The 115,343-nt window shown below is 74.6% G+C and carries 104 protein-coding genes and 1 riboswitch (2 of these 105 running past the window's edge); of the genes, 41 read left to right on the top strand and 63 right to left on the bottom strand.

Annotated elements, in window-relative coordinates; genetic code table 11:
- On the top strand, nucleotides 1-342 hold the final stretch of the coding sequence (locus HL054_RS16425) for an AAA family ATPase (RefSeq protein WP_369140104.1). It extends 849 nt beyond the left edge of the window; the window shows 342 of its 1,191 coding nt (coding positions 850-1,191); the start codon falls outside the window, past its left edge; the stop codon is at nucleotides 340-342.
- A gap of 19 nt (nucleotides 343-361) precedes the next feature.
- Here the strand turns inward: HL054_RS16425 and HL054_RS16430 are convergent, their stop codons facing one another.
- The 4 genes from HL054_RS16430 to HL054_RS16445 form a co-directional block, all read right to left on the bottom strand.
- Entirely contained in the window at nucleotides 362-1,681 is a 1,320-nt protein-coding gene (locus HL054_RS16430) for an ABC transporter substrate-binding protein (protein ID WP_369140105.1), read from the bottom strand.
- 46 nt (nucleotides 1,682-1,727) lie between these two features.
- Complete coding sequence (locus HL054_RS16435; protein ID WP_369140106.1) at nucleotides 1,728-2,444, bottom strand: SDR family NAD(P)-dependent oxidoreductase; 717 nt, start codon at nucleotides 2,442-2,444, stop codon at nucleotides 1,728-1,730.
- Nucleotides 2,441-3,727: a flavin-containing monooxygenase gene (locus HL054_RS16440; protein WP_369140107.1), complete on the bottom strand. Its 1,287-nt coding sequence runs from the start codon at nucleotides 3,725-3,727 to the stop codon at nucleotides 2,441-2,443. Before HL054_RS16440 ends, HL054_RS16435 begins: the two co-directional genes overlap by 4 nt.
- Nucleotides 3,728-3,878: 151 nt before the next feature.
- Nucleotides 3,879-4,850, bottom strand: coding sequence for a LysR family transcriptional regulator (locus HL054_RS16445; RefSeq protein ID WP_369140108.1), 972 nt, complete (start codon nucleotides 4,848-4,850; stop codon nucleotides 3,879-3,881).
- Between the two features lie 91 nt (nucleotides 4,851-4,941).
- On the opposite strand from HL054_RS16445, the gene HL054_RS16450 reads away from it, so the two are divergent.
- On the top strand, nucleotides 4,942-5,865 hold the full coding sequence (locus HL054_RS16450; protein WP_369140109.1) for an alpha/beta fold hydrolase: 924 nt from the start codon (nucleotides 4,942-4,944) through the stop codon (nucleotides 5,863-5,865).
- 4 nt (nucleotides 5,866-5,869) lie between these two features.
- Here the strand turns inward: HL054_RS16450 and HL054_RS16455 are convergent, their stop codons facing one another.
- The 21 genes from HL054_RS16455 to HL054_RS16555 form a co-directional block, all read right to left on the bottom strand.
- Entirely contained in the window at nucleotides 5,870-7,633 is a 1,764-nt protein-coding gene (locus HL054_RS16455; protein WP_369140110.1) for a SpoIIE family protein phosphatase, read from the bottom strand.
- Nucleotides 7,634-7,752: 119 nt separating this feature from the next.
- Entirely contained in the window at nucleotides 7,753-8,238 is a 486-nt protein-coding gene (locus HL054_RS16460) for a hypothetical protein (protein WP_369140111.1), read from the bottom strand.
- Complete coding sequence (locus HL054_RS16465) at nucleotides 8,235-8,597, bottom strand: response regulator (protein WP_369140112.1); 363 nt, start codon at nucleotides 8,595-8,597, stop codon at nucleotides 8,235-8,237. Before HL054_RS16465 ends, HL054_RS16460 begins: the two co-directional genes overlap by 4 nt.
- Nucleotides 8,594-9,109 carry a chemotaxis protein CheX gene (locus HL054_RS16470; RefSeq protein ID WP_369140114.1) on the bottom strand — a complete coding sequence of 172 codons (516 nt, stop codon included), beginning with the start codon at nucleotides 9,107-9,109 and terminating at the stop codon, nucleotides 8,594-8,596. Before HL054_RS16470 ends, HL054_RS16465 begins: the two co-directional genes overlap by 4 nt.
- A complete protein-coding gene (locus HL054_RS16475) occupies nucleotides 9,106-9,501 on the bottom strand; it encodes a response regulator (RefSeq protein WP_369140115.1) in 396 nt (131 codons plus the stop codon). Before HL054_RS16475 ends, HL054_RS16470 begins: the two co-directional genes overlap by 4 nt.
- A 1-nt stretch (nucleotide 9,502) precedes the next feature.
- Complete coding sequence (locus tag HL054_RS16480; protein WP_369140116.1) at nucleotides 9,503-10,327, bottom strand: CheR family methyltransferase; 825 nt, start codon at nucleotides 10,325-10,327, stop codon at nucleotides 9,503-9,505.
- Nucleotides 10,324-11,454 (bottom strand): protein-glutamate methylesterase/protein-glutamine glutaminase, encoded by a 1,131-nt coding sequence (locus HL054_RS16485; protein WP_369140117.1) that lies wholly within the window; start codon nucleotides 11,452-11,454, stop codon nucleotides 10,324-10,326. Before HL054_RS16485 ends, HL054_RS16480 begins: the two co-directional genes overlap by 4 nt.
- Nucleotides 11,455-11,555: 101 nt before the next feature.
- Nucleotides 11,556-12,470 carry a hypothetical protein gene (locus tag HL054_RS16490; RefSeq protein WP_369140119.1) on the bottom strand — a complete coding sequence of 305 codons (915 nt, stop codon included), beginning with the start codon at nucleotides 12,468-12,470 and terminating at the stop codon, nucleotides 11,556-11,558.
- 240 nt (nucleotides 12,471-12,710) lie between these two features.
- Entirely contained in the window at nucleotides 12,711-14,321 is a 1,611-nt protein-coding gene (locus HL054_RS16495; protein ID WP_369140120.1) for a methyl-accepting chemotaxis protein, read from the bottom strand.
- Nucleotides 14,322-14,746: 425 nt separating this feature from the next.
- Nucleotides 14,747-16,339 (bottom strand): methyl-accepting chemotaxis protein, encoded by a 1,593-nt coding sequence (locus tag HL054_RS16500; protein ID WP_369140121.1) that lies wholly within the window; start codon nucleotides 16,337-16,339, stop codon nucleotides 14,747-14,749.
- Between the two features lie 292 nt (nucleotides 16,340-16,631).
- The gene (locus tag HL054_RS16505) at nucleotides 16,632-18,239 is read right to left on the bottom strand and encodes a methyl-accepting chemotaxis protein (RefSeq protein ID WP_369140122.1); all 1,608 of its coding nucleotides are present in this window, start codon (nucleotides 18,237-18,239) and stop codon (nucleotides 16,632-16,634) included.
- A 58-nt stretch (nucleotides 18,240-18,297) separates the two neighbouring features.
- On the bottom strand, nucleotides 18,298-18,750 hold the full coding sequence (locus tag HL054_RS16510; RefSeq protein ID WP_369140123.1) for a chemotaxis protein CheW: 453 nt from the start codon (nucleotides 18,748-18,750) through the stop codon (nucleotides 18,298-18,300).
- 1 nt (nucleotide 18,751) lies between these two features.
- On the bottom strand, nucleotides 18,752-21,256 hold the full coding sequence (locus HL054_RS16515) for a chemotaxis protein CheA (protein ID WP_369140124.1): 2,505 nt from the start codon (nucleotides 21,254-21,256) through the stop codon (nucleotides 18,752-18,754).
- A gap of 381 nt (nucleotides 21,257-21,637) precedes the next feature.
- Nucleotides 21,638-22,378, bottom strand: coding sequence for a trehalose-phosphatase (otsB, locus tag HL054_RS16520; protein WP_369140125.1), 741 nt, complete (start codon nucleotides 22,376-22,378; stop codon nucleotides 21,638-21,640).
- A 2-nt stretch (nucleotides 22,379-22,380) separates the two neighbouring features.
- Nucleotides 22,381-23,772 carry an alpha,alpha-trehalose-phosphate synthase (UDP-forming) gene (locus tag HL054_RS16525; protein WP_369140126.1) on the bottom strand — a complete coding sequence of 464 codons (1,392 nt, stop codon included), beginning with the start codon at nucleotides 23,770-23,772 and terminating at the stop codon, nucleotides 22,381-22,383.
- 80 nt (nucleotides 23,773-23,852) lie between these two features.
- Nucleotides 23,853-24,206 (bottom strand): fluoride efflux transporter FluC, encoded by a 354-nt coding sequence (locus tag HL054_RS16530; RefSeq protein ID WP_369140127.1) that lies wholly within the window; start codon nucleotides 24,204-24,206, stop codon nucleotides 23,853-23,855.
- On the bottom strand, nucleotides 24,203-24,616 hold the full coding sequence (gene crcB, locus HL054_RS16535) for a fluoride efflux transporter CrcB (protein WP_369140128.1): 414 nt from the start codon (nucleotides 24,614-24,616) through the stop codon (nucleotides 24,203-24,205). The genes HL054_RS16530 and crcB overlap by 4 nt, the downstream gene beginning before the upstream one ends.
- A 48-nt stretch (nucleotides 24,617-24,664) precedes the next feature.
- Nucleotides 24,665-25,423 carry an iron ABC transporter ATP-binding protein gene (locus tag HL054_RS16540; RefSeq protein ID WP_369140129.1) on the bottom strand — a complete coding sequence of 253 codons (759 nt, stop codon included), beginning with the start codon at nucleotides 25,421-25,423 and terminating at the stop codon, nucleotides 24,665-24,667.
- Nucleotides 25,420-26,436 carry an iron chelate uptake ABC transporter family permease subunit gene (locus HL054_RS16545; protein WP_369140130.1) on the bottom strand — a complete coding sequence of 339 codons (1,017 nt, stop codon included), beginning with the start codon at nucleotides 26,434-26,436 and terminating at the stop codon, nucleotides 25,420-25,422. Before HL054_RS16545 ends, HL054_RS16540 begins: the two co-directional genes overlap by 4 nt.
- Nucleotides 26,426-27,445: an ABC transporter permease gene (locus HL054_RS16550; protein ID WP_369140131.1), complete on the bottom strand. Its 1,020-nt coding sequence runs from the start codon at nucleotides 27,443-27,445 to the stop codon at nucleotides 26,426-26,428. The genes HL054_RS16545 and HL054_RS16550 overlap by 11 nt, the downstream gene beginning before the upstream one ends.
- 37 nt (nucleotides 27,446-27,482) lie before the next feature.
- Complete coding sequence (locus HL054_RS16555) at nucleotides 27,483-28,502, bottom strand: siderophore ABC transporter substrate-binding protein (RefSeq protein ID WP_369140132.1); 1,020 nt, start codon at nucleotides 28,500-28,502, stop codon at nucleotides 27,483-27,485.
- Nucleotides 28,503-28,626: 124 nt separating this feature from the next.
- Between HL054_RS16555 and HL054_RS16560 the strand changes: the two genes are divergently transcribed.
- From HL054_RS16560 to HL054_RS16570, 3 genes are read left to right on the top strand one after another with little or no spacing between them, the layout of a single operon-like run.
- Nucleotides 28,627-29,619 carry an aldo/keto reductase gene (locus HL054_RS16560; protein ID WP_369140133.1) on the top strand — a complete coding sequence of 331 codons (993 nt, stop codon included), beginning with the start codon at nucleotides 28,627-28,629 and terminating at the stop codon, nucleotides 29,617-29,619.
- A gap of 21 nt (nucleotides 29,620-29,640) precedes the next feature.
- Nucleotides 29,641-30,006: a hypothetical protein gene (locus HL054_RS16565; RefSeq protein WP_369140134.1), complete on the top strand. Its 366-nt coding sequence runs from the start codon at nucleotides 29,641-29,643 to the stop codon at nucleotides 30,004-30,006.
- The gene (locus HL054_RS16570) at nucleotides 29,999-30,400 is read left to right on the top strand and encodes a hypothetical protein (RefSeq protein WP_369140135.1); all 402 of its coding nucleotides are present in this window, start codon (nucleotides 29,999-30,001) and stop codon (nucleotides 30,398-30,400) included. The genes HL054_RS16565 and HL054_RS16570 overlap by 8 nt, the downstream gene beginning before the upstream one ends.
- Here HL054_RS16570 and HL054_RS16575 read toward each other — a convergent pair.
- Nucleotides 30,397-31,167 (bottom strand): hypothetical protein, encoded by a 771-nt coding sequence (locus HL054_RS16575; RefSeq protein WP_369140136.1) that lies wholly within the window; start codon nucleotides 31,165-31,167, stop codon nucleotides 30,397-30,399. The two genes, HL054_RS16570 and HL054_RS16575, sit on opposite strands and share 4 nt — an antisense overlap.
- Before the next feature lie 199 nt (nucleotides 31,168-31,366).
- Here HL054_RS16575 and HL054_RS16580 point away from each other — a divergent pair, with 199 nt between their 5' ends.
- On the top strand, nucleotides 31,367-33,619 hold the full coding sequence (locus HL054_RS16580; protein WP_369140137.1) for a PP2C family protein-serine/threonine phosphatase: 2,253 nt from the start codon (nucleotides 31,367-31,369) through the stop codon (nucleotides 33,617-33,619).
- Here the strand turns inward: HL054_RS16580 and HL054_RS16585 are convergent.
- From HL054_RS16585 to HL054_RS16605, 5 genes are all read right to left on the bottom strand, one after another.
- Nucleotides 33,616-34,140 (bottom strand): flavin reductase family protein, encoded by a 525-nt coding sequence (locus tag HL054_RS16585; RefSeq protein WP_369140138.1) that lies wholly within the window; start codon nucleotides 34,138-34,140, stop codon nucleotides 33,616-33,618. The two genes, HL054_RS16580 and HL054_RS16585, sit on opposite strands and share 4 nt — an antisense overlap.
- A complete protein-coding gene (locus tag HL054_RS16590) occupies nucleotides 34,137-35,081 on the bottom strand; it encodes a hydroxymethylglutaryl-CoA lyase (RefSeq protein WP_369140140.1) in 945 nt (314 codons plus the stop codon). The genes HL054_RS16585 and HL054_RS16590 overlap by 4 nt, the downstream gene beginning before the upstream one ends.
- Before the next feature lie 39 nt (nucleotides 35,082-35,120).
- The gene (locus tag HL054_RS16595; protein WP_369140141.1) at nucleotides 35,121-37,331 is read right to left on the bottom strand and encodes an MMPL family transporter; all 2,211 of its coding nucleotides are present in this window, start codon (nucleotides 37,329-37,331) and stop codon (nucleotides 35,121-35,123) included.
- Complete coding sequence (locus tag HL054_RS16600; protein WP_369140348.1) at nucleotides 37,331-37,951, bottom strand: TetR/AcrR family transcriptional regulator; 621 nt, start codon at nucleotides 37,949-37,951, stop codon at nucleotides 37,331-37,333. The genes HL054_RS16595 and HL054_RS16600 overlap by 1 nt, the downstream gene beginning before the upstream one ends.
- Nucleotides 37,952-38,107: 156 nt before the next feature.
- On the bottom strand, nucleotides 38,108-39,835 hold the full coding sequence (locus HL054_RS16605) for a glycerol-3-phosphate dehydrogenase/oxidase (protein WP_369140143.1): 1,728 nt from the start codon (nucleotides 39,833-39,835) through the stop codon (nucleotides 38,108-38,110).
- A gap of 153 nt (nucleotides 39,836-39,988) precedes the next feature.
- Here HL054_RS16605 and HL054_RS16610 point away from each other — a divergent pair, with 153 nt between their 5' ends.
- The 4 genes from HL054_RS16610 to glpK (HL054_RS16625) all read left to right on the top strand — a co-directional run bounded on the left by HL054_RS16610 (nucleotide 39,989) and on the right by glpK (HL054_RS16625) (nucleotide 44,608).
- Complete coding sequence (locus HL054_RS16610; RefSeq protein ID WP_369140144.1) at nucleotides 39,989-40,717, top strand: IclR family transcriptional regulator; 729 nt, start codon at nucleotides 39,989-39,991, stop codon at nucleotides 40,715-40,717.
- Nucleotides 40,710-42,218, top strand: a complete 1,509-nt coding sequence (gene glpK / locus HL054_RS16615) for a glycerol kinase GlpK (RefSeq protein WP_369140145.1) — start codon at nucleotides 40,710-40,712, stop codon at nucleotides 42,216-42,218. The genes HL054_RS16610 and glpK (HL054_RS16615) overlap by 8 nt, the downstream gene beginning before the upstream one ends.
- 109 nt (nucleotides 42,219-42,327) lie before the next feature.
- Nucleotides 42,328-43,065 (top strand): MIP/aquaporin family protein, encoded by a 738-nt coding sequence (locus tag HL054_RS16620; protein ID WP_369140146.1) that lies wholly within the window; start codon nucleotides 42,328-42,330, stop codon nucleotides 43,063-43,065.
- A gap of 25 nt (nucleotides 43,066-43,090) precedes the next feature.
- Nucleotides 43,091-44,608, top strand: a complete 1,518-nt coding sequence (gene glpK, locus HL054_RS16625; RefSeq protein ID WP_369140147.1) for a glycerol kinase GlpK — start codon at nucleotides 43,091-43,093, stop codon at nucleotides 44,606-44,608.
- 69 nt (nucleotides 44,609-44,677) lie between these two features.
- On the opposite strand, the gene HL054_RS16630 is transcribed toward glpK (HL054_RS16625), so the two are convergent.
- Both HL054_RS16630 and pgm read right to left on the bottom strand, forming a co-directional pair.
- A complete protein-coding gene (locus HL054_RS16630; RefSeq protein ID WP_369140148.1) occupies nucleotides 44,678-45,271 on the bottom strand; it encodes a hypothetical protein in 594 nt (197 codons plus the stop codon).
- A gap of 55 nt (nucleotides 45,272-45,326) precedes the next feature.
- Nucleotides 45,327-46,961: a phosphoglucomutase (alpha-D-glucose-1,6-bisphosphate-dependent) gene (gene pgm / locus HL054_RS16635; RefSeq protein ID WP_369140149.1), complete on the bottom strand. Its 1,635-nt coding sequence runs from the start codon at nucleotides 46,959-46,961 to the stop codon at nucleotides 45,327-45,329.
- Nucleotides 46,962-47,037: 76 nt separating this feature from the next.
- Here pgm and HL054_RS16640 point away from each other — a divergent pair, with 76 nt between their 5' ends.
- Complete coding sequence (locus tag HL054_RS16640) at nucleotides 47,038-50,313, top strand: DEAD/DEAH box helicase (RefSeq protein ID WP_369140150.1); 3,276 nt, start codon at nucleotides 47,038-47,040, stop codon at nucleotides 50,311-50,313.
- Here the strand turns inward: HL054_RS16640 and HL054_RS16645 are convergent.
- The 4 genes from HL054_RS16645 to HL054_RS16660 are packed head-to-tail and all read right to left on the bottom strand — an operon-like array spanning nucleotide 50,306 to nucleotide 53,765.
- Nucleotides 50,306-50,722 carry a VOC family protein gene (locus HL054_RS16645; RefSeq protein ID WP_369140151.1) on the bottom strand — a complete coding sequence of 139 codons (417 nt, stop codon included), beginning with the start codon at nucleotides 50,720-50,722 and terminating at the stop codon, nucleotides 50,306-50,308. The two genes, HL054_RS16640 and HL054_RS16645, sit on opposite strands and share 8 nt — an antisense overlap.
- A complete protein-coding gene (locus HL054_RS16650) occupies nucleotides 50,709-51,572 on the bottom strand; it encodes an AraC family transcriptional regulator (RefSeq protein WP_369140152.1) in 864 nt (287 codons plus the stop codon). The genes HL054_RS16645 and HL054_RS16650 overlap by 14 nt, the downstream gene beginning before the upstream one ends.
- A gap of 4 nt (nucleotides 51,573-51,576) precedes the next feature.
- Nucleotides 51,577-52,872: a PP2C family protein-serine/threonine phosphatase gene (locus tag HL054_RS16655; RefSeq protein WP_369140153.1), complete on the bottom strand. Its 1,296-nt coding sequence runs from the start codon at nucleotides 52,870-52,872 to the stop codon at nucleotides 51,577-51,579.
- Nucleotides 52,873-52,925: 53 nt separating this feature from the next.
- On the bottom strand, nucleotides 52,926-53,765 hold the full coding sequence (locus HL054_RS16660) for an alpha/beta fold hydrolase (RefSeq protein ID WP_369140154.1): 840 nt from the start codon (nucleotides 53,763-53,765) through the stop codon (nucleotides 52,926-52,928).
- A 103-nt stretch (nucleotides 53,766-53,868) separates the two neighbouring features.
- Between HL054_RS16660 and HL054_RS16665 the strand changes: the two genes are divergently transcribed.
- Nucleotides 53,869-55,647, top strand: coding sequence for a helicase (locus HL054_RS16665; protein ID WP_369140155.1), 1,779 nt, complete (start codon nucleotides 53,869-53,871; stop codon nucleotides 55,645-55,647).
- A 64-nt stretch (nucleotides 55,648-55,711) separates the two neighbouring features.
- Here HL054_RS16665 and HL054_RS16670 read toward each other — a convergent pair whose 3' ends face one another.
- The 5 genes from HL054_RS16670 to HL054_RS16690 all read right to left on the bottom strand — a co-directional run bounded on the left by HL054_RS16670 (nucleotide 55,712) and on the right by HL054_RS16690 (nucleotide 60,465).
- Entirely contained in the window at nucleotides 55,712-56,158 is a 447-nt protein-coding gene (locus HL054_RS16670; RefSeq protein WP_369140156.1) for a GNAT family N-acetyltransferase, read from the bottom strand.
- A 125-nt stretch (nucleotides 56,159-56,283) separates the two neighbouring features.
- Nucleotides 56,284-57,819: an SPFH domain-containing protein gene (locus HL054_RS16675; RefSeq protein WP_369140157.1), complete on the bottom strand. Its 1,536-nt coding sequence runs from the start codon at nucleotides 57,817-57,819 to the stop codon at nucleotides 56,284-56,286.
- Nucleotides 57,816-58,382 carry an NfeD family protein gene (locus HL054_RS16680; RefSeq protein WP_369140158.1) on the bottom strand — a complete coding sequence of 189 codons (567 nt, stop codon included), beginning with the start codon at nucleotides 58,380-58,382 and terminating at the stop codon, nucleotides 57,816-57,818. The genes HL054_RS16675 and HL054_RS16680 overlap by 4 nt, the downstream gene beginning before the upstream one ends.
- A gap of 86 nt (nucleotides 58,383-58,468) precedes the next feature.
- Nucleotides 58,469-59,860 carry a LamG-like jellyroll fold domain-containing protein gene (locus HL054_RS16685; RefSeq protein WP_369140159.1) on the bottom strand — a complete coding sequence of 464 codons (1,392 nt, stop codon included), beginning with the start codon at nucleotides 59,858-59,860 and terminating at the stop codon, nucleotides 58,469-58,471.
- Nucleotides 59,857-60,465, bottom strand: coding sequence for a hypothetical protein (locus tag HL054_RS16690; protein WP_369140160.1), 609 nt, complete (start codon nucleotides 60,463-60,465; stop codon nucleotides 59,857-59,859). The genes HL054_RS16685 and HL054_RS16690 overlap by 4 nt, the downstream gene beginning before the upstream one ends.
- A gap of 80 nt (nucleotides 60,466-60,545) precedes the next feature.
- Nucleotides 60,546-60,639: riboswitch (TPP riboswitch) on the top strand.
- Here HL054_RS16690 and thiM point away from each other — a divergent pair.
- The 3 genes from thiM (at nucleotide 60,635) to thiD (ending at nucleotide 62,915) form a co-directional block, all read left to right on the top strand.
- Entirely contained in the window at nucleotides 60,635-61,423 is a 789-nt protein-coding gene (gene thiM, locus HL054_RS16695; protein WP_369140161.1) for a hydroxyethylthiazole kinase, read from the top strand. (Overlaps the previous riboswitch by 5 nt.)
- Nucleotides 61,423-62,088, top strand: coding sequence for a thiamine phosphate synthase (thiE, locus tag HL054_RS16700; protein WP_369140162.1), 666 nt, complete (start codon nucleotides 61,423-61,425; stop codon nucleotides 62,086-62,088). The genes thiM and thiE overlap by 1 nt, the downstream gene beginning before the upstream one ends.
- Nucleotides 62,085-62,915, top strand: a complete 831-nt coding sequence (thiD, locus tag HL054_RS16705) for a bifunctional hydroxymethylpyrimidine kinase/phosphomethylpyrimidine kinase (RefSeq protein WP_369140163.1) — start codon at nucleotides 62,085-62,087, stop codon at nucleotides 62,913-62,915. Before thiE ends, thiD begins: the two co-directional genes overlap by 4 nt.
- 34 nt (nucleotides 62,916-62,949) lie before the next feature.
- Here the strand turns inward: thiD and HL054_RS16710 are convergent, their stop codons facing one another.
- A complete protein-coding gene (locus tag HL054_RS16710; protein ID WP_369140164.1) occupies nucleotides 62,950-63,894 on the bottom strand; it encodes a tetratricopeptide repeat protein in 945 nt (314 codons plus the stop codon).
- A gap of 50 nt (nucleotides 63,895-63,944) precedes the next feature.
- Nucleotides 63,945-65,303 (bottom strand): DNA polymerase IV, encoded by a 1,359-nt coding sequence (locus HL054_RS16715; protein WP_369140165.1) that lies wholly within the window; start codon nucleotides 65,301-65,303, stop codon nucleotides 63,945-63,947.
- A gap of 18 nt (nucleotides 65,304-65,321) precedes the next feature.
- Here HL054_RS16715 and HL054_RS16720 point away from each other — a divergent pair, with 18 nt between their 5' ends.
- Complete coding sequence (locus tag HL054_RS16720) at nucleotides 65,322-65,912, top strand: class I SAM-dependent methyltransferase (protein WP_369140166.1); 591 nt, start codon at nucleotides 65,322-65,324, stop codon at nucleotides 65,910-65,912.
- A 9-nt stretch (nucleotides 65,913-65,921) separates the two neighbouring features.
- Nucleotides 65,922-66,380 carry a cupin domain-containing protein gene (locus HL054_RS16725; protein ID WP_369140167.1) on the top strand — a complete coding sequence of 153 codons (459 nt, stop codon included), beginning with the start codon at nucleotides 65,922-65,924 and terminating at the stop codon, nucleotides 66,378-66,380.
- 21 nt (nucleotides 66,381-66,401) lie between these two features.
- On the opposite strand, the gene HL054_RS16730 is transcribed toward HL054_RS16725, so the two are convergent.
- The 6 genes from HL054_RS16730 to rpsF all read right to left on the bottom strand — a co-directional run bounded on the left by HL054_RS16730 (nucleotide 66,402) and on the right by rpsF (nucleotide 70,862).
- The gene (locus tag HL054_RS16730) at nucleotides 66,402-67,289 is read right to left on the bottom strand and encodes a GmrSD restriction endonuclease domain-containing protein (protein ID WP_369140169.1); all 888 of its coding nucleotides are present in this window, start codon (nucleotides 67,287-67,289) and stop codon (nucleotides 66,402-66,404) included.
- A 97-nt stretch (nucleotides 67,290-67,386) separates the two neighbouring features.
- Entirely contained in the window at nucleotides 67,387-68,757 is a 1,371-nt protein-coding gene (gene dnaB, locus HL054_RS16735) for a replicative DNA helicase (protein ID WP_369140170.1), read from the bottom strand.
- Nucleotides 68,758-69,277: 520 nt separating this feature from the next.
- Complete coding sequence (rplI, locus tag HL054_RS16740; RefSeq protein ID WP_369140171.1) at nucleotides 69,278-69,733, bottom strand: 50S ribosomal protein L9; 456 nt, start codon at nucleotides 69,731-69,733, stop codon at nucleotides 69,278-69,280.
- 1 nt (nucleotide 69,734) lies between these two features.
- The gene (rpsR, locus tag HL054_RS16745) at nucleotides 69,735-69,971 is read right to left on the bottom strand and encodes a 30S ribosomal protein S18 (RefSeq protein ID WP_110552524.1); all 237 of its coding nucleotides are present in this window, start codon (nucleotides 69,969-69,971) and stop codon (nucleotides 69,735-69,737) included.
- 91 nt (nucleotides 69,972-70,062) lie between these two features.
- Nucleotides 70,063-70,572 carry a single-stranded DNA-binding protein gene (locus tag HL054_RS16750; protein ID WP_369140172.1) on the bottom strand — a complete coding sequence of 170 codons (510 nt, stop codon included), beginning with the start codon at nucleotides 70,570-70,572 and terminating at the stop codon, nucleotides 70,063-70,065.
- A 2-nt stretch (nucleotides 70,573-70,574) separates the two neighbouring features.
- A complete protein-coding gene (gene rpsF / locus HL054_RS16755) occupies nucleotides 70,575-70,862 on the bottom strand; it encodes a 30S ribosomal protein S6 (protein WP_369140173.1) in 288 nt (95 codons plus the stop codon).
- A gap of 155 nt (nucleotides 70,863-71,017) precedes the next feature.
- Here rpsF and HL054_RS16760 point away from each other — a divergent pair, with 155 nt between their 5' ends.
- Nucleotides 71,018-71,833, top strand: coding sequence for a deoxyribonuclease IV (locus HL054_RS16760; protein WP_369140174.1), 816 nt, complete (start codon nucleotides 71,018-71,020; stop codon nucleotides 71,831-71,833).
- On the opposite strand, the gene HL054_RS16765 is transcribed toward HL054_RS16760, so the two are convergent.
- The 3 genes from HL054_RS16765 to HL054_RS16775 all read right to left on the bottom strand — a co-directional run bounded on the left by HL054_RS16765 (nucleotide 71,788) and on the right by HL054_RS16775 (nucleotide 76,365).
- Nucleotides 71,788-73,254, bottom strand: a complete 1,467-nt coding sequence (locus HL054_RS16765; protein WP_369140175.1) for a glycosyltransferase family 87 protein — start codon at nucleotides 73,252-73,254, stop codon at nucleotides 71,788-71,790. The genes HL054_RS16760 and HL054_RS16765 overlap by 46 nt on opposite strands.
- Before the next feature lie 82 nt (nucleotides 73,255-73,336).
- The gene (locus HL054_RS16770) at nucleotides 73,337-75,817 is read right to left on the bottom strand and encodes a transglycosylase domain-containing protein (RefSeq protein ID WP_369140176.1); all 2,481 of its coding nucleotides are present in this window, start codon (nucleotides 75,815-75,817) and stop codon (nucleotides 73,337-73,339) included.
- A 134-nt stretch (nucleotides 75,818-75,951) separates the two neighbouring features.
- A complete protein-coding gene (locus HL054_RS16775; protein ID WP_369140177.1) occupies nucleotides 75,952-76,365 on the bottom strand; it encodes a DUF5318 family protein in 414 nt (137 codons plus the stop codon).
- A gap of 124 nt (nucleotides 76,366-76,489) precedes the next feature.
- Between HL054_RS16775 and HL054_RS16780 the strand changes: the two genes are divergently transcribed.
- The 3 genes from HL054_RS16780 to HL054_RS16790 all read left to right on the top strand — a co-directional run bounded on the left by HL054_RS16780 (nucleotide 76,490) and on the right by HL054_RS16790 (nucleotide 79,197).
- Entirely contained in the window at nucleotides 76,490-77,116 is a 627-nt protein-coding gene (locus HL054_RS16780; RefSeq protein WP_369140178.1) for a PadR family transcriptional regulator, read from the top strand.
- A gap of 96 nt (nucleotides 77,117-77,212) precedes the next feature.
- The gene (locus tag HL054_RS16785; RefSeq protein ID WP_369140179.1) at nucleotides 77,213-78,292 is read left to right on the top strand and encodes an inositol-3-phosphate synthase; all 1,080 of its coding nucleotides are present in this window, start codon (nucleotides 77,213-77,215) and stop codon (nucleotides 78,290-78,292) included.
- 128 nt (nucleotides 78,293-78,420) lie between these two features.
- Nucleotides 78,421-79,197: a hypothetical protein gene (locus HL054_RS16790; RefSeq protein WP_369140180.1), complete on the top strand. Its 777-nt coding sequence runs from the start codon at nucleotides 78,421-78,423 to the stop codon at nucleotides 79,195-79,197.
- A 92-nt stretch (nucleotides 79,198-79,289) separates the two neighbouring features.
- On the opposite strand, the gene HL054_RS16795 is transcribed toward HL054_RS16790, so the two are convergent.
- The gene (locus tag HL054_RS16795; RefSeq protein ID WP_369140181.1) at nucleotides 79,290-79,961 is read right to left on the bottom strand and encodes a YqgE/AlgH family protein; all 672 of its coding nucleotides are present in this window, start codon (nucleotides 79,959-79,961) and stop codon (nucleotides 79,290-79,292) included.
- A gap of 69 nt (nucleotides 79,962-80,030) precedes the next feature.
- On the opposite strand from HL054_RS16795, the gene HL054_RS16800 reads away from it, so the two are divergent.
- A complete protein-coding gene (locus tag HL054_RS16800) occupies nucleotides 80,031-81,446 on the top strand; it encodes an MFS transporter (protein ID WP_369140182.1) in 1,416 nt (471 codons plus the stop codon).
- On the opposite strand, the gene HL054_RS16805 is transcribed toward HL054_RS16800, so the two are convergent.
- On the bottom strand, nucleotides 81,344-82,837 hold the full coding sequence (locus tag HL054_RS16805; RefSeq protein WP_369140183.1) for a CCA tRNA nucleotidyltransferase: 1,494 nt from the start codon (nucleotides 82,835-82,837) through the stop codon (nucleotides 81,344-81,346). The genes HL054_RS16800 and HL054_RS16805 overlap by 103 nt on opposite strands.
- A 77-nt stretch (nucleotides 82,838-82,914) precedes the next feature.
- On the opposite strand from HL054_RS16805, the gene HL054_RS16810 reads away from it, so the two are divergent.
- From HL054_RS16810 to HL054_RS16850, 9 genes are all read left to right on the top strand, one after another.
- The gene (locus HL054_RS16810) at nucleotides 82,915-83,391 is read left to right on the top strand and encodes an NUDIX hydrolase (protein WP_369140184.1); all 477 of its coding nucleotides are present in this window, start codon (nucleotides 82,915-82,917) and stop codon (nucleotides 83,389-83,391) included.
- Nucleotides 83,388-85,712 (top strand): DUF6049 family protein, encoded by a 2,325-nt coding sequence (locus tag HL054_RS16815; RefSeq protein WP_369140185.1) that lies wholly within the window; start codon nucleotides 83,388-83,390, stop codon nucleotides 85,710-85,712. The genes HL054_RS16810 and HL054_RS16815 overlap by 4 nt, the downstream gene beginning before the upstream one ends.
- Before the next feature lie 362 nt (nucleotides 85,713-86,074).
- Nucleotides 86,075-87,826 carry a murein biosynthesis integral membrane protein MurJ gene (gene murJ, locus HL054_RS16820; protein WP_369140186.1) on the top strand — a complete coding sequence of 584 codons (1,752 nt, stop codon included), beginning with the start codon at nucleotides 86,075-86,077 and terminating at the stop codon, nucleotides 87,824-87,826.
- Between the two features lie 73 nt (nucleotides 87,827-87,899).
- Nucleotides 87,900-89,540: a hypothetical protein gene (locus tag HL054_RS16825; RefSeq protein WP_369140187.1), complete on the top strand. Its 1,641-nt coding sequence runs from the start codon at nucleotides 87,900-87,902 to the stop codon at nucleotides 89,538-89,540.
- Nucleotides 89,541-89,605: 65 nt separating this feature from the next.
- The gene (gene trxB, locus HL054_RS16830) at nucleotides 89,606-90,622 is read left to right on the top strand and encodes a thioredoxin-disulfide reductase (RefSeq protein ID WP_440347950.1); all 1,017 of its coding nucleotides are present in this window, start codon (nucleotides 89,606-89,608) and stop codon (nucleotides 90,620-90,622) included.
- Between the two features lie 76 nt (nucleotides 90,623-90,698).
- Nucleotides 90,699-91,025 carry a thioredoxin gene (trxA, locus tag HL054_RS16835; RefSeq protein WP_369140189.1) on the top strand — a complete coding sequence of 109 codons (327 nt, stop codon included), beginning with the start codon at nucleotides 90,699-90,701 and terminating at the stop codon, nucleotides 91,023-91,025.
- Between the two features lie 183 nt (nucleotides 91,026-91,208).
- On the top strand, nucleotides 91,209-92,345 hold the full coding sequence (locus HL054_RS16840) for an N-acetylmuramoyl-L-alanine amidase (RefSeq protein ID WP_369140190.1): 1,137 nt from the start codon (nucleotides 91,209-91,211) through the stop codon (nucleotides 92,343-92,345).
- A 46-nt stretch (nucleotides 92,346-92,391) separates the two neighbouring features.
- Nucleotides 92,392-93,798: an aminotransferase-like domain-containing protein gene (locus tag HL054_RS16845; RefSeq protein WP_369140192.1), complete on the top strand. Its 1,407-nt coding sequence runs from the start codon at nucleotides 92,392-92,394 to the stop codon at nucleotides 93,796-93,798.
- On the top strand, nucleotides 93,795-94,784 hold the full coding sequence (locus tag HL054_RS16850; RefSeq protein ID WP_369140193.1) for a D-alanine--D-alanine ligase family protein: 990 nt from the start codon (nucleotides 93,795-93,797) through the stop codon (nucleotides 94,782-94,784). Before HL054_RS16845 ends, HL054_RS16850 begins: the two co-directional genes overlap by 4 nt.
- 39 nt (nucleotides 94,785-94,823) lie before the next feature.
- Here HL054_RS16850 and HL054_RS16855 read toward each other — a convergent pair whose 3' ends face one another.
- The 8 genes from HL054_RS16855 to rpmH form a co-directional block, all read right to left on the bottom strand.
- Nucleotides 94,824-95,792, bottom strand: a complete 969-nt coding sequence (locus HL054_RS16855; protein WP_369140194.1) for a ParB/RepB/Spo0J family partition protein — start codon at nucleotides 95,790-95,792, stop codon at nucleotides 94,824-94,826.
- Between the two features lie 157 nt (nucleotides 95,793-95,949).
- Nucleotides 95,950-97,023: a ParA family protein gene (locus tag HL054_RS16860; RefSeq protein ID WP_369140195.1), complete on the bottom strand. Its 1,074-nt coding sequence runs from the start codon at nucleotides 97,021-97,023 to the stop codon at nucleotides 95,950-95,952.
- A gap of 68 nt (nucleotides 97,024-97,091) precedes the next feature.
- Nucleotides 97,092-97,805, bottom strand: a complete 714-nt coding sequence (gene rsmG / locus HL054_RS16865) for a 16S rRNA (guanine(527)-N(7))-methyltransferase RsmG (RefSeq protein WP_369140196.1) — start codon at nucleotides 97,803-97,805, stop codon at nucleotides 97,092-97,094.
- A complete protein-coding gene (locus HL054_RS16870) occupies nucleotides 97,802-98,491 on the bottom strand; it encodes a Jag family protein (protein WP_369140197.1) in 690 nt (229 codons plus the stop codon). The genes rsmG and HL054_RS16870 overlap by 4 nt, the downstream gene beginning before the upstream one ends.
- A 93-nt stretch (nucleotides 98,492-98,584) precedes the next feature.
- A complete protein-coding gene (yidC, locus tag HL054_RS16875; RefSeq protein ID WP_369140198.1) occupies nucleotides 98,585-99,667 on the bottom strand; it encodes a membrane protein insertase YidC in 1,083 nt (360 codons plus the stop codon).
- Between the two features lie 4 nt (nucleotides 99,668-99,671).
- Nucleotides 99,672-100,067 carry a membrane protein insertion efficiency factor YidD gene (gene yidD, locus HL054_RS16880; RefSeq protein WP_369140199.1) on the bottom strand — a complete coding sequence of 132 codons (396 nt, stop codon included), beginning with the start codon at nucleotides 100,065-100,067 and terminating at the stop codon, nucleotides 99,672-99,674.
- Nucleotides 100,064-100,456 carry a ribonuclease P protein component gene (gene rnpA / locus HL054_RS16885; protein ID WP_369140200.1) on the bottom strand — a complete coding sequence of 131 codons (393 nt, stop codon included), beginning with the start codon at nucleotides 100,454-100,456 and terminating at the stop codon, nucleotides 100,064-100,066. Before rnpA ends, yidD begins: the two co-directional genes overlap by 4 nt.
- Nucleotide 100,457: 1 nt before the next feature.
- Nucleotides 100,458-100,595 carry a 50S ribosomal protein L34 gene (gene rpmH / locus HL054_RS16890; RefSeq protein WP_222048395.1) on the bottom strand — a complete coding sequence of 46 codons (138 nt, stop codon included), beginning with the start codon at nucleotides 100,593-100,595 and terminating at the stop codon, nucleotides 100,458-100,460.
- 691 nt (nucleotides 100,596-101,286) lie between these two features.
- Here rpmH and dnaA point away from each other — a divergent pair.
- The 10 genes from dnaA to gyrA all read left to right on the top strand — a co-directional run.
- Nucleotides 101,287-103,143, top strand: coding sequence for a chromosomal replication initiator protein DnaA (gene dnaA, locus HL054_RS16895; protein WP_369140201.1), 1,857 nt, complete (start codon nucleotides 101,287-101,289; stop codon nucleotides 103,141-103,143).
- 671 nt (nucleotides 103,144-103,814) lie between these two features.
- Nucleotides 103,815-104,975 (top strand): DNA polymerase III subunit beta, encoded by a 1,161-nt coding sequence (gene dnaN / locus HL054_RS16900; RefSeq protein WP_369140202.1) that lies wholly within the window; start codon nucleotides 103,815-103,817, stop codon nucleotides 104,973-104,975.
- Nucleotides 104,976-105,041: 66 nt separating this feature from the next.
- Nucleotides 105,042-106,070 (top strand): phosphogluconate dehydrogenase (NAD(+)-dependent, decarboxylating), encoded by a 1,029-nt coding sequence (gene gnd, locus HL054_RS16905; protein ID WP_440347952.1) that lies wholly within the window; start codon nucleotides 105,042-105,044, stop codon nucleotides 106,068-106,070.
- 89 nt (nucleotides 106,071-106,159) lie between these two features.
- Nucleotides 106,160-107,374 (top strand): DNA replication/repair protein RecF, encoded by a 1,215-nt coding sequence (recF, locus tag HL054_RS16910; RefSeq protein ID WP_369140204.1) that lies wholly within the window; start codon nucleotides 106,160-106,162, stop codon nucleotides 107,372-107,374.
- Nucleotides 107,367-107,867 carry a DUF721 domain-containing protein gene (locus tag HL054_RS16915; protein WP_369140205.1) on the top strand — a complete coding sequence of 167 codons (501 nt, stop codon included), beginning with the start codon at nucleotides 107,367-107,369 and terminating at the stop codon, nucleotides 107,865-107,867. Before recF ends, HL054_RS16915 begins: the two co-directional genes overlap by 8 nt.
- A gap of 34 nt (nucleotides 107,868-107,901) precedes the next feature.
- Nucleotides 107,902-108,966 (top strand): hypothetical protein, encoded by a 1,065-nt coding sequence (locus HL054_RS16920; RefSeq protein WP_369140206.1) that lies wholly within the window; start codon nucleotides 107,902-107,904, stop codon nucleotides 108,964-108,966.
- Nucleotides 108,967-109,087: 121 nt separating this feature from the next.
- Complete coding sequence (locus HL054_RS16925; RefSeq protein WP_369140350.1) at nucleotides 109,088-110,758, top strand: ABC transporter ATP-binding protein; 1,671 nt, start codon at nucleotides 109,088-109,090, stop codon at nucleotides 110,756-110,758.
- A gap of 110 nt (nucleotides 110,759-110,868) precedes the next feature.
- Entirely contained in the window at nucleotides 110,869-112,284 is a 1,416-nt protein-coding gene (locus HL054_RS16930; RefSeq protein ID WP_369140207.1) for an APC family permease, read from the top strand.
- Between the two features lie 376 nt (nucleotides 112,285-112,660).
- Entirely contained in the window at nucleotides 112,661-114,694 is a 2,034-nt protein-coding gene (gene gyrB, locus HL054_RS16935) for a DNA topoisomerase (ATP-hydrolyzing) subunit B (RefSeq protein WP_369140208.1), read from the top strand.
- A 123-nt stretch (nucleotides 114,695-114,817) separates the two neighbouring features.
- Nucleotides 114,818-115,343: the 5' end (the start) of a DNA gyrase subunit A gene (gene gyrA, locus HL054_RS16940; protein ID WP_369140209.1), read on the top strand. Its footprint extends 1,943 nt past the window's final position; the window shows 526 of its 2,469 coding nt (coding positions 1-526); it begins with the start codon at nucleotides 114,818-114,820; its stop codon lies off the right edge, out of view.

Consider the following 115,343-nt stretch of genomic DNA (forward strand, 5'->3'; position numbering starts at 1 on the left):
TGGGACGTCGCCGCCTCCTCCCCCATCACCGCCGCCGACGTGGCGATGGCCGCGCCGGCCGCGGAGGCCGAGCTGGCGGTGGGCTTCTTCGGCTCCCGCTACGACCGGGCCACCCCGGCCGAGCGGGAGTACATGCACGCCATGGCCGACCTCGGCGGCCCGGCCGGGGCAGCCGTGGGCACCTCCGACGTCGCGGTCGCGCTCGGCCGCAAGCCCGCGTCGCTCTCCCCCGCGCGGGACTCGCTGATCAAGAAGGGCCTGGTCTACTCGGCGGAGCGCGGCCAGATCGCCTTCACCGTGCCGCACTTCGGCCGCTACCTGCTCACCCACACGACCGACTGACGCCGGACCCCGTCGCCGGTCAGCGCTGCGGACCGATCCCCTGCGCGTTGAGGCCCGCGACGATCTTGCTGGCCTCCTCGAAGCCGATGACCAGGATGCCGTCGGGGTTGAGCTCCACCATCTGCTGCACCTCGGCGTCGAAGTTCGCCGCCTGCGGGTCGTAGACCACCTGGACGACGCTGTCCTCGTCCAGGCCGTCCTCGATCAGGGCTGCCCGGGTGTTCTCCGCCAACCCCACGCCGTAGGGGTCGTTGAGGGCCAGGATGCCCACGCTGTTGTTCCCGTCGCCCCCGATCAGGTCGGCCAGCGCCCGGGCCTGCAGGGTGTCCGGCGGGACCGTCCGGAAGAACAGCCCGCCGTCGGGGTACTCGGTCAGCTCGTCCGAGGTGCTGGCCGGGCTGATCATCATCACGCCGGCCCCGGTCAGCTTGTCGATGACCGTCAGGCTGACGCCGGACGACGAGGCGCCGACGACCGCGTTCACCCCCGCCGCCAGCAGCCGGTCCGCCGTCTGCGTGGCGATGTCGGTCGACGCGTCGCCGGAGTCACCGGTGACCAGCTGCACCGGCTGGCCCAGCACGCCGCCGGCGGCGTTGACGTCGTCCACCGCCAGCTGCAGCGCCGCGAGCTGCTGCAGGCCCTGGTAGGACAGGCTGCCGGTCTGCGGCGTCAGGCTCCCGATCACCAGCGGCGCCCCGGTGGTGCCCGGTGCGGCCGGCGCCGGCCCCTCGTCGGAGCTCGCGTCCGCCGCGTCGCCGACCAGCTGGAAGGTGCGGGCCTCGGTGTCGATCTGGTTGTCGTCGGTGAAGCTCTCGATCGCGTAGCTGCCCTGCGACGGCTCCCCCGCGTCGGTGAAGCCCAGCGGACCGGCGAGGCCGTCGTAGTCGGGGTTCCCACCGGCGGCCACGATGTCCAGGCACGCGCCCGGGTCCGTGCACACCTCACCGCCGAACGTGACGCCGTTGACGTAGGGCGCGAACACCGTCGCCGCGTTGCTGCCGGCCACCTGGGCGGCCAGGGCGGTCACCACCACGGCGTCGTAGGTCTCGCCCGCGGTGTTGAAGTCGGTCAGGTCCGGGTCGATCTCCAGCAGCCGGTCCCGGAAGTCCTGGCCGAGGTCGGTGAGCAGGACGGTGCCCCGCATCCCGGCGAGGGCACCCGGCTCGGTGAAGTCCTCGCCGAGGCCGTTGTTCATGTCGCCGTCGGCCCCGTAGACGTTGACCTGCTTCTCGGCGTCGGCACCCCCGCCGGCACCGTCGTCGTCGGAACCGCACGCGGCGGTGGCGAGCAGGGCGGTCAGGGCCAGGGCGGTGGCCCGCAGGGTCGAGGCGCTGCGCATCGCGGGTGCTCCAGTTCGGTCGGGGGTGGAGGGAGAGGGGTGGGACTCAGCGCATGGCGCTGCCGCCGGCGATCACGACGGTCTCGCCGGTGACGTAACCGGGTTCGGTCAGCCGCTGGACCCAGAGCGCGACCTCGTCGGGCTGGGCGACCCGGCCGAGCGGGATGCCGGCCGCGGCCTCGGCCATCCGGCCGGTGGCGGCGTTGCCCGGCGTGTCCACCCAGCCGGGTGCCACGGCGTTCACCACGATCCGGTCCGGGGCGAGCTCCACGGCCAGCGAGCGGGTGAGCGCCAGGACCGCGGCCTTGGAGGCGCTGTAGAGGAGCTGCCCGGGCGAGACGGCGAAGGCGTCCACCGACGCGAAGTTGACGACCGCCCCGCCGCCGGCGGCCTGCAGGTGCGGGACGACGGCAGCGGTGACGAGCAGCGTGCCGAGCACGTTGACGCCGAAGACCCGGTCGTGGAGCTCGCGGGTGACGTCGGCCAGCGTGGTCGGTGGGTAGATGCCGGCAGCGTTGACCACGGCCCGCACCGTGGCGCCGGAGAGCACGGCGTCGAGTCCGCCGGTGACGGCGTCCCGGTCGGCGACGTCCACCGCGAGCGGGACGAACGACCTCCCGAGGGCGCTGTCGAGGTCGGCCAGCACGTCGGCGTCACGGTCCAGTCCGACCACCCGGTCACCAGCCGCGAGCAGCCGGTCCACGACCGCGCGACCCATGCCGCTGGCCGCCCCGGTGACGACCACGGTCTGCTGGCCGCTCATCGGGCTGCCCCCGACCGCGCCGGCACGGGCGGTCGCTCGGGCGCCGGGGCCGCCGTCCGCTCCAGCCGGTCCAGCACGCGCTGCGACCGGGCCATCTGGGCGGTCCAGACCGGCCGCAGCACGTCCACCGCGTCGGTCGGGGCGCCCGCGGAGGCGAGTTCGTCCGCCAGCGGCCGGGGAGTCCGCCCCTCCAGGGCCAGCAGGCGCACCGCCAGGGCGGCCTGTGCGCTGAACACCGGGAACTGCGCCCCGCGGGGGCTGGCCAACCCCACCGTGTACAGGCGGACGGCACCGACGGGCAGCGTCATCCCCGCCACCCGCAGCGGCGCCCCGTTCCGCCACGTGAGCAGGTCGGGCGCCAGGAAGGGCAGGCTCACCCGGAAGCCGGTGGCCCAGAGCACGGTGTCGAACTCCCCGGTCGTGCCGTCGGCGAAGGTGACCGTCCGGTCGTCGACCCCGGTCACCCCCGGCCGGGCGGTGATCCGACCGTGCTGCAGCCAGTACAGCAGCAGGTCGTTGACGATCGGGGGCTGGCGGTTCAGGTTCCGGGTGGCCGGCTCCTGCAGGCCCGGGTAGTCCGCGGGCCGGCCGACGGAGACCGTCACCAGGGCCCGTTGGACGCGCTCGGCGAGCCAGCCGGGGAGCTTGGCCAGCAGCGGCAGCTGGTTGCGGCCCTTGCCGAAGAACGTCTTGGGCTGGAACACGTGCCCGTGCCGGATGGCGATCGAGACCTGCTTGCGCGCCGACACCGCGTCGACCGCCAGGTCGCACCCGGAGTTGCCCGCGCCGACGACGAGGACCCGGTCGCCCACCAGGTCGGCCGGCCCCGAGTACTGGGACGAGTGCAGCGACCGACCGGTGAACCGGTCCGCCATCGCGGGCAGCGACGGGTCCCAGTGGTGCCCGTTGGCCACCACGACGGCGTCGTGGTGCTCCACACCGCCGTCGGCGGTGGTCACCTGCCACCCGCTCGCCCCGCCGTCCGGGCTGGTGACCGAGGTGACCTCGACGCCCAGGCGGACGTGCCGCCGGAGGTCGTGCTCGTCGGCGAACGCCTCGAGGTAGGAGCGCACCTGGTCGCGGCTGGGGAACAGCGGGTAGTCCGCCGGCATGGGCGCGCCGGCGAACCCGGACACGTCGCGCGGCGTGATCAGGTGCAGCGCCTCGTAGTCGGTGTGCCAGTGACCCCCCACCCGCTCGGTGCGCTCCAGCGCGACGACGTCGTGACCGGCGGCACGGAACACCCGGACCGCCTCCAGGCCGGCAGCCCCGGCACCGATCACGCAGACGCGCGCTGCGCGCCCCCCTGGTCGCCCGACGCCGTCCATGCACCGTCCCCACTCCCCGCGGACCCGGTGGTCGCGTCACGTCGAGTCTGGGGTGGGGGCGGACCGCTGTGAACGGCCAACCACCAGTGCGCTGCACAGGCTCTGCCTATGGCTGGCGACTCCCCCGGTCCCGCTCGGGTCCGCCGTCCGCGGTGCGCTGGAGGGCGTGGATGTGCCGGTGGGCGAGCTCCATGAAGATCCGGGTCGCCGGGGACAGCACCCCGTGGGCACGCGTGATGAAGGCGAAGCGCTCGGCGAACGGCGGGTCGAGCGGCGCCCAGCTGAGCCGCCCCGGGTAGCCGGGCCACCGGGTGACGAGGTAGGACACCAGCGAGTCGCCCAGCCCGTGCGCGGCGAGCTCCACCGCGGCGGTCTGGAACTCCACCTCGATCTGCGGCCGGATCTCGACGCCGGCCCGCTGGGCACGCTCGGTGAGCGTCCGGCGCAGCGGGTCCTCGGCTCCCCAGCGGGCCTCGGACAGGATCAGCGGCGCGTCCGCGAGCTGCTCGATCGTGACCGGCGCCCGGGTGCGCGCCCCGTCGGTGCTCACGTAGACGACCGAGTCGACCAGCACCGGCGGCCCGACGTCGAGACCCCGCTCGTCGATCGGCAGCTGGACGAGCCCGGCCTCCAGCTCCCCGCGGCGCACCTGGTCGGCCACCTCGGAGCTGTTGAGACCGACCACCCGGGTGGTCACGCCGGGGTACTGGGCGCGGAAGTCCCCCACCAGCGCGGTGAGCAGGTACAGGTGCGCACTGGAGAAGGTCCCGAACGACACCGTGCCGCCCGACAGCTCACGGATGTGCCGGACGCTCTCGGTCAGGGCCGCCGCGTCGGCGAGGGTGCGGCGGGCCTGGGGCAGCAGCACCCGGCCGGCCTCGGTGAGCTGCAGCCGGCGGTTGGTGCGCACGAAGAGGACGACGCCCAGGGTGTGCTCGAGCCGGCGGACCTGCTCGGACAGGCTGGGCTGGGCGACGTGCACCGCCTCCGCGGCGGCGACGAACGACCCGTGCTCCACCGCCGCGACGAAGTAGGCGAGCTGCTGGAGGGTGGGCGAGGTCGGCACGGGCTCCCTCATCGGCCGGGGGGTGGTCACGGCGAGTGTCGCAGGGAACGGGCGGACGCCGGTTCCACGTGCAACATCCCGCCGGTCAGGGCACGGTGGCGGGGTGACCGAGACGCGCACGCCCGAGGAGATCAGCATCCCGGTCGCCGGCGGTGAGCTGGCCGCCCTCTACTGGGCCGCCGACGCCCCGGCCGCCCCCCTCGTCGTGCTGGTGCACGGCATCACCGGCAACGCGGCGGCCTGGGGCCCGATCGCCGGTGCGCTGGCCGGGGACTGCGAGGTCGTCGCGGTCGACCTGCGCGGCCGGGCGCGCAGCGCGGGCCTGCCCGGCCCCTACGGGCTGGCCGCCCACGCCGCCGACGTCACCGCGGTGCTCCGCCGGTTCGGAGCCGACGCCCAGGCCGGCGCCCAGGCCACCGTGCTGGTCGGCCACTCGATGGGCGGGTTCGTCACCGCGCTGGTCACCGCCGACTCCCCCGACCTGGTGCACGGGCTGGTGCTGGTCGACGGTGGGCTCCCCTTCGCCGTCCCGCCGGCGGCCGACACCGACGACATGCTCGCCGCCTTCCTCGGCTCGTCGCTGGCCCGGCTCGACGAGGTCTTCCCCGACCGCGCCGCCGTCCGGTCGTTCTGGACCGGGCACCCGGCGGTCGGCCCGTGGGTCGACGAGCCCGACGTCACCGCCTTCCTGCTCCGCGACCTCACCGGCGAGCCGCCCGAGCTGCGCAGCGCGGTGGTCCGCGAGGCGGTGCGGCTCGACAGCGCCGACATGCTGCGCAACGAGGCCGTGCTGGAGGCGACCACCGACCTGCCGGTGCCGGCGACGCTGCTGTGGGCGACCCGCGGCATGCAGGGCCAGGTGCCCGGCCTCTACGACGAGGTGCGGCTGGCCGGGCTGGGCCTGGCCGACGCGCACGTCACCGCCCGCGAGGTGCCCGACACCGACCACTGGTCGATCCTCTGGACCGAGCAGGGCGTCCAGGCCGTCACCGCCACCGTCCGGGAGGCCGCCGCGCGGTCCCGGTGACCACTCAGCGGAGCGCGGGCCGCTCCAGCGGGATCGACCGGGGCACGGCACCGGCCGGTCGCGGACCACCCACCGGGTGCGCCCGCACGGCGAGCACGGCCACGTCGTCCTCGGCGCCGTCGCCCAGCAGCCCGGCCAGCAGCCCGTCGCACAGCTCCTCCAGCGGACGTCCGGCCAGCCCGGCCACCACGGCGCGCAGCGCCTCGCGGCCGGTGTCCAGGTCGCCGGTGCGCCGCTCGAAGAGCCCGTCGGTGAACAGCAGCAGCGTGCTGCCCTCCGGGAGGACCGCGACGCCGTCGGTGCGCGCCCCCGACCAGCCGATGCCCAGCGGCGGGCCGACCGGCGCCGTCAGGTCCACCACCGAGCCGTCGGCGCCCAGCAGCATCGGCATCGGGTGCCCGGCCGACGCCCAGCGCAGCCGGCGCAGACCCGCTGCCCGGTCGACGTCGTCCTGCTCGACCCGGGCGACCAGCGCGGTGGCCAGCGTGGCGACGCCCAGCCCGACGACGGCGAGGTCCACCCGGCGCATGACGTCGGCCGGCGCGCCCTGCCGGTCGTAGGCGATCGCCCGGACCAGCGTCCGCAGCTGCGCCATCACCGCCGCGGCCTCGAGGTCGTGCCCCATCACGTCGCCGATCACCAGCACCGTGGCGCCGTCGGGCTGCAGGAAGGAGTCGTACCAGTCGCCGCCGATCGAGACGTCCTGGGTCGCCGGCCGGTAGCGGACGGCCAGCTCCAGGTCGTCCGGCTGCACCGGCGGCGACAGCAGGCTGCGCTGCAGCCGCTCGGCCACCCGGCTCTGGGCCGTCGCCAGCCGGGCGTTGTCCATCGCCAGGGCGGCCCGCCGGGAGGCGATCTCGGCGGTGCGCAGCTCGGCGTCGGTGAAGGCGCCCCGGTCCGGGCCGGTCACCAGCGTGAGCGCGCCGAACAGCTCGCCGCGGGCCAGCAGCGGGAAGGTGGCCACGCCGGTGGGCGCCAGCGGCGCCAGCGCGGCCCGCGCCTCGGGGGTCGTCATCGCCACCACCTGCTCCGGGGTGATCGACTGGATGACCACCGGACGCCCCTCGCGCAGCGCCGTGGGCACCGGCGCGGTCGCGCGGTTGGTGCTGGCCCGCAGGTCGGCGTAGCGGTGCATGGCCCCGGCCAGGGCCGGGTCCCGGTGGGCGCGGCCGACGTCCCGGCGCCGGCCGTCCTCCACCACGCTCACCAGGCACCAGTCGGCGAGCTGCGGGACGACGAGCTCGGCGAAGCGCTGCACGGCCTCGTCGGCGTCCAGGGTCGAGGTCATGGCCTGGCTGATGTCCCCGAGCAGCATCAGGTGCCGCCCGGCCAGCTCGGCGGCGGCCCCGGCCGCGGCGGCGCGCTCGGCGGCCTCCTCGCGGGCGGCGACCGCCTCGGCCCGCGCCTGCTCGACCGCGTGCCGCCGGGTGACGTCGTCGTAGGTGACGACCAGGCCGCCGTCGGTGCGGAAGGCGTCGACCTGGAACAGGATCCCCAGCGGCTCGAACCAGGCCTCGAAGCTGGCCGGCACGCCGGTCGCCGCGACCTCGCGGTAGTGCCGCTCGAACGGGCCGCCGACCGCCTCCGGGAACCGCTCCCAGATGACCCGGCCGACGAGGCCGTCGACGGTCGCGCCGAGCAGCGCGGCCCCGGCCGGGTTGACGTAGCTGAACCGCCAGTCCTCGTCGAGGACGAACAGCGGGCGGGCCATGCCCTCGACAGCGGGGACCAGGACGTCGGCGCGCCCGGTCCCGCCGTCCGTGGTCATGCCGTCACTCTGCCGCACGGACGACGCCGCACACGACGGACGGGGGAGCAGGGCCGCGTCGCGCGGTCCCGCTCCCCCGTCCGGGGTGGTGCTGGTGGATCGGTGCAGCCCTGGGGGGCTCAGTGCGCCAGGACGATCGACAGGTCGCCCTTGCCGTAGCCGTCGACGTCCACGACCAGGTCGATCCGGTTGAAGGCGGCGGCCAGGCCGGCGATGTCGCCCGGCAGGGACTCCCCCGGCGCGTAGAGCTTGTACAGCTTCGAGTGGTTGACGCCCTCACCGTTGAACATCGACGCGGCGATGTTCACCACCTCGTACACGGCCTCCAGGTGCATCTCGGAGAGCTCGCGCTCGTCGATCGCGTCCTCCAGGCCGCCCTTGGGCAGCAGGGCGAGCGCACCGGCGAACCAGGCGGCCAGCCGGATGTCGAGCAGGCAGAGCGCGGTGGTCGCCATCGTCGGGTCGACGTAGACGGCGACGGCCGGCTTGTCGTTGAGCGACACCGGCTCGCCGGGGGCGACGGTGACGTCCTTGCCGAACAGGCCCTCGAGCAGGTCCCGCACGTCCTTGGCGGTCGGCAGCACGGCCGGCAGCGTGGCGGTCACGCGATCACCCCGTCCAGCACGTCCTTGAAGGTGTCCTCGTTGAACGGCTTGGCGATGAGGAACAGGGCGCCGGCGTTGGCCGCCTTCTCCCGCATCTCCGGGGAGCCCTCGGAGGTGACGAAGCCGAACGGCACCTGCTGGCCGGACGCGCGCAGCGCCTCCAGGCACTCGATGCCGCTCATCTCGGGCATGTTCCAGTCCGAGAGGACCAGGTCGGGCTTCTCGGCGCCGACCAGGTCGAAGGCCTCGCGGCCGTTCTCGGCCTGGATGATGTCGTGGTCGTCGAACCCCGCCTGGCGGAGGGTGCGGATGACGATCTGCCGCATGACGCGGCTGTCGTCGGTCACCAGGATCTTCACAGCGGCTTCTCCTCGATCCGCTCGGCGTGCTGCGCCCCGGTGGCGCCCTGCACGGTGATGGTCAGGAAGTCGCCTCGCCACTGACCGACGAGGGACCGGACGTCGTCCAACCGTCCGCGGGGCGGGGCTGCCCCGACCTGGGGGAGGCCGAGCCGGGACTCGCCCGGCAGGACGCTCTTGATGTTGCCGCCGAGCACGTTGGCGAGCTCGCCCAGCGCGTCGGCGACGTCCTCGGCGTCCACCGTGGACGGCGGGCGCATCATCAGGACGCTCTCGGTGAGCGCCTCGGCCGTGGCCGGGGCGCAGGTGACGACGACCGAGCCGGTCCACGGGCCGAGGATGTCGACCCAGGCGCTGACGACGTCGGCCGGCGGGGGCACCGGCACGGGCACGAAGGCCTCGCCGTCGCCGACCAGCGACGGCCACACCTCGTCGGCGATGCTCTGCACGGTCTCGGCGTCGAGCAGCTCGGTGATCGGCTGCGCGGTGCCGGCCTGCGCGGACAGGGTCACGCGGTCACCTCTTCGGGGAGCAGGCCGAGCAGCGCCAGCTTGTCGCGCAGCGCGTCGGCCGTGAACGGCTTGATCAGGTACTCGTGCGCGCCGGCGGCCAGCGCCTTGACGATCTGGCCGGTCTCGCTCTCCGTGGTGACCATCATCAGCGTCACCTGCCGGTACCCGGGGTTGGCGCGGACGGCGAAGACGAACTGCAGCCCGTCCATCACCGGCATGTTCCAGTCGATGCAGCACAGGTCGGGGACCCAGCCCTCGGCCCGGCCCTCCTCCAGCGCGTCGAGCGCCTGGCGGCCGTCACCGGCCTCCCGCACGTCGTAACCGAAGTCCTTGAGGATCGTGCCGACGATGCGCCTCATGGCACGGGAGTCGTCGATCACCAGAGCTCTCACGTCAGGATCCCTTCCGTGGGCGGTACGCGGAGCCGCGGCCGAGGACGACCCGCTCCCAGTTGTCGTCGACCCCGAGCGTGGTCTCGGCGGCGCCCAGGAACAGCCACCCGTCCGGGCGCATGAGCTGGCGCACGCGGGTCAGGATCTGCTGCTTGGTGGGCAGGTCGAAGTAGATGAGCACGTTGCGCAGGTAGACCACGTCGAAGGGGCCCAGCCGGGGCAGCGGTGCGGCGAGGTTGCACTCGCTGGCGGTGACCATCCGGCGCAGCGCCGGGGAGATCTCCCACTCGTTGCCGGCGCGGGTGAAGTGCCGCACCAGCATCGAGGCGGGCAGCCCGCGGTTGACCTCGAGCTGGCTGAAGCGGCCGGCGCGGGTGCGCTCGACCATCTTCCGGGACAGGTCGGTGGCGGTGATGGACACCCGGGTCGCGGCGTTGGGCAGCGCGTCGGCCAGCAGCATCGCGATCGTGTAGGCCTCCTGCCCGCTGGAGCAGGCCGCCGACCAGATCTGCAGCCGCTCGTCGGGACGGCGGGCCGCCAGCAGCTGCGGGAGCACCGTGCCGGCGAAGGAGGTGAACGGGTCGCCGTCGCGGAACCACGACGTCTCGTTCGTGGTCAGCGCCTCGACGATCCGCCGGGTCTTGGCCGCGTCGGGGCGGCTGCGGACGGACTCGACCAGCTCGCTGACGCCGGCGCAGCCCAGCTGCTGGGCCATCGGCAGCAGCCGGGCCTCGACCAGGTACTCCTTGCCCGGCTGCAGGACGATCGCGCTCTCGCGGTGCACCAGCTGGCGCACCCAGTCGAAGCTCGTGGCGGTGAGGGTCACCGGTTCCCTCCGATCCCGGCGCGGACGCCGGTGCGGGCTGCGGCGAAGGCGGCCGCGGGACGGGGGGTGGGGAGGAGCCGGAGGATCGCCTCGGCGACCCGGCCGAGCGGGACGACCTCGTCGGCGAAGCCGGCCTGGGTGACCGCGCCGGGCATGCCCCAGACGACGGAGGTGGCCTGGTCCTGGGCGATGACGCTGCCGCCGGCCTCGCGGATCTGGCCGGCACCGGTGCGGCCGTCGGAGCCCATGCCGGTGAGCACGACCCCCAGGACGGCGCCGCCGTAGGCGGCCACCGCGGACCGGAACAGCACGTCGACGGCCGGGCGGCAGAAGTTCTCCGGCGGGGCCTGGTTCAGCGCGGTGCGCTTGGCGGCGCCGCTGGTGCCGATGGTCAGGTGGAAGTCACCCGGGGCGATGTGCACCGTGCCGGGCGCGATCGGGGTGCCGTCACCGGCCTCGACCACGGTGAGCGCGCACAGCCGGTCCAGCCGCTGGGCGAACTGCCGGGTGAACACCGGGGGCATGTGCTGCACCAGCAGCACCGGCACCGGCAGCGTGGCCGGCAGCAGCGGCAGCACCTTGGTCAGCGCCTCCGGCCCACCGGTGGAGGAGCCGATGACCAGCACGGCCGGCTCCTTGGGCGCGCCGGCCCGCGGGGCCGGCGGGCGGACGGCGACCGGCGCCGCGACCGGCGCGGCCGCGGCGCCGCTGCTGGCCGGGCGGCCGGTGAGGGCCTTGATCTTGGGGATGAGCTGCTGGCGCACGCTCTCCATCGACTGCGCGACGCTGCCGACGTTGGCGGGCTTGGTGACGTAGTCGTTGGCACCGGCCGACAGCGCGTCCAGGGTGGCCGAGGCACCCCGCTCGGTCAGCGTGCTGAACATGATGATCGGCACCCGGTTGCGGGTGGCGCGGATCGCGCGCACCGCCTCGATGCCGTTCATGTCCGGCATCTCGATGTCCATGGTGACCAGGTCGGGCTTGAGCTGCTCGAGCTTGCTCACCGCCAGCCGGCCGTTCGGCGCGGTGCCGACGACGGTGATCATCGGGTCCGCGGACAGCACGTCGGTCACGATCTTGCGGACGACGACGGAGTCGTCGACGACCATCACCCTGATCTGTTCCACGCGTTCCCCCGCAGCCTGTGTTCCGGCCGGTAGGGCCGCTCCCGACTGTTATCGGCACCGGCCGACGGGGTCTTGAGCGGGATCGCGGGGCAGCTGGGGCATCACCCCACGAGCGGGAGCGACCTGCCCGTCACCATCTGCCAAGGGGCGCCGAGCACGGCCAGCGACTCCTCGTCCAGCAGGTCGCCCATGGCCAGCCCCTGCACGCAGCCGGCCAGCGCGTTCCAGACGCCCTCGGCGCCGTCCCGCGGGGTGAGGCCGCTGTCACCGAACGCGACGACCGCCTGCAGCTGGGCGGCGGCGAGGGTCCGGGTGCGCCCGGAGACGTGCGCGGCCCAGGCGGCACCGTGCATCGCCGCGGCCCACGGGCGCCGCTGGGCGCGGGTGGCGTCGACCGCGAGGCGCCAGCGGCGGCGGCCGGGCTCCCCCAGCGCGCGCAGCTCTCCGAGCAGCTCGTCCAGGGCCGGGGCGGCCGGCCCGAGGTCGGGCCCGGGCAGCGGCGCCCAGGCGGCGACGGTCGCGTACGGGCCGGTCAGCTCGGACCGCACCGGGTCCTCGAGCGCCTCGGCGGCCCACCAGCCGGTGGCCGCGTCGGCCAGCACGTCGGCGGCCCGGACGGCGACCGCGGGGTCGAGGTCGGCCACGACCGGGTGCTCCGGCCCCAGGACGTCGTCCCGGACCAGCCGTTCGAGGGCGGGGGTGTTGCCGATCGTGCCGCGCTCCAGCAGCGCCACCAGCCGGGCGGTGCGGTCGTCGGCACCCCCCACGGCGGAGCCGGCGTCGCGCAGCTGGGGCACGCCGCCGGCGGCCAGCTCGTGCGCCCGCCGGGCCCGGACGGCCTGGGCGGCGCGCTCGCCGTCGGGCAGGCCGGCGGCGGGGTGGCCGTCGGCGAGCCGGTGCAGGGTGGCGGCGTCGGCGCCGAGCCCGCTGAGCAGCACGTCGGCGACCTGCCGCCCGGCGGGCAGTCGGACCAGGTCGAAGCCGAGCGTCGCAGCGCTGACCAGGGAGTAGGGCACGTCGCCTCCAGTGGTGTGGTCAGGCAATCGTGGGCGCGCCGCCCCCGGGATGCCACGCGGCCGTCACCCGCCCGCAGGACGGCGCACGGACGGCGACCGCGTGTTCGGTTCGGTGCGTCAGTGCCCGCTCACGCTCAGTCACAAACGCGCCACCCGTACGAGGAGCGAGCCGCCGTCCTGCGGGCCCCGGAACGCACGACGGCCGCCCTCCCAGGGGGAGGACGGCCGTCGCGGGGTCGGTCAGAAGGTGAAGCGCGCGACGCTCCCCCGCAGGTCGCTGGCCATCCGGGACAGCTCGTCCACGGCCTGCCGGCTCTGGTTGAGCGCCTGGGTGGTCGACGACGCGGCCGCGGAGACGCCGGTGATGTTGGTGGCGATCTCGGTGGAGCCGCCGGCTGCCTCCTGCACGGAGCGCGACATCTCGTTGGTCGTGGCGGTCTGCTCCTCCACCGCGCTGGCGATGGTCAGCTGGTAGTCGTTGATCGAGCCGATCACCGTGGAGATGCCGGTGATGGCCTGCACGGCCCGGGCGGTGTCGCCCTGGATGGCCTCCACCCGGCGGGCGATGTCCTCGGTGGCCCGCGCCGTCTCCTGCGCCAGCTCCTTGACCTCGTTGGCGACCACGGCGAAGCCCTTGCCCGCCTCACCGGCCCGGGCAGCCTCGATGGTGGCGTTCAGGGCGAGCAGGTTGGTCTGCTCGGCGATCGAGGTGATGACCTTGACCACGGCACCGATCTCCTGCGAGGAGGTGCCGAGCTTGGTGATCGTCTGGGTGGTCTCCTCGGCCTCGGTGACCGCCTGGGCCGCCACCCGGGCCGCCTCGTTGGCGTTCTGGCTGATCTCCCGGATCGACGCGCCCATCTCCTCGGCCCCCGCGGCGACGGTGCCCACGCTGCGGGACACCTCCTCCGCCGCGGCCGAGACCACACCGGACTGCACGGAGGTCTCCTCCGCCGAGGCGGAGATCTGCGCGGAGGACGCCGACAGCTCCTCCGAGGCGGCTGCCACCGCGTCCGAGGACGCGACCACCGAGGTCATGACGCCGCGCATGCTCAGGACCGCGGAGTCCAGGGCCTGGCCCATCTGGCCGAGCTCGTCGCGGGTGGTCAGCCCGGCACTGCGGGTGAGGTCGCCGCCGGCCAGCGCGTCGGCCACCGCCTTCACCTTCGCGGTCGACCGGGCGATCGTCGAGGCGACCACCCAGCCCAGGCCCAAGGCCACCGCGATGCCGACGACCATGATGAGGAGCGAGGTGGTCCGCTGGGACTCGTAGTCGGCCCGGATGGTGGCCGCGGCGGCCTGGGCGTCGCCGGCCTCCAGGTCGCGCAGCTCCTGGATCCCGTCGCTGATCTCGGTGGCCAGCGGCGCACCAGTGGTCTCGTTCTGGGCGATCCAGGTGGTGAAGTCCCCGGCGGCCGACAGCGGGCGCAGGACGGTCTGCTGGAAGGCGATGTACTCGTCCATGCTCGCGGTCACCTCGTCGACGATGGCCTGCTTCTCCGGCGTGACGCCGGTTGCGACGTAGGCGGCGATCGCGTCGGTCATCTCGGCGGAGAGCGTGTCGACGGCGGCGACGGCCCCCGCCGGGTCCGAGCTCACGATGGTGTCCCGGACGTTGACCCTGATGTCGCCGAGCAGGCCGTCCATGTCGGCGGCGGCGGCGACCCCGAGCACGTTGCTCTGGTACAGCTGGTCGGCCTGCTCGGCGGCGCCGCTGAGCGCGGTCAGGCCCATCACCCCGATGCCGGCGGCGACGGTCCCGGCGATCCCCGCCGTGGCGAGCACCTTGGTGCGCACGCTGCGGTCGCCCCACCATGCGGTGGGCCGGGCGGTGGGGGGCGTAGCTGGCATGGTCGTTCTCCTGGTCCAGGACATGTGCGGGAGGCGCGGTGCTGCGCGGCACCGGCGCGTTCCCGCGCCGTCGGTGCAACGACATTCTCGGCGCCGGCACCGGCTGCTCACCTCGAATCGGGAAAGTGTCCCCGCCGCCGGGGAAATGGTCGGGTCACCATTCCCGGCAGTCCATTTGTCGACATCCCGACCATTCCGCCCCGCCACCCACTCCCCTCCCGACCCACCCCCACGCGTGGGAAGGCGCGCGAAACCACGCGTGGGAAGACGCGCGAAACCACGGCGTGGGTAGGCGCGCGAAACCGTGCGGGCGTCGTCCGCAGGTCGCCCCGGGCGGGCGGGGACAGCACGGCGGCCGCCCCACCCGTGGAGGGTGGGACGGCCGCCGGTCCTGCTCCCTACGCCGGACGGCGCGGGGGTGGTGCTCAGTAGACGAAGCTGGCGACGCTCCCCCGGAGGTCGCTGGCCATCCGGGACAGCTCGTCCACGGCCTGCCGCGTCTGGTCCAGCGACTGGTTGGTCGAGGCCGCAGCCGTCGAGACGCCGGTGATGTTGGTGGCGATCTCGGTCGACCCGCTGGCCGCCTCCTGCACCGACCGGGACATCTCGTTGGTCGTGGCGGTCTGCTCCTCCACCGCGCTGGCGATGGTCAGCTGGTGGTCGTTGATCGAGCCGATGATCTCGCTGATCCGGCCGATCGCGTCCACGGCGCCGGCGGTGTCGCCCTGGATCGCCTCGACCCGGCGGGCGATGTCCTCGGTGGCCCGCGCGGTCTCCTGCGCCAGCTCCTTGACCTCGTTGGCGACCACGGCGAAGCCCTTGCCCGCCTCACCGGCCCGCGCCGCCTCGATGGTGGCGTTGAGCGCCAGCAGGTTGGTCTGCTCCGCGATCGAGGTGATCGCCTTCACGACCGCACCGATCTCCTGGGACGACGTGCCGAGCTTGGTGATGGTGGTCGTGGTGGTCGCTGCCTCGGTGACCGCCTGCGCGGCCACCCGGGCCGCCTCGTTGGCGCTCTGCGAGATCTCGCGGATGGCGCCGGTCATCTCGTCGGCGCCGGCCGCGACGGTGGCGACGCTGCGCGACACCTCCTCGGCCGCGGCCGAGACCACCCCGGACTGGGCCGAGGTCTCCCCCGCCGACGCCGAGATCTGGGCGGCGGACGCCGACAGCTCCTCCGAGGCGGCGGCCACCGCGTCGGCCGACGCGGCCACCCCGCCGACGACGGTGCGCAGGTGCTGCTGGGCGGTGCCGAGCGCGGCGGCCATCTGGCCGACCTCGTCCCGGGACGCCACGGCGGAGTCGACGGTGAGGTCACCGCTCGCCATCGCCTCCAGCGAGCGCTTCACCCGGTTGATCGGGCGGGACAGCGAGCGCAGGGTGAACAGGCTCAGGCCGACGATGAGCACCAGGCCGACGCCCACCGCGACGGTGCCCAGGGTGTTGGCCTGGCCGATCGCCGACAGCACGCGCGCGTCGGCGGTCGCCACGTCGGCCGACAGCGCGTCCTTGGCCGCCCCCACGGCGGCGTCGGTGACGTCGTTGGCGTCCTGGATCGCGGCGTAGGACGCCTGGGCCAGCGGCTGGTCGACCACGGCCAGGTCCACGATGCCGGCGATGGCCTCGGTGTACGCGCCGAAGCTGTCCTCCAGCGCGGCCACGGTGCGCGCCGAGTCCCCGGTGAGCGGCACCGCCGCGAGCTCGTCGAGCAGGCCCTGGGCGGTCGCGACGTCGTCAGCGAGGTTCGGCAGCTCGGCCGCCGGGTCGGGCCGGACCAGCGCCCGGAACGCGTCGACCTTGAACTCGCTGGCCCGGGTGTCGAGCTGCAGGGCGAGGTTCTGCGCCTGGTTGAAGGCGGCGCTCTCGTGCTGGGCCTCGCGCACCTCGGCGTTGGACGTCAGCAGCGTGGCGAGCAGGACGGCGAAGGTCAGCACGACCACGCCGACCAGCAGGCCGAACTTGACGGCGAGCGGCCGGTCGGCGAACCAGCCGGAGCGGGCCGGGGTGGGGGAGCGCATGGCGGGTCTCCTGGGGAGGCGGCAGGTCGGGGACGGACGGCTGGGGAGAGCACTCGCGATCGGCCCGGCCGCTGCGCAGGAATGGCGGGACGAGAGGCGCGGGCACCATGGTGGGGGATGCGGTAATGCTCATTACCGTTCTGGACGGCGTGTCGCGCCACCGATACGAGAAAGGTCGTGTCACCGCCCCAGGAATGGTCGGGGAAAAGGCCGCGGCCGCCACTCCGCCCGGGGAAGGGAGCAGAGCAGCGGCCGCGGGGGCACGGTCCCCGCACGCGGCGGGGGTCGTTCGTCAGTAGGAGAAGCGGGCCACCGTCGTCCGGAGGTCGCTGGCCATCCGGGACAGCTCGTCCACGGCCTGCCGGGTCTGACCCAGCGCCTCGGTGGTCGACGACGCGGCCGTCGAGACACCGGTGATGTTGGTGGCGATCTCGGTCGACCCGCCGGCCGCCTCCTGCACCGACCGGGACATCTCGTTCGTCGTCGCCGTCTGCTCCTCCACCGCGCTGGCGATGGTCAGCTGGAAGTCGTTGATCGAGCCGATGATCTCGCTGATCCGGCCGATGGCCGACACCGCGCCGGTGGTGTCGCCCTGGATGGCCTCCACCCGGCGGGCGATGTCCTCGGTGGCCCGCGCCGTCTCCTGGGCGAGTTCCTTGACCTCGTTGGCCACGACGGCGAAGCCCTTGCCGGCCTCGCCGGCCCGCGCCGCCTCGATGGTGGCGTTGAGCGCCAGCAGGTTGGTCTGCTCGGCGATCGAGGTGATCACCTTGACCACGTTGCCGATCTCGCGGGACGAGTCGCCCAGCTTGACCACGGTGGCGTTGGTGGTCTCGGCCTCGGCCACGGCCTGCGCGGCGACCCGGGCCGCCTCGTTGGCGTTCTGGCTGATCTCCCGGATCGAGGCGCCCATCTGCTCGGCACCCGCCGCGACGGTCGCCACGTTGCGGCTGACCTCCTCGGCGGCGGCCGACACCACGCCGGACTGGGCGGAGGTCTCCTCCGCCGAGGCGGAGATCTGCGCCGACGACGCCGACAGCTCCTCCGAGGCGGCTGCCACCGCGTCCGAGGACGCCACGACCGACGCCATCACCGAGCGCAGGTTGGTCTGGGCGGCGGCGAGGGACTCGGCCATCTGGCCGATCTCGTCGCGGTCACGCACCGTGGGCAGCACGGTGAGGTCGCCCTCGGCCATCGCCTGCACGGAGGTCTGCACGGAGCGGACGGTGGCCAGGATGCGGCGGACGACCAGCAGCGCCAGTCCGGCGGCCACGACGATGGCGATGACCGAGGTGACCAGCAACTGGGTGATCGAGCTGCTCGCCTCCTCCGCCGCCTGCGCGTTGCGGGCCGCGGCCTGGGCCGACTGCGCCTCCCCCTCGGCCTCCAGGCCGTCGGCGATCTGGGTCAGCAGCGGGCTGGAGACGTCCCGGTAGACCTGGGCGAAGCCGGCCAGGAACCCGGCGTCAGCGGTCGGGAACAGCTGGCTCGCGTTGGTGGCGAGGAACTGCGCCCGAGCCTCGGCGTAGGAGTCCATCGCGGTCTGGTCGACGACGTAGGGCTGGTACTCGGCCAGCGCGGCGTCGACGTCGGCCTGCTTCTCGTCCATCTCGCCGAGCAGCTCGACCCGGCGGGCGGCGTCGGAGACGGCGTACTCGAGCACGCGGGCGCGGTGCGCCGCAGTGGCCCGCTGCACGGCGGACAGCGAGTTCAGCGGCTTGAGGTTCTCGGTGTAGATCGCCTCCTGGCCGTCCCGCATCTCACCGATCCGGCTGACGGCCAGCAGGTTGGTGCCGAGGACCACGACGGCCAGCAGGGTGATGACCGCGCCGATCTTCACCCCGATCGGGCGGTCGGCGAACCACCCGAGCCGCCGGGCGGGGAGTGCGGTGCTGCTCATGACGTCGTCTCCAGGAAGCGGGTGGGGGCGGGCGGGGCGGTCGGTGCGGGGGCTCTGGTCACGTGCCGACGGCGCGGTTCACGTCGAGGGCGAGGAGCAGCTGGCCGGAGAGCTTGTAGGCGCCCCGGATGAGGTCGCGCGCGGCGCCGTCGAGGGTGTCCGGCGGGCCCTCGAAGTCGCGGAGGTCGACGTCCACCACGTCGGCGATGCTGTCGACGAGCAGGCTGACGGCCTCCCCGTGCAGCCGGACGACGATGACGACCGCCTCCTGGCCCTCCGGGCGCGGCGTGCGGCCGAGCCGCTCGCGGAGCTCGATCGCGGTGACGACCTGGCCGCGGAGGTTGATCAGGCCGGCGACGGCCGACGGGGCCAGCGGGACCCGGGTGATGCTCTGGCTGCGGAGCACCTCCTGGACGTGCTCCACCTCGACGCCGAACAGGTCGCCGTCCAGCCAGAAGGTGGCCAGCTGGCTGGTCGCCGGCATGCCCGGCGCCTTCGTCGCGGTGCTCACGTCAGACCTCCATCAGGGGGGCGGTGGGGGAGACGCCGTCGAAGTCGAAGGCGCCGAGGTCCAGGCCGGCGGGGGCGCTGCCGGGCGCCGGGCTGTAGAAGGCCGGGTCGGCGGCGAGGATGGCGGCGCGGACGTCGAGCAGCTCGGTGACCCGGTCGCCGATGACCGCCGAGCCGAGCAGGCCCAGGTCGTCGATGTCGCTCTGCACCGAGGCCTCGCCGTCGACGATGTCGAGGATCTCCTCGACGACGATCGCGACGCTGCGGCCGTGGTCGGCGTAGACGATGACCTCGAGGACCTCGCGGTCGGAGTCACCGAAGGCGCCCAGGTGCCGGTCGAGCCGGACGATCGGCAGGATCGCCCCGCGGTACTGGACGACCTCCCGCGAGCCGACCCGCTCGACGGTGTCGCTGCGCACCTGCTCCAGCCGGGTGACGGTGTCCAGCGGGATCGCCACCCGCCGGCCACCACCGATGGCGGCCAGCAGCATCCGCTGCCGCTCGGCCCCGGCGGTGGCGGCGACGGCGCCGACCCGCTGCTCCTGGCGCTCGGCGGACTCCGGGCGCAGCGCCCGGCGGGCCAGGGCCTGCACGTCGAGGATCAGCGCGACGGCGCCGTCCCCGAGCACGGTCGCCCCGGAGTACAGGCCGATCGCCTTGAGCTGGCCGCCGACGGCCTTGACCACGATCTCCTCGGTGTTGATGACCCGGTCGACCACCAGGCCGAACCGGCGGCCCTCGGAGCTGAGCACGGCGATGACGACGTGGCCGTCGTGCCGGTCCGACGGCAGGCCCAGCACGTCGGCCAGGTGCACCAGCGGCAGCAGCTCGCCGCGCAGCCGGTAGACCGAGGCGCCACCGACGTCCTCGACGGCCGCGGCGGCCTTCTCGGCGTCCAGGGCCACGAGCTCCTGCAGGCTGATCTGCGGGATGGCGTAGCGGTCGCCGGCGCACTCGATGGTGAGGGCCGGGACGATGGCCAGGGTCAGCGGGATGCGCAGCCGGGTGCAGGTGCCGCGACCGGGCACCGACTCGACCTCGATCGTGCCGCCGATGGACTCGATGTTGGTCTTGACGACGTCCATGCCGACGCCCCGGCCGGAGACGTTGGTGACCGCGGCGGCGGTGGAGAAGCCGGGCAGGAAGACCAGCTGCAGCACGTCGGCCGGGCTCATCCGGGCCAGCGCGTCGGGGCTGAGCAGGCCGCGCTCGACGGCCTTGGCGCCGATCTTGACCGGGTCGATGCCGGCACCGTCGTCGGCGACCTCGACCACGACCTGGCCGCTCTCGTGCCGGGCGCGCAGGGTGAGCACGCCCTCGGTGGCCTTGCCGGCGGCCGCGCGGCCGGCGGCGGCCTCGATGCCGTGGTCCACGGAGTTGCGGACCAGGTGGGTCAGCGGGTCCTTGACCGCCTCGAGCAGGGTCTTGTCGAGCTCGGTCTCCCGGCCCTCCATCTCCAGCCGGACGGACTTGCCGCACTGCAGCCCCAGGTCGCGGACGACGCGGGGGAGCTTGCTCCAGATGTGGTCGATGGGCTGCATGCGCGTCTTCATGACGCCCTCCTGCAGCTCGCTGGCAATCAGGTTCAGCCGCTGCGAGGCCCGGACCAGGTCCTGGTCGGTCTGCCGGCCCACGTACTGGACGATCTGGTTGCGGGTGAGCACGAGCTCCCCGACGAGCAGCATCAGCGCGTCGAGCAGGTCGACGTCGACCCGGATGGTGCTGTCGGCGACGGCCCGGCGACCGGGCTGCGCACCGTTGCCGCCGTGGTCGTCCCCGGTGTCCGGGGCGGCGGGAGGAGCGGGCACCTCGGCCACGGGGACCTCCTTCGGGGCCTCGACGGGGGCCGCGGCCACCGCCACGGCGACCGGCGGGACGTCGGCGGGCAGCTGCTCGGCGGCGGGCACCGGCGCCGGCGACGGCACGACCGGGGCCTTGGCCCGCGAGGCGCGCTTGGCCGGGGCCTTCTTCGCCGGCGACCGGGGCGCAGCGGCCTCCGGTGCCGCGGCCTTCGGTGCGGCGGCCTGGTGCGCCCGCGGGGCGGGGATCTCGGCAGGGATCTCGGCGGGCGCCTCGACGACGGGGACCTCGGCGACGGGCGGCTCGGCGGGGGCGGCCGGCTGGTCCTCCAGGGCGGCGCTGATCGCGGCGACCGCGGTGGCGACCTCCACCGACCCCTCGCCGCCGGTGGCCTCGATGGCCGCCAGCAGCGCGCGGATGGTGTCGACCATCTTCAGCAGCGCGTCGGTGCGGTGCGGGGTGAGGTCGAGGGCGCCGTCCCGGAGCCGGGAGAGCATGTTCTCCCCGACGTGCGCGATCTCCTCGAGCTTGTTGAAGGCGAGGAAGCCGCTGGTGCCCTTGATCGTGTGGATCGTCCGGAAGATGCTCGAGAGCCGTTCCCGCGACCGCGGGTCCTGCTCCAGGGCCACCAGGTCCTGGTCCAGCTGGTCGAGGTTCTCGTGACTCTCCACGAGAAACTCCTCGACGATGTCGTCCAGACCTTCCACGCCTGCCTCATCCCCTTGGTGCCGTGACGGGCCTGCCCCGCACAGCGATTGGTTCTTCGGCACGCTCTCGCACCATTCCAGGTGAACAAACGACGCGCGCCGACCTTTTTCAGAATTGCCGACGACCTGCACGAAATGGTTCTTCGTGCCCATGTCGACAATTCCCTGTCGTCGTGACACCGCCGGCACAGGACAGGGCCTGGCACACCGGTGTGGAGACCTGATCGGCAGCGGCCGCGGGCACCGTGACCGGCCGCCGGTCGCGGGGGACCGGCGGCGGGGGAGGGCGGGGGACGAGCGCCCTGCTGGGGCGGGTGGTGCGCGAGGAGAGGCCGCGCACGCAGTTCCGTCAACGACGGAACTGCGGCGCGGGTCGGGGGCTCAGCGGGAGAGGGCGGTGACCAGTCGCTCGAGCAGCTCGGGCACGGCCCCGAGGTCGGGCAACCGGTGGGTGGCGGCGGTGTCGCCGTCGCCGATCTTGACCGTGACGTCGTCGACGCCCAGCGCCCGGAAGCCGTCCTCGTCGGTCACGTCGTCGCCCAGGTACAGGACCGCGCGGGCACCGAGCTCGTCGCGCAGCCGCAGCAGCGCCGTCCCCTTGTCCGCGTCGGTGACCGCGAGCTCCAGCACGTCCTTGCCGGGCTTGGCGGTGTGGTGCGGTCCACCGGCAGCGGCCGCGCGCTCCAGCAGCGCCCGGGCCGCCGCGGGGTCGGCCACGGTGCGCACGTGCACGGCCACCGCAGCCGGTTTGACCTCCAGCCGGGCGCCGGGCACCGCATCGACCAGCGGGGCCAGGCTGCCGGCCAGCTCGTCCCGGGCCGCGCGGAGCTCCCCGGCCAGCGGTCCGTCGAACTCGGCGCCGTGGCTGCCGATCCAGCGGTACGGCCCGGTGATCGCGCTGGTGAGCTGCAGGTCCTCGACCCCGCGGCCGCTGACCAGCGCGACGGTGACGCCGTCCACGCCGGCGAGCCGGTCCAGCAGGTCGGCGATCCCCGGCTCCAGCACGGCGGCGGCGGGGTCGTCGCGCAGCCGGGCGAGCACGCCGTCGTAGTCGCTGGCCAGCAGCAGGGGCCGGCGGGTGGCCAGCTGGTCCAGCGCGGCGGTCAGGGCGGCGTCGAGCATGCTCAGGCCTGCGCCTTCAGCGAGTCGAAGAACGAGTTCGCCCAGTGGTCGAGGTCGTGCTTGGTGATGTACCGGCGCATGGCCCGCATCCGCCGGGTGCCCTCGGCCGGGTCCATCCGCAGTGCGCGCAGCAGCTGGTTCTTGACCCCGGCGATGTCATGCGGGTTGACCAGCAGGGCCTGCTTGAGCTCGGCGGCCGCCCCGGCGAACTCGCTGAGCACCAGCACCCCACCGCCGTCGCCGCGGGCCGCGACGTACTCCTTGGCGACCAGGTTCATGCCGTCCCGGTAGGGGGTGACCAGCATGACGTCGGCGGCCCGGTACATGGCGGCGAGCTCCTCCCGGGGCATCGACTGGTTGAAGTAGCGCACCGCGGAGCCGGCGATCGAGCCGTAGAGGCCGTTGATGTGACCGACCTGCTGCTCGATCGTCTCCCGCATGGTCACGTAGTGCTCGACCCGTTCGCGGCTGGGCGTGGCCACCTGCACGAAGACCGTGTCCGGCACCTCGATGGCGCCGTCCTCCAGCAGCTCCTGGAAGGCCTCCAGCCGCACGCTGATGCCCTTGGTGTAGTCCAGCCGGTCGACGCCGAGGACGATCTTCTCCGGCTGGCCGAGCTCCTCGCGGATCTCCGCGGCCCGGGCCAGCACCTCGGGGGAGCGGGCGAGGGTGTCGAAGGAGGCCACGTCGATCGAGATCGGGAAGGCCTTCGCGAGGACGGTGCGTCCCTCGTAGGAGATCGTGTTCGCCTTGGTCGGCAGCTCGTGCAGCCGCCGGGCCAGGTTGACGAAGTTGGTCGCGGCGGCCGGCTGCTGGAAGCCGATCAGGTCCGCCCCCAGCAGGCCCTCGATGATCGCCGAGCGCCAGGGCAGCTGGGTGAACAGCTCGTAGGGCGGGAACGGGATGTGCAGGAAGAACCCGATCGTGAGGTCGGGCCGGCGCTGCCGCAGCATCGCGGGCACCAGCTGGAGCTGGTAGTCGTGCACCCAGACGATCGCGCCCTCGGCGGCCACCTCGGCGGCCCGGTCGGCGAAGCGCTTGTTGACCTGCACGTAGGCGTCCCACCAGGTGCGGTGGTACTCCGGCTTCTCGACGACGTCGTGGTAGAGCGGCCACAGCGAGGCGTTGGAGAACCCCTCGTAGTAGCGGTCGACCTCCTCCTCGGACAGCGGCACCGGGACCAGGTGCATCCCGCCGGACTCGAAGGGCTCCGGCGCGTCACCCGCCGCCCCGGACCAGCCGACCCAGGCGCCGCCGCGGCCGGCCACGAAGGGCTCGAGCGCGGTCACCAGCCCACCCGGGCTGCGCTGGTAGTGCGTCGTCCCGTCCGGTTCGGTGACCTGGTCGACCGGCAACCGGTTGGCGACCACCACCACCGGGCTGTCCGCCCTCACCTGCTGACCTCCGGTGCCCGCTGAGTCCGTCATCCCCGCCGACCCTAGGCGACTCCGGGGTGGTGCCGCTCACCTGCTGCTCAGCGGACGGCGAGGAACCCCACCGCGGCGGTGCCCGTCCCGAGCAGCACGGAGCCCAGCAGGTAGACCACCGCGCGGCCGACCGCGCGCTCCTCGACCAGCCGGACGACGTCCGCACCGTAGGTGGAGAACGTGGTCAGCGTGCCGCAGAAGCCGGTGCCCACCAGCGCCACGACGGCGGGGGAGACGCCGCGCAGGCCGAGCAGCACCCCGAGCACCGCGCTGCCCACCACGTTCACCGTCAGCGTGCCGGCGACGCTGCCCGGACCGCGGCGGGCGGTGGCCACCCGGTCGGCCAGCAGCCGCAGCGGGGCACCGGCCAGCGCGCCGAGCACCACCAGCAGCGGCGTCACCGGAGGGCCGCCCGACGAGCCGGGAGCGCACGGCCGAGCCGGACCCCGGCCGCCGCGGCCAGCACCCCGCCGACCACCGAGACGACCACGTAGCCGAGGGCGACCCCGCCCCGCCCGGCGTCGGCGAGCTGGACGGCGTCGACGCTGAAGGTGGAGAAGGTGGTGTACCCGCCGAGCACCCCGGTGCCCAGGAACGGGCGCAGCAGCGGCCGGTCCGGGTGCCGGGCGAACACCGCCGCCAGCAGCACCCCGAGGACCAGGCAGCCGGTCAGGTTGACCAGCACGGTCGCCCACGGCCAGGCGCCGGCCGGGTGGGGGAGCGCCACCCCCACAGCCCAGCGGGCCAGCGCGCCCAGCCCGCCGCCGACGGCCGCGGCGACGTAGGGGGAGACCCGGTCGGGCAGCGGCACACCGGGAGCATCCCGCACGCCACCGTTCCACGTGGAACCGGCCTCGCGTCAGCTGTAGTAGAGCGCGACCGGTCGGCCGTCGATCTCACGGACGTCGACCGCGGTGTCGTAGACCGCCGCCAGCACGTCCGAGCGCATGACCTCACGCGCCGGGGCGTCGGCGACCACCCGGCCGTCGCGCATGGCGACGATGCGGTCGGCGTGGTTCGCCGCGAAGTTGATGTCGTGCAGCACCGTGATCACCCGCTTGCCCAGCTCGTCGGCCGCCCGCCGGAGCAGCCGCATGATCTCGGCCATGTGCCGCAGGTCCAGGTTGTTGAGCGGTTCGTCGAGCAGCACGTACCTGGTGTCCTGGGCGAGCACCATCGCGATGAACGCCCGCTGCCGCTGTCCGCCGGAGAGCTCGTCGAGGAAGCGGCTCCGGTACGGGCCCAGGTCGAGGTAGTCGATGGCCTGGTCGATGTGCCCCCGGTCGGCCACGGTGAGCCGTCCCCGGGAGTGCGGGAAGCGACCGAACTCCACCAGGTCGTGGACGGTCAGCCGGGCGGCGACGTGGTTGTCCTGGCGCAGCACCGCCAGGGTCGTCGCGAGGTCGCGGGACGACGTCGTCGCGACGTCCATCCCGTCGATCGTCACCCGCCCGGCGTCGGGCCGCACCAGCCGGCCGACGATCCCGAACAGCGTCGACTTGCCGGCGCCGTTGGGCCCGATGAGGGCGGTCACGCCCTCCCCGCCGAGGGAGATCGAGACGTCGTCGACGACCGGCTGGCCGTCGTACCGCTTGGTCACGCCGTCGAGCGCGATCACCGCGCCCCCTTTCGCAGCACGAGGTACAGGAAGAAGAGCCCGCCGGCGAAGTCGATGACCGTCGACAGCGTCCCGCCGAAGCCGAACGCCCGCTCGAGCACGAGCTGGCCGCCGAGCAGGCAGACCATGCCGATGAGCACGGCCATCGGCAGCGTCCACACGTGGCGGAAGGACCCCGCCCACGAGTAGGCGAGGTTGGCCACGACGAGGCCGAAGAAGAGCACCGGGCCGACCAGCGCCGTGGACGCCGCGATCATCACCGAGACGACCACCAGCAGCGCCGTCACCACCCGCCGGTGGTCCACCCCGAGCCCCACGGCGGCCGGCTCCCCGAGCGTCAGCACGTCGAGGGTGCGCACCAGCGGGACGACGCCCAGGCAGCCGAGGACGACGAGGACGGCGGTGAGCGCCAGCAACGTCTCGTCGGGCCGGGTCATCGAGGCGAAGAAGGAGTCCGACAGCACCTGGAAGTCCAGCGGGTCGAGCATCCGCTGCATCCACTCGCTGGAGCTGCGGAAGAACGTGCCCAGCACGATGCCGACCAGCAGCATGAGGTGGATCGACCGTCGCCGGCCGCCGAACAGCCACCGGAACAGCAGCAGGCTGAAGGCGACCATCACCGAGACCTGGACGCACCACATCACCAGCGGGTCGGCGGCCAGGAACGCGGCCGACCCGGCGGTGAAGACCACCACGGTGGAGACGAGCACGTAGAACGCGTCGAACCCCATGATCGACGGCGTCAGGATGCGGTTGCCGGTGACGGTGTGGAAGACCACCGTCGAGACCCCGACCGCCGTCGCGACGACGAGCATCGCGAGCACGGTGAGGCTGCGCTTCTGCAGCGCGTAGCCCAGCGAGCCGGGGACGTCGGTGAGGAGGTAGCCGGCGGTCAGCGCCAGGACGGCGCCGCCCAGCACGGCCAGCCGGACCTCGGGCCGCGCGGCCCAGCGGGGGGCGGCCCGGTCCGCGGTGCGCGGTGCGGTCGCCGTCGGCATGGGGTCAGTGAGCACGGGTCCGCCTCCGCAGCAGCAGCCAGAGGAACAGCGCGGCCCCGAGGACGCCGACGACGACCGACAGCGGGATCTCGTACGGCGCGCGCAGGACCCGGGCGAGGATGTCGCACCCGACGACGAACACGGCCCCCAGCCCCGCCACCCAGGGGATCGCCCGGCGCACGTTGTCGCCGATCAGCAGGCTGACCACGTTCGGCACGACGAGGCCGAGGAAGGGGATCAGCCCGGCGGTGACCAGGACCGCCGCCGTGATCACCGCGACGACGACCATGCCGACGGCGACCACGCGGCGGTGGTCCAGGCCCAGGTTGGTGGCGAACTCCTCGCCCAGACCGATCACGCTGAACCGGTCGGCGGCGTACCAGGCGACGACGACCATCGCCCCGGCCGCCCAGACCAGCTCGTAGCGGCCCTGCACCACCCCGGCGAAACTGCCCTGCGACCACTGGCCCAGGGACTGGAGCAGGTCCAGGCGGTACGCGAAGAACGTCGTCACGGCGCCGACGACACCGCCGAGCATGATGCCGACCAGCGGGACCAGCACGAGCTGGCGGACCGGGACGGCGCGCACCACGCGCAGGAAGACCCACGTGCCGAGCAGCCCGAAGAGGGCGGCCACGCCCATCTTGCCGGCGACGGCCATGCCCGGGGCGAACACGATCGTGGTCAGCATCCCGAGCGTGGCGAACTCGCTGACGCCGGTGGTGCTGGGCTCCACGAACTTGTTGCGCACCAGCATCTGCATGATCAGCCCCGCGATGCCGAGCGAGGCCCCGGCGAGGACCAGCGCGACCGTGCGCGGCATCCGGCTGGCGACCAGCAGGAAGGCCGCGTCGCCGTCCGGGCCGCCGGCCAGGACCGACGCGGGGGACACGTCGGAGACGCCGACGAACAGGCTGACCACCGCGAGCACCAGGAGGAGGACACCGACCAGCACCCCCACCCAGGTGCGGCTCGGCCGCGCCCGGACGGGGGTGCTCGTCGGAGCCGTGTCGAGCGCAGTCACCAGCGGTGGGGCCGGTGCACGCCACGGTCCGCGGAGGTCATTCCGCGACCTGCAGGACGTCGTCGATCATGATCTGCGTGGTGTCCAGACCACCGAAGACGATGTACCAGGCCACCGGGTCCAGGTAGAAGACCCGGTTCTGCTGGGCCGCCGTGGTCTGGCGGACGATGTCGTTGTCGAGCACCGCCCGGGCGGCCTGCGCGCCCTGCTCGCCGGTGGCGGCGTCCCGGTCGATCACCCACAGGGCGCCGGGGTCCGTCTCGAGCAGGAACTCGAAGGAGACCGGCTCGCCGTGGGTGGCCGCCTCGACGTCCTCCACCGCGGGCTCGACCCCGAAGACGTCGTAGATCAGGCCGCCCCGGACGGCGGGACCGACGGCGTCGGGGCCCGCCGGCGCCAGTGCGCTCAGCTGCCCGCCGGAGACCATCAGGCCCAGTCCGGTGCCGGCACCGGCGGTGGCCGCCCGAGCCTCCTCGATGCCCGACTCGATCTCGCTGAGCGCCGCGGCGGCCTCCTCCTCGGCGCCGAGCACCTCGCCGAGGAACGTCACGTTCCGCTCGAGGTCCTCGGCGAAGGAGCCGCGGTTGCTCAGGTCGACGGTCGGCGCGATCTCACTGAGGTCCTCGTACAGCGCCGCCGAGCGGTTGGCGATGATGATGAGGTCGGGCTGCTGCGCTTCGATCTCGACGAGGTCGGCCTCGAACAGGGTGCCCACGTCATAGGCGTCGTCGGCGAGGTGGCCCTCCAGGTAGCCGGGCACGAACCCCAGCGGCGCGCCCGCCACCTCGCCGCCCAGCGCGCCGATGGTGTCGAGGCTGGCCATGTCGAAGACCACGATGGACTCGGGGTCCTCCGGGACCTCGACCGTCGTCTCCTGGTAGTCCGGCTCGGCGTCCTCGTCGGTGGCGTTGACGTTGCGGTCCCAGGTGAAGCTGACGGTCCCGGCCTCCTCCGCTGCCGCGGTGTCGGTCGCCGTGTCCTCTCCGCACGCGGTCAGCGCCAGGAGGGCCGAGAGGGACAGGGCGGCGCCGGCCAGCGGCCGGTTCGTTGCGCGCATGCAGGGCTCCAGTGTCGTTCCAGGAAGGTTAGGCTCACCTCAGTGAGTGCACCCTAACCAACGTCTGGCGCGGAGTGACCGGCAGCCCGGTTGCGCCGGACGCCGGGCGGGCAGACACCTGGACATGCACACACGCACGCTGCGCGACCTGACCGTCTCCGCCCAGGGCCTCGGCTGCATGGGGATGAGCGAGTTCTACGGGACCGGCGACCAGGCGGAGGCCGAGCGCACCGTCCAGCGCGCCCTCGACCTGGGCGTCACCTTCCTCGACACCGCCGACATGTACGGCCCCTTCACCAACGAGCGCCTCGTCGGGCAGGCCATCGCCGGCCGCCGCGAGGAGGTCACCCTGGCGACCAAGTTCGGCAACGAGCGCGGCGAGGACGGTTCCTTCCTCGGGATCAACGGCCGCCCGGAGTACGTCCACGCCGCCTGCGACGCCTCCCTGCAGCGCCTCGGCGTCGACGTCATCGACCTCTACTACCAGCACCGCGTGGACACCACCGTCCCGGTCGAGGACACCTGGGGTGCCCTCGCCGAGCTCGTCCAGGCCGGCAAGATCCGGTACGCCGGGATCTCCGAGGCCGCACCGGACACCATCCGCCGGGCGCACGCCGTCCAGCCGGTGACGGCGGTGCAGACCGAGTACTCGCTGTGGACCCGCGACCCCGAGGACGACGGGGTGCTGGCCACCTGCGCCGAGCTCGGCATCGGCTTCGTCGCCTACTCGCCGATCGGCCGGGGCTTCCTGTCCGGGCAGATCCGCAGCCTCGACGACCTCGACCCGGGCGACTTCCGGCGGCACAACCCGCGCTTCCAGGGCGAGGCCTTCGCGAAGAACCTCGAGTTGGTGGACCGGGTGCGGGAGCTCGCCGAGGCCAAGGGCGTGACCGCCAGCCAGCTCGCGCTGGCCTGGGTGATGGCGCAGTCCGGCCGGGCCGGCAACCCCTCGGTGGTGCCGATCCCGGGCACCAAGCGGGTCCGGTACCTGGAGGAGAACGCGGCGGCCGCCGACGTCGAGCTGACCGACGACGACCTGCGCGCGCTGGACGAGGCCGCTCCGGCCGGCGCCGCGACGGGCGACCGCTACCCGGACATGTCCACCGTCCACCGCTGAGCCGCTCACTACGCTCGGGGGGTGAGCACCCCGCTCGTCGTCGCGGCGACCGCCGTCGCCGTCGCCCTGGCCGTGCTGGGCGGGCTGAGCACCGCGCTGCGCCGGCGGATCGGCTCGGCCCACACGACCGGTGTCGTGCTGCTGGAGGCGCTGCTGGTGGCCCAGGCGGTCGTCGCGGTGGTGGCGCTGGCCGGCGGGGAACGCCCCGCCGAGCTGGCCACCTTCCTCGCCTACCTGGTCAGCGTGGTGCTGCTGCCGGTCGCCGGTCTGCTGTGGGCGCGCACCGAGCCGACCCGCTGGGCGGGCACCGTGGTCGGCGTCGCGGCGCTGGCAGTGGCGGTCATGCTCTGGCGGTTGCTCGACCTGTGGGAGGTCACCGGTGGCTGAGACCGCCCAGGGCCCCGGACGGGTGCTGGTCGCCCTCTACGGGGTGTTCGCGCTGGCCGCCGGGGCCCGCGCGGCGGTGCAGCTGGCGGTGCAGTTCGACGACGCGCCGCTGGCCTACCTGCTGTCCGCGCTGGCCGCCGTCGTCTACGTGGCGGCGACCGTCGGGCTGGCCCGCGGCGGGCGGGGCGGCCGCCGGACGGCGCTGGTGGCGTGCGCGGTCGAGCTGGCCGGGGTGCTCGTCGTGGGCACGCTGAGCCTGGCCGACCCGGCGGCCTTCCCCGACGACACGGTGTGGTCGGGGTACGGCCGGGGCTACGGGTTCATCCCGCTGGCCCTGCCGGTGCTCGGCCTGCTCTGGCTGCGGCACCAGGCCGAGGCGGCCCGGGAGGCCTAGAAGTCCCCGCCGCCGCCGAAGTCGCCGCCGTCGAAGCCACCACCGTCGAAGCCACCGCCGTCGAAGCCGCCACCGTCGACGCCACCGCCGTCCTCGTACCCGCCGGCGTCGTAGCCGGCCGCGTCCTCCTGGCCCCCGGCGTCGGCCTGCTCGCCGTCCTGGTAGCCCTCCGCGTAGGCCTCCTCGTCGCCGCCGCCGAACAGGCCGCCGTCACCCAGGCCGGTGTCGAAGAGCGCGTCGGCGACCGCGGAGCCGACCACCACGCCGGCGACGGTGCCCAGCAGGCTGCCGCCGATCATGCTGCCCATCCCCATGCCGCCCATCCCGCCGCGGCCGTAGCCGCCCTGCCCGTAGCCGCCCTGCCCGTAGCCGCCCTGCCCGTAGCCGCCGCCGCTGAAGGTCCGCTCGAGGAAGCCCGGCTGGCGGAACTCCGCCCGGGTGGCCGCCCGGGCCAGGCTCCGCGGGTCGTCGCCGCGCGGCCGCTCACCGGCCGGGACGCCGGCCGAGAGCTGCTCCAGCACCTGCCGGCGCTGCTCGGGGGTGAGCTTGCCGAACGCCTCGGCGTGCGCCGCCTCGACCTGGTCCGGGGGAGCGGTGCGCAGCAGGTACCGGTAGCGCTCGATCGCGCGCTCGTCGTCGCTCTGCCCGGCGCGGGCCCGCGGGGGGCCGGCGTCGGGGGCGGCGTAGCCGTACCCCCGGTCACCGGAGGGGCCGTCGGGCGGGCGGTGCCCGCGGTCACGGCCGAGGAGCCGGTCCAGCAGTCCCATGACGTGTCCTCCCTCGTCTCGACGGGACACGTCCTACCCCGCCGGCCCGTCCGTGACGCGTGGCGCCCGCGCCCCCTCTCGGTGGTGTGCAACAGAACCCGCCGGTAAGATCGTCGGAGTGCCGTCCCAGCGACACCCAGGTGAGCCGGTTGCCGGCACGATCCCGCCCGAGGCGACCGCCGCCCTGACCGGTGGGCGGGTGGCTGTCGACCACGAGCCCCCGTTGGTGCAGCGCCAGGCGAACATCGTCGGCGCCGCCGAGGCCGCCGTGTCCGGCACCGACACCCAGGGCGCCGCCCGGGCCGCGCTGCCCGGTGTGCTGGGCGACGTCCCGGTCGCCGTCCTGGTCATCGACGAGGCCGCCGGCTCCGTCGTCTACGCCAACCGGGCCGCCATCGAGCTGGCCGGCAACGTCAGCCTCCCCGTGCCGGTCGACACCTGGGGCGCTGCCGCCGGGCTGACCGACCTGAACAACGCGCCGCTGGCCAGCACGTCCAGCCCGCTGTCCCTCGTCGCCGAGGGCCGGCCGGTGGCCGGCGAGGCCGTCCGGCTGTCGCCCCGGCGCAGCTCCGACGAGGTGCGGGCGGCCGGTGCCGACGTCGCGGCCGACCAGGTGCTGTGGGTGACCGGCTTCCCGCTCTCCCAGGACGGCGGCTCGGAGCGGCTGTCGCTGGTGGTGTTCCTGCAGCTCGACGACCGCCCGGGCGCCGACGACCCCGAGGCGCAGCTGCAGGCGCTGCGCGAGCGCGCCGTCGTGGCCACCGACATCGCCTTCGCGATCACCGACCCGCGCCAGGAGGACGACCCGCTGGTCTGGGTCAACCCGTCCTTCAGCCGGATCACCGGGTTCTCCTACGAGGAGAGCGTCGGCCGCAACTGCCGCTTCCTGCAGGGGCCGGCGACCGACGCCACGGCCGTCGCCGAGCTGCGCCGGTCGCTCGAGTCGGAGCAGCCGATCACCACCACGCTGCTGAACTACCGCAAGGACGGCACCGCCTTCTGGAACCAGCTGTCGATCACCCCGGTGTTCGACGGCTCCGGCGACCTGGTCAGCTTCGTCGGGGTGCAGACCGACGTCACCGAGCGGGTGCGGGTCGAGGACGACCGGCGGGCCGCGTTCGCCGCCGAGCAGGCCGCCCGCCGGGACGCCGAGCAGGCCCACGCCGCCGCCGACGCCGCCCGGGTCGACGCCGAGCGGGCGCAGAGCCGCCTGGCGCTGATGGCCGAGGCGACCAGCACGCTGAGCTCGACCCTGGACATGTCCGACCTGTTCGACCGGCTGGCCTCGCTCTGCGTGCCGCTGCTGGCCGACTGGGTGTTCCTCACCCTGGTCGACGAGCACGGCGTGGTGCGCGACACCGCCCACCGGCACCGGGACGGCCGGGAGGACGAGCTCGCGGAGCTCGCCGCGCTGCACTCGGCGAACATGCCCGAGGCCTCGCCCACCCGCCGGTCGCTGACCACGAGCGAGCCGGTGCTGCTCGCCGAGCTGACCCCGGAGACCATCGACCGGGTCTTCCCGACGCCGGAGACCTCGGCGCTGTTCCGCTCGCTCGGCGGGGTCTCGGCGATCACCGTGCCGCTGGTCGCCCGACGCCGGATGCTCGGCGCCATGGCGCTGGTGAAGACCGACCGGCGCCGGCGGTTCACCACCGAGGACGTCGACCTCGCCCGGGACCTGTCCCGCCGGGCGGCGATGGCCATGGACAACGTGCGGCTCTACCAGCAGGAGCACAGCGTCGCCGAGACGCTGCAGCGCTCGCTGCTGCCCGACCTGCCGGTGATCCCGGGCGTCACCGCCGCCGCGCACTACCTCAGCGCGTCCACCGCGGCCGACGTCGGCGGCGACTTCTACGACCTGCTGCACCTGCCCGACGGCGCCGTCGGGCTGGCGATCGGCGACGTGGTCGGCCACGACGTGGCGGCGGCCGCGGCCATGGGGCACCTGCGCGGTCTGCTGCGCGCCTGCGCCTGGGACGCGCCGGACAACGACCCGGGCGAGGTCCTCGGCCGGGTCGACCGGCTGGTGCAGGGGCTGCACGTCGCCCCGATGGCCACCATGGCCTACGGCCGCGCGGAGCGACCCGGCACCGCGGGCGGGCCGTGGCGGCTCACCCTGGCCAACGCCGGGCACCCGCCGCTGATGCTGCGCCGGGTCGACGGCTCGGTGGAGCTCCTCGACGACGTCGTCGGCCTGCTGCTCGGCGTCGACGCGCAGCACCGGCGGACGTCGGTCACCGTGGAACTGCCCGCCGGCTCGACGCTGGTCGCCTACACCGACGGGCTGATCGAGCGGCCGGGGGAGGACCTGGACCAGGGGACCGCCTCGCTGGCGGCCCGGCTGGCGGGCGCCCCGGTCGACGCGACCCCGGCCGACCTGTGCGTGCACGCGGTCGGCGCGGACCCCGACCGCCGCGACGACGTCGCGGTGCTCGCCCTGCGGTTCGACTAGCGCTCGGGCTCCAGCAGGGGCTCCTGCAGGCCGTAGCCGCCGCGGTGGAACAGCAGCGGGTCGTGCGCGGCGTCGGCACCCAGGTCGAGCACCCGGGCGACGACGATCGTGTGGTCGCCGCCGTCGTACTCGGCCCACAGCTCGCTGTCGATCCAGGCGACGACTCCGTCCAGGACGGGTGAGCCGTGCGGGCTCGGCGTCCAGGCGACCCCGGCGAACTTGTCGGTTCCGGAGCGGGCGAACTGGCCGGACAGCCCGCTCTGGTCGGCGGCGAGCACGTTGACGCAGAACCGCCCGGCCGCCCGCAGCCGCGGCCAGGTGGTCGACGTCCGGGCCGGGGCGAAGGCGACCAGCGGCGGGTCGAGCGACAGCGAGCTGAACGACTGGCAGGTGAAGCCCACCGGTCCGTCTGGTCCAATCGCGGTCACGACCGTGACCCCGGAGACGAAGTGGCCGAGGACGTCGCGCATCGCGCGGGGGTCGACGACCTGCGGGGGGACGTCGGGCGCGTCGGTGCTCACACCACCGATCCCATCACGGCTCCCCGCGGCACGTTGCGCCCACCCGCCCGGTGCAGCGAGCTGGGCAGCTCGTGGCCCACCGCCCGCTCGGTCACCGCGGCCGCGGCCAGGACGGCGTCCAGGTCGATGCCGGTGGCGACCTCGCTGTCGGCGAGCCAGTACACGAGCTCCTCGGTCGCGATGTTGCCGCTGGCGCCCGGCGCGAACGGGCAGCCGCCGAGCCCGCCGACCGAGGCGTCGAGCTGGGTGACCCCGGCCTGCAGCGCGGCGAGCGCGTTGGCCTGACCGGTGCCGCGGGTGTCGTGGAAGTGCACGCCGAGCGGGGTGCCCGGGGTGGCCCGGCGGACGGCGTCCAGCAGCCGAACCACCCGCCCCGGCGTCGTGGTGCCGATGGTGTCGCCCAGGCAGAGCTGGTCGGCGCCGGCGGTCACCGCGGCCCGGGTGACGTCGACGGTGCGGGCGATCGGGGTCCGGCCGTCGAACGGGCAGTCCCACGCCGTCGCCACGACGACCTCCAGCGACCCGCCGGCGCCGTGGGCCAGCGCGGCGATCTCCCCGACCGCACCCACCGCCTCCGCCGTCGAGCGGCCGGCGTTGGCCCGGCTGTGCGAGTCCGACGCCGAGACGACGTACTCCAGGTGGGCGATGCCGGCGTCGACGGCCCGGACGGCGCCCCGCGGGTTGGCCACCAGGGCGGAGAAGTGCACGCCGTCGAAGCGGTGCAGCTCCGCGGCGAGCTGGTCGGCGTCGGCGAGCGCGGGCACCGCCTTCGGGGAGACGAAGGAGGTGACCTCGATCCGCTGGACGCCGGTGGCCACCAGGGCCTCCAGCATCGCGAGCTTGGCGGCGAGCGGCAGCGGCTCCTCCAGCTGCAGCCCGTCGCGCATGCCGACCTCGCGGACGTCCACCGCCACCGGGAGCACCAGATCGAACTCGTTCATGCCCGCATCATGCCCCCGGTTCCACGTGGAACGCGCCGGTTAGTGCTGGCCGGCCGGCTCACGGGGCCGTTCCGCGGAGGCGGCCGCGCCCAGCTTCGCGCCCTCGACGTCCAGGTCGGGCAGCAGCCGGTCCAGCCACCGCGGCAGCCACCAGGCCGACCGGCCCAGCAGCGCCAGCACGGCGGGCACCAGCGTCATCCGGACGACGAAGGCGTCGACCAGCACGCCGACGGCCAACCCGAACGCGATGGCCTTCACCGTGACGTCCTCGATGTGCACGAAGCTGGCGAAAACCGAGAACATGATCAGCGCGGCGGCGACGACCACCCGCGACGCGTGCCGCATGCCGGCCACGACCGAGGCCCGGGGCGCACCGCCGTGCACGTGCTCCTCGCGCATCCGGGAGACCAGGAAGACCTCGTAGTCCATCGCCAGGCCGAAGAGCACCGCCATCAGCAGGATCGGCATGAAGCTGATCACCGGGCCGGTGGCCGGGACGCCGAAGACGTCCATCAGCCAGCCCCACTGGAAGACCGCCACGACCGCGCCGAAGCTGGCCCCCACCGACAGCAGGAAGCCCAGCGCGGCCTTGACCGGCACCAGCACGGAGCGGAAGACCAGCAGCAGGAGCACCAGCGCCAGGCCGACGACGACCAGCGCGAAGGGCAGCAGCGCGTCGGCGAGCCGGTCGGAGACGTCGATGGCGACCGCCGTCTGCCCGGTGACGGCGATCCCGCCGACGCCGGTCTGCTCCGCCAGGTCCGGGGCCAGGGCCCGGATGTCGCCGACCAGGGTGCTGGTCGCCTCGTCCTGCGGCCCGCTCTCCGGCACCACCTGGACGATCGCCGAGGTGCCGTCGGCCAGCAGCTGCGGCGCGGCGTAGACGACGTCGTCCAGGCCCCCGATGGCCTGCGCGACCGCGCCGGCGGCCTGCTCGGCGGTGGCCGGCTCCAGCCCGTCGACGAGGACGACCAGCGGGCCGTTGACGCCGGGCCCGAAGAACTCGGCGACGGCGTCGTAGGCCCGGCGCTCGGTGCTGTCCTCCGCGGCGGTGCCCGCGTCGGGCAGCGCCAGCCGCAGCTGCAGCGCCGGGATCGACGCCACCAGCAGCGCCACCAGCGTGACCGCCACGGTGACCGCGGGCCGGCGGGTGACCAGCGCGGCCCACCGGGCGCCGCCGGTGCGGGCCGGGGCGCCGGCGTGCTCGGCCAGCGCGTGCTCCCGCCGGGCGGCGCGCGACCCCGGTGCCGGGGCCAGCCGGGCGCCGGCGAAGCCCATCAGCGCCGGCACCAGGGTGAGCGCGACGAGCATCGCCACCAGCACGGTGCCGGCCGCCCCCAGCCCCATCACGGTGAGGAAGGGGATGCCGACCACGGACAGCCCGGCCAGCGCGATGACCACGGTGAGCCCGGCGAAGACGACGGCCGAGCCCGCGGTGCCCGTGGCCCGGCCGGCGGACTCCTCCGGGTCCATCCCGGTGGCCAGCTGGGAGCGGTGCCGGGACAGGATGAACAGCGTGTAGTCGATGCCCACCGCCAGGCCGATCATCAGCGCCAGGGTGGGGGCGGTCGAGGACAGCGTGATGGCCCCGGACAGCGCGAGCAGCCCGACCAGGCCCACGGCCACGCCGACCAGCGCCACCAGCAGGTTCATCCCGGCGGCCAGCAGGGAGCCGAAGGTGAGCACCAGGACCAGCACGGCGACGACGACGCCGACGAGCTCGGTCGGGCCGACGGTGACGGCGCCGGTGGCGAACGCACCGCCGCCCACCTCCACCTGCAGCCCGGCGTCGGTCGCCGCGGCGGTGGCCGCCTGCAGCTGCTCCAGCGCGTCGCCGTCCAGCTGGTCGGCGGGCACGCCGTACTGCACCGTGGCCAGCGCGGCCCGCAGGTCGGGGCTGACCACCTGGGCGGTGAAGGGGTCCTGGACGGCGGCGACCTGGTCGACCTCGGCGGCCGCGGCGACGACCTCGCCGATCGCCGCGGCGTACTGCGGGTCGGTGACCGCCGAGCCCTCCGGGGCGACGAACACCACGTCGGCGCCGGCACCGGCGGCCGCGGGGGAGGCCTCGCCCAGCCGGTCCAGGGCCGCCTGGGACTCCGAGCCCGGGATGGTGAACTCGTCGTCGAACTCCCCGCCGACGGTGAGGAACAGCGCCACGACGATGCCCAGCACCGCCAGCCAGGCCACCGACACCAGGCCGCGACGGCGGTAGGCGGCACGGCCCATCCGGTGGAGCAGGGTGGACATCAGTTCTCCTTCTGGCCGGCGACGGCCCCGCGGACGAGCGCGAGCAGGGCGGTCCGGCACAGCGGCCGGAGGTCGCGCTGCGCGGTGAGGGACATGGCGGTGAACCCGTTGAGCAGCGCGGTGACGGCGCCGACGAGGTCGGCGGCCGGGACGGTGAAGGTGAGGCCCGCGCCGGCGGCGGTCCGCTCGACCAGCTCGACGAGGCGGTCGGCGACCAGCTCGTCGTGCCGGTGCAGCACCTCCGCGGCCTCGGGGTGCCGGGCGGCGTGCAGGGTGTACTCGGTGACCACCAGCGCCCAGGTGCGGTCGCAGCGGTGGGCGTCCAGCACCCGGTCGACGGCGGCGGGCAGCGGGTCGGCGTCGTCCGGCAGGTCGGCCAGCCGCTCGGCGACCCGGGTCAGCTCCCGGTCGACCTCGCGGCTCATCAGCGCGTCGAACAGCTCGTCCTTGCTGCGGAAGCTGGAGTAGAAGGCGCCGCGGGTGAAGCCACCGCGGCGGCAGACGTCCTCCACGCTCGCGGCGTCGAAGCCCTGCTCGGCGAAGGTCTCCAGGGCGGCGTCCAGCAGCAGCTCGACGGTCACCTCGCGGCGCCGGCGGGGGCGCTCGGCATCGACCGTCATCACGATGCAGGACTGTATTGGATACGTTCCTGTATCGGCAAGGTCAGCGGAGGCGCAACGCCGTCCTCCCGCAGGAAAGGCCGTCCTCCCGCACCTACGTTCGTGCGGGGGGACGGCCTTTGATCAGGTCACCTGATCAGAGCCAGGCAACCCAGGTCAGTGCAGGGCGCGGCCGACGGCGACGGCGCGGGTGTCCGGGGCGGCGACCCGGGCGGCGTCGGCCTCCTGGTCGTCGGCCGCCTCCTGCGAGCGCCGCTCGGCCTCGACCCGGGCGCGGTAGCTGTCGACCTCGCTCGCGGTGCGCTCGGCGTCCCAGCCCAGCACCGGGGCCACCACCCGGGCGACCGCCTCGGCCGACTCGACGCCGCGGTGCGCGGTCTCGATCGAGATCCGGGTGCGCCGGGCCAGCAGGTCGTCCAGGTGCAGCGCGCCCTCGTTCGCGGCCGACCACACCATCTCGACCATCAGGTACTCCTCGGCGCCGGGCACCGGCTGCAGCAGCGCCGGGTCGTCGGCGGCCAGCGCCAGCACCTGCGGGGTCTGCGAGCCGAACCGGTTGAGCAGGTGCTCGGCCCGGAACCGCGGGATGTCCCAGCGCTCGGAGAGGCCGTCCAGGGAGTTCACCATCGCGGCGTAGCCCTCCGCGCCGATCAGCGGGATGTTCTCGGTGACGCTCGGCGGCACGGTGCGGGTGACGTCCTCGGCGACGGCGTCCACCGCGTCGGCGGCCATCGGCCGGTAGGTCGTGTACTTGCCGCCGGCGACGGCGATGACACCGGGCATCGGCCGGGCGACCGCGTGCTCGCGGGACAGCTGGCTGGTCGACTCCTCCTCGCCGGACAGCAGCGGCCGCAGCCCGGCGTAGACGCCGGTGATGTCGGCGTGGGTCAGCGGCACGGACAGCACCTCGTTGACGTGGTCGAGGATGTAGTCGATGTCGGCCTTGCTCGCCGCCGGGTGCGCCTTGTCCAGCGCCCAGTCCGTGTCGGTCGTCCCGACGATCCAGTGGCTGCCCCACGGGATGACGAACAGCACCGACTTCTCGGTGCGCAGGATCAGCCCCGTCTCGCCGTTGATCCGGTCACGGGGGACGACGATGTGCACGCCCTTGCTGGCCCGCACGTGGAACCGGCCGCGGCCGCCGACCAGGGTCTGGATGTCATCGGTCCAGACGCCGGTGGCGTTGACCACGACCTCGCTGCGGACGTCGACCTCCTGCCCGGTCTCCACGTCGCGCACCCGGGCGCCGACGACCCGGCCGCCGGCGTGGTCGAAGGAGACGACCTCGGCGGAGTTCAGCACGGTCGCGCCGTAGGCGGCGGCGGTGAGCGCCACGGTCAAGGTGTGCCGGGCGTCGTCGGCCTGGGCGTCGTAGTACCGGATCGCGCCCACCAGCGAGTCCGGCTTGAGCGCCGGGAACAGCCGGCGGGCACCGGTCCGGGTGAGCTGCTTCTGCGCGGGCAGCGGCTCGGCCAGCCCCCCGAAGCGGGCCAGTGCGTCGTACAGCGTGATGCCGGCGGTGACGTAGGGCCGCTCCCAGTGCTTGGTCAGCGGGTAGAGGAAGGGCACCGGCTTGACCAGGTGCGGGGCGATCCGGTTGACCGCCAGGTCGCGCTCGTGCAGCGCCTCGCGGACCAGCCCGAAGTCGAACTGCTCGAGGTAGCGCAGCCCGCCGTGGAACAGCTTGGAGGAGCGGGAGGAGGTGCCGCTGGCGAAGTCGCGCGCCTCGACCAGCGCGGTCTTCAGGCCACGGGTCGCGGCGTCCAGCGCGACGCCGGCACCGGTGACGCCGCCGCCGACGACGAGGACCTCGTACTCACCGGCTGCCAGGTCGGCCCAGGACTGGGCGCGCTGCACGGGTCCGAGCGGGCGTACTGCGGTCATGGGTGGACTCCTCGCGCCAGGCCGGCGCACCTCGATGTGGCCTCTGAGGTCCCACGGTAGGTCGGGTGGGGCCGCCGGACGAGGTGCACCGTCCGACGATGTCGCACAGCCGGGGGACGTCCGCGGGGCCTCCCGATGGCCTACGGTCGCGCCGTGCCGGGCAGCGTGCAGTCCATCGAGCGGGCGGCGGCGATCCTGCGGGTGGTCGCCGGCTCCGGCGGGACGCTCGGGGTCACCGACATCGCCGAGGCCGTCGGGCTGGCCAAGACCACCACCCACAGCCTGCTGCGCACCCTGCTGCTCGTGGGCTTCGTCGACCAGGACCGGGAGACCGGCCGGTACGCCCTCGGCGCGGGGCTGCTCCGGCTCGGCTCGCACCTCGACGTCAACGAGCTGCGGGCCCGCGCCTCCAACTGGGCGGACTCGCTGGCCGCCCGCAGCGGGCACGCCGTGCGGCTGGCCACCCTCGCCGGCGACGACGTCCTCGTCGTCCACCACGTGTTCCGGCCCGACGACTCCGCGCAGGTGCTCGACGTCGGGGCGACGGTGCCGGCCACCAGCGCGCTGGGCCGGGTCCTCCTCGCGCACAGCCACCCGCACACCGGGCACCGCTCCGGCCCGCGCACGGTGCCGCTGGCCACCGAGCTGGCCGAGGTCCGGGCCCGCGGCTGGGCCGCCGCCCGCGGCGAGGTCGAGCCGGGCATGGCGGGGCTGGCGGCACCGGTGCGGGCCGCCGGCGGGCTGGTGGTCGCCGCGCTGGGGGTCAGCGGTCCGGTGGTCACGCTGCTCGACGCCCGCGGGGTGCCGCGCAGCCCGGTGCTGGCGATGGTCACCGACGCCGCCCAGTCGGTGTCCCGGGAGCTGGGTCACGGCGGTGGCTGACCGCTACGTGCTCGCCGTCGACCAGGGGACGACGTCGACCCGCTCGCTGGTCTTCGACCGCGGTGGCCGGATGGTCGCCGTCCGGCAGCGCGAGCACCGCCAGTTCTTCCCGCGCCCGGGCTGGGTCGAGCACGACCCGATGGAGATCTGGGCGAACACCCAGCGGACCGCGGCGCAGGTGCTCGGTGACATCGGGTCGGCCGGCGACGTGGTGGCCCTGGGCATCGCCAACCAGCGGGAGACCACCGTGGTCTGGGACCGGGCCACCGGCCGCCCGGTGCTGCGCGCGCTGGTGTGGCAGGACACCCGCACCGCCGACCTCGTCACCAGGCTGGCCGCCCGTCCCGACGCCGGGCTGGTCGCCGAGCGCAGCGGGATGGCGATCGCCGGCTACTTCTCGGGGCCGCGGCTGCGCTGGATCCTCGACTCGGTGCCGCACGCGCGGGAGCGCGCCGAACGCGGCGAGCTGCTGTTCGGCACCATGGAGACCTGGCTGATCTGGAACCTCACCGGCGGCCCCGACGGCGGCGTGCACGTCACCGACGTCACCAACGCCAGCCGCACCCTGCTGATGGACGTGCGCACCTGCCGGTGGGACCCCGACCTGCTCGCGTTCTTCGGCATCCCGGCGGCGATGCTGCCGGAGATCAAGCCCTCGGTGGGCGTGCTGGGGACGGCGACCGCGCTGTCGCCCGCCATCCCGATCACCGGCGCGCTCGGCGACCAGCAGGCGGCGCTGTTCGGCCAGGCCTGCTTCGCCCCCGGTGAGGCCAAGTGCACCTACGGCACCGGCAGCTTCCTGCTGCAGAACACCGGCGAGGAGCTGGTGCGCACCCGCTCCGGCTCGATCAGCACGGTGGCCTACCAGCTCGCCGGCGAGCCGGTGCACTACGCGCTGGAGGGGTCGGTCGCCGTCGCCGGGGCGCTGGTGCAGTGGCTGCGCGACGGGCTCGGGCTGATCGGCTCGGCCGCCGAGGTCGAGACCCTGGCCCGCACGGTCTCCGACAACGGCGGCTGCTACGTCGTCCCGGCGTTCTCCGGCCTGCTCGCCCCGCACTGGCGTGGCGAGGCGCGCGGGCTGGTCGCCGGCCTGACCTCCTACGTCACCAAGGGCCACCTGGCCCGCGCGGTGCTGGAGGCCACCGGCTGGCAGACCCGGGACGTCGTGCAGGCGATGGCCGCGGACTCCGGGCTGTCGCTGCCCGCGCTGCGGGTCGACGGCGGGATGACGACGAACAACCTGCTCATGCAGTTCATCGCCGACGCCCTGGACACCCCGGTGGTCCGCCCGATGGTGGGGGAGACCGTGTCGCTGGGGGCCGCCTACGCCGCGGGGCTGGCGGTCGGCGTGTGGAGCGACATCGAGGCGCTGCGGCGCAACTGGCACCGGGCGGCCCAGTGGACGCCGACCCCGGCCCGTGCGCAGGCGCTCACCAGGGAGTACCCGCAGTGGGAGCGCGCGGTCGAGCTGAGCATCGCCTGGGGCGCTCCGCGGGACTGAGTACGACCATGTCGCACCCGGCATGTTGTCCGCGTCACACAGGGGTCCCTACGGTCCGCTGGAACGGCCCGCAGAGCAGCGGGCCCCTCTCCCGGAGGAGCACCACAACGTGGACACCACGAGTCTCTGGACCGTCTTCTTCAGCGAGGTGACGGGTACCGGCATCCTGATCCTGCTGGGTGTCGGCGTCGTCGCGAACATGAACCTGCCCCGGAGCTACGGCAACGGCGGCGGCTGGATCGTGATCATCTTCGGCTGGGGGCTGGCGGTCTTCGCCGGCGTCTACGCCGCGGCGTCGTCGGGCGCGCACCTGAACCCGGCGGTCACCGTCGGGCTGCTGGTCAGCGGGGCCGACGAGTACGCACCCGGCGTCGACGTGACGCTGGGCAGCACGCTGGTCTACTTCGCCGGCGAGCTGACCGGCGCCTTCCTCGGCGCCGTGCTGGCCTGGGCCGCCTACCGCGCGCACTACAACGACCCGGAGGCGGCCGGCACCCAGCTGGGCACCTTCTCCACCGGCCCGGCCATCAAGAGCACCGCCGACAACCTGGTCACCGAGGCGATCGGCACGTTCGTGCTGGTCTACATCATCCTGCGGTTCGGTGACACGCCCAGCGAGATCGGCCCGCTGGCCGTGGCCCTGCTGGTCGTCGGCATCGGCGCCTCCCTCGGTGGCCCGACCGGCTACGCGATCAACCCGGCCCGCGACCTCGGCCCGCGCCTGGCCCACGCCGTCCTGCCGATCCGCGGCAAGGGCGACAGCAACTGGGGCTACGCCTGGGTCCCGATCGTCGGCCCGATCATCGGCGCCGTCCTCGCCGGCGCGTTCTCCCACGTCTCCCTCTGACCGCCACGACCCGGAAGGAACCACCATGTCGAAGTACGTCGCCGCCATCGACCAGGGCACCACGAGCACCCGCTGCATGCTCTTCGACCACGACGGGGCCGTGGTCTCGGTCGGCCAGAAGGAGCACGAGCAGGTCTTCCCGCGCGCCGGCTGGGTCGAGCACGACCCGATGGAGATCTGGACCAACACCCGCGAGGTGGTCGGCCAGGCGCTGGCCCGCGGGAACGCCAGCAACTCCGACATCGTCGCCGTCGGCATCACCAACCAGCGCGAGACGACGGTGGTCTGGGACCGGACCACCGGCGAGCCGGTCTACAACGCGATCGTCTGGCAGGACACCCGCACCGGGAAGATCTGCGAGGAGCTGGGCGCCCTCGGCGGGGGCGCCGACCGGTACAAGGACCGGGTCGGCCTGCCGCTGGCCACCTACTTCGCCGGCCCCAAGGTCCGCTGGATCCTGGACAACGTCGACGGTGCCCGGGCGAAGGCCGAGGCCGGTGACCTGGTGATGGGCACCATCGACTCCTGGCTGATCTGGAACATGACCGGCGGCACGGACGGCGGCAAGCACCTCACCGACGTCTCCAACGCCTCCCGGACGATGCTGATGGACTACCGGAAGCTCGCCTGGGACGAGAGCATCGCCGAGGAGATGCAGATCCCGCTGTCGATGCTGCCGGAGATCCGCTCCAACTCCGAGGAGTACGGCGTCGGGCGCAAGTCCGGGTTCCTCGCCGGGGTGCCGATCGCCGGTTCGCTGGGCGACCAGCAGGCGGCGACCTTCGGCCAGGTCTGCTTCACCAAGGGCATGGCCAAGAACACCTACGGCACCGGCAACTTCATGCTGCTCAACACCGGCGAGGAGGCCGTCCCGTCGAAGAACGGCCTGCTCACCACGCTGTGCTACCAGCTGGGCGACGCCAAGCCGGTGTACGCCCTGGAGGGCTCGATCGCGGTCACCGGGTCCCTGGTGCAGTGGGTGCGGGACAACCTCGGCATGATCAAGAACGCGCCGGAGATCGAGGACCTGGCCCGCTCGGTCGACGACAACGGCGGCTCGTACTTCGTGCCGGCGTTCTCCGGGCTCTTCGCGCCGCACTGGCGCGCGGACGCCCGCGGTGCGGTCGTCGGGCTCACCCGGTTCGTCAACAAGGGCCACCTCGCCCGGGCCGTGCTGGAGGCGACGGCCTACCAGACCCGCGAGGTGCTCGACGCGATGAACGCCGACTCCGGGGTCGACCTGACCGAGCTGCGGGTCGACGGCGGGATGGTCGGCAACGAGCTGCTCATGCAGTTCCAGGCCGACATCCTCGACGTCCCGGTGATCCGGCCGCAGATCGCCGAGACGACGGCGCTCGGGGCGGCCTACGCGGCCGGCCTGGCCGTCGGGTTCTGGTCGGACCTGGACGAGCTGACCGCCAAGTGGGCCGAGGACAAGCGCTGGGAGCCGACCATGGCCGCCGACGAGCGCGAGCGCCTCTACCGGCAGTGGCAGAAGGCCGTCACCAAGTCGCTGGACTGGGTGGACGACGACGTCAGCTGACCCGTCCCCGAGGTGATCATCGGCGTGTGGCCGCCCGCCACGCCGGCGGCTGCGACCACACGCCGATGATCAACGGGAGGCCCAGTCGCGGACCACGCGCTGGGCGCTCAGCGCCGCGGTGACCACGGGCAGCGGCAGCGCGAACACGGTGAAGCCGAGCAGCGCGTCGACGGCGTCCTCGTCGTCGTGCAGCTGCACCGCCCCGCCGACCAGGGCCACGACGAGCAGGACGGCGGCGGCCACCGCGGTCCACAGCACCAGCGGGTGCTGCCGGCCGGAGAACAGCCCGATCCCGCCGACAAGCAGGACCACCCCGAGCGGGACGCCGAGCGCCAGCAGCCAGGTGGCCAGGTCGCCGTCCCCGGTGAGGCCGGCGACGAGGAAGACCAGCCCGCCGATCAGGGTGAGCGTGCCGGTGACCACCCCGAGCACCGCCGAGGCGGTGGCCAGCCCGGGCCGCCGCGGCCCCGGCCCCCAGACCGGCGGCTGCGGGCCCCAGCCGGACACCGGACCGGGCTGCCCGTACCCCGGCTGCCCGTACCCCGGCTGCCCGTAGCCGTACGGGGGCTGGCCGTACGGGGGCTGGCCGTACGGCGGCGGCCCGTACGGCTGCTGCCCCCAGTCCTGCGGTTGCCCCTGCTGCCACTGCCCGCCTGCGGTCACGGCGCGCAGTCTGCCAACCGGGTGCCCGCGCCGGGAGCCGACAGGCCGCCGTCCCTCACCCCTGCAGGGCGGCGCTCACCACGGCCTTCGCCTCGTCCTGCACCCGGGCCAGGTGGTCCGCGCCGAGGAAGGACTCCGCGTAGACCTTGTAGACGTCCTCGGTGCCGGAGGGGCGGGCGGCGAACCAGGCGTTCTCGGTGGTCACCTTCAGCCCGCCGATCGGGGCGTCGTTGCCGGGCGCCCGGGTCAGCTTGGCGGTGATCGGCTCCCCGGCGAGCTCGGTGGCGGTGACGGCCTCGGGGGACAGCCCGCCCAGCCGCGCCTTCTCCTCGCGGGTGGCGGCGGCGTCGATCCGGGCGTAGGCCGAGGACCCGAAGCGCTCGGTCAGCGACGCGTGCAGCTGGGACGGCGAGGACCCGGTCACCGCCTGGATCTCACTGGCCAGCAGGGCGAGCAGGATGCCGTCCTTGTCCGTGGTCCACACCCCGCCGTCGCGGCGCAGGAACGACGCCCCGGCCGACTCCTCGCCGCCGAAGCCGACCGAGCCGTCGAGCAGGCCGGGCACGAACCACTTGAAGCCGACCGGCACCTCGACCAGCGTCCGGCCCAGGTCGGCCACCACCCGGTCGATGAGGCTCGAGGACACCAGCGTCTTGCCCACCGCGGTGCCGTCGCCCCACCCGTCGCGGTGGGAGAACAGGTAGGAGATGGCCACGGCCAGGAAGTGGTTGGGGTTCATCAGCCCGCCGTCGGGGGTGACGATGCCGTGCCGGTCGGCGTCGGCGTCGTTGCCGGTGGCGATGGCGAACTCGTCCTTGCGACCGATCAGCGAGGCCATCGCGGACGGCGAGGAGCAGTCCATCCGGATCTTGCCGTCCCAGTCCAGCGTCATGAACCGCCAGGTGGGGTCGACCAGCGGGTTGACCACGGTGAGGTCCAGCCCGTGCCGGTCGGCGATCTCGCCCCAGTAGGCCACGCTGGCCCCGCCCAGCGGGTCGGCGCCGATGCGCACGCCGGCGCTCTTCACCGCGTCGAGGTCCAGCACGCTGGGCAGGTCGTCGACGTAGCTGCCGAGGAAGTCGTAGGCCTGCGCCGCCGCGCGGGCCCGGGCGAACGGCACCCGCCGGACGCCGTCCAGGCCGGCGGCCAGCAGCTCGTTGGCGCGCCGGGCGATCCAGCCGGTGGCGTCGGTGTCGGCCGGGCCGCCCGACGGCGGGTTGTACTTGAAGCCGCCGTCCCGGGGCGGGTTGTGCGACGGGGTGACGACGATGCCGTCGGCCAGCCCGCTGGTCTTGCCCCGGTTGGCGGCCAGGACGGCGTGGCTGACCGCCGGGGTCGGGGTGTACCCGTCGCGGGAGTCGACCAGCACGGTGACGTCGTTGGCGGCCAGCACCTCCAGCGCACTGGCCCAGGCCGGCTCGCTCAGCCCGTGGGTGTCCCGGCCGACGAACAGCGGACCGTCGTACCCCTGGCCCGCCCGGTACTCGCAGATGGCCTGCGTGGTGGCCAGGATGTGCGGCTCGTTGAACGCGCCGTCCAGAGACGAGCCGCGGTGGCCCGAGGTGCCGAAGACGACCTGCTGGGCGACGTCGGCCGGGTCCGGCTGCACCGTGTAGTAGGCGGTCACCAGGTGCGGGACGTCGACCAGGTCGCTGGGCTGGGCGGTCTGCCCGGCGCGATCGGAGCTCATGGGTCGATCTTGACCCTCGACACCCTGCTCCCGCGACCGGACCCACCCTGTCGGGGGCCGCCCGTAGCCTGGGCCGGTGCTCGGCGACTGGCGGGAGATGGTCACCGACGCGGCGTTGACCGACGCGGTGGGCGCGGAGGTGCTCGACCGGGCCCGGCCCTACGTCGCCCGCAGCGTCCTCGACGTCCGGCTGGCCGACGACGGCCGACGGCTCACCGGCCTGGTCCAGGGCGCCGGGTCCGCGCCGTACCGGACGACGGTGGTGCGCACCGACGGCGGCCGGGTCGGCTGGGCCGGCGCGTGCACCTGCCCGGTCGGCGACGACTGCAAGCACGCGGTCGCCGTCCTGCTGTCGCTGCGGCCGAGCATCGAGACCGCACCCGGCGGCACCCGGCGCGGGGCCGCCTCCGGGTGGGAGGAGCAGCTCGAGGAGCTGGTCACCGCGGCGGCCGACCGCACGCCGCGCAGCGTGGTGCCGATCGGGCTGCAGTTCGAGGTGGTCGAGCCGGACCCCGGCCGGGGGCGCGCCTCGATCGGCGCGCCGGGCACCCGGCAGCGGCTGGTCCGGCTGCGGCCGGTCGTGCCGGGCCGCAACGGCCGGTGGGTGCGCACCGGGGTGTCGTGGCGGCAGCTGCAGTACGACAGCACCCGGGCGGGCTGGGACCCGGCGCACCTGGCGTCCATGCGCGCGCTGCACGCCACCCACCAGGCGGCCCGCAACCAGTACTACTCCTACGCCCCGGTCGACGTGTACCTGCACGAGTTCGGTCCGGGCCTGTGGCGGCTGCTCGCCGAGGCGGTCGCCGACGGCGTCCCGCTGCTGACCGCCGACCGCCCGCCCCGGCCGGTGCTGCTGGCCCCCGCGGACGCCGACGTCGCCGTCGACCTGCGCCGGGACGGCGCCTCCACCGCGCTGCACGCGGTCCTGCGGCTCGACGGGCGGGCGGTCGACCCCGGCCGGCTGTCCTTCCTCGGCGTCCCGCCGCACGGGGTGACCGTCGACGGGCTGCCCGCCGACGTGGCGCCCGAGGGCGCGCCCGGGCTGGTGCTGGCCAAGCTGGACGTGCCGGCGCCGCCGGCGCTGGCCGGGCTGGTCGCCCGCGGCGAGCCGATCGCCATCCCGGCCGGGGACGTCGACCGGTTCCTGCGCGACTGGTACCCGGGGCTGCGGCAGGCGGTGCCGGTGATCTCCGCCGACGGGTCGATGGACCTGCCCGAGGTCGTGGCGCCGCGGCTGGCCGCCGAGGTCGGGTACCCGGGCGACGCCACGGTCACCGTCTCCTGGTCGGTGCGCTACGGACCGGACCGGTCCTTCCCGCTCGACACCCAGCCCGGGCTGGGCCGGGACCTGCCCGCCGAGCAGGCCCTGGTGGCGGCGCTGCCCGGCCCGGTGGGCGGCCTGCCCGAGCTCTGGACGGAGGAGCGCCGGCTGGCCGGGTGGGTCGAGCTGGCCGGCACCGAGGCGCTGGAGTTCACCACCGAGGTGCTCCCCGCGCTGCGCGCAGACCCCGCCGTCGAGGTCACCGTGGTGGGCACGCCGACCGCCTACCGGCACACCACGTCGGCGCCGCAGATCTCCTTCGCCGCCCGGGACACCCGCGAGTCCGACTGGTTCGACCTCGGCGTCACGGTGACCATGGACGGCCAGCACGTCCCGTTCAGCACCCTCTTCCAGGCGCTGGCCGCCGGCCGCACCCGGCTGGTGCTGCTGTCGGGCACCTGGTTCTCGCTGCAGCGCCCGGAGTTCGAGCAGCTGCGGCTGCTGATCGAGGAGGCCCGCGAGCTGCGCGACGTCCCCGGCGACGGCGTCCAGGTCAGCCGGTTCCAGGCCGGGCTGTGGGAGCAGCTGCTCGGACTCGGCGTGGTCGAGCAGCAGAGCGAGCGCTGGACCCGGGAGGTCCGCGGCCTGATCGACGCCGAGCACGCGGAGCCGCCGCCGGTGCCGGCCGGGCTGGCCGCGGAGCTGCGGCCCTACCAGCGCGAGGGCTACGGCTGGCTGGCGTTCCTCTGGGACCACCGGCTCGGCGGGGTGCTCGCCGACGACATGGGGCTGGGCAAGACGCTGCAGACCCTGGCGCTGCTGTGCCGGGCGCACGAGGCCGGCGAGCTGGACGACGCCCCGGTGCTGGTCGTCGCGCCGACGAGCGTGGTGTCCACCTGGTCCCGCGAGGCGGCCCGGTTCGCGCCCGGCCTGCGGGTGGTCACCGTGGGGGAGACCGAGCGGCGGCGAGGGTCGGCGCTGGCCCGCGCGGTGGCCGGCGCGCACGTCGTCGTCACGTCCTACGCGGTCTTCCGGATCGACTCCGATGCCTGGACCGGGCTGCCGTGGCGCGGCCTGGTGCTCGACGAGGCGCAGTTCGTGAAGAACCACCAGGCGCGCACCTACCAGTGCGCCCGCCAGCTGGACGCGCCGTTCAAGCTGGCGCTGACCGGCACCCCGCTGGAGAACAGCGTGATGGACCTGTGGGCGCTGATGTCGATCGTCGCCCCGGGGCTGTTCCCCGACCCGGAGCGGTTCACCGAGGCCTACCGCGTCCCGATCGAGCGGGACGGCGACGCCGAGAAGCTGGCCCTGCTGCGCCGGCGGATCCGGCCGCTGATGCGCCGCCGGACCAAGGAGCTGGTGGCCGCCGAGCTGCCGCCCAAGCAGGAGCAGGTGCTCGAGGTGGTGCTCAACCCCCGGCACGAGAAGCTCTACCTGACCCACCTGCAGCGGGAGCGGAGCAAGGTCCTCGGCCTGGTCGACGACATGTCGAAGAACCGGATGACGATCTTCCGGTCGCTCACCCTGCTCCGGCAGCTCAGCCTGGACCCGGCGCTGGTCGACCCGGAGTACGCCGACGTCCGCTCCAGCAAGGCCGACGCCTTCCTCGAGCACCTGCGCGAGGTGGTCGCCGAGGGTCACCGGGTGCTGGTGTTCAGCCAGTTCACCCGGTTCCTGCGCAGCATCCGCGACCGGCTGGACGACGAGGGCATCGGCTGGGTGTACCTGGACGGGCAGACCCGGGACCGGGACGCCCCGATCCAGGAGTTCCGCACCGGCACCGCACCGGCGTTCCTGATCAGCCTCAAGGCCGGCGGCTTCGGGCTGACGCTCACCGAGGCCGACTACGTGTTCGTGCTCGACCCGTGGTGGAACCCGGCGAGCGAGGCGCAGGCGGTCGACCGGGCGCACCGGATCGGCCAGGACAAGACCGTGATGGTCTACCGGCTGGTGGCGGTGGGCACCATCGAGGAGAAGGTGATGGAGCTCAAGGCCCGCAAGCAGGCGCTGTTCGCGCAGGTCGTCGACGACGGCGCACTCGCCTCGGGCGCGCTCACCGCCGACGATGTCCGCGGCCTGTTCAGCTGACCCGGCGGGGCTCGCCGCGGTAGGTGCCGAAGCTCCACAGGTTGCCCTCCGGGTCGCGGACGGCGAACTCGCGGGAGCCGTGGTCGGTGTCCTCCAGCGGCCGGAGCACCTCCGCGCCGGCCGCGACGGCCCGCTCGAAGAGCGCGTCCGGCTCGTCGGTGACGACGTAGCAGCCGGTGCTGCCGGGTGCGACGTGCCAGCCCTCGGCGCCGTCGTCCCGCACCGAGCCGAGCATCACCCCGCCGCCCAGCGGCCAGGACAGCTCGGCGTGCGCCACGAGGTCGCCGTCGGCGTACACGGCGGTCTCCTCGAAGCCGAACGCGTCGACGAGGAAGCGGATCAGCGCCCGGGCGTCCCGGGCGCGGAAGGCGGGCCAGACGGTCGGCGGGGGTGCCTCAGGAGTGGTCATGGGCGGAGCCTGCCGCGCCGGCCGCCGTCCCGTCTTGGACGAATCCGAGCTCGGCGGCCAGCCAGCCGGTCGGCGGCAGACCGCTGAAGGCCCGCCACTCGCGGGTCAGGTGCGCCTGGTCGGCGAACCCGGCGGTGGCGGCGAGCCCGGCCAGGTCGAGCGGGCCACCGCCGGCCGCCCGGGCCGCGAGTGCCCGGCGGGCGCGGTCGAAGCGCACCACCCGGGCCGCCTCCTTGGGGGTCAGCCCGGTCTCGGCACGGAACCGCTCGCCCAGGTGCCGGTCGGACCAGCCGACCCGGTCGGCCAGCTCCCGCACCCGCAGCCGGCCGCCACCGGCCGTCGTCAGCCGCCACGCCTCGACCACCTCCGGCGGCGGGCCGGCGTCCGGGCGGGCGTGCCGGAGCAGCACCTGCTCGACGGCGGCGAACCGGCCGGCCCAGTCGGGAGCCGCCCGGACCCGGTCGACCAGCTCACCGCCGACCGGTCCGAGCACGTCGGGGAGCTCCACGTCGAGGGACGCGAGCGCCCCGGCGGGCACGCCGAGCAGCGCCCGCGCGCCCAGCGGGGTCAGGGAGAGCTGCAGGCCGACCTGCCGGCCGGGGTGCGCGATGAGCGCGGGCCGGGTGTGCAGCCCGCCGACCAGCCCGTCGAAGCAGCCGGGCGCCTGCCGCGGGTCGGGGTGGGCGGCCATCACCAGCGGCTCGTCCAGGGTCACCACGAACGTCAGGTGCGGCGAGGGCAGCCCCCGGTGGACGCCGGGCGCGAGCCCCTCCTGCCGGTAGCCGACGGCGCCGGCCACGCAGCGGCGCAGGGCGGGGTGCACCCGGTGCACGACCCACTCCTGCGTCACGCGGTCAGTCTGGCCCCGCCCGCACGGCCAGCACCACGACGTCGTCGTCCCGGGGCTCCACGACCTGCGCCAGCACCCGGTCCAGCAGGCCGGCGAGGGGCAGCTGCGCCTGCCCGGCCAGCGCGGCGACCACCCGGTCGGTGCCCGCGTCGATGTCCCGGCCGGCGGCGCGCTGCTCGATCAGGCCGTCGGTGTAGAGCAGCAGGGTGCTGCCGGCGGGCAGGGCGACCTCGGCGTCGGAGCGCACCGTCTCCGGCCGGGCCCCCACGAGCAGCTCCGCCCGGCCGCCGAGCACCTCCACCCGCCCGTCCGGGAGCAGCAGCAACGGCGGCGGGTGCCCGGCGTTGGTCCAGCGCAGCAGGTGGGTGCCCGCCGGGCCGGGCTCGATCCGGCCGAGCACGACCGTCGCGAGGGTGTCGACGGCCAGCGCCGCCATCGCCCGGTCCAGCCGGCGCACCGTCTGCGAGGGGGGCTCGTCGCGGTCGACGGCGTAGCCGCGCAGCAGGGTGCGCAGCTGGCCCATGTCGGCGGCGGCTTCGATGTCGTGGCCGGAGATGTCGCCGACGGCGACCACCGTGGCGCCGTCCGGGGTGACGAACGCGTCGTACCAGTCGCCACCGACCGCGTCCCGGGCGTGCGCCGGGAGGTAGCGGGCGGCGATCGCGAGCCGGTCGCCCTCCGGCAGCCGGGTGAGCATCGCCCGCTGCAGCGTCTCGGCGACGTCGTTGCGCTCCTCGAGCAGCTCCTGGGTGCGGCGCCACTGCTCGGCGGCCACGGCGGCCGACCGGTCGGCCCGGTCGCGGACCGCCCGCAGCTGCAGCTCCGAGGAGCAGGCCGCCGCCAGGTCGGTGAGGACGGCGAGGTCGTCGGCCGACCAGTCGCGCGGCCGCGAGTCGATGGCGCACAGCGACCCGACGACCAGCCCGTCCGCGTCGACCAGCGGCATGCCGGCGTACGCGACCACCGCCAGGTCCCGGACGGCGAGGTTGTCCCGCACCAGGTCCTCGTCGCGGGCGTCGGTGATCACCAGCGGCTCCCCGGCGAGCACCACGTGCTGGCAGAAGGAGTGCGACAGCGGCGTGCGCCGGGTGGTCTGCCACGGCTCGGGGAGGCCCAGCGCGCCGGGGAACACCTGCTCCTCGGCGTCGACCAGGCTGACCAGCGCGACCGGCACGTCGAGCTGCCGCCGGACCAGCCGGACGAAGCGCTCGAACGCCGGGTCGGAGGTGGCCGGCAGCGGGGTGGACGCCGGCAGAGCGGCTCGCGGTGCCGCAGCGGCGGTCGACCGCTCCGGCTCCACGTGATCAGGCTACGGGCGACCGAGCGGCCGTGGGGCTCCCGCCTGGGACGGGTTCAGCCCTCCACCTGCTGCAGGAACCGGCGCACCGTCTCCAGGAAGACCTCCGGCTGCTCGGAGTGCACCCAGTGGCCGGCGTTCTTCACCCGCACCAGCCGGGTGGTGGGGAACAGCTGGTCCATCCGGGGCCGGTCCTCGTCCAGCACGTAGGTGGAGTTCGCGCCGGCGATCCACAGCACCGGCCCGTCGAAGGTCGCACCGGGCGGCGGGTCGGGGAACCGGCGGAGCTCGCCGAGGTCGCGGGCGAGGGTCTCCAGGTTCAGCCGCCAGCGCCAGCCCCCGCCGCCCGCGCCGTCCCGGACCAGGCTCTGCAGCAGGAACGACCGGACCATCGTGCTGCGGACGGCGGTGCGCAGCGCGGCGTCGGCGTCTTCCCGGGTCTGCAGCGTGTCCAGGTCCACCCCCTGCATCGCGGCGATGAACGCGGCGAACGGGGAGGCCTCCTCGTCGGGGTCGTCGGTGCGGCCGCCGCTCTCCGGGTAGTCGGTGGGCGCGATGTCGACGACGACGAGCGCGCGCAGCAGCTCCGGGCGGCGCAGCGCGAGCTGCATGGCGACCTTCCCGCCCATCGAGTGCCCGACCAGGGTCACCGGGTCGCCCAGCAGGGCCAGCTCGGCGGCGACGTACTCGGCCATGTCGCCGTAGTCCACCCGGTCGGTCCACGGCGAGTGCCCGTGGTTGGGCAGGTCGAGCAGGGTCACCCGGTGGCCGTCGTCGGCCAGCCGGCGGGCGATCGTCGTCCAGTTCCGCCCCTGGCCGAACAGCCCGTGGACGAAGACGACCCGCGGCCCGGTGTCGCCGAGCGTGCGCGCCGCGAGCCGGATGGCGTCGGTCATGCCGCCATCCCACCAGACGCCCGCCCCCGGCGATGTCGCTCCCCGGGATCGTCGGTGGCCGCGGTTAGCGTCGGGCTCCACCCGCCGGCCCAGGAGGACACCCGTGCCCGGACGCCGTCGGCGCTCCACCAGCTCCACCCGCTCGACCAGCGCCACCCGCTCGGCCGCCAGCACCACCACCCGGGCGCGCACCCGGCCGGCGCCGAAGCGGGCGCCGGCCGCCGCCGCGCTGCCGACGGCCCGCGCGGGGGAGCGGGTGTGGGTGCTCGCCGTCCCGTTCCGCGCGCCGGCACCGGGCGCGACCTGGCACGCCGGGCTCTCCGCGCACGTGTACGTCGGCCCGTCGCTGCCCGCGGCGCTGGCGCCGTACGACCCCGGCCCGTACACGTTCGAGCGGTTCGTCGAGGACGAGCTCAACGCCACCCCACGGCCGGTGCCGCCGGGCCGGCCGATGACCCCGCGCGCCGAGCAGCTCACCGGTGCGCAGGTGGTCGCGGCGCACGCCGCCGCGGGCGGCCGGATGTTCCTGCTCGGCGACGACCCGGGGGTCGGCAAGACCGGCACCGCGGTGCTGGCGGTGCAGCAGATCGCGGCGCAGCGGGCGGAGCAGCGGCCGGTGCGCACCGTGCTGGTGGTGGCCGACCGGCCGGCGGCGATCACCGTGCCGCACTGGACCCGGTCGATCGCCGCCTTCGGCGACGGCGGGCTGCGCTGGTGCGTGACCACCTGGGACCGGCTGGGCAAGGTGGCCGGGATGCTGAAGGCGACCGGGACCCGGTTCGACGTGGTCGTCGCCGACGAGGCGCACATGGTCCGGCACACCACCACCCAGCGCTGGAAGCACTGGCGGTCCGTCTCCGGCGCGGGCCGGGTCAAGGACGCCCCGTTCGTGCTGCTCGCCACCGCGACCCCGGCGCACACCCCGCTGGAGCTGCCCTACCTGGCGCCGCACTTCGCCGCCGTGCACGGCGAGCCGCTCAAGGACTGGACCGACCTCCCCGGCCGGCTCGCGGCACACGGGTTCCACGTGGAACGTGCGCGCTACGGGTGGGCCTGGACCGAGGACGCCGACGAGCGGCGCGCCGACCTGGCCACGCTGCGCCGCTGGCTGACCGACACCGACCCACCCGCGACGCTGCACCGGCCGGCGCCCTGGGGGCCGGTCAGCGTCACCGGCACCGCGGTGGAGCTCACCCCGGCCGAACGCGCGCAGTACGAGGCGGAGTGGTCGGAGTTCCGGGCCGAGATGCAGCTGGCCCGGCGGAAGCGGGAGACCGCGCGCGGCCGGGCGGCCCTGCTGCGGTTCCGGCAGAAGGCCGGGCTCATCCGGGCGGCGGCGACCGTCGACTGGGTGACCGCGCAGGTGGAGGCCGACCGGCAGGTGGCCGTGTCGGTGGAGTTCGTCGAGACCGCCGCCGACCCGATCCGCGAGGCGCTGCTGGACGGCGGGATCGCGGTGGCCGGCATCTACGGCCGCGACCGCTTCGACGTCGAGGCCGAGCGGCTGCGCTTCCAGACCGGCGAGGCCCCGGTGTGCGTGTTCACGGTGACCTCGTCGATCAGCCTGCACGCCGGTGAACTGCTCCCCGGCGGGCTGACCGCGTCGACGACGCCGCGGGTGGGCCTGTTCCACCAGCCGCGGTTCTCCGGGATCGCCGCCCGCCAGGTCACCGGCCGGACGCACCGCGACCACCAGGTGTCCCCGTGGCGGGTGGCCTTCGCCGCGGACACCGTGGAGGAGGACGTCGCCCGGGTGATGGTGGAGCGGCTCGCGGTCACCGGGTCGACCGCGGGCGGCGACACCGCCGGGCTGCAGCAGATCGCCGAGCTGCTCGAGGCCGACTGGCTGCCGGCGACGTCGCTGACCGGCTCCGACTGGTGAAGGACCCCCTCGCCCCCCACCACTCGCACGCTCGCGGCGGGCCCCTGCGAGGGGGCCGGGGCGGTCAGCCGGCGTGCAGCCGCATCGGCAGGTGCGGGATGCCGTCCTCGACGTAGTCCGGGCCGGAGCGGCGGAAACCGAACCGTTCGTACCAGCCCTCCAGGTACGCCTGGGCACCGATGTCGATCGTGCGGCCGGCGCACAGCTCGATGCCGCGGGCGACGAGCTGGGCGGACAGGCCCTGGCCGCGGGCGGTCACGGCGGTGGCGACCCGGCCGATCGCCCGGTCCTCGCCGTTCTCCAGCACCCGGATCGTGGCCAGCACCTGACCGTCGTCGGCCTCGTGCCAGAGGTGCACGGTGCCCGGCTCGGCGTCCCGGCCGTCCAGCTCGGGGTAGGGGCACTCCTGCTCCACCACGAAGACGTCGACCCGCAGCCGCAGGATGCCGTAGAGCTCGGCGGGGGTCAGGTCGGCGAAGAGGGCCTCGCGCAGGCGGGGTGCGGTCGTCACCGCGGCATCGTCCCAAGCCGTCCGGGCGGGGGCGCCGAGCGGGTCGCGGAGGTGTCCCGGCGCGGCTCGAGCCCTGCCCACAGCTGTGGGCAGGGCTCGAGCGTCCAGGGGGGTGGTGCCGCGGCTCAGTGCGCGGGCGCGGACCCGTTGCCGTCCAGCGGCACCCGGACGACCGGTGCCGCCTCGCCCACGGTGCCGGCGGCGCCGCTGCCCAGCCGCTTGAGCAGCCCGGCGACGTCCAGGCCGGTGAGGTCGCCGGACAGCTGCAGCCCCTGGGCGACGTTGGCGGCCACCGAGCGGCCCAGCGAGCCGGCGCCGTCGGCGGAGATCACCGTCATCTTGTCCACCGACGACAGCGGTGCCGACGCCGCGGCGACCACCTCGGGCAGCACCTTGACCAGCATCTCCAGGATGGCGGCCTCGCCGTAGGTGGCGAAGGCGGTCGACCGGGCGTCCATGGCGGCGGCCTCGGCCTGCCCGCGCGCGGAGATCGCCGCCGCGTCGGCCGCGCCCTCGCGCTCGACGGCGTCGGCGATGGCCTGCCGGCGCAGCTTCTCCGCCTCGCCCCGCTTGGCGCCCTCGATGGCCTCGGCCTCGGCCAGCGCCGACCGCCGGGCGCGCTCGCCCTCACCGGACAGCCGGGCCTGCTCCGCCGCGGCCTGCGCCGCGGCGATGGTGGCCTGCCGCTGGGCCTCGGCGGTGAGGATCGCGGAGTTCTTCCGGCCCTCCGCCTCCTGCTCGACGCGGTACCGCTCGGCGTCGGCCGGGCGGCGGACCTTGGTGTCCAGCTGCGCCTGGGTGAGCGTGGCGGTGCGCTCGGCCACCTTCTCCTGCGCGGCGAGCACCTCCTGGTCCTGCGCCGCCTGCGCCAGCGGGCCGGCCGCCGCGGCCCGGGCCTTGGCGGCGTCGATCTCGGCGTCGATCTCGGCCTGCTTGAGCGCGAGCTGGCGGGAGGAGACCGCGATCGCCTCGTCGGCCAGCAGCTGCTCCTGCTGCGCCGCCTGCCGGGCCCGGGCCTCGGCGATGGAGGCCTCCTTGAGCACCCGCGCCGCCTCGGGCCGGCCCAGGTCGGCCAGGTAGGTGCCCTCGGCCTGGATGTCCTGCAGCTGGAAGGTGTCCAGCACCAGGCCCTGCCCGGTGAGCGAGGACTCGGCCTCCTCGGCGACGGCGGAGGCGAACGCCGCCCGGTCCCGGATGATCTCCTCGATGGTCAACCGGCCGACGATCGAGCGGAGTGCGCCGGCGAGCACCTCCGAGGTGAAGGTGTCGATGCCCTGCTGCTGGGCGAGGAAGCGCTGGGCGGCGGCACGGATGGCGCCCTCGTTGCCGCCCACCTTCACGATCGCCACGCCCTCCAGGTCGCACTTGACGCCCTGCAGCGACACCGCGCCCCGGATCGCCACCGGGATGCGGCGGCTGGACAGGTCGATCGAGTGCAGCTTCTGGACGACGGGCAGCACGAAGACGCTGGCGCCCATGACGACCTTCTGGCCCGACATGTCGCGGCTGACCGCGCCGTCGGTGCCGGTGACCGAGCGCCCCTGCCGGCCGGTGACCAGGAACGCCTGGTTGGGGCCGGCCACCTTGATCCGGGACAGCACGAGCAGCACCAGCAGGACCACCAGCACGGCGATGCCGCCGACGGCGTAGAGCAGGGTCATGGGGTCGTTCCTCCGGGGCTGGAAGGGGGGTCGAGCGGGTCGTCCGGCGCGGTGGAGACCACCTCGACGCTGGAGTCGGTCGGGGTGTCGACGACGTAGACGGGGGTGCCGGCGGCCAGCGGGACGGCGCTGCGGGCGTGGTACTTGAGCTGCTGGCCGGCGACGCTGAGCCGCACCTCGCCGAGGCCGCCGGCGGGGACGCGGGAGACGACGACGCCCTGGGCGCCGATCAGCCGGCTGCTGGTGAGCGTCGGCTCGGTGGGCATGTCCCGCAGCGCGGCCGACAGCCGGACCGCCCCCGCGGCCAGCGGCAGCGCGACGAGCAGGCCGCCGGCGACCGCGAGCAGGACGGTGACCGGCCCGGGCAGCTCGGGCAGCAGCGCGGTGACGGCGGCGCCGCCGAAGCCGGTGCCGCCGAGGAAGGCCGCGATGGCCGGGAGTGAGAACGGGCCGTCGGCGTCCCCGGGGACCAGGTCGCCGAACTCGCCGACCACGAGGGCGGCGAGCAGCACGAGCAGGCCGACCGCGCCCACGGCGAGGAAGGCCACCGCGATCGGGTCCACGTGCCCTCCTGGGATGCCGGACGCACAGAGTCGCAGGTCAGCGGCTCGTGATCAAGCTCGCTGCCACCCCGCCGGGTGAGGCGCGCTCATCCCGCGGCGTTGTACTGGGCCTTGATGTCGTCGGCGGTGAGGACCGTCTGCCAGACGCCCACGTGGGCGACCGAACCGGCGAGGTAGGGGCTGGTCGGCGCGTTGGGCCAGTTGCCGCTGAGCGAGTCGAACCCGACGCGCCAGTACCCGGTGAACGCCTCCGCGGACGTCGTCTGCAGGTTGGCCGCGACCATCGCCCCGTCCACGTAGAGCCGCAGGCCGGTGGTCGGCGAGAAGGTCGCCGTCATCTGGTGCCAGTTGCCGTCGCGGTAGGTCTTCGGGCTGGTCGCCGTCTGGTAGCCACCGCTGTAGACGCCGAAGACGAGCTGGCCGGAGTCGGTCAGGTAGACGTGCCGGTCGTACTGGCTGGACGCGGCTCCGTTGGTGCCGTTGCCGAAGCCGATCAGCTTTCCGCCGCTGCGGGTGCTGGTCGCGAACCACACCTGGATGCTGAAGGTCTGCGGGTTGTCCACGGCCGTGGTCGAGTAGACGTAGCCGGAGGCCCCGTCGAGCTGCACCGCCTTGCCGTTGCCGCCGCAGGCCGGTCCCGGCACCCGGTAGGTGACGCCGGTGCTGCTGTAGAAGCCGTTGACCGAGCCGGCGTAGATGCCGGCGTTGGCGGCGACCGGCCCGGACGCCTCCTGCAGCGGCAGGTAGCCGGGCGCGCTGGCCCCGGCGGACGTGCAGGAGAAGTACCGCGCGGCGGTCCACGCGTTGGCGTCGTTGGCGGTGGAGGCGGTGAACGCCGCCCCCGCGGCCGAGACGGCGGGCAGCCCGCCGAGCAGCGCGGTGAGCCCCAGCGCCGTCACCGGCACCAGCACCTGGGCCGCCCGGCGGGACCGGCGGGGGGCGTCGGGGGAGCGGTGGACCAGGGCGAGGGCGACCAGCGCGGCGAGGGCGGCGGTGGTGCCGGCCAGCGGCAGCGCCCGCCCCTCGGCGGCCCACAGCACGGGGAGGCCGAGGCCGGGCAGCCGCAGCGCCCCGACCCCGTGGACGGCGGAGGGGTCGACGAGCTGCGGGTCGGGGGTCGGGTTGGCGTCCCCCTGCAGCAGCAGGCCGGCGTCCTCGATGCCGACCAGCCGGTGCAGCCGGAGCCGGCCGGGGCTGGACGGGTCGTCGACGAGCAGGACCTGGCCGACGGTCAGCTCGTCGGCGGCGACCGGCCGGACGACGGCGACGTCGCCGGGGGAGACGCCGGGCTCCATGGAGCCCGACAGCACGACGCTGGTCTCCCAGCCGACGGCGGCGGGGGCGACCGAGGCCAGCAGCAGCAGGGCCAGGGTGCCCAGCAGGCCCCGGGCGACCGTGCTGAGCACGAGCGCCGGCCGGCCGGAACGCCACGGTGCCGGCCAGGACGCGGACGGCGCGGGGAGCGGAGGAGTGGTCACTTGGTACGCGCCTCCCAGACGAAGGTGAGGCTCGCGGTCCCGTTCTGGACGCTGTTGGGCGCGGTCGTCGGCAGCGACCAGCCGATCCGGTACACGCGGGCGGTGGCTGCGCTGCCGGTCGTCGTCCAGCTGCCGACGCCGGTCGTCCAGCTGTCGGTGGGGAAGGCGGCCAGGGTGCCGTTGTAGACCGTGCCGGCGGAGGTGAAGCCGTTGCAGTTGCTCGCGCCGCCGCGGCTGCCCGGGGCGCCGAGCTCGACGGTCAGCCGGAGCTGGCCGGACAGCGCGTTGGTGGTGGCGCGTCCGGTGCCGTAGAGCCGCACGGTGGCCGGGGACCCGCCGGCGGTCACCGCCACGCACCCGGTCCCGGAGGCGCCGGGCTTGATGCCGGTGGCGACGAACATCCGCTGCGCGGAGTCGTCGTCGACGAGGGTGAGGGCGCCGGTGCTCACGGTGGGCAGCGCCAGCGGGGTGGTCGCGTCGCTGAAGCCGGCGTAGGCGGAGTGCCAGACCAGCCCGGCGGCGAGCACGAGGGCACCGCCGGCCGCGACGACGGCCGGGGTGCGCACGGGACGCGGCCGGGGACGGCGGCGCAGCAGGGACCTCACGCCGACCCATCGGCCGATCGGGCGCCCGGGTTGAGCGCCGCCGTCACCCGACCGGGTGACCCGCCGCGGTGCTAGCGTCGCGGGCCGGCACGGGGTGTCCCACCCGGGACTGAGATCACACCCGTCGAACCTGCTCCAGCTGACACTGGCGAAGGGATGTCCCCCGGCGATGGACGCCACCGCTCTGCGTGCTGCCGCAACGGCGCTGCACGACTCCTCCCCCCTGGTGCACTGCCTGACCAACACGGTCGTGCAGGCCATCACCGCCAACGCCCTGCTGGCCGTCGGCGCGGCGCCGGCGATGGTCGACGACCCCGCCGAGGCCGGCGAGTTCGCCGCCGTCGCCTCGGCCGTGCTCGTCAACGTGGGCACCGTGCAGCAGCGCACCGCCGAGGCGATGCGGCTCGCGGCCCGGGCCGCCAACGAGGCCGGCACTCCCTGGGTGCTCGACCCGGTCGCCGTCGGCGGGCTCACCTTCCGCACCGCGCTCGCCGCCGACCTGGTCGAGCTGCGCCCCACCGTGATCCGCGGCAACGCCTCGGAGGTGCTGGCGCTGGCCGGTGCCGGCAAGGGCGGGCGGGGCGTCGACAGCACCGCGGCGCCGGACGACGCCCTGGAGGCCGCCGGTGAGCTCGCCCGGCGCACCCGCGGGGTGGTCGCGGTCAGCGGGCCCGTCGACGTCGTCACCGACGGGGACACCGTCGTCCGGGTGGGCGGCGGCTCCCCGCTGCTGACCCGCACCACCGGCGCCGGCTGCGCGCTCGGCGCCCTCGTGGCCGCCTACGTCGCCACCGCCGGCGACCTGCTCACCGGCACGGTCGCCGCCCACGCGCACGTCGCGCTCGCCGCCGAGGCGGCCGCGCTGGTGGCCGACGGGCCGGGCACCTTCGCCGTCCGGTGGCTCGACGCGCTGGACGCCGTGGACGGCGAGGCGCTGCTGCGCGCCCAGCTGTCCTGATGCGCGCCCCCTTCGACCCGACGCTGTACCTGGTCACCGACACCGCGCTCTGCGCGCCGCGGTCGGTGCCCGAGGTGGTGGCCGCCGCGGTCGCCGGCGGGGTGACCGCCGTCCAGGTGCGGGACAAGACGGCGACCCGCCGGGAGCTGCTGGCCCTCACCCGGGCCGTGCAGGCCGTGCTGGCCGCGACCCCGCAGGTCCGGCTGGTGGTCAACGACGCCGTCGACGTGGCGCTGCTGACCGGCGCCGACGGCGTGCACGTCGGGCAGGACGACCTCCCCGCCGCCGAGGTCAGGGCGCTGCTCGGCCCGGACGCGCTGGTCGGGGTGTCGGTGGGCTCGGCCCGGGAGCTGGACGGCGTCCTGGCGCTGCCGGCGGGCACGGTCGACCTGGTGGGGCTCAGCCCGGTGTGGTCGACCCCGACCAAGCCCGACGCCGGGACGGCGCTCGGGCTCGATGGCACCCGCACGCTGGCCGCCCGGGCCCGCGCCGGGGGGCTCACCGCGGTGGCCATCGGCGGCATCCACGCCGACACCGCGGCCGCGGTCGCGGCGACCGGCGTCGACGGCGTGTGCGTGGTCTCCGACGTGTGCGCCGCCGCCGACCCGCAGGCCGCGGCCCGTGCGCTGCGCGCCGTCCTGGCCGGGCAGCCGGTGCCGGCGTGACGGCGGCCGTCGCGCTGGCCGTGGCCGGCAGCGACCCCAGCGGCGGGGCCGGCGTCCAGGCCGACCTGAAGACCTTCAGCGCGCTGGGCGCCTACGGCACCGCGGTGCTCACCGCGCTGACCGCGCAGAACACCCGCGGGGTGACCGGGGTGCACGCCGTCCCGGCGGAGTTCGTGGGTGAGCAGCTCCGCACGCTCCTGGCCGACGTCACGGTGCACGCCACCAAGCTGGGCATGCTGGGGACGGCGGACGTCGTCCGCGAGGTGGCACGGGTGCTCGCCGACCGGCCGGCCGGACCGGTGGTCTGCGACCCGGTCATGGTGGCCACCAGCGGCGACCGGCTGATCTCCGCCGACGCCGTGGCCGCCGTGCGCGACGTGCTGCTGCCGGTCACCGACCTGCTCACCCCGAACGTGCCGGAGGCCGCGGCGCTGCTGGACGTCGCCCCCGCGACGACCGTCGCCGAGCTGGCCCCGCAGGCGCAGGCGCTGCTGGCGCTCGGGCCGGGCGCGGTGCTGCTCAAGGGCGGGCACCTGGGCGGCGCGGAGAGCGTCGACGTGCTGGTCACAGCCGGCGGCGTGGTGCAGACCCGGCGGCCGCGGGTGGGCACGACGTCGACGCACGGGACCGGCTGCACGCTGTCCTCGGCGATCGCCGCGCTGGCCGCGCGCACCGCGCTGGCCGGCCCGGATGCGCCGACGGACTGGGCGCCGCTGGTCGAGGGGGCGCGGGACTACCTGCAGGAGGCGCTGGTCGCCGGGGGCGCGCTCGGCGTCGGGTCCGGGCACGGCCCGGTGCACCACTTCGCCGGCTGGTGGCCGGCGTGACGGACCGGTCCTCCGCGGACCGGCCCCCCTCCGGCTAGTCCTCTTCTGCCAGGACCTCGCGGAGCACCCGGGCGGCCAGGTCGTCCCCGCCGGCGGCGGCGATCGAGAAGTGCTCGATGGCGCCGTCGACGTCGCCGGCGTCCAGCAGCAGCACGCCGAGGTTGTGGTGGGAGTGCAGGTCGCCGCCCTCGATGCCGGCGCGGTAGGCGGCCTCGGCGGCGACGTCGTCGTCCAGCTCGTCGCGGTACAGGTTGCCCAGCGGCAGCCAGCTGGCGACCTCGCCGCGCAGCGCGCCCTCCTCGAGCACTGACCGCGCCTCCTCGACCCGGTCGGTGCTGCGCAGCAGGTGCGACAGGCTGGTGCGGGCGTGCTCGTACACCCGGGCACCGGCGCGCAGCTGCGGCTCCAGCGCCGGGTCGCGGGTCTCGTCCCAGCGCCAGCAGGCCAGCGTGGCCGCGGCGACGTCGTCCCCGGCGTCGGCGGCGACCTGGACCCAGTGCCAGGCCTCCAGCTCGCGGCCGGACTCGCGCAGGTCGTAGGCCAGCTCGAGGGCCGCCGGGGCGTTCCCGCGGGCGGCGGCGGCGCGGAAGGTCCGCTCGGCCTCCGCCGCCCGGCCCAGCGCGCGCAGCGCCTCGCCGAGCGCCGCCCAGCCGTTCGGGTCGCCCCGCTCGATCGCCTGGCGGGCCGCCCGCTCGGACTCCGGCCAGCGGCCGAGCTGGCGCAGGTCGTGCGCCAGGTTCAGCCAGGCGTCGTCCTCGCCGGCGTCGGCGGCCTGCTGGTGGACCGCCGCGGCCTCGGCCCAGCGGCCCAGCGCGCTCAGGCTGTTGCCGAGGTCGAACAACGCGACCGCGTCACCGTGCACCGCGGCGCGCCGGAACCAGCGGACGGCCTCCTCGTGGTCGCCCAGCTCGGCGAGCTCGCACCCGCGGTCGACGAGGGCGTCGACGTCCAGGGCGTCGTCGTCACGGGGTGCGGGCACGGCTGGCAGTCTGCCGTGCCCGGCGGCGTCCGCCCACGCCCGGACGGGCCTCACCCCCCGTCAGGGGTGGTCCAGTCCGGCGGGTCCGCGGGCTGGAGCTCCGGGTCGTCGGCGGCGAGGGTGCGCACCCGGCCCGGCGGGGTCCGCGGGCCCTCGAACCGGACGGTCACCCGGTTGAGCCCGCTGCCCCACACCCAGCCGGCACCGTGCTCGGGGTGGACGACGTCCTGACCGGGGTACCAGGCGACCACCGCCGGCCCCGGGGCCGGGTCGGGCGGCAGCGGTCCGGCCGGCAGCTCGGTGGTCTCCTCCGGCTCGGGCTGGGCCTCCGCCTGGGCCTCGGCGAACAGGTCGCCCTGGGCGTAGGGCGACAGCCCGGACACGCCGACGCCGAGCAGCCGCAGCCCGCCGCTGCGGTCGACCGCGCCGAGCAGCCGGCGGGCGACCTCGGCGATCTGCCGGGCGTCGTCGACGGGCTGGGGGAGGGTGAGCGACCGGGTGAGGGTGGTGAAGTCGTAGCGGCGGACCTTGAGGGTCACCGTGCGCCCCGAGGTGCCCGAGCGCTGCAGCCGCGCGCCCACCCGGCCGGCGAGCGCGTCGATCTCCGCGCTCAACCGCACCGGGTCGGTGAGGTCGCGGGCGAAGGTCTCCTCGGCGCTCACCGACTTGGCCTCGCGGTCGGCGACCACGGCACGGTCGTCGTCCGCGCGGGCCAGCCGGTAGAGCCCGGTGCCGTGCGCCTGGCCGACCAGGCTGGTGAGGTCGACCAGCGTCATCCGGTGCAGGTCGCCGACGGTCGCCACCTTCACCTGGGCCAGCCGCTCGGCGGTGGCCGGGCCGACCCCGCCCAGGCTGCGCACCGGCAGCGGGTGCAGCACGTCGAGCTCGGTGCCCGCCGGGACGACGGTCAGCCCGTCCGGCTTGCGCAGCTCGGAGCCGATCTTGGCCAGCGACTTCGACGTGCCGATGCCCACCGAGCCGGTGACCCCGCCGGTGGCGACCGCGAGCCGCGCCTTGAGGTCCTCGGCCAGCGCGGTCACCCCGGCCACCGACAGGTCGTGGTCACCGGCGGCCAGGTCGACGTAGGCCTCGTCGATCGACACCGGCTCCACCAGCGGGGACAGCTCGCGCAGCATCGTCATGACGACGTCCGAGGTGCGCTTGTAGGCGGCGAACCGGGGCCCGAGGAACGCGGTGCCCGGGGGGCAGAGCCGCCGCGCCTCGGCGGTGGACATGGCGCTGCGCGCGCCGAACGCCCGGGCCTCGTAGGAGGCGGTGGAGACGACGCCGCGGCCGCCGGTGCCGCCGACGACGACCGGCCGGCCGCGCAGCGACGGCTTGTCCCGCTGCTCGACGGCGGCGAAGAAGGCATCCAGGTCCAGGTGCAGGATGCTCGGGTCACGCCGCACACCGTCGATGATGCCCTCATGACCGAACCGAACGCGTGGACCCAGCTGACCCAGGCCGACCCGGGCCACTCCGCGGCCTACGTCCAGCGGTTCCGCACCCTGGCCGCGCAGGGCGTGGACCTGGCCGGTGAGGCGCGGCTGGTGGACGCGATGCTGCCCCGCGGCTCCCGGGTGCTGGACGCCGGCTGCGGGCCGGGCCGGGTCGGCGCGTGGCTGGCGGATGCCGGCCACACCGTCGTCGGGGTGGACGGCGACCCGGTGCTGATCGCCGCGGCGGAGGCCGACCACCCGGGCCCGCGGTGGCTGGTGGGCGACCTGGCCGAGCTGGACCTGGCCGAGCGCTTCGACGCGATCGTCTGCGCCGGCAACGTGATGGCCTTCCTCGCCGCCGGCACCCGCCAGGAGGTGCTGCGGCGGTTCCGCACCCACCTGGCCCCCGGCGGTCGCGCGGCGGTCGGCTTCGGCGCCGGCCGCGGCTACCCGTTCGAGGAGTTCCTGGACGACGTCCGGGCGGCCGGGCTGGTGCCCGACGTCCTGCTGTCCACCTGGGACCTGCGGCCCTTCGCCCCGGACGCCGACTTCCTGGTCGCCGTCCTCAGCTGCGGGTAGGAGCCGGGCATGACGTACCTCCCGGACCCGGCGACGTTCTCGCTGCGCGGCGACCAGCCCTCGGCGGGCCGGACCCGGTTCGTCGCCACCGGCAGCCAGACCCGCGGCGACTTCGGCCTGTTCGAGGTGACGATGGCGCCCGGCGGCAGCGGCCCCGGGCCGCACCTGCACCGCACCTTCAGCGAGTCCTTCCACGTGCTGGAGGGCTCGCTGGACGTGCTGGCGGACGGGGAGTGGACCACGGCCCACGCCGGCGACCTGCTCTACGTCCCCCGCTCGGGCGTGCACGCCTTCCGGTCGGCCGGCCCGGACGTCGGCGCCCGGTTCCTCATCCTGTTCACCCCGGGCATCCCGCGGGAGGACTACTTCAGCGGGCTGCTGGAGCTGTACGCCGACGGCCGGACGCCGACGACGGCGGAGGTCGACGCGTTCGCCCTGCAGCACGACCAGCTGAACCTGCGTGACTGACGTCCGGGCGCGGCCACGGGGTCACTCGCAGGCCACGCCGTCCCCGTCGCCGTCCATCCGGTCCGACCAGCCCGGGTCGCCGCGGTGCAGCGGGGCGGCTCCGGCGGCGCGGGCGGCCGCGCAGTCCGGGTACGGCTGGGCCGCGCCCGGCGTCCCGGTGCCGGCGGGCGTGGGGGGTGCCGTGGTGGGCGCGGGGACCGGCTCGCCGGGGCAGTCGGCCAGCACCTGGGCGATGGCGTCGTGCTCGGCGGGGGTCACCCACAGCCCGTGGGTGGCCTTGACCGCGACCTGCCGCGCGACGTAGCCGCAGCGGGCGGCCCGGTTGCCCGGCAGCCAGGTGGCGGCGTCGCCGTCGCCCTTCTGCCGGTTGGCGGAGTAGTCGACGGCGAGCAGGTTGAGCGGGTCGTTGGCCAGCGCGGTGCGGCGGGCCTCGTCCCATCCGGCGGCGCCGGTCTGCCAGGCGTTGCCCAGGGCGACCACGTGGTCGACGTCGACGCTGCTGCCGTCGCCGCGGACGAAGGCGATGGTGGTGCCGGTGTAGGGGTCGGCGAGGGTGCCGGTGAGCACCACGCAGTCCCGGGTGGCGGGCTTGAACGTCTCGTCGGTGAGGTCGCGGGCGAGGACGTCGTTGCGGGTGTCGCAGCCGTTGCGGTCGACGTCGGCCCACTGCGGGCCGAACCGGTCGCGGTCGTAGCCGGTCTTGGCGGCGCGGCCCTTGACCGGCAGCGTGGCGAGGACGTCGACGGCGGCCTGCCCCGCGGCCGGCGCGCTGGCCGGTGCCCGGTCGGCGGCCTCGGAGACCGCGTCGGCGCCCGGTGCGGTGCCGGACGGGCCGGCGGGCTGGCAGCCGGTGAGGGCCAGCGCCGCCAGGACGGCGAGTACTGCGGCGCGCGGTGAGCGCTGTTCCACGTGGATCCCCCGGGAGTCGATGCCCTCCGACGCTAGGCGCGGAAGGGGCGCTCCCCGGGGACCTCGGCCGGCCGTGTCGGCCGGTTGCCCGAGTGCGTCAGTTGGCCATGTCGACGAAGCGGCTGTAGTGGCCCTGGAAGGCGACGGTGACGTTCGCGGTGGGACCGTTGCGGTGCTTGACCAGCATGATGTCGGCCTCGCCGGCCCGCGGGGACTCCTTCTCGTACATGTCCTCGCGGTGGATCATCATGACCATGTCGGCGTCCTGCTCGATCGAGCCGGACTCGCGGAGGTCGGAGAGCATCGGCTTCTTGTCCTGACGCTGCTCGGAGCCACGGTTCAGCTGGCTCATCGCGATGACCGGGAGCTCGAGCTCCTTGGCCAGCAGCTTCAGCGCGCGGGAGAACTCCGAGACCTCCTGCTGGCGGCTCTCCACCTTCTTGCCCGAGGTCATCAGCTGGAGGTAGTCGATGACGATGAGCTTGAGGTCGTTGCGCTGCTTGAGCCGCCGCGCCTTGGCCCGGATCTCCATCATCGTCATGTTCGGTGAGTCGTCGATGTAGAGCGGGGCGTCGGCGATCTCGCCCATCCGGCGGGCCAGCTTCGACCAGTCCTCGTCGGACAGCGTGCCGGCGCGCATGTGGTGCAGCGGCACCTTCGCCTCGGCCGACAGCAGGCGCATGGTGATCTCGTGCTTGCTCATCTCGAGCGAGAAGATCGCCGCCGGCATGTGGTGCTTCACGGAAGCGGATCGTGCGATATCAAGTCCCAAGGTCGATTTGCCCACGCCAGGGCGCGCGGCGATGACGATCATCTGGCCGGACTGCAGGCCGTTGGTCAGCTCGTCGAGGTCACGGATCCCGGTCGGCACGCCGCGGCTGACGCCACCGCGCGAGGCGATCGCGTCGAGCTCGTCCATGGTGGGCTGCAGGACGTCGGCGAGGCGCGAGTAGTCCTCGCTCATCCGCTTCTCGGTGACGTCGTAGATCTCCTGCTGCGCCCGGTCGACGATGTCGTCGACGTCGCCCTTGCCGCCGGCGGCGCCGTAGCCCAGCTGGACGACGCGGGTGCCCGCCTCCACCAGCCGGCGCAGCACGGCCTGCTCGGCGACGATCGCGGCGTAGTAACCGGCGTTGGCCGCGGTGGGCGTCGAGGCGATCAGCGTGTGCAGGTAGACCGCACCGCCCATCTTGGACAGCTGGTCGGTGCGGTTGAGCTCGGCGGCGACGGTGATCGCGTCGGCCGGCTCTCCCCGCCCGTACAGGTCGAGGACGACGTCGAAGACCACCTGGTGCGCCGGCCGGTAGAAGTCGGCGCCGTGCAGGACCTCCACGACGTCGGCGATCGCGTCCTTGCTCATCAGCATGCCGCCGAGCACCGACTGCTCGGCAGCGACGTCCTGAGGGGGCTGCCGGTCGTACTCCGGAGCCGCGGCCCTCGGCCTGCTGATGTCGTCGACGACCGCCACTGACGTCCCTCCCTCGCGCCCACGTCCGGCCGGTGCCGGCCCGGTGGGCGTCCTGCCTGTCACCACGCGCCCTGTCGAACAGGTGTTCGACGTCATGCCTACCACCGGGCGCCGACAGTTCGCGCCCGGTGGCAGCGCAGAGCGACGTTAGGAAGGTCCGGCGGCAGAGTCCAACACCGCCTGTGCGCAGGGTTCTGCACAACATGTGGACATGTCGGTGGACGGAGGCGGTGACCGTGTGGAGGACCCGGGGGACGGCGGCCGGCCACCTCCCGGCAACCCGGTCTCCACCTGCACGCCCGCCTGTCCCGCCCTGTGGACGCGGGGACGGCCCGGATTGCCGTCGTGTCGCGGACGCCCGGGCGTGTCGTGTCGTCCCACCGGACCCACCCGACGCGCGCCCCCGCACCGGCCGGCGACGGCGTACTGCACACCCTGTGGCCCAGTCGACACCCGGGAACGCCACGAGGGGCGCCGGACCGGAGTCCGACGCCCCTCGTGGGCGGTGCTGCGCTGGCTGCTAGCCGGCGACGACGTCCAGGGTGACCGGGACGTTGACCTCCGGGTGGACCCGCACCGTGACGGTGTGGGAGCCCAGGCTCTTGATGCTGCTCGGCAGCTCGATCCGGCGGCGGTCGAGCTCCGGGCCGCCGGCGGCGGTGACCGCAGCGGCGACGTCGGCGGTGGTGATCCGGCCGAACAGCCGGCCACCGTCGCCCGAGCGGGCGGGCAGCGTCACGGAGAGCCCGGACAGCCGCGCCGCGACCGCCTGGGCCTCCTCGAGGGTGCGCACGTCCCGGGCGGCACGCGCCCGGCGCAGGCTCTCGACCTGCTTCTCGGCACCCCGGGTGGCCACGATGGCCAGCCCGCGGGGCAGGAGGTAGTTGCGGGCGTACCCGCCCTTCACCTCGACGGTGTCCCCGGCAGAGCCGAGGCCGTTGACCTCCTGGGTCAGGATCAGCTTCGTCGCACTCATGTCAGCGCGCCGTGGAGGTGTAGGGCAGCAGGGCCATCTCGCGGCTGTTCTTCACGGCCACGGCGACGTCACGCTGGTGCTGGCTGCAGTTGCCGCTCACGCGGCGGGCACGGATCTTGCCGCGGTCGGAGATGAACTTCCGCAGCAGGGTCGTGTCCTTGTAGTCGACGCCGGTCGCCTTGTCCTTGCAGAACTGGCAGACCTTCTTCTTGGGCTTGCGTACTGGGGGCTTGGGCACTGGGGTTCTCCAGGAGTGACGGATTGGAACGGCCCTCTCGCAGGGGCCCACGTCGCGCGGAGCGGGACGTGGGGGGCGAGGGGGTCCTTAGTCAGAAAGGGGGCTCGTCGGACGACGCCGGCGGGGTCGACCAGGGGTCGCTCGCACCGCCGCCGGAGAAGCCGCCACCGCCGCCGGAGTTGCCTCCGCCACCGCCACCGCCGCCGAAGCCGCCACCACCGCCGCCGCCCTCGCTGCGGGCAGCGCGGGTGACCTTGGCCGTGGCGTAGCGGAGCGAGGGGCCGATCTCGTCGACCTCGAGCTCGATGACGGTGCGCTTCTCGCCTTCCTTCGTGTCGAAGGAACGCTGCTTGAGGCGACCGGACACGATGACCCGCGAACCGCGGGTCAGCGACTCGGCGACGTTCTCCGCCGCCTGGCGCCAGACGTTGCACCGGAGGAACAGCGCCTCGCCGTCCTTCCACTCCTGCGACTGGCGGTCGAAGGTGCGGGGGGTGGAGGCGACGGTGAAGTTCGCGACGGCGGCGCCGGACGGCGTGAACCGCAGCTCCGGGTCGGCCGTCAGGTTCCCGATGACGGTGATGACGGTCTCGCCGGCCATGGTCAGTGGGCCTCGGGGCGCATCAGCTTGGTCCGGAGCACCGACTCGTTCAGGTTGAGCTGGCGGTCCAGCTCGGCGACCGCGGCGGGCTCGGCCTGGATGTCGACGATGGCGTAGATGCCCTCGACCTTCTTCTGGATCTCGTAGGCCAGCCGACGGCGGCCCCAGATCTCGGTCTTGACGGTGCCACCGGAGTTGGTGACGACGGTCAGGAACCGGTCCAGGCTGGGAGCGATGGTGCGCTCCTCGAGCTCGGGGTCGAGGATGATCATCAGTTCGTAGTGACGCACGGAGAACCCCACCTCCTCTGGTCTCAGCGGCCGCAGGGGATCTGCAGCAGGAGGGTCGTACACGCGTCGCACGTCCCGGCGAGGGCCCGCGGGAGCGGGATCGGTCGGGACGCGCACCGGTCAGGCTACCAGCGGCGGTCGGTAGGGTCGCCCGGGTGGCTGACCAGCTGATCGGCGTGCACGTCGGACCGGGCCTGACCGAGGACAACGAGCTCGACGCCGGCGGCCCGCTGGCCCGGGCGGCGGAGATGGACGCCGACGCCGTCCAGGTCTTCCTCGCCGACCCGCAGGGCTGGAAGAAGCCGTTGCCGCGGCCGGACGCCGAGGCGCTGCTCGCCTCCGACGTCGCCGTCTTCGTGCACGCGCCGTACATCGTCAACGTCGCCTCGACGAACAACCGGATCCGCATCCCCAGCCGCAAGCTGCTCGGCCAGCACGCGGCCGCCTCCGCCGCCGTCGGCGCGCGGGGCATGGTCGTGCACGGCGGGCACGTCCTGGCCAAGGACGACCCGGCGGCCGGCGTGGACAACTGGCGCAAGACCTTCGCCCGGCAGGCCGAGGACGGCGGCTTCGGCATCCCGGTGCTGATCGAGAACACCGCCGGCGGGGACAACGCGATGGCCCGCGAGCTGGACGCCGTCGCCCGGCTGTGGGAGGCCGTCGGCGAGTTCGGCGCCGGCTTCGTGCTGGACACCTGCCACGCCTGGGCCGCCGGCTGGGACCTGACCCGGGTGGTGGACGACGTCCGGGCGATCACCGGGCGGATCGACCTGGTGCACCTGAACAACAGCCGCGACCCGGCCGGTTCCGGCCGCGACCGGCACGCGCCGCTCACCGCCGGCGAGGTGCCGCTGGAGCTGCTGGTCGGGGTCGCCCGGGCGGCCGGGGCCCCCGTCGTCCTGGAGACCCCCGGTGACGCCGCCGGTCACGCCGAGGAGGTCTCCCTGCTGCGCGAGGCCCTCGCCGGCTGAGCCCGCCGGCGCAGCGTCACCCGGTCCACGGCGCCGTCCAGCACCCCGCCGGCGGGGTCGTCGGTGCCGGGCCAGCTGCGCCGCACCAGGTCGGCGTCCGGGTGCCACACCTCCCGCACGACCAGCGCCACCAGGACGACGAGGGCGACGTCGCGCAGCCCGACGGCGAGGTGGAACCACTCGACGTCCAGGCCCCGGTTGTCCGCGCCCAGGTAGTACAGCATCGTGATCGCCCAGACCAGCGCCTCGGTGGCCTGCCAGAGCAGCAGCGAGCGCCACCGCGGCCGGGCCAGCACCGCCAGCGGCAGCAGCCAGAGCGCGTACTGCGGGCTGTAGACCTTGTTGAGCAGCAGGAACGCCGCGACCAGCAGGAACGCCAGCTGCGGCACCCGGGGGCGCAGCGGCGCGGCCAGCGCCAGCCAGCAGACCCCGGCGGCGGTCAGCACCAGCAGGACGGCGACGGTCGCGTTGAGCGCCGACGGGCTCTCGCCCTGGGCCGGCGCGCCGCCGAGGAACCCCGGCCACCAGTGCTGGGCGATCGCCCAGATGCTCTCCGGGTTCGCCGGCCGGGAGTCGCTGAGGGTGAAGAACCGGGCCCAGTTCTCCGGCGCCAGGACGGCGAGCGGCAGGTCGACCACCAGCCAGGCCAGGCCCGCGGACACCGCGGTGGCCAGCCAGGGCCGCAGCTGCCCGGCCCGCAGGCACAGCGCGAACAGCACCCCGACCACCATGACCGGGTAGAGCTTGGCGGCGATCCCCAGCCCGAGCAGCACCCCCGCGACCACCGGGTGCCGGCGGGCCCAGGCCCACATGCCCAGCGTGGTGAGCGCGACCGCGAGCAGGTCCCAGTTGGTGAAGGCGTGCACCAGCAGCACCGGCGACAGCCCCACCATCGCCGCGTCCCAGGGCCGCCGTCCGCTCAGCCCCAGCACGCCGCGGGTGACCAGCAGCGCCAGCGCCGACAGCAGCAGGCAGGTGACGACGTAGTAGCTCTCCACCGGGACGGCGTCCGGCAGCGGCCCGACGCCCGCCGCGAGCTGGTCGTAGCCGCGGGCCACCACGGCGGCCAGCTGCATCAGCCCGCCGGTGAGCACCGGGTACTCCACCGCGGAGTCCAGGTAGGGGACGTCGCCGTCGGCCAGGCCGTGGATGCCGAACAGCGGGACGGCGTCGTTGTAGCAGAGGTGCGTGTACTGCTTGGAGCCCTGCCAGTCGCCGTCGGCGCACGGCGCCTGCTTGGTCCAGGCGAGGCTGAGCACGAGCACGGTGAACAGCAGGCACACCCGCAGCGGCGTCCAGAACAGCGCCCGCCCGGTGACCGCGTGCCGGCCCCACGGGCCGCCGACCGCCTCGCTGGCCTGCACCGCGACCGGGTCGGTCCAGGTCGGGACGACCCGGTCCGGCCCTGCCGGGGCAGACACCTCGGGCCCGCCCCCCGGCCGGTCGGCCGGGACGGACGGGCCCGTCGGTGTCGCACTCACCTGCTCAGTCTGCCTGCTCCGCTCAGCCGTTCGGGCGTCCCTGCCCGGGCTGCCCGCCACCTCCCGGTGGCGACCCCGCGCCCTGGAGGCACTGCGGCAGGCCGGGGTCGGCGACGCAGGGGTCCACGGTCTCGGTCGGCGTGGTCGGGGTCGGCGTGGGGGTCGGGGTGCTGGTGGTCGGCGCCGGCGCCTGGGTGCTCGGCGCCGGTGCCTCCCTCGTCGGCTCGGGCTCGGGCTCCGGTTCGGGCTCCGGCTCCGGGACGCTCTTGTCCGGGTCGCCCTTGATCAGCGCCTTGGCCGGCAGCGGCTCCTCGGGCGTGCCGTCGAGCACCGTGTCCATGTACTGCTGCCAGATCGCCCCCGGCAGGCCGGAGCCGTAGATGATCGCGCCTGCGGCGTTCTCGATCGGCGCGATGCCCTGGGTGCCCATCCACACCGCGGTGGAGATCGACGGGGTGTAGCCGACCATCCAGGCGTCGGAGTTGTTCACCGCGTCGATGCCCTGGGTGCCGGTCTTGCTGGCCACCGGGCGGCCGCCCTCGAGCGCCCGCTTGGACGACGCGGCGACCTCCTCCATCGCGAAGGTGACGTCGCTGGCGACGTCGGCCGGGATGACCTGCTGGGCCCCGGCGCTGCCGTCGACGGTCTTGAGCACCGTGCCCGCGCTGTCGGCGATCGCGGAGACGAAGTGCGCCGGGTGGTAGACCCCGCCGGCGGCGAAGGTGGCGAAGCCGACGGCCTGCTGGATCGGCCGCACCGGGTACTCACCGATGCCGATCGCGCTGCCGGTGTCGTTGGTGCCCGGGACGCTCAGCGACTCGAAGCCGGCCACACCCTGGGGCGCCGTCGGGTCGTCGGCGGGCCAGACGTCGGGGATCCCGGCCGCCGCGCGCGCCGTCGCCGCCACGTTCTCCGCGCCCAGCTCGTAGGCCAGCCCGTAGAAGGTGGTGTTCAGCGACCGGGTGGTCGCCTCCTTGAGCGTGCAGTTCCCGCACTGCGCGTTGCCGGAGTTGCGCACCGGCAGGCCCGGGCGGTCCGGGAACGTCTGCGGTGAGGTGCCGTCCCGGCGGGTGTCGACGCTGAAGCCGTTCTGCAGCGCAGTGGCCAGCGTGTACGGCTTGAACGACGAGCCCGGCTGCTTGAGCGCCTGGGCGTAGTCGGTCGTGTCGGCCGCGGGGTCGTCGCTGCGGCTCTGCGAGTTGCCGTAGTAGGCGAGCACGCCGCCGGTGCGCGGGTCGACCGAGACCAGCGCCTGCCGCAGCAGCGCGGTGTCCTCGCCGTCCATCACGTCGTTGACCGCGGCCACGGCGGCGTCCTGGTGGCCCTTGCTGATCGTGGTGGTGATCCGCAGCCCGGCGGCCTCGATGTCGTCGTAGCCGTGCTGCTGGCGCATCTCCTTGCGGACCAGGTCGACGATGAAGCCCTCCGGCCCGGCCGGCGCCCCGTTGCCGTTGCCGGTGTCGGGCAGCACGTACGGGTACTGCATGGGCGCGCGGGCGGCGGCGTCCAGCCAGCCCTCCCCGACCATGGCGTCGAGCACCAGGCCCCAGCGGTCGGCGGCCTCCTCGGGGCTGTTGGCCGGGTCGTAGTAGCTGGGGCTGCGCACCAGCACCGCCAGCACGGCCCCCTGCTCGGCGCTCAGCGCCGCCGCCGACGTCCCGAAGTAGGTGTTGGCCGCGGCCTCGATGCCGTACGCGCCGCGACCGAAGTAGATGGTGTTCAGGTAGTTCTCGAGGATCTCGTCCTTCGTGTACTCGTTGTCGAGCTTGATGGCGAGGAAGAGCTCCTTGAACTTCCGGCTGAACGTCTGGTCGGAGCTCAGGAAGGCGTTCTTCACGTACTGCTGGGTGATCGTCGAACCACCCTGGGTCGAGCCGCCGGTGAGGTTGTTCCAGGCCGCGCGCACGATGCCGGTGAAGGAGATGCCCGGGTCGTTGTAGAAGTTCCGGTTCTCGGCGGCGAGGATCGCGTTGCGCGCCGGCTCGGAGATCTGGTCGAGCGAGACGTTGATGCGGTTCTCGTCGGACAACCGCGCCATCTCGGTCACGCCGTCGGCGTAGTAGATGATCGTCGTCTGCTTGTTGGTGATCGAGTCCGGCGACGGGACGTCGGTCGAGGCGTAGACGACGCCGACGAAGACGCCGAGCATCACCAGCAGCCCGACGACCGCGCCGGAGATGATCTTCAGCCAGCGGCGGCGCCGCTGCTTCGCGGTCCGCTTCCGCTTGCCGCCACCCGGCGGCCGGCCGCTGCCACCGCCGCGCCCGCCGCCGCCCGGCCGGCTGCCGCCCGTCGGGGGCTTGACCGGGGGCCGCCCACCGCCGCCACCGGCGGAGCGGGCCGGGGCGCGGCCCGTCGTGGAGCCGCCGCTGCGGGCCCGGCCGCTGACGGCCGGCCGCCGCGCGCCGGCGCCGCCGGACCCGGCGGCACCCGCCCGGGCCTGCGGTGGGCGGCGCGCCTGGCCGGCGGAGCCGACCCGGGCGGTCTCGTCGTGGGGAGGCACTCGGTGGCCCCTTCCTGCAGGTCGTGGGTGGTCGGGCCGCGGCGGGGTCGCGCGGCCTCGGGCACCCAGGATGACGTCTTCAGCTGTGCGCCCGGGCGGACGGCGGCCCGGGCGCGTTCCCGGGCCGACGGCGACTACTCGGTCGCCGCCCGGCGGCGGGTGGTGCGTCGTGCCCGTCCGGGGACCGGCTCGGCGCCCAGGACGTAGGAGGTGACGAGGTGGTTCCAGCCGCAGCCGCGGCACACCTCGACGCAGTACACGGAGAACTCGTCCTGCATCCCGTCCATCCGGGACAGCTCCGGCCCGGTCTTGGCCTGCCCCGACACCGCGCCCAGCCCGTCGCCGTAGACGTAGCTGACCAGCGTCAGCCTCTCCCGGCGGCAGATCGGGCACGGCGAGTCGGTCGGCTCGCCGTGGTACTTCGCCGCCCGGGACAGGTACGGGCTCGCATCGCAGACCTCGGGCACACCGGTCCGCCCTGCGTGCACCTCGGCGAGGAGCGCGCGCCGTCGCAGCGCGTAGTCCACCACCGACCTCCGCCCGGGCACGGCGCCAATGTACGCACCGGAGAGCCTCCGGTCGCCCTTCCCGGAACTCGACACGACTTGCGTCCCAGGCACCCCACCGATGTATCGTGCCGATACATCGATCGAGTGAACAGGGGGTGGCGAGATGCTGGAGTTCGCCATCCTGGGGCTGCTGCAGCAGTCGCCCATGCACGGCTACGAGCTGCGCAAGGAGCTCGCCGCGGTGCTCGGCGGTCTCCGCTCCATCTCCTACGGGTCGCTCTACCCGGCGCTCAAGCGGCTGCAGGCCGCCGGTCTGATCGCCAGCGACGACCCGACCCCGCGCTCCCTGCTGCCGGCCGACGCCCCCGCGCTGACCGGCCGCCGCGGCAAGGTCGTCTACACGATCACCGCCGAGGGCAAGGACCGCTTCCACGAGCTGGTCAGCGACACCGGCCCGGAGGCCTACGACGACGAGGGCCGCTTCGGCGTCCACCTGGCCTTCTTCCGGCACACCGCGGCCGACGTGCGGCTGCGCATCCTCGAGGGACGGCGGCGCACCGTCGAGCGCCAGCGCGACCGGTTGATGGACTCGCTGCGCCGCACCCAGGAGAAGCTCGACCGCTACACCCTCGAGCTGCAGCGCCACGGTCTGGACTCCGTCGACCGCGAGGTCCGCTGGCTCACCGAGCTCATCGACAGCGAGAAGGACGACGCCCGCGCCGCCGCCGCTGACCGGGCGGAGCAGACGCCGCCACCGACCGCACCACCGAGCACGGCCAGCACCACCTGAGCAGCACCACCTGAGCAGCACCACCTGAGCAGCACCACCGCAGCACCCGCACACACATCGTCCGGGCCCCCAGGGCCCGTCGGAGGGAGACAGTCCATGGCATCGGTCAAGGTCGCCATCGTCGGCGTCGGCAACTGCGCCGCCTCGCTGGTCCAGGGGGTGGAGTACTACCGCGACGCGGACGAGTCCGCGTCGGTCCCCGGCCTCATGCACGTGCGGTTCGGCGACTACCACGTCTCCGACGTCGAGTTCGTCGCCGCGTTCGACGTGGACGCCAAGAAGGTCGGCCGCGACCTCTCCGAGGCGATCGTCGCCAGCGAGAACAACACCATCAAGATCGCTGACGTGCCGCCGCTCGGCGTCACCGTGCAGCGCGGCACCACCCTCGACGGGCTGGGCAAGTACTACCGCGAGATCGTCGAGGAGTCCGACGACGAGCCGGTCGACATGGTCACCGCGCTCCGCGAGTCCGGTGCCGACGTCCTGGTCTGCTACCTGCCCGTCGGCTCCCAGCAGGCGGCGGAGTTCTACGCCCAGGCCGCGATCGACGCGAAGGTCGCCTTCGTCAACGCGCTGCCCGTCTTCATCGCCGGCACGCCGGCGTGGGCGCAGAAGTTCACCGACGCCGGCGTGCCGATCGTCGGCGACGACATCAAGAGCCAGGTCGGCGCCACCATCACCCACCGGGTGCTCGCCAAGCTGTTCGAGGACCGCGGCGTGCAGCTGGACCGCACCATGCAGCTCAACGTCGGCGGCAACATGGACTTCAAGAACATGCTCGAGCGCGAGCGCCTGGAGTCCAAGAAGATCTCCAAGACCCAGTCGGTCACCAGCCAGGTCGACCGGGACATGGGCAAGGGCAACGTGCACATCGGCCCGTCGGACCACGTGCCGTGGCTCTCGGACCGCAAGTGGGCCTACGTCCGCCTGGAGGGCCGTGCGTTCGGCGACGTCCCGCTGAACCTGGAGTACAAGCTCGAGGTCTGGGACTCCCCGAACTCGGCCGGCATCATCATCGACGCCGTCCGCGCCGCCAAGATCGCCATGGACCGCGGCATCGGCGGCCCGATCCTCTCCGCGTCGTCCTACTTCATGAAGAGCCCGCCGGAGCAGTACAGCGACAGCGAGGCGCGCGACGCCGTCGAGGCCTTCATCCGCGGGGACGTCGAGCGCTGATCAAGGACCCCGTCCTCCTCACCCCTCGCAAGCTCGGGGCGAGCCTCTGGACGGGGCCTGCCAGCACGTCACCTGGCCCGTCTCCCTGCTCCGGCAGGGAGGCGGGCCGGCCGTCCTAGGCTGCGGGCATGCGCTCCCCCCGCCGTCCCGGGTCCCTGCGGCTGGTGGCCGTCACCGTGGTCGCCGCCGTGGCGGTGCTGTCCGGTTGCAGCGGCGAGGACGCCGCCGAGCGCCGTCCCGGCGCGGCGGTCACCGCCGAGGAGGCCGACGTCCTGGCCGAGGTGCTGGTCGCCGACTTCCGCGAGGGCGGCGCGGACGTCGAGGTGAGCGCGCCGTTCGCCGAGGGCGCGGTGCTGACCCTGACCGGCGAGGTGGACTTCAGCCGGACCATCGGCCGCGCGCAGGCGGTCACCCGCTACCAGGACGGCCAGCCGGAGGAGACCCGCACCCTCTTCTTCGACGGCACCGACCTGTGGCAGGGCGACGTCCCCGGCCTTCCCGAGGCGGTGGCGGCCGCGGGGCTGCCCCCCGCCGGCTACGCCCGCCGGCCGATCGCGACGACCGATGCCGCGGGCACCGCCTCGCTGCTGGACGTGCTGGTGCAGATGGTCACCCGGCTCTCGGCCCGCTCCGCGGACGACCCGCGGTCCTTCGAGGCCTACACCTGGCAGGGCTCCCGCTCGGTCAACGGCGAGCTGGCGTCGGTCTTCCGCAGCGGCACCGGCGCGGAGATCGCGGTCGCGGCCGAGAGCGGCCTGCTGGTGCAGTACGTGACCACGCTGCAGGACTTCGAGGTGACCATCACCCTCGCCGACCACGGACGGCGGGAGATCAGCCTGCCCGCCGACGGCGAGACCGTGGACCTCACCGCCCACCCGGAGGTCGCGGAGGCGGTCGGGCTCTGAGACAGCGCAGGAGGGGCGGCCTCTTCCCCAGGCCGCCCCTCCTGCAGGCTCTTTCCTACCAGGCCGGCGGGCCCACGACCAGCGACACGCGGTCAGTTCGCGGAGGGGTCCGCCGGAGCCGTCGACAGCACGGCGAGCCGGCCGGTCTGCCGGCGCAGCACCGAGCGCCACAGCCGGGGGCCGTCCTCGGCGGTGAGCACGTCGGCGGGGGAACCGGGGACGCAGGCCCAGGCGCCCTCGGCGAGCTCGGCGGCCAGCTGCCCGGCGGACCACCCGGCGTACCCGGCGAACACCCGCAGCCCGGAGATCTCGCCGTCCAGCAGGTCCGGGTCGCTGTCCAGGTCGACCAGGTGCACCTGGCCGGCCACCGACCGCAGCCCGCCGTCGGGGTCCAGCGGCGCGCTGCCGGCGCGGGTGGCCAGGCACAGCGCGGTGTCGGTCTCGCACGGGCCGCCCACGTGGAACACCGCCGGCTCGACGGCGTGCTCGGACCAGCCGGGGAGCACGTCGCCGATCCGCACCTCGCTGGGCCGGCCCAGGACGACGCCGATGGTGCCGGTGTCGGAGTGGTCGAGCACGTAGACGACCGCACCGGCGAAGCTCGGGTCGGTCAGGCTGGGCATCGCCACCAGCAGCGAGCCGGGCCCGACGTCGTCCAGCGACCCCACGGACAGCGCGGGGACGGCGTCGCGCCGGCCTCGGCCCGCGGCCTGGCCGGCAGCGGGGCGACGCTCGGGGTCGGGTGACGAGGGCACCGGGTTCATCGCCGACCAGTGTGCCCCAGGTCCGCACCGGAGGGGCGACGCAGCTGCCCGGCTCGTAGTGTGGCTGGGGTGCAGCAGGCGCCCACGACCGTGCGCCACCTCCTGGTCCGCGGGGACTTCCGGAGGCTGCTGCTGACCCGTCTGACCGGTCAGTTCGGCGACGGCGTGTTCCAGGCGGCCCTGGCCGGCACGGTGCTGTTCAACCCGCAGCAGGCGGCCGACCCGGTGGGCGTCGCGGCCGGCTTCGCGGTCCTGCTGCTGCCGTACTCCCTGGTCGGCCCGTTCGCCGGGGTCTGGCTGGACCGGTGGAGCCGCCGGCAGGTGCTGCTGGTGGCCAACGTGCTGCGCGCGGCCCTGGTCGTCGTCGTCGCCGCGCTGGTGCTCGCCGGCGTGCAGGGCACGGCGTTCTACGTCGCCGGCCTCGCCGTCTTCTCGGTCACCCGGTTCGTCCTGTCCGCGCTGTCCGCGGGGCTGCCGCACACCACCGACGAACCCTCGCTGGTGTCGGCCAACGCGCTGTCCACGACGGCGGGCGCGGTCTCCGCGGTGCTCGGCGGCGGCGTCGCCATCGGGGTGACCGGCCTGACCGGCTCGGCCACCGGCGGGTACGCCGCCCTGGCCCTGGGCTCGGCGCTGCCCTACCTGGCGTCCGCGGCGCTCGTCGCCGGCTTCGCCCGCCCCTACCTGGGCCCCGACCACCTGACGCTGGCCGCGACGGTGAGCGCCCGGGACGTGCTGCACGGGATGCTGGCCGGTGCCCGGCACATGGTCCAGCACCCGCCGGCGACCGCCGTCCTGACCGTGATGGCCGCCCACCGGCTGTTCTACGGCGTGCTGACGCTGATGACGCTGCTGCTCTACCGCAACACCTTCACCGACGAGACCGGCCTGTTCCGCGGCGGGCTGGCCGGGCTGGGGGAGGTGCTGGCCGCCGGTGCCGCCGGCACCCTCCTCGCCGCCGCGGTGACCCCGGCGGCGGTGCGCCGGTGGGGCCGGGCGCGGTGGGTCACCGGCCTGCTGGTCCTCGCCGGGGTCGGTCAGCTGGTGCTGGGCGGGCTGTTCGAGCCGCCGGCGGTCGTGGGGGCGGTGCTGACCCTCGGGTTCGTCGCGCAGGGCATCAAGATCTGCGTCGACACCACGCTGCAGGAGTCCGTGGACGACGACTTCCGCGGCCGGGTCTTCTCCGTCTACGACACGCTGTTCAACGTCACCTTCGTCGCGTCCCTGCTCGCCGGGGCGGTGCTGCTGCCGGAGTCCGGGGTGAGCCTGCCGCTGCTGCTGGTGATCGGCGCCGGCTACCTGCTCACCGCCGTCGCCTTCTCCCGCTGGAGCCGGCGGCCCGGCCACGCGCTGGCGTCACCGCGCGCCGCCGAGCCCGCCCCTCAGGTCCGCGAGCGCCACCAGGTGAGCAGCTCGGCCTCGGCCTCCTCCGGCTCCAGCGGCCCCCGCTCCAGCCGCAGGTCCTTGAGGAACCGCCAGGCCTGACCGACCTCCGGGCCCGGGCCGATGCCCAGCAGCTCCATGATCCGGTTGCCGTCGAGGTCCGGCCGGATGCGGGAGAGGTCCTCCGCCTCCGCGAGCTCGGCGATCCGCTGCACCAGCGAGTCGTAGGTCGCCGACAGCGCCGCCGCCCGCTTGCGGTTGCGGGTGGTGGAGTCCGAGCGCACCAGCTTGTGCAGCCGCGGCAGCAGCTCCCCGGCGTCGGTGACGTAGCGGCGCACCGCCGAGTCGGTCCACTCGCCGCTGCCGTAGCCGTGGAACCGCAGGTGCAGGAACGTCAGCCGGGAGACCGCCTCGACGACGTCCTTGGGGTACTTCAGCGCCGTCAGCCGCTTGCGCACCAGCTTGGCGCCGACCACCTCGTGGTGGTGGAAGGAGACCCGGCCGCGAGCCTCGTGGCGGCGGGTGGCCGGCTTGCCGATGTCGTGCAGCAGCGCCGCCAGCCGCAGCACCAGGTCCGGGGAGCCGGCGTCGGGGTCGGCGACCTCCAGCTCGATCGCCTGGTCCAGCACGGTCAGCGAGTGGGAGTAGACGTCCTTGTGCTGGTGGTGCTCGTCGATCTCCATCCGCAGCGCGGACAGCTCGGGCAGCACGACGTCGGCCAGCCCGGTGCCGACGAACAGCTCCAGGGCCGCCCGGGGAGCCGGGTTGAGCAGCGTCCGGGAGAACTCGTGCTGGACGCGCTCGGCGGTGATCCGGCCGAGCTCCGGGGCGAGCGACGTCATCGCCGCCACCACCTCGTCGTCCGGCGTCAGGCCGAGCTGGGCGACGAAGCGCACCGCGCGCAGCATCCGCAGCGGGTCGTCGGCGAAGGAGTCGACCGCTGCCCCCGGGGTCCGCAGCCGCCGGGCGAGCAGGTCGCCGAGGCCGCCGAAGGGGTCGGTGACGGCGCGGTCCGGGCCCAGCGAGACCGCCATCGCGTTGACCGTGAAGTCCCGGCGGGCCAGGTCGTCGACGAGCGAGCTGCCCCAGGCCACCTCGGGGTTGCGGGACTCGCGGTCGTAGCGGTCGGCCCGGAAGGTGGTGACCTCCACCCGCTCGCCGCGCACCTCCGCGCCCACCGTGCCGAAGGCGATGCCGGTGTTCCACGTGGAACTGGCCCAGCCGCGCAGCACCTCGAGGGTCTGCTCGGGGCGGGCGTCGGTGGTGAGGTCCAGGTCGCCGACCGGCCGGGCGGGCTCGGCGCCGGTGGAGCCCGCGGCCAGCAGCGCGTCGCGGACCGAGCCGCCGACGAGGTGGACCTGGAAGCCGGCGGCGGTGAACCGGCGGCCGAGCTCGCCCAGCACCGGGGAGACGTCGACGAGCTCGCGCACCGTCTGCTGCACCGCCGGCGGGACGGGCTCGGCGGGAGGGCGGCGCGGGGGCTCTACGGACACGACGGTCGAGAGTAGTGCCGCCGCGGTTCGCCGCGACGCTCCCGGAACGGCCGGGGGACAGGCGCTACCCTCCTGGCATGGCTGGGACGGGCGGGCGACAGCGCCCCGGCCGCCGGCTGCGCCGGGTCGACGAGACCTCGGCCGGGGGTCTGGTGGTCGCGGACGACGACGTCACCGGCCCGCGCGCTGCGCTGATCGGCCGCACCGACCGCCGTGGCCGCCTGCTCTGGTCGCTGCCCAAGGGGCACATCGAGGAGGGCGAGACGCCCGAGGACACCGCCGTCCGCGAGGTGGCCGAGGAGACCGGCATCATCGGCGAGGTCGTCGCGCCGCTGGGGATCATCGACTTCTGGTTCGTCGCCGACGGGCGGCGGGTGCACAAGACGGTGCACCACTTCCTGCTGCGGGCCACCGGCGGTGCGCTCTCCGACGCCGACGTGGAGGTCACCGAGGTCGCCTGGGTACCGCTGACCGAACTCGGCGGGCGGCTGGCCTATGCCGACGAGCGTGCGCTGGTGGAGCGCGCGCCGGGCCTGCTGGCCGACAGCGCGTGACACGGCGGGCCGCCGGCCGCGCCGCCGGCCGCCCGGGGTCCACCTCCGCCGCCGCGACGCCGCCGTCCCGCGGGGGCCGGGGCGGGGTGCTCCCCCCGGCGCTGGTGCTGGGTGCCGTGCTGTTCGGCGCCTCCCCGGCGGCGCCGGCCCTGGCCGCGCCCGGGGACGACGCCGCGGACAGCCGCCCGGTGGAGATCACGGTCGACCGGCTGGAGCCGCGGACGGTGACGCCCGGCTCGCCGATCGAGGTCAGCGGCACCCTGGTCAACGAGGGCGAGGACACCTGGACCGACCTGTCCGTGCGGGTGCAGCGCGGCGACGTGCTGACCAGCCGGCAGCAGCTGGCCGACGACCTGGCCGAGCCCAGCGACGCCACGGCCGCGACCACGCCGTTCCAGGAGGTGCCCGGCGAGCTGGAGCCCGGCGACTCGCTGTCGTTCAGCTACACCACCACCGCCGACGTCCTGCAGTTCCCGGCCGACGGCGTCTACCCGCTGCTGGTCAACCTCAACGGAACCTCCGACGGCGCCCCCGAGCGGGTCGGTGAGCTGTCCACCCACCTGGTGGTCGAGCAGCCGGCCCCGGCGGCGCGCACCACGGTGGCCTGGCTGTGGCCGATCACCGACCGGCCGCACCGCGACCCGGCCGGCGCCTTCACCGACGACGAGCTGGCCGGCGAGGTCGCCGACGGCGGCCGGCTGGACCGGGCGGTGGAGGTGCTCGAGCAGCTGCCCCGCAGCGGCGGCGACGCCCCCGGCACCGGTGAGCTCACCGTCCCGGTGACGCTGGCCGTCGACCCGGCGCTGCTGGAGGAGCTGTCGGTCATGGCCGCCGGCCCCTACCGCGCCGGGGGCGCCGAGGGCACCGGCACCGGCGACGCCGCCGACCTCCTGGACCGGCTGCGGCAGCTCGCCGGCGAGCTCCCGGTGGTCGCCCTCGCCTACGCCGACGTCGACGCCGACGCGCTGGTCACCGCCGGGCAGGCCGCCGTCGTCACCCGCAGCCTGCCGGGCACGCCCGCCGGCACCGCGCGGCAGCCGGCCGACGACCCGGCGACCGCCCCCGACGGCACCACCGGCGCCGGCGCCGCCGTCGTCCGCGACGTGCTCGGCGTCGACCCGCGCACCGACGTCGCCTGGCCGGCCGGGTCCACCCTGGCCGCGGCGACGGTGGACACCCTGCAGGCCGGCGGCGCGGACACCGTGGTGCTCCCGGACACCGCGCTCACCGACGGCGACGCCGCGGTCGGGGCCGACGGGGCACCGGCCGCGGCGCGCAGCACGCTGCCGGCCGCCGGCGGGGACGTCGCGGTGCTCGTCGCCGACAGCGGGCTCACCGAGATCGTGGCCGACGCGACGCCGGACGCCGGCGACGGCCGGCTCACCGAGCAGCGCTACCTCGCCGAGCTCGGCGTGCTGACCCGCCAGCTCGCCGCCCGCGACCCGGGCACCCAGCAGAGCGTCCTGGTCGCCCCGCCCCGCCGGGTCGACCCTGACCCGGCCACGGTGACGGCGATGATGACCGACACCGCGACCCAGCCGTGGCTCGCCGCCGGGTCGCTGGACACCCTGACCGAGGGCCCCCAGGCAGCCGCCGGCACGCTGGAGACGGACCCGTCCGCCCCGGGGGGCGGCCTGCCCGCCGAGAGGCTGGCCGCCATCACCGAGACCATGCGCGGCCGCGACGACTTCGCCGACGCCGTCGTCGGGGACGCCGGCACGGTGCTGGCCGGGTACGACGCCGCCATCGCCCGGGCCGGTTCGGCGCAGTGGCGGGCCGACCCCGAGGGCTTCGCCGCCTCGGCCGTGGAGCTGCGGGACACCGTGGCCGACCTGCGCGACCAGGTGACGCTGCTGGCTCCGGTCGACGGCACCTACAGCCTGGCCTCCAGCGACGCCCCGCTGGTGCTGACCGTGCAGAACGACCTGCCCTTCGCCGTCGACGTCCGGCTGGAGCTGCAGGCCCGGGGCAACGTCGGGCTCACCACCGACGACATCGGCGTCACCACCCTGGAGCCCGCCTCGCGGACGACGCTGCAGGTGCCCGCGCAGGTGCGGCAGTCCGGTGGCTTCGCCGTCACCGCCCGGCTGACCACCCCCGGCGGCCAGCCGCTGGGCGACGACGTGCAGATGCAGGTGAAGAGCACCGCGTACGGGCCGATCACGCTGGCCATCACGATCGGCGCGGCGGTCCTGCTCGGCCTGCTCTTCCTCCGCCGCGCGGTCCGGTTCGTCCTCGCCCGCCGCCGCGGCGACCACGCCGCCGAGGACCCGCTGCTGGACGGCGTCTCGGCCCTGCCGCCCACGCGGAGCCCGGTGTGACCGGCGAGCGCCCGCGCCCGCCCGTGCCCCTGCCCCCGCCGCCGTACAAGAACGCCCCCCCGGCCCAGGCGCCGTCCACCGCGCCGTCGCCCACGCAGGCTCCCGCCGCCCGCCTGCCGGTGCCACCGGTCCCGCCGCCGGCCCGTCCGGCGGCGCCCGTCCCCCCGGCGGCGCCCGTCCCCCCGGCGGCGCCCGTCCCCCCGGCGGCGCCCGAGGCGCGGCCGCGCCCGCTGCCCCCGGTGCCCCCGCCCACCGGTTCCCGGCCCGCCGTCACCCCGGTGCCGACCAGCCCGGGCCGGACACCACCCGCGCCCGCACCGCCCGCCGCCGACGCGCCCCGCCGCCGGACCGCCCTGCCCCCCGTGCCGCCGCCCACCCGGCGCCGGTTCGTGCCGGGTCCCGACGACACCCAGCTGATCCCCGCGTTCCCGGCCGTCACCCCGGTCCCGGACGAGGACGAGGAGGTCACCGAGGCCCGCGAGGGCGCCCCCGGCGCGAGCGGCGGCATCCTGCGGGCGGCCGGCACCATGGCGGTGGCCAGCCTGGTCTCCCGGCTCACCGGCTTCCTGCGCACCGTGGTGCTCACCGCCGCGCTGGGCTTCGGGCTGGTCGGCAACGCCTACACCGTCGCCAACACGCTGCCCAACATCGTCTACGAGCTGCTGCTGGGCGGGGTCCTGACCTCGGTCGTCGTCCCGCTGCTGGTCAACGCCCAGGAGAAGGACGCCGACGGCGGGGTGCGCTACACCCAGCGGCTGATGACCCTGGCGGTCACCGGGCTGACGGTGCTCACCGTGCTGGCCGTGCTCGCCGCACCGGCGCTCACCTGGCTGATGGGCATCCGGGACACCGCCGGCAACGAGGGCCAGGTCGAGCTGGCCAACTGGCTGGCCCGGATCCTGCTGGTGGAGATCGTCTTCTACGGCGTCGGTGCCCTGGCCACGGCGGTGCTCAACTCGCGCCAGGTGTTCGGCCCACCGGCCTGGGCTCCGGTGCTCAACAACCTGGTGGTCATCGCCACCGGGGTGGTGTTCCTGCTGGCCGCCGGCCCCGGCGACCTCGAGCCGCTCACGATCAGCGCCGGGCAGGTGTGGCTGCTCGGGGTGGGCACCACGCTGGGCATCGCCGTCCAGGCGCTGGTGCTGCTGCCGCTGCTGGGCCGCCACGGAGTGCCGCTGCGGCCGCGGTGGGGCCTGCGTGGCACCGGGCTGGGCGAGGCGGGCGCCCTCGGCCTGTGGGTGGTCGGTTACGTGCTGGTCAGCCAGGTCGGGGTGGTGGTCGCCAGCGTGGTGGCCAACGCCGCGGCCGAGGAGGGCGGGCTGGGCCCCTTCGCGTTCAGCAACGCCAGCCTGCTGTTCCAGATGCCCTACGGGATCATCGGCGTCGCGCTGCTCACCGCGCTGCTGCCGCGGATGAGCCGGGCCGCGGCCCGCCGCGACATGGACGGCGTGGTGGCCGACCTGTCGCTGGGCACCCGGCTGTCGGCCACCGGGCTGCTGCCGGTCACCGCCCTGCTCGTGGTGCTCGGGCCGGCGGTGGGCATCGTCGCCTTCGGCCGCGGGAACGCCGAGGTCGCCGACGCCCGCGGGGTCGGCGTCGCGCTGGCCGTCGGGGCGTTCGGCCTGCTGCCGATGGCGGTCACGCTGCTGCAGCTGCGGGTCTTCTACGCGATGAAGGACGCCCGCACCCCCACCCTGATCCAGGTGGTGATGGTCGCCGTCCGGGTGCCGCTGCTGCTGCTGGTGCCGGTGGTCGTCGGGCCCGAGCACGTGGTGGCCGGGCTGATGATCGCCACCAGCGCCACCTACGTCGCCGGCTGGGTGGTCGGCGCCGTCGCCCTGCAGCGCAAGCTGGGCGTCCGCAGCAACCCCGACGCCGGCCGGACGGTCGCCCGGATGGCGCTGGTCTCGGCGGTGGCCGCGGTCCTGGGCTGGGTCGCGGTGTCGCTGGCCGGCCGCGCCCTCGGGACGTCGGTACCGGGCTCGCTCGGCACGGTCGTCCTCGGTACCGTGGTCATCGGCAGCGCGGTGGTCGCGGGTGCCGTGGTGGTCGGCGTCCCGGAGGTCCGGGCCGCGCTGACCGGTGTCCGGGCTCGGCTCGGGCGCTCACGGTGACCGGGGCGCCCGCCGCCGTCCGGTCCGGGGACGCCGTCCCCGGCGGTGAACGAGCAGGGGGTCGGCAGCGTCCGTGACGTCGACGACAACCGGGCTGCCCGACCGCTACCGCCCGCTGGACCAGATCGCCCCCGACGAGGTGACGCCGACCGGGGTCATCCGGTCCTGGCGCGCCCGTGACCGGGTGCTCAACCGGGACGTCGCGCTGCGCGTGCACACCCCCGGCGGCCCGGCCGCCCGCGAGTGGATCACCCGCGCGCTGACCGCCGGCGGGCTGGCCACCCCGGCGCTGTCGATGGTCTACGACGCCGCCGAGGGCACCGGCGGCTCCGAGCCCGGTGGCGCCGCCTACGTCGTCAACGAGTGGATCGAGGGCACCCGGCTCTCCGACCGGCTGGCCGCCGACGGCCCGCTCCCCGAGCGCGAGGCCCGGGCGCTGGTCCGCCGGCTCGCCGAGGGCGTCGCCGAGGCCCACCGCGTCGGCCTCGCCGTGGGCGGGCTGACCCCCGAGCACGTGGTGCTGCGCCCGGGCGGCCTGGTCGGGCTGCTGTCCGTGCCGGCCGCCGGCGGCACCGAGAAGGGCGACATCGCCGCCCTGGGCGCCCTGCTGGAGCTGTGCCTGACCGGTGGCCGCGCCGACCTGGCCATCGACTCCCCGGACCTCGCGGCGCTGGTCCGCCGGGCCCGCTCCGACGACCCGGCCACCGGGCTGTCCAACGTCAGCACCATGGCCGCGCTGCTCGCCGAGCGGCCGCGGCCGGGGGCCGGTGCGGGCACCGGGCCGCAGGACGCCGTCCGGCCCGACGGCTACACCGACAGCGGCTGGATGCGCCGGCTGCGCGACCGCCGCGACCTGGTCGACGCCGAGGCGGCGCAGTCCGCCCCCGAGGGCGACCACCCGGTGCGGCTGGACCGCGCCACGCTGCCGCCCGTCCCCGGCCCCGGCCTGGTCCGCCCGCTGGCGGCGCGGCCGGCCGCGCCGGTCGACGACGACGACGAGGAGCTGGACTTCGGCGAGACCTTCGCCGCCGCCGACGACCCCTCCGTGGACGACGGCCCGTCCACCACCGCCCGCCGCCGGTTCGCCGTCGCCGGGGTGCTCATGGCGGCGCTGGCGCTGGTGGTCGTGGCCGCCCTCTGGTTCGGCAACAACGTCCTCTCCGTCGCCGGCAACGTCGACCAGGGCGGCGGCGGGTCGACCCCGCCCACGGCGTCCGCCGAGAGCTCCGCGGCCCCCTCCACCACCGCCGAGGCGCCCGCGGCCGGCGCCCCGCTGCCGGTCATCTCGGCCCTCGTCTTCGACCCCTTCGGCGACGGCGAGCCGGAGAACGACGACGAGGTGCCGCGGACCCTGGACGGCGACCCCGCCACCACCTGGTCGACGCTCAACTACCGCGGGACGCCGACCTTCGGCAACCTCAAGCCCGGCGTCGGCATCGTCTACGACCTGGGCGGCGAGCAGGCGCTGTCCGGCGTCACGATCACCACCACCCGGCCCGGGTCGACCGTCGAGGTGCGCACCGGGGGCACCCCGGACGGCGGGCTGGACGCCTTCGCGGTCTCCGCGTCCGGCCGGCTCGGCGGCACCGACCAGCTGGCCTTCAGCGAGCCGGTCACCACCCGGTACGTGCTGGTCTGGGTGACCGGCCTGGTCGACGGCCCGGACGGCTTCAGCGCCGACCTGGGCGAGGTCGCCATCACCGCCGCGGGCTGAGGACGACCTTCCGGCACGCGGCAACCGACGGGACGGCGCGGAATAGCGCCCCTACCCTGACGGTTGTGCCGCCTGTGACGAGCAACGACCCCCACCCCGGCCTGACGGTCCCGACCAGCGCCGCGCCGGCGATCCCGCCGGCCGAGCACGACGGGGTCCGCGACCTGATCATCATCGGGTCCGGCCCGGCCGGGTACACGGCCGCGATCTACGCCGCCCGCGCGAACCTGCACCCCCAGGTGTTCGAGGGCTCGCAGTTCGGCGGCGCCCTGATGACCACCACCGAGGTGGAGAACTTCCCGGGTTTCCCGGAGGGCATCCAGGGCCCCCAGCTGATGGACGACATGCGCACCCAGGCTGAGCGCTTCGGCGCCGAGCTGGTCGCCCGCGACGTCACCGAGGTCGACCTCACCGCCAACCCCAAGGTGGTCAAGGTCGGCGACGAGGTGCACCTGGCGCACGCGGTCATCGTGGCCACCGGCTCCAAGTACCGCTACCTCGGCCTGGACAACGAGCAGCGCCTCCTCGGCCGCGGCGTGTCCGCGTGTGCGACCTGCGACGGCTTCTTCTTCCGCGACCAGGACATCGTGGTCGTCGGTGGCGGTGACTCCGCGATGGAGGAAGCCACCTTCCTCACCCGGTTCGCCAAGTCGGTCACCGTCGTGCACCGCCGTCCCGAGCTGCGCGCCTCGAAGATCATGCAGAAGCGCGCCCAGGACAACGAGAAGATCCGCTGGGCGCTGGGCAAGCAGGTCACCGACGTGCACGGCGACGCGACCGTCTCCGCGGTCGAGCTGACCGACGTCGAGACCGGCGTGACCGAGCAGCTGCCGGTCAGCGGCCTGTTCGTGGCCATCGGTCACGACCCGCGCACCGAGCTGTTCGTCGGCCAGCTGAAGCTGGACGACGAGGGCTACGTCGTCGTCGACCACCCGACCACCAACACCAACATCGACGGCGTCTTCGCCTGCGGTGACGTGGTCGACCACATCTACCGGCAGGCCATCACCTCGGCCGGCACCGGTGCCGCCGCGGCGATCGACGCCGAGCGCTGGCTCGCCGAGACCTTCGACGAGCGCTGAACGGCGGCTGGGGCATAGACCGGCCCAGCCGCTTGTTCCACCCGTCGGACCACTGAGCAACCACAGGGAGCACCTCATGGCAGGCAACACCGTGACCGTCACCGACGCCAGCTTCGCCAGCGACGTCCTGGGCAGCGACAAGCCCGTGCTGGTCGACTTCTGGGCCGAGTGGTGCGGGCCGTGCAAGATGGTCGCCCCCGTGCTCGAGGAGATCGCCGCGGAGCACGCGGACAAGCTCACGATCGCGAAGCTCAACATCGACGAGAACCCGCAGATCGCCCGCGACTACCAGGTCATGTCGATCCCGACGATGACCGTCTTCCAGGGCGGCAAGCCGGTCAAGAGCATCATCGGCGCCAAGCCCAAGGGCGCCATCCTGTCCGACCTCTCCGACTACCTGTAAGGGCCCGGCCGGCGCACCGCCGGCCGGCGCCTGCGAGGAGTCGACACCGAGGCCCGCCCGTCCTGCTGGACGGGCGGGCCTCGTCGTTCCCCGGCCCCCGTGCGAGCACCGCTGGCGGGCACCAGCCACAATCGTGCTGACGACTTCCCGTCCCCCCTCAGACGACAGGAGCGCGACCTCCGCATGGACGTCCTGCGACCCGGCAGCACCGGCCCCGCCGTGGCCGAGGTGCAGACGGTGCTCCGCTCCCTCGGCCTGCTGGACGGCGACCCGGCGCAGCCGGTGCCCGCCGCGTTCGACCAGGCCACCGAGCTCGCCGTCCGGCACTTCCAGCAGGTGCGCGGGCTCTCGGTCGACGGGCGCGTCGGCGACGAGACCTACCGGGCGCTGCACGAGGCGCGGTGGTCGCTGGGCGACCGGCTGCTCCGCCACGACCCCGACCACCCGGCCCGCGGCGACGACGTCCGCCGGCTGCAGGAGCTGCTGCTCGAGCTCGGCTACGACGCCGGCCGCGCCGACGGCATCCTCGGCGCGGAGACCGAACAGGGGCTGCGCAGCTTCCAGCGCGACTACGGCCTCACCGCCGACGGCACCTGCGGCCCGGCCACCCTGCGGGCGCTCAAGCAGCTGGGCCGGCGGGTCACCGGTGGCCGTCCCCAGCTGCTGCGGCAGAGCGCGTCGATGGTCGAGTCCGGTTCGCACCTGATCGGCCGGGTCATCGTCGTCGACCCCGGGCACGGCGGCGGGGACACCGGCTACACCGCGGGGGAGACCACCGAGTCCGACCTGGTCTTCGACCTCGCCTCCCGGATCGAGGGCCGGCTGGCCGCGGCCGGCGCGACCGTCTACCTGACCCGCGGCCGCACCGGCGACCCCGACGTCGGCGACCGCACCGCCTTCGCCAACCAGGCCCGCGCCGACCTGTTCCTCTCCCTGCACATGGAGGCGCACGGCTCCGCGCACGCCCGCGGGGTGGCCAGCTACTACTACGGCACCGGGTCCGGGGCGAGCTCCACGGTCGGTGAGCAGTTCGCCAACCTGGTCCGCCGCGAGGTCATCGCCCGCACCGGGATGCTCGACTGCGGCTCGCACCCGAAGACCTGGGACATCCTGCGGATGACCCGGATGCCCGCCGTCCGGATCGACTGCGGCTACCTCTCCCACCCGGTCGACCGGCTGCTGCTGCTCGACGCCCGGCTGCGGAGCACGGTCGCCCAGGCCGTCGTCGCCGCCGTCCAGCGGCTGTTCCTGCCCGCCGAGGCCGACCCGCCGACCGGCACCTTCCTGCTCCCGCCCCGGCTGAGCTCCCCCACCGTGTAGCCCGGGGTGCACGGGTCGGGCACCCCGGCGGCTTACACTCCCCAGGGTGACCCCTCCTGTGCCCGACCCAGCGGTCGGAACCGGTCAGGCCGGGGCGTACTCCAGCGGTGCGTCCCCGCACGTCTCCCCGCGCCACCCGCGGCTGGACCCCCTGGCGGACCGGTACGCAGCACGCACCCACGGGATGAAGAGCTCGGAGATCCGGGCGCTGTTCTCCGTGGTCAGCCGCCCCGAGGTCGTCTCGCTGGCCGGTGGCATGCCCGCGGTCACCGCCCTTCCGCTGGACGCCGTGGGCTCGATGATCGGTGAGCTCGTCTCCGGCATGGGCGCGCAGACCCTGCAGTACGGCTCCGGCCAGGGCGACCCGCGGCTGCGGGAGCGGATCTGCGACGTGATGGCCCTCGAGGGCATCACCGACGCCCGGGCCAGCGAGGTCGTCGTCACCGTCGGCTCGCAGCAGGGCCTGGACCTCGTCACCCGCGTGTTCGTCGACCCCGGCGACGTGATCCTGGCCGAGGCGCCGTCCTACGTGGGTGCGCTCGGGGTCTTCCAGGCCGCCCAGGCGACCGTCCGGCACGTCGCCATGGACGAGCACGGGCTCATCCCGGAGGCGCTGGAGCAGGCGCTGCTGGAGTGCCGGGCCCGCGGCGACCGGGTGAAGTTCCTCTACACGGTGCCCAACTTCCACAACCCGGCCGGCGTCACGCTCTCCGAGCCGCGGCGGGAGCAGATCGTAGCGATCGCCGACCAGTACGACCTGCTGGTGATCGAGGACAACCCCTACGGCCTGCTCGGCTTCGACCACGAGCCGATGCGCGCGCTACGGGCCCGCAACGAGGACCGGGTCATCTACCTCGGCTCGTTCTCCAAGACGTTCTCCCCGGGCCTGCGGGTCGGCTGGGTGCTGGCCCCGCTCGCCGTCCGGGAGAAGCTGGTGCTGGCGACCGAGGCGCAGGTGCTCTGCCCGCCGTCGCTGACCCAGTACGCCGTCGCCCGGTACCTGGACACCCAGCCGTGGCGCGAGCAGATCAAGGTGTTCACCGAGCTCTACCGCGAGCGTCGGGACGCCACCCTGGAGTCGCTGACCGCCCTCATGCCGCCGGGCACCACCTGGACCCGGCCGGACGGCGGGTTCTACGTGTGGCTGAAGCTGCCGCACGGGCTGGACGCCAAGCTGATGCAGCCGCGCGCGGTCGCCGCCCACGTCGCCTACGTGCCCGGCATCGGGTTCTACGCCGACGGGCAGGGCCGTGAGTACATGCGGCTGTCCTACTGCTACCCCGAACCCGACCGGATCCGCGAGGGCGTCCGCCGGCTGGCCCGGGTCATCGAGGCCGAGCTGGACCTGCACTCCACCTTCGACGCGGTGGACACCGGCACCTTCCGCGCGGTCTCCGCCCCGCCCCCGCCGGTCATCGGACCGGCCAACGCAGACGAGGACAGCCAGCCATGAGCGAGCCGGCCGCCGCACCGGTGCAGGCCCCCCGGACCGACCCGCTGCGCGCCCTGGTGCTCGCCGGCGGGCTCACCTTCGAGCGGGAGGTGAGCATCAACTCCGGCGGGCAGGTCGTCGAGGCGCTCACCCGGGCCGGGGTGGAGGCAGAGCTGCACGACGCGGACGCCGGGCTGCTGCCCGGGCTGTCCGCCACCCCGGTGGACGCCGTCTTCATCGCCCTGCACGGCGCCACCGGCGAGGACGGCGCCCTGCGGGCCGTGCTGGACCTGGCCGGCGTGCCCTACGTCGGGTCACCCGCCGCCGCCTGTCGGCTGGCGTGGGACAAGCCGGCGGCCAAGTCGGTCGTGCGCTCGGCCGGGGTCTCGACGCCGGACTGGGTCGCGCTGCCGCACAGCACCTTCCGCGAGCTCGGCGCCGGCGCCGTGCTCGACCTGATCGTCGCCCGGCTCGGGCTGCCGCTGATGGTCAAGCCGGCGTCCGGCGGCTCCGCGCTGGGGGTTCAGAAGGTCAGCCGGGTGGAGGACCTCCCGGCGGCGATGGTCAGCTGCTTCGCCTACGGCGACACGGTGATGGTCGAGCGCTTCGTCGACGGCGTGGAGCTCGCGCTGTCCGTCGTCGACCTGGGCAACGGCCCGGAGGCGCTGCCGGCGGTGGAGATCGCGCCGGAGTCCGGCGTCTTCGACTACACCTCCCGGTACACCCCGGGGCTCACCGAGTACCACGCACCGGCGCGGGTGTCCGACGCGGTGGCCGCCCGGGCGCGCGAGGTGGCGCTGCGGGTGCACGAGGTGCTGGGCCTGGCCGGGCTCTCCCGCACCGACGCCATCGTCACCCCCGACGGCGAGGTGCACTTCCTCGAGGTGAACGTCTCCCCGGGGCTGACCGAGACGTCGATGTTCCCGATGGCCGTCGAGGCGGCCGGCTACCGCCTCGGTGACGTGCTGGGCCGGCTGCTGGCCCGCGCCGCACACCCGGAGGCCTGACACCCGGTTCCGTCAGTGACGGAACCGGGTGTTGCGGTGCTACTGCTGGCCGTTCGACCGTCCGGTGATGTCCGGGGCCATCATGCCGACGATCCGCTGCAGGTCGTCGACCGAGCCGAACTCCACCACGATGCGGCCCTTGGCCCGGCCGATCTGGACCTTGACCTTCGTCTCGAAGACGTCGGACAGCCGTCCCGCGAGGTCCTCGACCCCGGGCGCGGTGATCTTGCGGGTCGACCGGCGGGCTGCGGTGGGGCTCTCGGCGACGGCCATGGCGACCGCCTCCTCGGTGGCCCGCACCGACATGCCCTCGGCGACGATGCGGGTGGCCAGGGCGTCCTGCGCCTCGGCGTCCGGCAGGCCCAGCAGCGCGCGGGCATGGCCGGCCGAGATCACCCCCGCCGCGACCCGGGTCTGCACCTTCACCGGCAGCTTCATCAGCCGGATGGTGTTGGTGACCTGTGAGCGGCTCCGGCCGATCTTGCTGGCCAACTCCTCGTGGGTGGCGCCGAACTCCTCCAGCAGCTGCTGGTAGGCGGCCGCTTCCTCCAGCGGGTTCAGCTGCACCCGGTGGATGTTCTCCAGCAGCGCGTCGCGCAGCATGGCGTCGTCGCCGGTGTCCCGGACGATCGCCGGCACCGTCTCCAGCCCGGCGGCCCGGGAGGCGCGCAGCCGGCGCTCGCCCATGATCAGCTCGTACTGCCCGTTCGCGCCCTCGCGGACGACGATCGGCTGCAGCAGGCCGAACTCGCGCACCGAGTGGGTGAGCTCCTCGAGCGCCTCGTCGTCGAAGACCTGCCGCGGCTGCTTGGGGTTGGGGACGACGTCGCCCACCGGTACCTCGCGCAGGTAGGCCCCGGGGACGCCGGCGACCTCCTCCAGCACCCGGGACGGCAGCTCCAGCAGGGACGCCGTCCGGCCGTAGTGGGCCGCCGGGGGAGCGGCCCCGGTCTGCTCGACCGCCACCGCCCCGGCCGCCTCAGCCGTCCCGGCAGCCTCAGCGGCCACGGGCGGCTCGACCGGGGCAGGCGCCGGAGCGGGTGCGCTGGTGGGGATGAGGGCCGCCAGGCCCCGGCCGAGACCGCCGCGCTTCGTCACAGGTCCTCCTCGCAGGTGCCCTGGTGCCGCAGGCGCGGCGGGGCGGTGTCGGTGGTGCGCGGCGTGGTCACGTGGCGTGCCGCCCGCGTGCGGCCGGGGTGGTGGCCGGCTGCCCGAGCACGAGCGCGGCGACCGACGGCGGAGCCGGGGGAGTGGCCACCGGCGGGGGCGGCGGCGCCTTCGCCGGTGCCTGCACGGTCGGCGGCAGCCCCACCCCGCGGTGGGCGAACTCCCGCGCGGCCTCGACGTAGCTGGTCGACCCCCGGGAACCCGGGTCGTAGGTCAGCACGGACTGCCCGTAGCCGGGCGCCTCGCTCACCCGGACGTTGCGGGGGATCACCGCGGTCAGGACCAGGTCGCCGAAGTGGTTGCGGACCTCGTCGGCCACCTGGTCGGCGAGCTTGGTCCGGCCGTCGTACATGGTGAGCAGGATGGTGCTCACCGAGATGCCCGGGTTGAGGTGCGCCCGGACCAGGTCGATGTTGGACAGGAGCTGGCCCAGGCCCTCCAGCGCGTAGTACTCGCACTGGATCGGGATGAGCACCTCGTCGCCGGCCACCAGGGCGTTGAGGGTGAGCAGCCCCAGCGAGGGCGGGCAGTCGATGAGCACGTAGTGCGGGCGCTGCTCGGCCGGGAGCTCGTGCAGGTACGCCTCGATCGAGCGGCGCAGCCGGTGCTCGCGCGCGACGACGGAGACCAGCTCGATCTCCGCGCCGGCCAGGTCGATCGTCGCCGGCACGCAGAAGAGGTTCGGGCTCGCCGTCGTCGGGTGGGTGACCTCGGCGAGGGTGTTGTCCCCGATCAGGGCGTCGTAGATCGACGGCGTCCCGACCGTGTGCTCGACTCCCAGCGCCGTGCTGGTGTTGCCCTGCGGGTCGAGGTCGATGACCAGGGTCCGCAGGCCGTACATCGCCAGGGCGACGCCCATGTTCACCGTGGAGGTGGTCTTCCCGACGCCGCCCTTCTGGTTGGCGATGGTGACCACCCGGATCCGCCCCGGCGCGGGGAAGGGGTCCTGGTCCGCCGCGTGCAGCACCCGGGTCGCCCGCATCGCCTCCATGGCGATCGGGCTGTCGAAGTCGGCGGTGACAGCCTGGTCGGCGGCGAGGCTGTTGCGCAGCCGCTCGCCCGGGTTCGTCATGCCAGCTTCCTCCTCACGGCCGTGTTCCACGTGGAACGGCACCGGTGTTCCACGTGGAACGGGACCGCTCAACCCGTCGACCGCGCGGGCCGTGGCATACCCCCGCGCGTCATGACCACCACGGTAGTGGCTGCCGACCCCAGCTCGACACCGACGGCCCGCGTGTGGACGTCGCGCATGCCGGCGGCCTCCAGCTCGGGCACCAGCGAGGGGACCTCCGCCGCCGCCTTCGCGCCGACGAGGGCGACCAGCTGGGCGCCCGGGCTCAGCAGCCCCCGGCACCAGCCCACCAGCCGGGGGAGCGGTGCGACCGCCCGGGCGGTGACGACGTCGACCGGACCCACCGCCCGGACGACGGAACGCTCCTCGGCGCGGCCGCGGATGATCCGCCAGGGTGCGTCCAGCGCCTCGACGACGTCCTGCAGGAACTCCACCCGGCGGGCCATCGGCTCGACCAGCGTCAGCGTGACGTCCGGCCGGGCGAGCCCGAGCGGGATGCCCGGCAGGCCGGCCCCGCTGCCGACGTCGACCACCCGCGCGCCGGCCGGCACCGCCTCGGCGAGCGCGGCGCTGTTCAGCACGTGCCGCTCCCAGAGCCGGGGCACCTCGCGCGGCCCGATCAGCCCACGGACGACGCCGTCGCCGGCCAGCATGCCGACGTACCGGGTGGCCGTGTCCAGCGCCGCCCCGAAGACCGCTGCTGCGGCGGCCGGCGCTTCCGGAACCAGATGGTCTCGGATCTGGTCTGGAGCCCGGTCGGCGGGCGGACCTGCCTCGCTCACCGGTCGGGCAGGACCACGACGCGGCGGTTCGGCTCCTCGCCCTCCGACTCGCTGTGCACGCCGGACGCGGCGGCGATGACGTCGTGCACCACCTTGCGCTCGAACGGGTTCATCGCCGCGAGCCGCTCGGGCTGCCCGCTGCCGGCCACCCGCTCCGCGGCGGCCGAGGCGAGGTCGGTCAGGTCGGCCCGGCGCTTGGCCCGGAAACCGCCGATGTCGAGCATCAGCCGGCTGCGGACCCCGGTGGACTGGGCCACGGCGAGCCGGGTCAGCTCCTGCAGGGCCTCGAGGGTGGCGCCGTCCGGCCCGATGAGGGTCTTCAGCTGCCCGCCGACGACCGCCACGGAGGCGCGGTCGCCCTCGACGTCGAGGTCGATGTCCCCGTCGACGTCCAGGATGTCCAGCAGCCGCTCGAGGTAGTCACCGGCCACGTCGCCCTCGCGGACGAGCAGGCGCTCGCCGCCCACCGCGTCGTCCGCGGTGTCGTCGTCGGTGTCGTCGTCGGTGTCCTCGTCCTCGTCGTCGTCGTCGTCCTCGACGTCGACCGGCTCCACCACCGCGTCGGCGGAGGCGGCGTCCGCGTCGGGCAGGGCGGGGTCACCGCTGCCACCGGTCTGCGGCAGCACCGCGTCCGAGGTGGCCTCGGCCGTCGCCACGGTGTCGGTGTGGTTCTCGGGTGCACTCACGGGGGTCCTCCAAGTCGTGCAGGCGGCCGGGGCGAGCCCGGTGGTCGAGAGGGGCGGGCGCACCGCAGGCGCTGCCCGGGGTGCCCGCGCCGGTCAGCGGCGCTTGCGTTTGCCGCGGTTGGCCGGCCCCGGCGCCGACCGGCTGCCCGTGGAGCCGGTCCGTGGCCGGTTGCCGCCGCCGGGGCGGCCGTTGGCCGAGCCCGGGACCGCGCCGTCCGACGCCCCGCCCGGGACGCCGTCGACGACGGTGCCCTCCACCGGGCTGCCGTCGGCGTCCACGGTCGAGGTCGGGCCCACGGTGGCCGGCCGGCCGGGCTTCGGGCGGACCGGCTTCGCGCCGGGCTTGGGCGCGAGCGTCTTCGGGTCGACCTGCGGCTTGTCGACGGCGGCCTTGGCCAGCGCGGCCGGGGACCCGGGCGGCGGCAGCTTCTTGAGGATGTAGAACTGCTGGCCGAGGGTCCACAGGTTGTTGGTGAACCAGTACAGCAGCACGCCGACCGGGAAGAAGAAGCCGGACACGAAGAGGCTGATCGGCATGCCGTAGAGCAGCAGCTTCTGCACCATGGCCGCCTGGCCCTCGACCGGCCCGGAGCGCTTCATGATCTGCTTCTGGGTGAAGAAGGTCGTCGCGCACATGATTACGATCAGCGCGAAGGCGACGATCCGGATGCTGGTCGTGGTGACGCCGGGCAGCGCCAGGATCGCGTCGGCCTTGGCGCCGTCCATGTTGAACGACGAGGAGATCGGCGCACCGAAGAGGTCGGCCTTGGCCGCCTGGTCGGTGAGGGCGTCGTCCCAGCTGTAGAGCCCGTCCTTGCCCGGGGCGAGGCGGCGCAGCACGTGGAACAGCGAGAGGAAGACCGGGATCTGCGGGAGCAGCGGCAGGCAGCCGGCCAGCGGGTTCACCCCGCGCTCCTTCTGCAGCGCCATCATCGCCTGGCTGAAGCCCTGCTTGTCGGCCCCGTACTGCTTGCGCAGCTTCTGGATCTCCGGCTGGATCTCCTGCATCGCGCGCTGGGACTTGACCTGCTTGACGAACAGCCGGAACAGCAGGATCCGGATGGTGACGACCAGGAAGACGATCGACAGCGCCCAGGTGATGCCGCCCGCCGGGTCGAGGAAGGTGGAGAACAGCGAGTGCCACTGCTTCATCACCCACGCGATCGCGGTGTACATCCAGTCAAGCAACGCCGGCCTCCTGCTGCGCTGACCGGCTCGAGGCCGGCGGGGTGGCACCGTGGCGACGACGGTCGTCGTCGGCCACCGGCACCTGGGGGGTCGTGGGGTCCGGCGCCGCTGTGCTCGACGAGCGGGTCGGCTCTGCGGTTCCGGCGCGCCGGCCGCCCGGGGGCGGCGGCGGCACGAGGTCGACGCCGCCGGGGTGCCAGGGCGCGCACTTCGCCAGCCGGCGGACGGCCAGCCAGCTGCCCCGCGCCGCGCCGTGCACCTCGAGGGCCTCGGCCGCGTAGGCGCTGCAGCTGGGCTCGAACCGGCAGCGCGGGGGGAACGCGGGGCTGATGGCCCGCTGGTAGAAGCGGACGACGGCGAGCAGGCCGCGGCCGACGGGGCTGGTCACGGGCGGGGCGCCCGCGGCGCGCGGTCGCCGAGCAGCCGGTCCAGGCCCTTGTCGAGGTCGCGGCCGAGGACGGCCGAGCCGGCCCCGGCGGCCTCGGGACGGGCCCGGACCACGAGGTCGGCGGTGGGCGGCAGCCGGTGCAGCTGGGCACCGACGAGGTGCCGCAGCTGGCGGGTCACCCGGTGGCGGCAGACGGAGTTGCCCACCGACCTGCCGACGACGAAACCGGCCCGCGGCCCGGTCCCGGGGTCCAGCGGACCCCCGGCACGGGCGACGGGCCGTTCGGGGAGGTAGTGCAGCACCAGGGTCGGACGCCCGGCGCGCCGGCCGGACCGCACCACCGCGGTGAACTCCGGCCGCCGGCGCAGGCGTGCCTGCGCAGGCAGCACCTCAGGCGGAGAGCTTGTCGCGACCCTTGCCACGGCGGGCGGCGAGGATGGCGCGCCCGGCCCGGGTGCGCATCCGCAGCCGGAAGCCGTGGGTCTTGGACCGGCGACGGTTGTTCGGCTGGAACGTGCGCTTGCTCACGAGGGACTCCCACTGCTGACGACGTCGGTGCGGCGCGGGCCCGGGCGGGCTCCGCACTCGCGGGGACGGGCAGGTCGTCGGCCCGATGGTGCTGCGGGCCTCCCGACCGGCACCCGTACCCGAGGCTGGTCTGCCGTGCCCGGGACAACGGCGCCACCTCGCGAGAGGCAGGCGGGCGCCAGGTCCTGTGCACAGACTCCGACCAGCATAGCCGAGGCGCACCGGGCTCTGCGGCCGGCTGCGGTCCCCACCGGTGCTGACCGGACCGTGCATGGTGCACCGTCGCACCCCGGTCGGCGGCAGGACACGCCGGGGGACGGCCGGGACAGCTGGTCGACGTCGTTGCCGGGCTGTGGATCCAGCTGTTAGCGTCCCCGTCGCTCCGCGTTGGACAGATGGTGGCCGGTTCGTACGCCGACCCCGTCGTCCCGCCGGTCCAGCACCTCTTCCCGCGACGCCCGCACGGGGCGCCGACCAGCGACGACACCTGATCCGGCGGCCGGCACCCCTGGCCACCGGACCACCTGTCGCCGGGCGTGCACAGACTGTGGACACTCTTGTGGACGCACCTGCCCACGGACGTCCACAGCTGGGGACCGGACGGGGGACCCAGCGGGCCGCGCGCACCCGTCCCCACCTGTGGACGGCGGCTGCGGAGCGACGACAGAAGGCACGGGAAGGGACACAGTCGATGGCCGACTCTCCGGTCGACCTGGCGACGGTCTGGGACCAGATCCGCGAACGGCTCGCCACCAGCCTGTCCCCGCAGCAGAACGCGCTGCTGAACCTGACCCGTCCGCTGGGCCTGGTCGAGGACACCGCCGTGCTGGCCGCGCCGAACGAGTTCACCCAGACCGTCCTCGAGTCCCGCATGCGGATGCAGCTGGCGGAGGCGCTGTCGGCCGAGTTCGGCCGCTCCATCCGGGTCGCCGTGCAGCTGGAGGACGTGCCGCCCGCCCCTGAGCCGGCCGCGCCGTCCCGCAGGTCCGAGGAGCCCGACGACCGCCGCTGGGCCCCCGCCGACCGCGAGCGCCCCGGGCCGGTGGGCCAGTCCCCGGACTGGTCGGCCGACGAGCGGGTCGCCCAGGACCGGCTGACCCAGGACCGGATCGACCACGACCGCGCCTCCCAGGAGCTCGCCGCCCGGGAGCGCGCCGCGCACGACCGCGCCGCCGAGGACCGGGCCGACCGGGACCGGGTCGACGACGGGCGCAGCGCCTTCGGGGTGCGCGCCGACGCCGCCCGCGCCGAGGCGTGGCTGCCGGAGTCCGGCGACGGCCGCGACTGGTCCCGCGGCCAGGCCGCCCCGGAGGGCCTGGGGGAGTGGCCGGCCGGGGACAGCGGCCCCGGCGTCGGCGTCCAGCCGCGCCTGGCGCCGTGGGACCGGGAGTCCGACGGCCCCGGCGACCCCTCCACCGGCCGGGGCCCGGTCGACGACCGCCGTCCGGCCGACCGCGGGAGCCGGGGCCAGGGCGCCGTCCCGCTGTTCGCCGACCGCCGTCCGGCCGGTCTGGACCCGGGGCTGAACGCGAAGTACGTCTTCGACAGCTTCGTGATCGGCAACAGCAACCGGTTCGCCCACGCCGCCGCCGTGGCGGTCGCCGAGGCGCCGGCCCGGGCCTACAACCCGCTGTTCATCTACGGCGACTCCGGGCTGGGCAAGACCCACCTGCTGCACGCGATCGGCCACTACGCGGCGCGGATGTTCCCCAACGTGCGCGTGCGGTACGTCAGCACCGAGGAGTTCACCAACGAGTTCATCAACCTGGTGCACTCCGGCCGGGCCGAGGACTTCCGCCGTCGCTACCGGGACATCGACTTCCTGCTGATCGACGACATCCAGTTCCTGGAGCGCGCCGAGCGCACCCAGGAGGAGTTCTTCCACACCTTCAACACGCTGCACAACGCCAGCAAGCAGATCGTCATCACCTCCGACCGGGCGCCGAAGAAGCTGACGACGCTGGAGGACCGGCTGCGGACCCGGTTCGAGTGGGGCCTCATCACCGACGTCCAGGCCCCGGACCTGGAGACCCGGATCGCGATCCTGCGCAAGAAGGCGTGGGGCGAGCGGCTGCAGGCGCCCGACGCGGTGCTGGAGTTCATCGCCAGCAAGGTGCAGACCAACATCCGCGAGCTCGAGGGCGCGCTGATCCGGGTCACCGCCTTCGCCAGCCTGAACAAGCAGCCGGTCGACCTGGCGCTGGCCGAGCTGGTGCTCAAGGACCTGATCAGCGACGAGCAGGGCCCGCAGATCACCGCGGCGATCATCATGGCCGCCACCGCGGAGTACTTCTCCGTGACGATGGAGGAGCTGCAGGGCTCCAACCGCAGCCGCACGCTGGTCAACGCCCGGCAGATCGCCATGTACCTGTGCCGTGAGCTCACCGAGCTGTCCCTGCCCCGGATCGGCGCCTCCTTCGGCGGCAAGGACCACACCACGGTCATGCACGCGGTCAAGAAGATCACCGGCCTGATGAGCGAGCGCCGGGCGACGTACACCCAGGTCACCGAGCTGACCGCCCGGATCAAGAGCCGCGCCCGCTCCTGACCGGAGCGACACCGACGCGCCCGGGACCGCACGGTCCCGGGCCGCCTCCGAGGTCGGCGGGACACGGCGACGGGCTGGCGGGTCACCCGGTCACCGGGTGGTGATGTCGCCTTGTCCCCAGTTCTGTGCACAGGTTGGGGATGACCGACGCCGGCCGCCGTCCGCAGGTCCACGTGCTGCTCAGCCGCACGCCCGCGGGTCCGTCCACCCCGGGTCCCGGCGGCTGCCCACCGTCGTCCCCGCCGTGTCCACAAGTCGCCCACCGAGGCCGGTGGACACCCGCGTCGCTGCCCACGGGGTGGGGACGACGCTGCGGGTGGAGGGGGGACGGAGGGTGGAGAGGGCCCGGTGACGGTGCACGGACGTCGAGTTGTCCACGTGTCGACACAGGGGGACGGTCACCTGCCCACAGCGGGCCAACAGGGCCGTTCGGGGTCTGAGCAGCAGGAAGGGGCTCGATCCCCAGAGTGCACAGCCGTGATGAGGAAGATGGAGTACTTCTCCCAGGGTGTCCTTGAACCACACTCTGGGTGGGGACGCTGCGGCAGAGCGGTGCTCTCGCAGATGGGGCTGGCCAGGCAGGGGGGCCCTCGGGGCAGGATGGGCGCCGCACCCCGCACCGGACGAGCCGGTGCGGACGAGCAGTGCACACCAGCAAGGGGTGGCCAGAGATGAAGTTCCGGGTGGCACGAGAGGTGCTCGCCGAGGCGGTGGCCTGGACGGCACGCAGCCTCCCGCCGCGGCCGTCGGTGCCGGTGCTGGCCGGGATCCTGCTGGAGGTCGAGGGCAACCAGCTGGCGGTCTCCGGCTTCGACTACGAGGTCTCGGCGCGGTCCGAGGTCGACGTCCAGGGCAGCGAGGGCGGCCGGACGCTGGTGCCGGGCCGCCTGCTCGCCGAGATCACCCGCGCCCTGCCGCCGCACCCGGTCGACGTCGTCGCCGAGGGCGCCCGGCTGGCGATCAGCTGCGGCAACGCCAAGTTCAGCCTGCCGACCCTGCCGGTCGAGGACTACCCGTCGCTCCCCTCGCTGCCCTCCACCGCCGGCACCGTCGACAGCGACGCCTTCGCCGAGGCGGTCAGCCAGGTCGCGGTCGCCGCCGGCCGGGACGACACCCTGCCGATGCTCACCGGTGTCCGGCTGGAGATCGAGGACGACCTGGTGACCCTGGCCGCCACCGACCGGTACCGGCTCGCGGTGCGCGAGTTCGCCTGGCGGCCGGAGACCCCGGGGCTGTCGGCCGCCGTCCTGGTGCCGGCCCGCACGCTGGCCGACGCCGCGAAGACCCTCACCAGCGGGCCCGAGGTGACGCTGTCGCTGTCCTCCGGTGGCTCCGGCGAGGGGATCCTCGGCCTGTCGGGCAAGGACCGGCAGACCACCACCCGGCTGCTGGACGCCGAGTTCGTCAAGTACCGGGCGATCATGCCGAGCGAGTCCTCGTCGTTCGCCAGCCTGCCGGTCGGGTTGTTCACCGACGCCGCCAAGCGGGTGGCGCTGGTCGCCGAGCGCGGCACGCCGCTGCGCTGCGAGTTCACCTCCGGCCAGGTGACGCTCCGCGCCGGCGGCACGGACGACGAGGGCCAGGCCGAGGAGCGCTGCGACGTCGAGTTCGACGGCGACCCGCTCACCATCGGCTTCAACCCGACGTTCCTGCTCGACGGGCTGGCCGCGGTGCACACCGACCGGGCCCGGATGGACTTCACCACCGCGCTCAAGCCCGCGGTGCTCTCCGGTGTCGCCGAGCCCGCGGGCGACGACGGCGACGGCGGCCGGCCGGCCGAGCGGCCCGGCAGCTACCGCTACCTGATCATGCCGGTGCGCCTCCCCGGCTGAGCCGGAGCACCCCGCCGCGGGAGGTCACCGGCCCCCGCTGTGCGCTGCCCCGGCGGGGCGAGCACGATGGTGGCCGAGGAGCCCGCAGCGTTGCGCGCCACACCGGGAGCTGCCGCGAGCACGCGGCACACGAGCGAGACATCGAGAGCTGAGGGAGCTGACGTGCAGCTGGGGTTGGTCGGGCTGGGCAAGATGGGCGGCAACATGGCCGAGCGGGTCCGCCGCGCCGGTCACGAGGTGGTCGGCTACGACCACTCGTCGGGCAAGCGCGACGTGGACAGCCTGGAGGCCCTCGTCGGCGCCCTCGAGGCCCCGCGCGTCGTCTGGGTGATGGTCCCGGCGGGGGACCCGACCCGCTCCACGGTCCGCGCGCTCGGTGAGCTGCTGAGCCCCGGCGACGTGGTCGTCGACGGCGGCAACTCCAAGTTCACCGACGACAAGGTGCACGCCGACGAGCTGGCCGAGAAGGGCATCGGCTACGTCGACGCCGGCGTCTCCGGCGGTGTGTGGGGCCTGGAGAACGGCTACGCGCTGATGGTCGGCGGCAGCAAGGACGACGTCGCCAAGGTGCAGCCGGTCTTCGACGCGCTCAAGCCGCCGGCCGAGGCCGCCGAGGGCGCCCCGGTGAACCCGGGCGCGGGCTTCGTGCACGCCGGGCCGGTCGGCGCGGGCCACTTCTCGAAGATGGTCCACAACGGCATCGAGTACGCGATGATGCAGGCCTACGGCGAGGGCTACGAGCTGCTGGCCGCCGCCGACGTGGTCGACGACGTCCCCGGTGTGGTCGCCTCCTGGACCCAGGGCACCGTCATCCGCTCCTGGCTGCTCGACCTGCTGGTCCGGGCGCTCGACGAGGACCCGGGCCTGGAGCGCATCACCGGCTACGCGGAGGACTCCGGCGAGGGCCGCTGGACCGTCGAGCAGGCGATCGAGCACGCCGTCCCGATGCCGACCATCGCCGCGTCGCTGTTCGCCCGGTTCTCCTCGCGCCAGGACGACTCCCCGACGATGAAGGCCGTCGCCGCGCTGCGGAACCAGTTCGGTGGGCACGCGGTGCACGCCATCCGGGCCCAGGAGGCCGAGAAGCCGGCATGACGAAGGGCCCCCTTGCCCCCCACCACTCGCAGGCTCGCGGCGGGGCCCTGCAAGGGGGCCGTTCCACTACGTCACCTGGGCGCTGAGCCGTGTACCTCCGGCACCTGCAGGTCGGCCAGTTCCGCAGCTGGGAGCTGGCAGACCTGGCGCTGACGCCCGGTCCGACCGTGCTCGTCGGCCGCAACGGCCAGGGCAAGACCAACCTGGTCGAGGCGGTCGGCTACCTGGCCACGCTGGCCAGCCACCGGGTGTCCGCGGACGGGCCGCTGGTGCGGCACGGGGCGACCCAGGCGGTGGTTCGGGCGGCACTGCGCAAGGACGAGCGCGAGCTGCTCGTCGAGGTGGAGATCAACCCCGGCCGGGCCAACCGGGTGCGGGTCAACCGTGCGCCGCTGCCCCGGCCCCGCGAGCTGCTCGGCCTGGTGAAGACGGTGCTCTTCGCCCCCGAGGACCTCGCCCTGGTGCGCGGCGACCCGGCCGAGCGCCGCCGGTTCCTCGACGACCTGCTGGTCAGCCGCACGCCGCGGCTGGCCGGGGTGCGCAGCGACTACGACCGGGTGCTCAAGCAGCGCAACGCCCTGCTCAAGACGGCGAAGCTGGCCCGGGGCAACGCGCTGGCCACCCTGGACGTCTGGGACGGCCACCTCACCGAGCTCGGCGGGCAGCTGCTGGCGGCCCGGCTCGGGCTGGTCGCCGACCTGGCGCCCTACGTGGCTGACGCCTACGCCGGGGTGGCCGGCCCGGGCGCGGACCGGGCGGCCCTGGGCTACAGCTCGACCGTCCCGCTGGCCGGCGACGGCTCGGCGGTCGACCCGGCCCGGCCGCTGCCGGGCGCCGAGGAGCTGGCCGCCGCGCTGCGCGAGCGGGTGGCCGAACGGCGCAAGGACGAGGTCGACCGGGGCATCACGCTGGTCGGGCCGCACCGCGACGACCTGGTGCTGCACCTGGGGCCGGCCCCGGCGAAGGGGTACGCCAGCCACGGGGAGTCCTGGTCGTTCGCGCTCGCGGTGAAGCTGGCCTGCTTCGCGCTGCTGCGCGCCGAGGGGGACGACCCGGTCCTGGTGCTGGACGACGTCTTCGCCGAGCTGGACGCCGGCCGCCGGTCGGCGCTGGCCGAGGTCGCCGGCAGCGCGGAGCAGACCCTGATCACCGCCGCCGTCGCCGAGGACGTCCCGGCGGCGTTGCGCGGCACCCGCGTGCAGGTCGCGGCTGGCACCCTGACGGTCCTGCCGCGCGACGACGCGGACGACGGGCGCCCGGACGACGGGCGCACGGACGACGGCACGGAGGTGGACGGTGGCTGAGGAACGGCCGGCCCGGCCCTCGGACATCGCCCGTGCGGCGCTGGACGCGGCCCGTGCGGCATCGGCAGCCCGGCCGCAGCCCACCCGCCGCCGGGTCGCCGGCCCGCGCCGCCGATGGACCGGTCCCGGCCCGGGCGCCGACGACCCGCAGCTCTTCGGCTCGCTGGTCGACGCGCTGGTCAGCCAGCAGGACTGGACGGCGCAGACCAAGGTGGGCGCGGTGTTCGGCCGCTGGGACGCCCTGGTCGGCCCGGACATCGCCGCGCACTGCCGGCCGGAGTCGCTGAACGAGGGCGAGCTGCTGGTCGTCGCGGAGTCCACCGCCTGGGCCACCCAGCTCCGGCTGCTGGCACCCAGCATCCTGGGCAAGCTGCGCACCGGCGTCGGCGGGGACGTCGTGACCAGGCTGCGCGTTGTCGGTCCGACGGCCCCCAGCTGGAAGAAGGGCCCGCGCACGGTCCGCGGCCGCGGACCGCGCGACACCTACGGCTGACCAGCCGCACCGACGAGAGAGGGACCACCCGGCGATGAGCACCCCGCGCGACCGCGACGGAGACGGCTTCGACGACGGCCGGGCCGACGGGCCGGCGGGCTGGCAGGAGCCGGCCCACCTGGGCGGCAGCGGCGACGAGGGGCCGGCGGCCGTCCCGCCGACCGGCCCCCGGGACCCGGCCGGGGCGAGCACCCCGGGCACCTGGCAGCCCCCCGGCTGGGACCTGCCGGCCGTCGAGCCCGACCGCCCCGGCGCACCCGGCGCGACGCCGGCCCCGGGACCCGCCGCCGCGGGACCGGTCCCGGACCCGGCCGGTGGGCAGGCGCCCGCCCCGTGGCAGCCGCCGGTCACCGAGCAGCGGCAGTCCGACGTCCCGCCGGTGGAGCAGGCACCGCCCCGCCGCGGGCTCGGCGGCCTCTTCGGCTCCCGCCAGCCGGCCGCGCAGCCGCCGGCCCGGCCGGCCCCGCCGCCGTCCTCGGTGGACTGGAGCGGCGTCCGCCCGCACCACGAGAGCATCGCCGTCCCGCCGGCCGACCCGTTCTCCACCCAGGCGTGGGCGACGCAGCTGGGCTGGCTGCTGTCCGACGGCACCGCACCCGAGGACGAGGCGCTGCTCCCGCTGCTGCAGAGCGCCCCGGTGCGCCCGGGCAAGGACGACCGGCCGAGCCGGGTGCTCCGCGGCCGCGGCAACGGCCTGGAGCTGGTCGCCTTCGACGTCGCCTCGCCGTTCGGCCGCGGCTGGCTGAGCACGCACGCGATCACCGCCGCTCCGGTGCTCGGCGACGTGCCCGGCTTCCGGCTGTCCCCGGCCCGGATGTGGCGGCACGGCACCAGCGGTCTGCTGCAGGTGCCGAGCCCGGACCCGGAGTTCGACCGCCGCTGGGTGCTGCTCGCCGCCGAGGACGGGCCGCAGGTGCGCCGGCTGGTCGAGGACCCGCTGGTCCGCCAGTCGCTGCTGGGCACCGACGACGGCGACGAGCTGTGGTCGGCGGCCGGTTTCGTCGCGGCGATCCGGCCCGACGGCAACCGTCCGCAGCTCATCGAGCACCACGCCAGGCTGCTGGCCGGCGTGGTCGCCGCGCTGGCCGCCGGCCGCTGACCGCGGACCGGGCAGGCACGTCCTGACCAGCGACACCGAGGCCCCGGCACCGTCCGCGGGGCTGCGCGAACTGCTCCCGCTGCTCCGCCCGCACCGCCGGGCGCTGGTCGGCGCCGCCCTGCTGTCCCTGGTCTCCGCGGCCGCCGCGCTGGCCCAGCCGGCGCTGGTCGGCCAGGTGATCAGCGCGGTGGGCTCCGGCGGCGCCGTGCTCCCCGGGGTGCTGACCCTGGTCGTCGTCCTGGTCGCCGGGGAGTTCCTGGGCGCCGGCCAGCAGTACCTGCTGCAACGGACGGCGGAGGGCGTGGTCCTGAGCACCCGCCGGCTGCTGACCGACCGGCTGCTGCGGCTGCCGGTGGCCGAGTACGACCGGCGGCGGACCGGTGACCTGATGTCCCGGGTGGGCTCGGACACCACGCTGCTGCGGGCGACGGTCACCAGCGGGGTGGTCGAGCTGGCCGGCTCGGTCGTCGTCGGCGTCGGGGCGCTGGTGGCGATGGCGCTGGTCGACGTCTGGCTGCTGCTGGTCACCGTCGCGGCGGTGAGCGTCGGCGTCACGATCGCGGTGCTCGCCTCCCGCCGGGTGCGCGGGCTGTCCCGGCAGGCGCAGGAGCAGGTCGGCGCGATGAGCGCGGCCGTCGAGCGGGCGCTGTCGGCGGTGCGCACCATCCGGGCCAGCGGCGCCACGGCGCGGGAGGTGGAGAACGTCGGGGTGAGCGCCGAGCGGGCGTTCACCGCCGGTGTGCAGGTCGCCCGGCTGCAGGCGCTGGTCTCCCCGGCCGGCTCGATCGCCGTCCAGGGCGCGTTCCTGGCGGTCCTCGGGCTGGGCGGCTACCGGGTGGCCACCGGTTCGATCGCCGTCGCAGACCTCGTCTCGTTCATCCTCTACCTGTTCCTGCTGGTCATGCCGCTGGGCCAGCTGATCGGCTCCTACACCCAGCTGCAGACCGGCCTCGGCGCGCTGGCCCGGGTGCAGGAGGTGCTGGCCCTGGAGCCCGAGCACGACGAGGTGGCCGAGCGTCCCCGCGCCGGCGCGGTGCTGCGGGTGCCGCGCGCCGGCGACCCGGTCCCGTTGCTCGAGCTGGACGGCGTCGGCTTCGGCTACCCGGACGGCACCCCGGTGCTGCACGGGGTCTCCTTCACCGTGCCCGCCGGCAGCCGGACGGCGCTGGTCGGACCCTCCGGCGCGGGCAAGTCGACCGTGCTGGCGCTGGTGGAGGGCTTCTACCCGCTGTCGGCCGGCGCGGTCCGCTGGGCCGGCACCGACGTCCGCGAGCTGCCGCGGGCGGCGCTGCGCGCCCGGATGGGCTACGTCGAGCAGGAGGCGCCGGTGCTCGCCGGCACCGTGCGGGAGAACCTGCTGCTGGCCACCCCGGACGCCGGGGACGACCAGCTCTGGCAGGCGCTGGCCGACGTCGGGCTCACCGCGGTCGTCCGGCGGTCGCCGCTGGGCCTCGACGTCCCGGTCGGTGACGACGGGGTGCTGCTGTCCGGCGGCGAGCGGCAGCGGCTGGCCATCGCCCGCTCACTGCTGTCCCGCCCGGCCCTGCTGCTGCTGGACGAGCCGACCGCCAGCCTGGACGCCCGCAACGAGCAGCTGCTGCGCGACACCCTCGCCGCGGCCGCCGCCGACCGGGCGCTGCTCGTCGTGGCCCACCGGCTGTCCACCGTGGTCGACAGCGACCAGATCGTGGTGCTGGACGGCGGCCGGGTGGTCGCCGTCGGCACGCACGCCGAGCTGGTCGACACCGACCCGCTGTACCGCGAGCTGGCCACCGCCCAGCTGCTGGTCTAGCGGCCGCGTCACGTGCCCGCGTTCCACGTGGAACGTGGCCGTCACCCAGGTCGACAGCGGGACCCGGACGCAGCACGATCACTGCCACCACAGACCCGGGAGGCAGTGCGATGGCCGAGAGCGTGCGCACCGACGAGGAGTCCAGCACCGGTCAGCCGAGCCTGAAGCGGGTGATGGGCCCGGGGCTGCTGCTGCTGTTCATCGTCGGCGACATCCTGGGCACCGGCATCTACGCCCTGACGGGCCAGGTCGCAGCCCAGGTCGGGGGCGTCGTCTGGCTGCCGTTCCTGGTCGCCTTCCTGGTGGCGCTGGTGACCGCCTTCAGCTACCTGGAGCTGGTCACCAAGTACCCGCAGGCCGCCGGCGCCGCGCTGTACACGCACAAGGCCTTCGGGGTCCACTTCATCACCTTCCTCGTGGCCTTCGCCGTGATGAGCTCGGGCATCACCTCGGCCTCGACGGCGGCCCGCGCGTTCAGCGCCAACGCCGCCGACGTCTTCGGCCTCGGCATCACCGACGGCATCGGCATCACCCTGATCGGGCTGGGCTTCATGAGCCTGGTCGCGCTGGTCAACCACCGCGGCGTCGGCGAGAGCGTCAAGACCAACGTCCTGCTGACCTGCGTCGAGCTCACCGGCCTGCTGATCGTCATCGGGGTCGGCGCCTGGGCGCTCGGTGCCGGTGAGGGCGACTTCTCCCGGGTGACCGAGTTCGACACCGGCGACCGCTCGGTGGTGGGCGGGGTGATCGCCGCGACCGGGCTGGCGTTCTTCGCGATGGTCGGCTTCGAGGACTCGGTCAACATGGCCGAGGAGTGCAAGGAGCCGCGGCGGATCTTCCCCAAGGTGCTGCTGCTCGGGTTGCTGGCCACCGGGCTGATCTACGTGCTGGTGTCGATCTCGGCGATCGCGCTGGTGCCGGCCGACGCGCTCAGCCAGGGCGACACCCCGCTGCTGCAGGTGGTCGAGGCCGGTGCCCCCGGCTTCCCGGTGGGGATCTTCGGCGTCATCACGATGTTCGCCGTCGCCAACTCCGCGCTGATCAACATGCTGATGGCCAGCCGGCTGGTCTACGGCATGAGCAACCAGCACGTGCTCCCGCCGTTCCTCGGTAAGGTGCACCGAGCGCGCCGGACGCCGACCACCGCCATCCTCTTCACCACCGCGCTGGCCTTCGGCCTGATCACCTTCGTCGGCGCGGTGCCGGCGCTGGGCGGCACGACCGCGCTGCTGCTGCTCGTCGTCTTCACCGTGGTCAACGTCGCCGTCCTGGTGCTGCGCAAGGACCACGTGGACGCCGACCACTTCCGCACGCCCACCTTCCTGCCCGTCGTCGGGGCGCTGGCCTGCGCGTTCCTGGCCACGCCCTGGGCCGGGCGGCCCACCGAGCAGTACCGGATCGCCGGCGTCCTGCTCGCGATCGGCGTCGTGCTGTGGCTGGTCACCGTGCTGGTCAACCGCCGCACCGGCCCGGCGGTGCCGGCGCTGGACCCCGACAGCTTCACCAAGGGCGGACCGGTCAACTGAGGAAGGACCCCCTTGCCCCCCACCACTCGCAGGCTCGCGGCGGGGCCCTGCAAGGGGGCCGACCACGGGGCCGACGGGCGGGCCGACCACTGGGTCGACCACTGGGCCGACCACGCGGCTGACGCCGGGGGCGACGAGGGGGCTGGACGGCTCCCAGGACGGCGTGTCGGCGTGGGGGGCAACACGGGTGGTGGCGCGTGGGTCGGGAGGGGCTCTCACGCGACGTCAGGGCGTGGACGGTGCCTCGTGGGTGTACGGACCCGGTACTCTGGAGGGGACACACCGCCAGCAGCCCCCTGAGAGCCGTCCTGCGCCGGTCGACCCCTGGGTCGACGTGGTCGCCCGGCTGTTCGGCTGCGTAAGAGAAGGGCCCCACGTGGTCGCTGCGCCCCAGACCGAGAACTCCTACTCCGGCAGTTCCATCACCGTCCTCGAGGGGCTCGAGGCGGTGCGCAAGCGCCCCGGCATGTACATCGGCTCCACCGGCGAGCGCGGCCTGCATCACATGGTGTGGGAGGTCGTGGACAACGCCGTGGACGAGGCGCTGGCCGGGTACTGCGACACGGTCAAGGTAGTCCTGCTGGCCGACGGCGGCGTCCGCGTGGAGGACAACGGCCGCGGCATCCCGGTGGACATGCACCCGGTCGAGAAGCGGCCCACCGTCGAGGTCGTGCTGACCATCCTGCACGCCGGCGGCAAGTTCGACGGCAAGAGCTACGGCGTCTCCGGTGGTCTGCACGGCGTCGGCGTCACCGTGGTCAACGCGCTGTCCACCGAGCTCGACGTGACCATCTGGACCAAGGGCTCCGAGTGGCACCAGCGCTACGCCGAGGCCAAGCCCGGCAAGCTGGAGGAGGTCGGCCCGACCGACCGGCGCGGCACGGCCATCACCTTCTGGGCCGACCCGTCGATCTTCGAGACGACGACCTACTCGTTCGACACGATCAACCGCCGCCTGCAGGAGATGGCCTTCCTCAACAAGGGCCTGACGATCATCCTGCGCGACGAGCGCCCCGGGCACGGCAAGGCCGAGACCGGGCTGCCCGGCGAGGCGTCGCTGGCCGAGGCGGCGCCGACCGCCGGTCACGAGGAGGAGGCCTTCGAGCCGACCGAGGTCACCTACCGCTACGAGCAGGGCCTGGTCGACTACGTCACCTACCTGAACCGGCGCAAGACCGCGATCCACCGCTCGGTCATCGGCTTCAGCGCCGAGGGTGTCGGCAAGAACGACACCGCCATGTCGATCGAGGTCGCCATGCAGTGGTCCGACGCCTACTCCGAGTCGGTGCACACCTTCGCGAACATCATCAACACCCACGAGGGCGGCACGCACGAGGAGGGCTTCCGGGCGGCGCTGACCTCGATCGTGAACAAGTACGCGGTCGACAAGAAGCTGCTCCGGGAGAAGGACGAGAAGCTCACCGGCGACGACATCCGCGAGGGCCTCGCGGCCATCATCTCGGTGAAGCTGGGCGACCCGCAGTTCGAGGGCCAGACGAAGACCAAGCTCGGCAACACCGAGGTCAAGGGCTTCGTGCAGAAGGTCTGCAACGACCAGATCGGGCACTGGTTCGAGGCCAACCCGGCCGAGGCCAAGACGATCATCACCAAGGCCGCCTCGGCCGCCCGCGCCCGCCGCGCGGCGCAGGACGCCCGCAAGCTCGCCCGGAAGAACCTGCTGTCGGTCAGCGGCCTGCCCGGCAAGCTCGCCGACTGCCGCTCGACCGACCCGCGCAACTCCGAGGTCTACATCGTCGAGGGCGACTCGGCCGGTGGCTCGGCGAAGTCCGGCCGCGACTCGATGTTCCAGGCGATCCTGCCCATCCGCGGCAAGATCATCAACGTCGAGAAGGCGCGCATCGACCGGGTCCTCAAGAACACCGAGGTCCAGTCGATGATCACCGCCTTCGGCACCGGCATCCACGACGAGTTCGACCTGTCCAAGCTGCGCTACCACAAGATCGTGCTGATGGCCGACGCCGACGTCGACGGCCAGCACATCCGCACGCTGCTGCTCACCCTGCTGTTCCGCTTCATGCGCCCGCTGGTCGAGGCCGGCCACGTCTACCTCGCGCAGCCCCCGCTGTACAAGATCAAGTGGGGCGGCAAGGTCGGTGACGAGTACGTCTACACCGACAAGGAGAAGGAAGGTGCCCTCAAGCTGGGTGCCGAGGCCGGCCGCAAGATCAAGGACGACGCGATCCAGCGGTTCAAGGGCCTGGGCGAGATGGACGCCACCGAGCTGTGGGAGACCACGATGAACCCGGAGACCCGGGTCCTGCTGCAGGTCACGCTCGAGGACGCCGCTGCCGCCGACGAGCTGTTCAGCGTGCTGATGGGCGAGGACGTCGTCGCCCGCCGCAGCTTCATCACCCGCAACGCCAAGGACGTCCGCTTCCTCGACGTCTAAGAGGACCCCCTCGCAGGGCCCCAACCGCTCGCAAGCTCGCGGTCGGGGCCCTGCGAGGGGGCCGACGGCCGTTGAGCTGCGAATTCCTTCCACCGCTGTGTATCGACTTGTGGAGAACCAGACGTGACAGAGACACCCAGCCGCGACCGCGTCGAGCCGGTCGACCTCCAGCAGGAGATGCAGCGCAGCTACATCGACTACGCGATGTCGGTCATCGTCGGCCGCGCGCTGCCCGACGTGCGGGACGGCCTCAAGCCGGTCCACCGCCGGGTGCTGTACGCGATGTTCGACCAGGGCTTCCGCCCCGACCGGGCCACCGTCAAGTGCGCCCGCGTGGTCGGCGAGGTCATGGGCAACTACCACCCGCACGGTGACTCGTCGATCTACGACGCCCTCGTGCGGCTGGCCCAGCCCTGGTCGATGCGCTACCCGCTGATCGACGGCCAGGGGAACTTCGGCTCCCCGGGCAACGACCCGGCCGCCGCGATGCGGTACACCGAGGCGCGGCTGACCCCGCTGGCCATGGAGATGCTGCGGGACATCGACGAGGAGACCGTCGACTTCCAGCCCAACTACGACGGCAAGAACCTCGAGCCCCTCGTCCTGCCGGCGCGCATCCCGAACCTGCTGATCAACGGCTCGGCCGGCA

Source organism: Modestobacter versicolor, from assembly GCF_041028285.1.
GTDB classification, from domain to species: domain Bacteria; phylum Actinomycetota; class Actinomycetes; order Mycobacteriales; family Geodermatophilaceae; genus Modestobacter; species Modestobacter versicolor_A.

Bases quoted from the DNA above. Each gene is read 5' to 3' on its own strand.
- HL054_RS16645 (WP_369140151.1), bottom strand. From the start codon at position 50,722: ATGACCACTCCTGAGGCACCCCCGCCGACCGTCTGGCCCGCCTTCCGC.
- HL054_RS16600 (WP_369140348.1), bottom strand. From the start codon at position 37,951: ATGACGGTCGATGCCGAGCGCCCCCGCCGGCGCCGCGAGGTGACCGTC.
- yidC (WP_369140198.1), bottom strand. From the start codon at position 99,667: ATGTACACCGCGATCGCGTGGGTGATGAAGCAGTGGCACTCGCTGTTC.
- HL054_RS16430 (WP_369140105.1), bottom strand. From the start codon at position 1,681: ATGCGCAGCGCCTCGACCCTGCGGGCCACCGCCCTGGCCCTGACCGCC.
- HL054_RS16560 (WP_369140133.1), top strand. From the start codon at position 28,627: ATGCACACACGCACGCTGCGCGACCTGACCGTCTCCGCCCAGGGCCTC.
- HL054_RS16780 (WP_369140178.1), top strand. From the start codon at position 76,490: ATGCTGGAGTTCGCCATCCTGGGGCTGCTGCAGCAGTCGCCCATGCAC.
- HL054_RS16720 (WP_369140166.1), top strand. From the start codon at position 65,322: ATGACCGAACCGAACGCGTGGACCCAGCTGACCCAGGCCGACCCGGGC.
- thiM (WP_369140161.1), top strand. From the start codon at position 60,635: ATGGACGCCACCGCTCTGCGTGCTGCCGCAACGGCGCTGCACGACTCC.
- dnaN (WP_369140202.1), top strand. From the start codon at position 103,815: ATGAAGTTCCGGGTGGCACGAGAGGTGCTCGCCGAGGCGGTGGCCTGG.
- HL054_RS16435 (WP_369140106.1), bottom strand. From the start codon at position 2,444: ATGAGCGGCCAGCAGACCGTGGTCGTCACCGGGGCGGCCAGCGGCATG.
- HL054_RS16850 (WP_369140193.1), top strand. From the start codon at position 93,795: ATGAGCGAGCCGGCCGCCGCACCGGTGCAGGCCCCCCGGACCGACCCG.
- HL054_RS16595 (WP_369140141.1), bottom strand. From the start codon at position 37,331: ATGTCCACCCTGCTCCACCGGATGGGCCGTGCCGCCTACCGCCGTCGC.
- HL054_RS16930 (WP_369140207.1), top strand. From the start codon at position 110,869: ATGGCCGAGAGCGTGCGCACCGACGAGGAGTCCAGCACCGGTCAGCCG.
- HL054_RS16590 (WP_369140140.1), bottom strand. From the start codon at position 35,081: ATGAACGAGTTCGATCTGGTGCTCCCGGTGGCGGTGGACGTCCGCGAG.
- HL054_RS16660 (WP_369140154.1), bottom strand. From the start codon at position 53,765: ATGACCGACGCCATCCGGCTCGCGGCGCGCACGCTCGGCGACACCGGG.
- HL054_RS16505 (WP_369140122.1), bottom strand. From the start codon at position 18,239: ATGAGCAGCACCGCACTCCCCGCCCGGCGGCTCGGGTGGTTCGCCGAC.
- HL054_RS16500 (WP_369140121.1), bottom strand. From the start codon at position 16,339: ATGCGCTCCCCCACCCCGGCCCGCTCCGGCTGGTTCGCCGACCGGCCG.
- trxA (WP_369140189.1), top strand. From the start codon at position 90,699: ATGGCAGGCAACACCGTGACCGTCACCGACGCCAGCTTCGCCAGCGAC.
- HL054_RS16840 (WP_369140190.1), top strand. From the start codon at position 91,209: ATGGACGTCCTGCGACCCGGCAGCACCGGCCCCGCCGTGGCCGAGGTG.
- HL054_RS16495 (WP_369140120.1), bottom strand. From the start codon at position 14,321: ATGCCAGCTACGCCCCCCACCGCCCGGCCCACCGCATGGTGGGGCGAC.
- HL054_RS16750 (WP_369140172.1), bottom strand. From the start codon at position 70,572: ATGGCCGGCGAGACCGTCATCACCGTCATCGGGAACCTGACGGCCGAC.
- HL054_RS16810 (WP_369140184.1), top strand. From the start codon at position 82,915: ATGGCTGGGACGGGCGGGCGACAGCGCCCCGGCCGCCGGCTGCGCCGG.
- pgm (WP_369140149.1), bottom strand. From the start codon at position 46,961: ATGAGCTCCGATCGCGCCGGGCAGACCGCCCAGCCCAGCGACCTGGTC.
- HL054_RS16445 (WP_369140108.1), bottom strand. From the start codon at position 4,850: ATGAGGGAGCCCGTGCCGACCTCGCCCACCCTCCAGCAGCTCGCCTAC.
- HL054_RS16555 (WP_369140132.1), bottom strand. From the start codon at position 28,502: ATGCGCGCAACGAACCGGCCGCTGGCCGGCGCCGCCCTGTCCCTCTCG.
- rplI (WP_369140171.1), bottom strand. From the start codon at position 69,733: ATGAGTGCGACGAAGCTGATCCTGACCCAGGAGGTCAACGGCCTCGGC.
- HL054_RS16675 (WP_369140157.1), bottom strand. From the start codon at position 57,819: ATGACCCTGCTCTACGCCGTCGGCGGCATCGCCGTGCTGGTGGTCCTG.
- glpK (WP_369140147.1), top strand. From the start codon at position 43,091: ATGTCGAAGTACGTCGCCGCCATCGACCAGGGCACCACGAGCACCCGC.
- thiE (WP_369140162.1), top strand. From the start codon at position 61,423: ATGCGCGCCCCCTTCGACCCGACGCTGTACCTGGTCACCGACACCGCG.
- HL054_RS16575 (WP_369140136.1), bottom strand. From the start codon at position 31,167: ATGGGACTGCTGGACCGGCTCCTCGGCCGTGACCGCGGGCACCGCCCG.
- HL054_RS16605 (WP_369140143.1), bottom strand. From the start codon at position 39,835: ATGACCGCAGTACGCCCGCTCGGACCCGTGCAGCGCGCCCAGTCCTGG.
- HL054_RS16725 (WP_369140167.1), top strand. From the start codon at position 65,922: ATGACGTACCTCCCGGACCCGGCGACGTTCTCGCTGCGCGGCGACCAG.
- HL054_RS16455 (WP_369140110.1), bottom strand. From the start codon at position 7,633: ATGACCACGGACGGCGGGACCGGGCGCGCCGACGTCCTGGTCCCCGCT.
- HL054_RS16790 (WP_369140180.1), top strand. From the start codon at position 78,421: ATGCGCTCCCCCCGCCGTCCCGGGTCCCTGCGGCTGGTGGCCGTCACC.
- otsB (WP_369140125.1), bottom strand. From the start codon at position 22,378: ATGCTCGACGCCGCCCTGACCGCCGCGCTGGACCAGCTGGCCACCCGC.
- dnaA (WP_369140201.1), top strand. From the start codon at position 101,287: ATGGCCGACTCTCCGGTCGACCTGGCGACGGTCTGGGACCAGATCCGC.
- HL054_RS16920 (WP_369140206.1), top strand. From the start codon at position 107,902: ATGAGCACCCCGCGCGACCGCGACGGAGACGGCTTCGACGACGGCCGG.
- HL054_RS16860 (WP_369140195.1), bottom strand. From the start codon at position 97,023: ATGACGAACCCGGGCGAGCGGCTGCGCAACAGCCTCGCCGCCGACCAG.
- HL054_RS16795 (WP_369140181.1), bottom strand. From the start codon at position 79,961: ATGAACCCGGTGCCCTCGTCACCCGACCCCGAGCGTCGCCCCGCTGCC.
- gnd (WP_440347952.1), top strand. From the start codon at position 105,042: ATGGTGGCCGAGGAGCCCGCAGCGTTGCGCGCCACACCGGGAGCTGCC.
- HL054_RS16785 (WP_369140179.1), top strand. From the start codon at position 77,213: ATGGCATCGGTCAAGGTCGCCATCGTCGGCGTCGGCAACTGCGCCGCC.